General features: G+C 73.8%; 89 protein-coding genes (2 of these 89 cut by a window edge). 18 read left to right on the top strand and 71 right to left on the bottom strand.

Annotated features, from left to right (window positions below):
• The 20 genes from MT994_RS05945 to MT994_RS06040 all read right to left on the bottom strand — a co-directional run.
• Window positions 1-511: the 5' end (the start) of an Ig-like domain-containing protein gene (locus tag MT994_RS05945; RefSeq protein WP_354805518.1), read on the bottom strand. It extends 1,499 nt beyond the left edge of the window; the window shows 511 of its 2,010 coding nt (coding positions 1-511); the start codon lies at window positions 509-511; its stop codon lies off the left edge, out of view.
• On the bottom strand, window positions 508-2,757 hold the full coding sequence (locus MT994_RS05950; protein ID WP_354805519.1) for a beta-L-arabinofuranosidase domain-containing protein: 2,250 nt from the start codon (window positions 2,755-2,757) through the stop codon (window positions 508-510). The genes MT994_RS05945 and MT994_RS05950 overlap by 4 nt, the downstream gene beginning before the upstream one ends.
• A 212-nt stretch (window positions 2,758-2,969) precedes the next feature.
• Window positions 2,970-5,546, bottom strand: a complete 2,577-nt coding sequence (locus tag MT994_RS05955) for an immunoglobulin-like domain-containing protein (RefSeq protein WP_354805521.1) — start codon at window positions 5,544-5,546, stop codon at window positions 2,970-2,972.
• 123 nt (window positions 5,547-5,669) lie between these two features.
• Entirely contained in the window at window positions 5,670-10,607 is a 4,938-nt protein-coding gene (locus tag MT994_RS05960; protein ID WP_354805522.1) for a family 43 glycosylhydrolase, read from the bottom strand.
• Window positions 10,608-10,830: 223 nt separating this feature from the next.
• The gene (locus MT994_RS05965) at window positions 10,831-13,245 is read right to left on the bottom strand and encodes a family 43 glycosylhydrolase (RefSeq protein WP_354805524.1); all 2,415 of its coding nucleotides are present in this window, start codon (window positions 13,243-13,245) and stop codon (window positions 10,831-10,833) included.
• 152 nt (window positions 13,246-13,397) lie between these two features.
• Entirely contained in the window at window positions 13,398-16,295 is a 2,898-nt protein-coding gene (locus MT994_RS05970; RefSeq protein WP_354805526.1) for a family 43 glycosylhydrolase, read from the bottom strand.
• 156 nt (window positions 16,296-16,451) lie between these two features.
• Window positions 16,452-20,630, bottom strand: coding sequence for a beta-L-arabinofuranosidase domain-containing protein (locus tag MT994_RS05975; RefSeq protein WP_354805527.1), 4,179 nt, complete (start codon window positions 20,628-20,630; stop codon window positions 16,452-16,454).
• Window positions 20,631-20,853: 223 nt separating this feature from the next.
• Entirely contained in the window at window positions 20,854-24,735 is a 3,882-nt protein-coding gene (locus tag MT994_RS05980) for an alpha-L-arabinofuranosidase C-terminal domain-containing protein (RefSeq protein WP_354805528.1), read from the bottom strand.
• Window positions 24,736-24,998: 263 nt separating this feature from the next.
• On the bottom strand, window positions 24,999-25,976 hold the full coding sequence (yjfF, locus tag MT994_RS05985; protein ID WP_021482614.1) for a galactofuranose ABC transporter, permease protein YjfF: 978 nt from the start codon (window positions 25,974-25,976) through the stop codon (window positions 24,999-25,001).
• Window positions 25,977-26,059: 83 nt separating this feature from the next.
• A complete protein-coding gene (locus MT994_RS05990; RefSeq protein ID WP_086149020.1) occupies window positions 26,060-27,118 on the bottom strand; it encodes an ABC transporter permease in 1,059 nt (352 codons plus the stop codon).
• On the bottom strand, window positions 27,115-28,653 hold the full coding sequence (locus tag MT994_RS05995) for a sugar ABC transporter ATP-binding protein (RefSeq protein WP_086149021.1): 1,539 nt from the start codon (window positions 28,651-28,653) through the stop codon (window positions 27,115-27,117). The genes MT994_RS05990 and MT994_RS05995 overlap by 4 nt, the downstream gene beginning before the upstream one ends.
• 237 nt (window positions 28,654-28,890) lie before the next feature.
• Window positions 28,891-29,910 carry an ABC transporter substrate-binding protein gene (locus MT994_RS06000; RefSeq protein ID WP_031315144.1) on the bottom strand — a complete coding sequence of 340 codons (1,020 nt, stop codon included), beginning with the start codon at window positions 29,908-29,910 and terminating at the stop codon, window positions 28,891-28,893.
• 381 nt (window positions 29,911-30,291) lie between these two features.
• Window positions 30,292-31,800 (bottom strand): L-arabinose isomerase, encoded by a 1,509-nt coding sequence (gene araA, locus MT994_RS06005; protein ID WP_021479858.1) that lies wholly within the window; start codon window positions 31,798-31,800, stop codon window positions 30,292-30,294.
• A 124-nt stretch (window positions 31,801-31,924) separates the two neighbouring features.
• Window positions 31,925-32,683: an L-ribulose-5-phosphate 4-epimerase gene (locus tag MT994_RS06010; protein ID WP_168946117.1), complete on the bottom strand. Its 759-nt coding sequence runs from the start codon at window positions 32,681-32,683 to the stop codon at window positions 31,925-31,927.
• The gene (locus MT994_RS06015; RefSeq protein ID WP_354805531.1) at window positions 32,680-34,341 is read right to left on the bottom strand and encodes an FGGY-family carbohydrate kinase; all 1,662 of its coding nucleotides are present in this window, start codon (window positions 34,339-34,341) and stop codon (window positions 32,680-32,682) included. The genes MT994_RS06010 and MT994_RS06015 overlap by 4 nt, the downstream gene beginning before the upstream one ends.
• A gap of 113 nt (window positions 34,342-34,454) precedes the next feature.
• On the bottom strand, window positions 34,455-35,507 hold the full coding sequence (locus MT994_RS06020; protein WP_354805842.1) for a LacI family DNA-binding transcriptional regulator: 1,053 nt from the start codon (window positions 35,505-35,507) through the stop codon (window positions 34,455-34,457).
• Between the two features lie 35 nt (window positions 35,508-35,542).
• Window positions 35,543-36,418 carry a pyrroline-5-carboxylate reductase gene (gene proC / locus MT994_RS06025; protein ID WP_354805533.1) on the bottom strand — a complete coding sequence of 292 codons (876 nt, stop codon included), beginning with the start codon at window positions 36,416-36,418 and terminating at the stop codon, window positions 35,543-35,545.
• 79 nt (window positions 36,419-36,497) lie between these two features.
• Entirely contained in the window at window positions 36,498-37,238 is a 741-nt protein-coding gene (locus MT994_RS06030; RefSeq protein WP_354805534.1) for a hypothetical protein, read from the bottom strand.
• A gap of 149 nt (window positions 37,239-37,387) precedes the next feature.
• Window positions 37,388-40,564 (bottom strand): family 43 glycosylhydrolase, encoded by a 3,177-nt coding sequence (locus MT994_RS06035; RefSeq protein ID WP_354805535.1) that lies wholly within the window; start codon window positions 40,562-40,564, stop codon window positions 37,388-37,390.
• A 510-nt stretch (window positions 40,565-41,074) separates the two neighbouring features.
• Complete coding sequence (locus MT994_RS06040; protein WP_086149027.1) at window positions 41,075-41,611, bottom strand: potassium channel family protein; 537 nt, start codon at window positions 41,609-41,611, stop codon at window positions 41,075-41,077.
• 84 nt (window positions 41,612-41,695) lie between these two features.
• Between MT994_RS06040 and MT994_RS06045 the strand changes: the two genes are divergently transcribed.
• Window positions 41,696-43,159, top strand: a complete 1,464-nt coding sequence (locus MT994_RS06045; protein ID WP_061266717.1) for an AAA family ATPase — start codon at window positions 41,696-41,698, stop codon at window positions 43,157-43,159.
• 72 nt (window positions 43,160-43,231) lie between these two features.
• Here the strand turns inward: MT994_RS06045 and MT994_RS06050 are convergent, their stop codons facing one another.
• Complete coding sequence (locus MT994_RS06050) at window positions 43,232-45,691, bottom strand: hypothetical protein (RefSeq protein WP_354805537.1); 2,460 nt, start codon at window positions 45,689-45,691, stop codon at window positions 43,232-43,234.
• A gap of 194 nt (window positions 45,692-45,885) precedes the next feature.
• On the opposite strand from MT994_RS06050, the gene disA reads away from it, so the two are divergent.
• Complete coding sequence (disA, locus tag MT994_RS06055; RefSeq protein WP_034654928.1) at window positions 45,886-46,971, top strand: DNA integrity scanning diadenylate cyclase DisA; 1,086 nt, start codon at window positions 45,886-45,888, stop codon at window positions 46,969-46,971.
• A gap of 37 nt (window positions 46,972-47,008) precedes the next feature.
• Window positions 47,009-47,731: a methyltransferase domain-containing protein gene (locus MT994_RS06060; RefSeq protein ID WP_086149029.1), complete on the top strand. Its 723-nt coding sequence runs from the start codon at window positions 47,009-47,011 to the stop codon at window positions 47,729-47,731.
• A 532-nt stretch (window positions 47,732-48,263) separates the two neighbouring features.
• Here MT994_RS06060 and MT994_RS06065 read toward each other — a convergent pair.
• Both MT994_RS06065 and MT994_RS06070 read right to left on the bottom strand, forming a co-directional pair.
• Complete coding sequence (locus tag MT994_RS06065) at window positions 48,264-52,916, bottom strand: discoidin domain-containing protein (protein WP_354805539.1); 4,653 nt, start codon at window positions 52,914-52,916, stop codon at window positions 48,264-48,266.
• A gap of 640 nt (window positions 52,917-53,556) precedes the next feature.
• Window positions 53,557-54,414, bottom strand: coding sequence for a hypothetical protein (locus MT994_RS06070; protein WP_354805540.1), 858 nt, complete (start codon window positions 54,412-54,414; stop codon window positions 53,557-53,559).
• A gap of 252 nt (window positions 54,415-54,666) precedes the next feature.
• On the opposite strand from MT994_RS06070, the gene MT994_RS06075 reads away from it, so the two are divergent.
• Entirely contained in the window at window positions 54,667-55,539 is an 873-nt protein-coding gene (locus MT994_RS06075; RefSeq protein ID WP_255438007.1) for an A/G-specific adenine glycosylase, read from the top strand.
• A gap of 7 nt (window positions 55,540-55,546) precedes the next feature.
• Here MT994_RS06075 and MT994_RS06080 read toward each other — a convergent pair whose 3' ends face one another.
• From MT994_RS06080 to MT994_RS06095, 4 genes are all read right to left on the bottom strand, one after another.
• Window positions 55,547-57,520: a beta-L-arabinofuranosidase domain-containing protein gene (locus tag MT994_RS06080; protein ID WP_354805542.1), complete on the bottom strand. Its 1,974-nt coding sequence runs from the start codon at window positions 57,518-57,520 to the stop codon at window positions 55,547-55,549.
• Between the two features lie 110 nt (window positions 57,521-57,630).
• Complete coding sequence (locus MT994_RS06085; RefSeq protein ID WP_021482281.1) at window positions 57,631-58,521, bottom strand: carbohydrate ABC transporter permease; 891 nt, start codon at window positions 58,519-58,521, stop codon at window positions 57,631-57,633.
• A gap of 1 nt (window position 58,522) precedes the next feature.
• A complete protein-coding gene (locus tag MT994_RS06090) occupies window positions 58,523-59,533 on the bottom strand; it encodes a sugar ABC transporter permease (RefSeq protein ID WP_144721683.1) in 1,011 nt (336 codons plus the stop codon).
• A gap of 152 nt (window positions 59,534-59,685) precedes the next feature.
• Window positions 59,686-60,963 carry a sugar ABC transporter substrate-binding protein gene (locus tag MT994_RS06095; RefSeq protein WP_354805544.1) on the bottom strand — a complete coding sequence of 426 codons (1,278 nt, stop codon included), beginning with the start codon at window positions 60,961-60,963 and terminating at the stop codon, window positions 59,686-59,688.
• Between MT994_RS06095 and MT994_RS06100 the strand changes: the two genes are divergently transcribed.
• Together MT994_RS06100 and MT994_RS06105 are read left to right on the top strand one after the other, a co-directional pair.
• Window positions 60,956-61,213, top strand: coding sequence for a hypothetical protein (locus MT994_RS06100; protein WP_194228460.1), 258 nt, complete (start codon window positions 60,956-60,958; stop codon window positions 61,211-61,213). The genes MT994_RS06095 and MT994_RS06100 overlap by 8 nt on opposite strands.
• A gap of 110 nt (window positions 61,214-61,323) precedes the next feature.
• On the top strand, window positions 61,324-62,355 hold the full coding sequence (locus MT994_RS06105) for a LacI family DNA-binding transcriptional regulator (RefSeq protein WP_086149034.1): 1,032 nt from the start codon (window positions 61,324-61,326) through the stop codon (window positions 62,353-62,355).
• Here the strand turns inward: MT994_RS06105 and MT994_RS06110 are convergent.
• Together MT994_RS06110 and MT994_RS06115 are read right to left on the bottom strand one after the other, a co-directional pair.
• A complete protein-coding gene (locus MT994_RS06110; RefSeq protein WP_354805546.1) occupies window positions 62,348-62,992 on the bottom strand; it encodes an amino-acid N-acetyltransferase in 645 nt (214 codons plus the stop codon). The two genes, MT994_RS06105 and MT994_RS06110, sit on opposite strands and share 8 nt — an antisense overlap.
• Window positions 62,993-63,017: 25 nt before the next feature.
• Window positions 63,018-63,968 (bottom strand): sugar-binding domain-containing protein, encoded by a 951-nt coding sequence (locus MT994_RS06115; protein WP_034655252.1) that lies wholly within the window; start codon window positions 63,966-63,968, stop codon window positions 63,018-63,020.
• Window positions 63,969-64,198: 230 nt separating this feature from the next.
• On the opposite strand from MT994_RS06115, the gene MT994_RS06120 reads away from it, so the two are divergent.
• The 5 genes from MT994_RS06120 (at window position 64,199) to MT994_RS06140 (ending at window position 70,558) form a co-directional block, all read left to right on the top strand.
• A complete protein-coding gene (locus MT994_RS06120; RefSeq protein ID WP_114552824.1) occupies window positions 64,199-65,947 on the top strand; it encodes a glycerol-3-phosphate dehydrogenase/oxidase in 1,749 nt (582 codons plus the stop codon).
• Window positions 65,948-66,120: 173 nt separating this feature from the next.
• Window positions 66,121-66,882: an MIP/aquaporin family protein gene (locus MT994_RS06125; protein WP_021482286.1), complete on the top strand. Its 762-nt coding sequence runs from the start codon at window positions 66,121-66,123 to the stop codon at window positions 66,880-66,882.
• 136 nt (window positions 66,883-67,018) lie between these two features.
• Window positions 67,019-68,536, top strand: a complete 1,518-nt coding sequence (gene glpK, locus MT994_RS06130) for a glycerol kinase GlpK (protein ID WP_021482287.1) — start codon at window positions 67,019-67,021, stop codon at window positions 68,534-68,536.
• 151 nt (window positions 68,537-68,687) lie between these two features.
• A complete protein-coding gene (locus MT994_RS06135) occupies window positions 68,688-69,197 on the top strand; it encodes a pyridoxamine 5'-phosphate oxidase family protein (RefSeq protein WP_354805547.1) in 510 nt (169 codons plus the stop codon).
• Between the two features lie 53 nt (window positions 69,198-69,250).
• The gene (locus MT994_RS06140; protein WP_354805548.1) at window positions 69,251-70,558 is read left to right on the top strand and encodes an alpha/beta fold hydrolase; all 1,308 of its coding nucleotides are present in this window, start codon (window positions 69,251-69,253) and stop codon (window positions 70,556-70,558) included.
• A gap of 66 nt (window positions 70,559-70,624) precedes the next feature.
• On the opposite strand, the gene MT994_RS06145 is transcribed toward MT994_RS06140, so the two are convergent.
• A complete protein-coding gene (locus MT994_RS06145; RefSeq protein WP_354805549.1) occupies window positions 70,625-72,184 on the bottom strand; it encodes a hypothetical protein in 1,560 nt (519 codons plus the stop codon).
• A 298-nt stretch (window positions 72,185-72,482) separates the two neighbouring features.
• On the opposite strand from MT994_RS06145, the gene MT994_RS06150 reads away from it, so the two are divergent.
• Window positions 72,483-75,110, top strand: a complete 2,628-nt coding sequence (locus MT994_RS06150) for a LuxR C-terminal-related transcriptional regulator (RefSeq protein ID WP_354805551.1) — start codon at window positions 72,483-72,485, stop codon at window positions 75,108-75,110.
• A gap of 12 nt (window positions 75,111-75,122) precedes the next feature.
• Here the strand turns inward: MT994_RS06150 and MT994_RS06155 are convergent, their stop codons facing one another.
• Entirely contained in the window at window positions 75,123-75,737 is a 615-nt protein-coding gene (locus MT994_RS06155) for a hypothetical protein (protein ID WP_021483189.1), read from the bottom strand.
• A gap of 283 nt (window positions 75,738-76,020) precedes the next feature.
• Between MT994_RS06155 and MT994_RS06160 the strand changes: the two genes are divergently transcribed.
• Together MT994_RS06160 and MT994_RS06165 are read left to right on the top strand one after the other, a co-directional pair.
• The gene (locus MT994_RS06160; RefSeq protein ID WP_211932026.1) at window positions 76,021-76,971 is read left to right on the top strand and encodes a hypothetical protein; all 951 of its coding nucleotides are present in this window, start codon (window positions 76,021-76,023) and stop codon (window positions 76,969-76,971) included.
• Between the two features lie 138 nt (window positions 76,972-77,109).
• Window positions 77,110-78,489: a hypothetical protein gene (locus tag MT994_RS06165; protein WP_354805553.1), complete on the top strand. Its 1,380-nt coding sequence runs from the start codon at window positions 77,110-77,112 to the stop codon at window positions 78,487-78,489.
• 74 nt (window positions 78,490-78,563) lie between these two features.
• Here the strand turns inward: MT994_RS06165 and csrA are convergent, their stop codons facing one another.
• From csrA to MT994_RS06325, 32 genes are all read right to left on the bottom strand, one after another.
• Complete coding sequence (csrA, locus tag MT994_RS06170) at window positions 78,564-78,803, bottom strand: carbon storage regulator CsrA (RefSeq protein WP_194522100.1); 240 nt, start codon at window positions 78,801-78,803, stop codon at window positions 78,564-78,566.
• Between the two features lie 69 nt (window positions 78,804-78,872).
• Entirely contained in the window at window positions 78,873-79,724 is an 852-nt protein-coding gene (locus tag MT994_RS06175) for a hypothetical protein (RefSeq protein WP_354805555.1), read from the bottom strand.
• The gene (locus MT994_RS06180) at window positions 79,696-81,741 is read right to left on the bottom strand and encodes a flagellar biosynthesis protein FlhA (RefSeq protein ID WP_043657039.1); all 2,046 of its coding nucleotides are present in this window, start codon (window positions 81,739-81,741) and stop codon (window positions 79,696-79,698) included. Before MT994_RS06180 ends, MT994_RS06175 begins: the two co-directional genes overlap by 29 nt.
• Before the next feature lie 127 nt (window positions 81,742-81,868).
• Window positions 81,869-83,002 carry an EscU/YscU/HrcU family type III secretion system export apparatus switch protein gene (locus MT994_RS06185; RefSeq protein ID WP_076403286.1) on the bottom strand — a complete coding sequence of 378 codons (1,134 nt, stop codon included), beginning with the start codon at window positions 83,000-83,002 and terminating at the stop codon, window positions 81,869-81,871.
• Window positions 83,002-83,754 carry a flagellar biosynthetic protein FliR gene (locus MT994_RS06190; protein WP_034652780.1) on the bottom strand — a complete coding sequence of 251 codons (753 nt, stop codon included), beginning with the start codon at window positions 83,752-83,754 and terminating at the stop codon, window positions 83,002-83,004. The genes MT994_RS06185 and MT994_RS06190 overlap by 1 nt, the downstream gene beginning before the upstream one ends.
• 6 nt (window positions 83,755-83,760) lie before the next feature.
• Entirely contained in the window at window positions 83,761-84,036 is a 276-nt protein-coding gene (gene fliQ, locus MT994_RS06195; protein ID WP_021482560.1) for a flagellar biosynthesis protein FliQ, read from the bottom strand.
• 2 nt (window positions 84,037-84,038) lie between these two features.
• On the bottom strand, window positions 84,039-84,881 hold the full coding sequence (fliP, locus tag MT994_RS06200) for a flagellar type III secretion system pore protein FliP (protein ID WP_076403290.1): 843 nt from the start codon (window positions 84,879-84,881) through the stop codon (window positions 84,039-84,041).
• Window positions 84,878-85,489 (bottom strand): flagellar biosynthetic protein FliO, encoded by a 612-nt coding sequence (locus MT994_RS06205; RefSeq protein WP_354805557.1) that lies wholly within the window; start codon window positions 85,487-85,489, stop codon window positions 84,878-84,880. Before MT994_RS06205 ends, fliP begins: the two co-directional genes overlap by 4 nt.
• Before the next feature lie 5 nt (window positions 85,490-85,494).
• The gene (fliN, locus tag MT994_RS06210) at window positions 85,495-86,199 is read right to left on the bottom strand and encodes a flagellar motor switch protein FliN (protein WP_194522097.1); all 705 of its coding nucleotides are present in this window, start codon (window positions 86,197-86,199) and stop codon (window positions 85,495-85,497) included.
• Window positions 86,200-86,202: 3 nt separating this feature from the next.
• Window positions 86,203-87,102, bottom strand: a complete 900-nt coding sequence (locus MT994_RS06215) for a flagellar motor switch protein FliM (protein ID WP_061266698.1) — start codon at window positions 87,100-87,102, stop codon at window positions 86,203-86,205.
• Between the two features lie 66 nt (window positions 87,103-87,168).
• Entirely contained in the window at window positions 87,169-88,062 is an 894-nt protein-coding gene (locus MT994_RS06220; RefSeq protein WP_081895843.1) for a flagellar motor protein MotB, read from the bottom strand.
• The gene (locus tag MT994_RS06225) at window positions 88,062-88,835 is read right to left on the bottom strand and encodes a MotA/TolQ/ExbB proton channel family protein (RefSeq protein ID WP_021483317.1); all 774 of its coding nucleotides are present in this window, start codon (window positions 88,833-88,835) and stop codon (window positions 88,062-88,064) included. Before MT994_RS06225 ends, MT994_RS06220 begins: the two co-directional genes overlap by 1 nt.
• Before the next feature lie 3 nt (window positions 88,836-88,838).
• Window positions 88,839-89,150, bottom strand: a complete 312-nt coding sequence (locus tag MT994_RS06230) for a flagellar FlbD family protein (RefSeq protein ID WP_034652796.1) — start codon at window positions 89,148-89,150, stop codon at window positions 88,839-88,841.
• A 145-nt stretch (window positions 89,151-89,295) separates the two neighbouring features.
• Window positions 89,296-90,477 carry a flagellar hook protein FlgE gene (locus tag MT994_RS06235; RefSeq protein ID WP_354805559.1) on the bottom strand — a complete coding sequence of 394 codons (1,182 nt, stop codon included), beginning with the start codon at window positions 90,475-90,477 and terminating at the stop codon, window positions 89,296-89,298.
• A 15-nt stretch (window positions 90,478-90,492) separates the two neighbouring features.
• Window positions 90,493-90,981: a flagellar hook capping FlgD N-terminal domain-containing protein gene (locus MT994_RS06240; RefSeq protein ID WP_354805560.1), complete on the bottom strand. Its 489-nt coding sequence runs from the start codon at window positions 90,979-90,981 to the stop codon at window positions 90,493-90,495.
• Window positions 90,982-90,994: 13 nt separating this feature from the next.
• Window positions 90,995-92,524: a flagellar hook-length control protein FliK gene (locus MT994_RS06245; RefSeq protein WP_354805561.1), complete on the bottom strand. Its 1,530-nt coding sequence runs from the start codon at window positions 92,522-92,524 to the stop codon at window positions 90,995-90,997.
• An 11-nt stretch (window positions 92,525-92,535) separates the two neighbouring features.
• Window positions 92,536-93,252, bottom strand: coding sequence for a C40 family peptidase (locus MT994_RS06250; RefSeq protein WP_354805563.1), 717 nt, complete (start codon window positions 93,250-93,252; stop codon window positions 92,536-92,538).
• A gap of 2 nt (window positions 93,253-93,254) precedes the next feature.
• Window positions 93,255-93,689 (bottom strand): flagellar export protein FliJ, encoded by a 435-nt coding sequence (locus MT994_RS06255; protein WP_354805564.1) that lies wholly within the window; start codon window positions 93,687-93,689, stop codon window positions 93,255-93,257.
• On the bottom strand, window positions 93,689-94,972 hold the full coding sequence (locus tag MT994_RS06260; RefSeq protein ID WP_244985786.1) for a FliI/YscN family ATPase: 1,284 nt from the start codon (window positions 94,970-94,972) through the stop codon (window positions 93,689-93,691). The genes MT994_RS06255 and MT994_RS06260 overlap by 1 nt, the downstream gene beginning before the upstream one ends.
• 95 nt (window positions 94,973-95,067) lie before the next feature.
• Entirely contained in the window at window positions 95,068-95,718 is a 651-nt protein-coding gene (locus MT994_RS06265; RefSeq protein ID WP_354805566.1) for a FliH/SctL family protein, read from the bottom strand.
• Complete coding sequence (gene fliG, locus MT994_RS06270) at window positions 95,708-96,829, bottom strand: flagellar motor switch protein FliG (protein WP_354805567.1); 1,122 nt, start codon at window positions 96,827-96,829, stop codon at window positions 95,708-95,710. The genes MT994_RS06265 and fliG overlap by 11 nt, the downstream gene beginning before the upstream one ends.
• Window positions 96,826-98,454, bottom strand: a complete 1,629-nt coding sequence (gene fliF / locus MT994_RS06275) for a flagellar basal-body MS-ring/collar protein FliF (RefSeq protein ID WP_354805568.1) — start codon at window positions 98,452-98,454, stop codon at window positions 96,826-96,828. Before fliF ends, fliG begins: the two co-directional genes overlap by 4 nt.
• Window positions 98,455-98,456: 2 nt before the next feature.
• Window positions 98,457-98,786, bottom strand: a complete 330-nt coding sequence (fliE, locus tag MT994_RS06280; protein WP_354805570.1) for a flagellar hook-basal body complex protein FliE — start codon at window positions 98,784-98,786, stop codon at window positions 98,457-98,459.
• A gap of 5 nt (window positions 98,787-98,791) precedes the next feature.
• On the bottom strand, window positions 98,792-99,184 hold the full coding sequence (locus tag MT994_RS06285; RefSeq protein ID WP_021482578.1) for a flagellar basal body rod C-terminal domain-containing protein: 393 nt from the start codon (window positions 99,182-99,184) through the stop codon (window positions 98,792-98,794).
• 1 nt (window position 99,185) lies between these two features.
• Window positions 99,186-99,530 carry a flagellar basal body protein gene (locus tag MT994_RS06290; RefSeq protein ID WP_021482579.1) on the bottom strand — a complete coding sequence of 115 codons (345 nt, stop codon included), beginning with the start codon at window positions 99,528-99,530 and terminating at the stop codon, window positions 99,186-99,188.
• A 232-nt stretch (window positions 99,531-99,762) separates the two neighbouring features.
• The gene (locus MT994_RS06295) at window positions 99,763-100,080 is read right to left on the bottom strand and encodes a hypothetical protein (protein WP_194522094.1); all 318 of its coding nucleotides are present in this window, start codon (window positions 100,078-100,080) and stop codon (window positions 99,763-99,765) included.
• Window positions 100,070-100,492, bottom strand: coding sequence for a flagellar export chaperone FliS (gene fliS, locus MT994_RS06300; RefSeq protein WP_354805572.1), 423 nt, complete (start codon window positions 100,490-100,492; stop codon window positions 100,070-100,072). The genes MT994_RS06295 and fliS overlap by 11 nt, the downstream gene beginning before the upstream one ends.
• A gap of 26 nt (window positions 100,493-100,518) precedes the next feature.
• Window positions 100,519-101,895, bottom strand: a complete 1,377-nt coding sequence (gene fliD / locus MT994_RS06305; protein ID WP_354805573.1) for a flagellar filament capping protein FliD — start codon at window positions 101,893-101,895, stop codon at window positions 100,519-100,521.
• A gap of 111 nt (window positions 101,896-102,006) precedes the next feature.
• Entirely contained in the window at window positions 102,007-102,861 is an 855-nt protein-coding gene (locus tag MT994_RS06310; RefSeq protein WP_086149055.1) for a flagellin, read from the bottom strand.
• A gap of 231 nt (window positions 102,862-103,092) precedes the next feature.
• Window positions 103,093-103,950 carry a flagellin gene (locus MT994_RS06315; RefSeq protein WP_061266687.1) on the bottom strand — a complete coding sequence of 286 codons (858 nt, stop codon included), beginning with the start codon at window positions 103,948-103,950 and terminating at the stop codon, window positions 103,093-103,095.
• A gap of 131 nt (window positions 103,951-104,081) precedes the next feature.
• The gene (locus tag MT994_RS06320) at window positions 104,082-104,945 is read right to left on the bottom strand and encodes a flagellin (RefSeq protein ID WP_061266686.1); all 864 of its coding nucleotides are present in this window, start codon (window positions 104,943-104,945) and stop codon (window positions 104,082-104,084) included.
• Window positions 104,946-105,097: 152 nt separating this feature from the next.
• The gene (locus MT994_RS06325; RefSeq protein ID WP_061266685.1) at window positions 105,098-105,898 is read right to left on the bottom strand and encodes a sigma-70 family RNA polymerase sigma factor; all 801 of its coding nucleotides are present in this window, start codon (window positions 105,896-105,898) and stop codon (window positions 105,098-105,100) included.
• A gap of 205 nt (window positions 105,899-106,103) precedes the next feature.
• Between MT994_RS06325 and MT994_RS06330 the strand changes: the two genes are divergently transcribed.
• The 4 genes from MT994_RS06330 to MT994_RS06345 are packed head-to-tail and all read left to right on the top strand — an operon-like array spanning window position 106,104 to window position 109,293.
• Window positions 106,104-106,592: a flagellar protein FlgN gene (locus MT994_RS06330; RefSeq protein ID WP_021483253.1), complete on the top strand. Its 489-nt coding sequence runs from the start codon at window positions 106,104-106,106 to the stop codon at window positions 106,590-106,592.
• 12 nt (window positions 106,593-106,604) lie between these two features.
• A complete protein-coding gene (flgK, locus tag MT994_RS06335) occupies window positions 106,605-108,026 on the top strand; it encodes a flagellar hook-associated protein FlgK (RefSeq protein ID WP_086149058.1) in 1,422 nt (473 codons plus the stop codon).
• Between the two features lie 29 nt (window positions 108,027-108,055).
• Entirely contained in the window at window positions 108,056-108,928 is an 873-nt protein-coding gene (gene flgL / locus MT994_RS06340; protein WP_021483277.1) for a flagellar hook-associated protein FlgL, read from the top strand.
• Window positions 108,928-109,293: a flagellar assembly protein FliW gene (locus MT994_RS06345; protein ID WP_021483278.1), complete on the top strand. Its 366-nt coding sequence runs from the start codon at window positions 108,928-108,930 to the stop codon at window positions 109,291-109,293. Before flgL ends, MT994_RS06345 begins: the two co-directional genes overlap by 1 nt.
• A gap of 214 nt (window positions 109,294-109,507) precedes the next feature.
• Here MT994_RS06345 and MT994_RS06350 read toward each other — a convergent pair whose 3' ends face one another.
• The 8 genes from MT994_RS06350 to MT994_RS06385 form a co-directional block, all read right to left on the bottom strand.
• Window positions 109,508-109,996 carry a hypothetical protein gene (locus tag MT994_RS06350; protein WP_354805576.1) on the bottom strand — a complete coding sequence of 163 codons (489 nt, stop codon included), beginning with the start codon at window positions 109,994-109,996 and terminating at the stop codon, window positions 109,508-109,510.
• Between the two features lie 31 nt (window positions 109,997-110,027).
• Window positions 110,028-110,390 (bottom strand): response regulator, encoded by a 363-nt coding sequence (locus MT994_RS06355; protein WP_021482435.1) that lies wholly within the window; start codon window positions 110,388-110,390, stop codon window positions 110,028-110,030.
• The gene (locus MT994_RS06360; RefSeq protein ID WP_021482436.1) at window positions 110,387-110,857 is read right to left on the bottom strand and encodes a chemotaxis protein CheX; all 471 of its coding nucleotides are present in this window, start codon (window positions 110,855-110,857) and stop codon (window positions 110,387-110,389) included. Before MT994_RS06360 ends, MT994_RS06355 begins: the two co-directional genes overlap by 4 nt.
• The gene (locus MT994_RS06365) at window positions 110,854-111,237 is read right to left on the bottom strand and encodes a response regulator (protein ID WP_021482437.1); all 384 of its coding nucleotides are present in this window, start codon (window positions 111,235-111,237) and stop codon (window positions 110,854-110,856) included. The genes MT994_RS06360 and MT994_RS06365 overlap by 4 nt, the downstream gene beginning before the upstream one ends.
• Window positions 111,234-112,046 (bottom strand): protein-glutamate O-methyltransferase CheR, encoded by an 813-nt coding sequence (locus MT994_RS06370; protein ID WP_043658116.1) that lies wholly within the window; start codon window positions 112,044-112,046, stop codon window positions 111,234-111,236. Before MT994_RS06370 ends, MT994_RS06365 begins: the two co-directional genes overlap by 4 nt.
• The gene (locus MT994_RS06375) at window positions 112,043-113,095 is read right to left on the bottom strand and encodes a chemotaxis response regulator protein-glutamate methylesterase (protein WP_163188833.1); all 1,053 of its coding nucleotides are present in this window, start codon (window positions 113,093-113,095) and stop codon (window positions 112,043-112,045) included. Before MT994_RS06375 ends, MT994_RS06370 begins: the two co-directional genes overlap by 4 nt.
• A gap of 64 nt (window positions 113,096-113,159) precedes the next feature.
• Entirely contained in the window at window positions 113,160-114,767 is a 1,608-nt protein-coding gene (locus MT994_RS06380) for a methyl-accepting chemotaxis protein (protein ID WP_354805579.1), read from the bottom strand.
• 48 nt (window positions 114,768-114,815) lie between these two features.
• Window positions 114,816-115,343, bottom strand: partial view of a methyl-accepting chemotaxis protein gene (locus tag MT994_RS06385; protein ID WP_354805580.1) — the end only. It continues 1,089 nt past the right edge of the window; the window shows 528 of its 1,617 coding nt (coding positions 1,090-1,617); the start codon falls outside the window, past its right edge — the gene reads right to left on this strand; its stop codon occupies window positions 114,816-114,818.

Here is a 115,343-nt window from a genome sequence, read left to right on the forward strand (position 1 = left end):
CGACGAACGCGCCGGCGTCGGCATCCCAGTACTGGAGCGTCCACGACGCCGGGACGCGCACGTTGTCGCCGTTCGCGTCGGTGCCGTCCGACCAGAACCGGACGACGGAACGGTCCACCGTGACCGGCGCGGGCCAGGAGTACTCGAGCCACTGCGTCGCGGGGCGATCCCCGCTCCACGTCGCCCACGTCGCGTCGTGCGCTCCCCCGGTGCTCACGCCCGTGCCGTCGTTCACGGCCTCGACCCTGTTCCACGACGCGGTGTAGCTCGCCTCGGGCGTGCCGATCAGCGCGACGTTCGACGGCGCCTCGTCGGCCGCCGCGGTCAGCCCCTCGGTCCCCGGACCGCCGACCGCGGCCCACGCCCCGACCCCCGCGCCCGTGAGGGCCAGGGCGAGCGCGGTCGCGGTGGCGACCACGCGCCGTCGGGCACGCGGTGCCGCCGGCCGGTCCCCGAGCGGGATGAGCACGGTCGAGCCCGCGACCCGTGATGAGCTGGTGCGCGCGCTCATGCCAGCCTCGCCTTCCCTGCCGTGACCAGGACCTTCTGACCGTCGCGGCGGCTCAGGAGGCCGTCCGCGGTGAACTGCTCGACCGTGCGCTGGACCTTCTGGAGGAACGCGGCGCGGTCGGCGAAGCCGCCGTCGCCCCACACGACGTCGAGGAACGTCGTCCCGTTCGGCCGCGCGGCGTTGGTGACGCCGCTGTCGAGCCCGGCGAAGACCACGCGCGGCTCGGAGCGCTCGACGTACATGTGGTACTGCGTGTCGTCGCCCGACCATGCGGGCTCGAACGTGAGGTCCCCGAGGCGGAAGTACCCGTTCCCGAGGTCCGTGAAGGCGCCCTCGAGCGTGCCGTCCAGGCCCATGTGGGCGTAGAGCGACAGCTTGAGGTACTCGCGCGACGCGCTGCGCGCGAGCAGGACCGTCGGACCGTTCTCGATGCTCTGGATCGCGGGGTTGTCGATCGTCGGCACGGCGCGGATGCTCAGCGGCATCGTCACCTCGACGACGTCGCCGGGCAACCACGAGCGCGACACGCTCACGTACGTCCCGGGTACGGCGTCGAGCTCCTGCTCCACCCCGTTGACCGTCACCGTGAAGCCCTTGCGCACCCAGCCGGGTACGCGCAGGCGCAGGTCGAGCCGCCCGGAGCCGTTCACCGTGAGCCGGGTCGCGCCGACCTTCGGGTACTGCGTCTCCTGGACGACCTCGAAGCCCTTCTCCTCCCACGTCAGGGTGGAGGCGAGGTAGAGGTTGACGTACAGCACCTCGCCGTCGACGGACCGGAAGTAGACCGAGTCGCGGTACTTCACGTGGTTCTCGAGGCCCGTGCCGCCGCAGCACGTGCCGGTGTTGCCGTACTCGCGGCGCGTGCCCGGGTTGACCCCGTACATGTACGTGACGTCGGGGCTCGTCGTGGACTGCGTGTTCTTCTTCGAGCCGACGATGTGGTTGAGCAGGCCCCGCTCGTAGTACTCCATGTACTTCGGGTCGAGCGAGTGGAAGTACAGCAGCCGCGAGAGCTTGAGCATGTTGTACGTGCCGCACGTCTCGGCGTTGCGCGCGCCGATGTCGCCCGCGACCGTGCTCGGCGGGCCGAACAGCTCGCCCTCGCCGTGCCCGCCGTGCGCGTAGGTGCGCCCGGGCACGACCATGCCCCAGAAGCCCTCGACGGCCTGGCGGTACCGCTCCTCGCCCGTGAGGTCGTAGACCTTGAGGTAGCCGGGGAACTGCGGGATGTGCTGGTTCGCGTGCTTGCCGTTCAGCGTGTCCGTGCCCGCAGCGCTCGCGTCCACGAGCGTGTTGAGGTCGAACAGCTTGGCCGTGGCGACGTACGTGTCGTCGCCCGTGATCGACGCGATGTCGGCCAGCACCTCGTTCATGCCGCCGTACTCGCCCGCGATGTAGATGCCCCACATCCGGTCGAGCTGCGCCTGCGGCAGCACGGAGAGCCGGCTGTGCACCCACGCCGCCATGGACGACGCGAGCTCGAGCGCCTGGTCGCTGCCCGCCAGGCGGTACGCCTCGAGCAGGCCGGCCATGATCTTGTGGCACGTGTAGTAGGGCGCCCAGATCTCGCCGTACGGCGCGTACTTCTCGAGCTGGCTGAACTGCCACTCGCCGTAGGCGGCGAGGAACCCGGGGTGGCTGAACCGGCCCATGGCCGCGAGCGCCGTCTGGACCTCGCCGAGGCCCTCGACGATCTGGTCCACCTTGTCGCGGAACACCGTCTCGCCCGTGCTCGCGTACGCGAGCGCCACCATGGACAGGAAGTGCCCGCCGTAGTGCCCGCGCAGGAGGTTCGCGGTCTGGGTGTTCGCCCGGCCCGGGTAGTCGTCGGGGCCCCACGGCTGCTCGTTGGCGTGGCCGAAGCCCTCCCAGCCGCCGGGCGCCGACGCGCCCCGGGTGTCGAGCCCGGCGTTGCGCCGGAACACCGCGAGGACGCGGTCCACGGGGTACTCGCGCGCGAGGTGCAGGATCTGGTCCTGCGAGCGCGTCGCGACGCTCGGGGCGAGGGTCACGTCGGACATCGGGAACGGCTCGGCGGCCCAGCCGTCGAGGGTGACCGAGCGGTCGAGGGACCGCAGGAAGGCCCGGCTGACGGGCGGTCCGCTCGGGACCGTCAGCGCCGGGACCGGCGGCGCGGCGAGCGCGCTGCCGCCGCCCGCGAGCGCGACGGCGCCGGTCGCCCCCGCGGCCAGCGCCCCGAGCCGCAGGACGGCTCGTCGCGAATAGCTGGTGTCGTGCACGTGCATGAGCTGTCGCTCCTTCTCACTCGTCGTCGAGTGGTGGAAGCGTCGTCGGCGGCAAGGAGGGAAGCCCCGCGTCCGACGCTCGTGCTGGTTCCGCCCGGCCGCCACGTCGCCGAGGGAGAGCGCTGGTCCGTCGAGGGAGAGGCGTGGTCGTGACCACGCCTCTCCCTCGCGGTACCTCGCCTCTCCCTCGGCGGGGTGCGACCTCGCGGGTGTCAGGCGCAGTCGAGCGCGTCGACCTGCGCCTCGCGCGTGGTCGTCACCTCCTTCCCGTCGAGGGTCGCTACGCCGGTCACCGTGACCGTGCCCGCCGGGACCGCCGTCGTGCGGGCGGCGAACGACTGGTACGCGTTCTTGCCCGGCGCGACGTCGGCGACCGTCTTCTCGCCGTACGGCGTCGTGAGCGTCAGCGTGACGGGGACGTCCTCCCCGTTCGTCGCGCGGACCGCGACGTACGCCTTGCCCGCGAGGCAGCGCGGCGTGACCTCGACCGCGAGGTCGAGCTCGGGCGCCGGAGGCTGCTCGCCGTACGCCGCGAGGAGCGCGGCGTGCTCGGCGGCCGTGATCGGCAGCACGGTGCCGTGGCGCGGGCTGCTCGGCAGGTGGGCGTCGACCGACGTCCACACGCCCGAGTCGAGGTCGGTGGACTCGAGCGGCAGGTAGCCCTGGCCGCCGTGGTAGCTCGGCTGGTCGACGAAGAGGTACCACTTCTCCTCGGTGTTCGACTTGAAGACGGTCGGCCCCTCGCCCGCGGTGAGGGTGCCGCCCCACGGGTTGGGCTGGCCGTAGCCGATCTTCTCGGCGACGAGGTCCCAGTCGGTCGAGCGCAGGTCCGTCGACTTCTCGAGGCGCGGGATCATGTACGCCTCGTCCTTGGTGAACCGGTAGTAGGTGCCCTCGTGCTCGACGATCGACGAGTCGATCATCCCCAGCCCGTTGCCGCGCTTCTCGTCGATCCACACCTGCGGCTCGGAGAACGTCACGAAGTCGCGCGTCGTGGCGTACATCATGCGCTGGTAGGAGTCGGCGATGCGGCGGCCGTCGGTCGACGTCGTCGGGTAGAGCGCCGAGGCCCAGTAGACGATGTACTCGCCGCGCTGCGCGTCCCAGAACGCCTCGGGCGCCCACGTGTTGCCCGCGTACGCGCTCGACACCGTGACCATGCGCTGGTCGGACCAGTGCACGAGGTCGGTCGACTCCCAGATCATCAGCGCGCGCGACCCGCGCTCCTGCGCGTTGCCGAAGTTGTTGCCGCCGTAGATGCGCAGGTCGGTCGCGAGGAGGAAGAACCGGTCGCCCTCGGGGGAGCGGATGATGAACGGGTCGCGCAGGCCCTTCTCGCCGAGCGTCGACGTGAGCACGGGCTCGCCGTCGTTGAGCTCGACCCAGTCGAGCGGGTCGTTCCCGTTGCTCGCGCTGAAGTAGACCGACTCGCCGTCCGCGGTGCTCTCCCCCTCGAAGTACGGGAAGAAGTAGCCCTCGTAGTCGGCGGCGGCCGGCAGCGGGCGGACCGTCGCGTCGTAGGTGTGCGTCGCGGTCGCGCCGTCCTTGGTCGCCGTGACGGTGAGCCGCACGACGGCGGCCGGCTCGCCGTGGGCGGGCCGGGTCACCTCGCCCGTGGCCGAGACGGTCGCGGGGTCGGAGCTCTCCCACGTGAGGGCGGAGCCGTTGGCCCCCTCGGCCGGCAGCGTGAGGTTGCCGCGCACGTCGTCGAGGTGCGGCACGACGAGGTGGCTCGCGTCCCACGCCACGGCCTCGGCGGGCGCGAGGTGGGCGAGGACGGTGACGTCGAACTGCGCGGTGCGCGCGACCGCGCCGCGCGTGACGAGGGCCGTGAGCGTCACGGTCGCGTCGTCCTCGCCCGCGGCGGGCCGGGTGACCTTCCCCGTGGCGCCGACGACGCCCGCGTCCGACGACGTCCACGTGACGAGCGAGCCCTGCGCGCCCGTGGTGGGCAGCACGAGGTCCGCGGTGACGGCGCTCGTGTCGCCGAGGTCGAGCGCGGCGAGGTCGGCGTCCGCGGCGGCCGTGGAGGTCCGGGCCGCGAGCTCGGCCGCCTCGGCCGGGCTCAGCGCACGGTCGTAGAGGCGGAAGTCGCGCACCTGGCCCTTGAGGTAGCGGTCGCCGGAGTAGAGCGAGCGGCCGACGTAGTTCGCGGTCGTCTGACCGCCGCCGATCTGACCGGGGTCGGTCGTGACGTTCGTGGCCTGCTTGACCTGCACGCCGTCCTCGTAGAGCGTCGCCGTCGTGCCGGAGAGCGTGTACGTGAGCGTCTTCCAGACGCCGCGCTGGAGGTTCGCGCCCTTGGTGACGGTCTGCTCGGTGGTCCAGCTCCCGGTCGCGATCGACGTGCGGTACGCGTTGCCGGTCGTGAACAGGTAACCGTTGCCGTTCGACCCGCTCGTGTTGCCGAGCCCGTAGACGAAGTACGGCGTGCCCTGGTCCTGGCTCACGAGCACGTCGAGGCTCACGGTGGCGTCCGTGAGGCCCGCGAGCAGGTGGTCGGGCAGGTCGACGTAGTCGTCGGTCCCGTCGAGCGTCGTGCCGTCGGCCGTCGCCGTGCCGCCCACCACCGTGGCCGGGCCGAACGTCGAGCCCTCGGCGCGGTTCGCCGTCGTGCCGCCGGTCGTGCTCGCGGCGTCGAGCGGGTACCACGCGACGAGCCCGTCGTCGGTGGGCCCGCCGACGTCTGCGGCCGCAGGTGCGGCGACCGCGGCGGCGAGCGTGGAGACGGCGAGCGCCCCCACCAGCCCGGCGGCGAGCGCCGAGCGTGCTCGGTGTATGGAAATCATGTCGTCCTCTCCTCGTCGAGATGCAGGTCGTGTCGCGAGGTAGAGCCCCGGTCCCGCGAGGTAGAGGCGTGGTCGTGACCACGCCTCTACCTCGGCTCACCGGGGCTCTACCTCGGGGGATCGTCAGCCGCAGGGGTGGGCGTCGTAGGCGACGTCGTAGGGCGTGGTGACCGGGGTGCCGTCGAGCACGGCCGTGCCGGTGACCGTCGCGGTGCCGGCCGGGACCGACGTCGCCCTCGTCGCGAACGACTGGTAGGCGTTGGCGCCCGGGGCGACGCCCGCGAACGTCCTCGTGCCGTACGCGGTCGTGAGGGTGACGTCGGCGGGCACGTCGCCCGCGTTCGTCGCCCGTACCGCGACGTAGACCTTGCCCGCGAGGCACCGCGGGGTGGCCTCGACGGTCAGCTCGACCCGGGGCGCGGGGGCGACGTCGACCGGGTCCACGCTCTCGAGCGTCGGCACGACCTTCTGGATGAGGCCGTCCTCGCCGAACGTGAGGCGGTCGATCGTCGTCTCGCGGTTCGTCCCGTTGCCACCGGGGATCGCGAACCGGTGGTACGCGATGTACCAGTCGTCGGTGCCCTCGACGTTGAGGATCGAGCTGTGCCCGGTCCCGAGGATGCCCTGCGAGGCGTCCTTCTCGAGGATCACGCCGCGGTACGTCCACGGGCCGTCGATGCTGTCCGACGTCGCGTAGCCGACGCGGTAGCTCTCCGAGCCCGTGTCGTCGATCGAGTACGTGAGGTGGTAGACGCCGTCCCGGTAGTTGAGGAACAGGCCCTCGCGGAAGTCGGTCAGGCCGGGGATGCGCCGCAGCGTGTCCTGCTTGATCGACGTCATGTCGTCGCCCAGCTCCGCCATGACCGGGCCGTTCGACGGCCCGCCGTTGCCCCACAGGAGCCAGTACTTCCCGGTCTCCGGGTCGCGGAACGCGGCCGGGTCGATGGCCTGGCCGGACGTGACCGCCTCGCCGTTCGTGATCATCGCCGTCGGCTGCGCGGTGAACGGTCCCTCGGGGCTGTCGGCCACCGCGACGCCGATCGTCTTGCGGTCGTACGTCGGGTTGTGGCCGGAGAAGTAGAACCAGTACTTCCCGTCCCGCTCGATGATGGTGGGCGCCCACGCGTTGCCGGTCGCCCACGGGACGTTCCCGTTCGCACCGTCGAGCGTGAGGAGCGGCTGCTCCGAGCGCTCCCAGGTCACGAGGTCGGTGGACTTCCAGACGTAGAAGTCCTTGCCGCCCCAGCCCGGGGTGCCGTCGGTCGTGGCGTAGAGGTAGAACGTGTCGCCGAACTGCGCGATGTTCGGGTCGGCGTACGTCCCCGGGAGCACGGGGCTGCCCATCTGCTTCGCATGGACCGTCCACGTGCGCGACGACCCGTCCGGCCCGCTCACCGTGTACTCCACGGGCTGCGTGAGGTCCTGCACCGAGCCGTTCTCGGGCGTGACGGTCGCACGCGGCGAGACCGTGAGGACCGGCGCGAGCGCGGAGACGTCCGTGCCCGGCTCGACGGCGAGCGTCACGGTCGAGCTCGCCCCGTCGACGATCGCGGGGACCTTGAGCGCGTCGAGCTCGGCGCCCGTGACGGCCGTGTGGTCCGCCCCGACCTGGTAGACCTCGTCCGCCGTGAGCGCGCGGTCGTAGATCCGGAAGTCGCGCACCGAGCCCTTGAGGTACCGGTCGCCCGAGTACAGCGAGCGGCCGATGTAGTTGGCGAGCGTCGACCCGTTCCCGATGTCCTTCGGGTCGATGGTGACGCCGGTCTGGCGGCCCACCTCGACGCCGTCCTCGTAGAGCACGGCCGTCGTGCCGGACAGCGTGTACGTGAGGTGCTTCCACACCCCGCGCTGGAGGTTCGCGTTCTTGGTGACGGTCTGCTCGGTGGTCCAGTTCCCCGTCGCGATCGACGTGCGGTACGCGTTGCCCGTGGTGAACAGGTACCCGTTGCCCGCCGTGCCGCTCGTGTTGCCGAGGCCGTAGACGAAGTACGGCGTCGCCTGGTCCGTCGCGACCTTGACGTCGAGCGCGACCGTGACGTCGGTGAGCCCGGCGAGCAGGTGGTCGGGCAGGTCGACGTAGTCGTCCGTCCCGTCGAGCCGGACGCCCTCCCCGGTGCCGGAGAAAGCCGCGCCGTTGGTCAGCGTCGCCGGGCCGAACGACGACCCGGGCGCGGTGTTCGCCGCCGCCGTGCCGCTCGTCTCGTCGAACGCGTACCGCACGACGAGCCCCGGCACGTCGGCCGTCACCTCGACCGCCACGTACGCGGTGCGTGACCCGTCGGCCGTGGTCGCCGTGACGAGCGCGTGGCCCTCGCCGACACCGGTGACGACGCCGTCGGCCGAGACCGTGGCGACGTCCGCGTCGTCCGACGCCCACGTGATCGCGCGCGCCGTCGCGTTCGCGGGCGTGACGGTCGCGGTGAGCTGCCGCGTGCCGCCGACGCCCACCTCGAGCGACTCGGGGGTGACGCTGAGGCCCTCGACGGGGACGACGTCGTCGGTCACGGTGACGACCGCGCGGGCGCGGACGCTCACCCCGCCGCCGAGCGTGCCGGCGACCTCGAACGAGCCCGCCTGCGCGTACGACGCCGGGTCGACCGCGTCCCACGTGACGTCCGCCGAGCCCGTGGAGCCGTCGGCGAAGCGCGCCGTGACGCTCGCGGGCAGCACCGGCGCGGAGCCGGTCTGGACGGTCACGGCGACGTCCTCGACGGACTCGACGAACGCGTCGGGCTGGTACGTCCGCAGCAGGCGGTCGTACTCGGCCTGCGTCACGGGGAGCACCGTGCCGTGGCGCGGGCGCGACGGCATCTCGTAGTCGGAGGACATGGTCCACTCGGCCGCGTCGAGCGAGGTCGACTCGAACGGCACGTAGCCGCGGCCGCCGAACTCGTCGATGAAGAGGTACCACTTCTCCTCGGTGTTCGACTTGAAGATCGTCGGGCCCTCGCCCTGGTTGATCCCGCCGCCGAGCGAGTTCGCCTTGCCGATGCAGTCGGTGATGAAGTCGTAGTCCGTCGAGCGCAGCTCGGCCGCCTTCTCCGCGAGGATGAACTTGGAGCACGGCGTGGACGACGTGTTGTTCCGCTCGTCCTTGGTGAACCGGTAGTACTGGCCGTCGTGCTGCGTCACGGTCGAGTCGATGACCGAGTAGCCCGGGTCGACCCACACCTGCGCCTCGCTGAACGTCACGAAGTCGCGCGTCGTGGCGTACATCATCCGGTTGTAGGTGTTGCCGGTGTGGTCCGGGTCGTCCTCCGCGTAGAGCTTCGAGGCCCAGAACACGACGTACGCGCCGATCGTCTCGTCGTAGTACGCCTCCGGCGCCCACGTGTTGCCCGCGGTGTCGGGCGAGACCTGCACGAGGCGCTGGTCGGTCCAGTTCACGAGGTCCGTGGACTCCCACACCATGATCGACTTCGAGCCCGTGCGCTGGGACGCGTCCCAGTTCCCGTTGCCGTAGATCTTGAGGTCGGTGGCGATCTGGTAGAACTTGTCGCCCTCGGGCGAGCGGATGATGAACGGGTCCCGCAGGCCCTTCTCCCCCAGCTCCGACGTGAGGACGGGCTGGTTGTCGTTGAGGTTCTGGTACTTCAGCGGGTCGTTGCCCTGGCTGAGCCCGAAGTAGACCTGCTCGCCCGTGGCGGTGCCCTCGCCCACGAAGTAGGAGAACAGGTAGCCCGCGAGGTCCTCCTGCTCGGGCAGCGGCGGGACGTGCGCCGCGAGCTCGCGCGTCGCGGTGGCCGCGCCGACCGTCACCGTCGCGGTGAGGGCCACGGTCTCGGCGTCCTCGCCGTGCGCCGGGCGCGTCACCTCGCCCGTCGGGGTGATCGTGCCCGACGACGACTCCCACGTCACGCTCGCGCCGTGCAGCCCCGTGGTGGGCAGCGTGAGGTTGCCGCGCACGTCGTCGAGGTTCGTCACCTCGAGCGCGGCGGCCGCGGCGTCGGCCTTCGCCTGGTCGCCGTCGCCCGGCAGGACCGTGACGTCGAACGTGCGGGTCGCGGTCGCGCCGCGGAGCGTCACCGTGGCGGTGAGCGTCGCGGTCGCGGGCTCGTCGCCCGCGGGGCGCGTCACCGCGCCGCTCGCGGAGACGACGCCCGCGTCGGAGCTCGACCACGCGACGGCGGAGCCACCGACGCCCTTCGCCGGGAGCGCGAGATCCGTGGCGACGGCGCTCGTGTCGCCCAGGTCGAGCGCGGCGGCGTCGGCCGCGACGGCGTCCTGCGCGGCGTCCGACGCGAGGTCGGCGACCTCCTGCGCGGTGAGCGCGCGGTCGTAGAGCCGGAAGTCCTTCATGCGCCCCTTGAAGAGGTTGTCGGCCGCGTAGGCCGACTTCCCGAGCGCGTTCGCGGTCGTGGTGCCGCCGCCGATCGCGCCGGGCGTGATCGTCACCGCGGTGTTCTGCCCGACCTGGGTGCCGTCCTCGTACAGCCGCGCCGTGCCGCCCGCGAGCGTGTAAGTGACGGTCTTCCACACGCCGCGCTGGAGGGCGCCCGCGGGGGTCTTGGCCGTGTTCTGCTCGCGGCCCCACGCGAGGTCGGAGATCGTCGCGCGGTAGTTCGCGTTGCCCGTCGAGAACAGGTAGCCGTTCCCGGACTGCGGGGTCCCGACCGCCGGGTTGCCCAAGGTGTAGAAGAAGTAGTTGCCGCTCAGCGACGTGTCGACCCACACGTCCGCGCTCACCGTCACGGCGTCGTAGCCGGCCAGGAGGTCGTCGGGCAGGTCCACGTGGTTCGCGCCGCCGAACGTGAGCCCCTGTCCCGCGCGCCACCCGCCGCCCGAGCCGACGAGCGCGGCGTCGAGGCCGTGACCCGACGCGTCGTGCGCGACGGCGCCCTCGGTCTCGTCGAGCGGGAGCCAGAGCCGCAGACCGTCCGTGGTCGGCTCGGCCGCGGCGGGGGCCGGTGCGGGCGCCGCGGGCATCGGGCCGGCGGCCGCCGCGCCCACGGGCGCGAGCGGGGCGACGAGCGCGAGGCCGAGCAGCGCCGCGAGCGAGCGGCGTCGGCGTCGGGCGCGGGGCTCCGCGGGCGTCGGGGGTGGTTCGTGGCGTGAGGTCATCGGTGACTCCTCGTCGTCGTGCCCGGCGTCGGCGCCGGTCGCGGGTCCGCCGTCGGACGCGCGTGTGAACGCTAACATGTGAACGCAAACATGCCTAGGGACCCCGGGACCGACAACGATGTCGAAAAGCGCGTGAGGACTCCCGCGCGCACCCGGACGCCGACGGCGGCCCGCACCCCGGGTGGGGTGCGGGCCGCCGTCGGGCAGTGTTGGTCGTCCGGTGTCAGCCGCAGGACAGGTCGCCGTAGGCGGCCTCGTGCGCGGTCTCGACCGTGACGCCGTCGAGCACCGCGGTGCCCGTGGCGGTCGCGACCCCGGCCGCGAGCGACGCGGACCGTGCGGCGAACGACTGGTACGCGTTCGCCCCCGGTGCCACGTCACGCACGACCCGCGTGCCGAACGGGGTGACGAGCTCGACGTCGGCCGCGACGTCGGCGAGGTTGGTCGCGCGCACCGCCACGTAGGCCTTGCCCGCGAGGCAGCGTGCGGACGCGGTCACGTCGAGCTCGACGGCCGGGCCGGCGGCGTCGGCCGCGAACTCCCACGTGTCCACCTCGACGAGGTCGACGCCCGCGGGGCCGGCGAACGTGAAGTACACGTCGTGGACGCCGCTCACGCCCTCCAGGGCGGCGGTCACGTCCGCCCACTCGCCCACGGGGGTGTCGAGGTCGAGCGTGCCGACGACCGCACCCTCGCGGTCGTCGAGGCGCACCTCGACGGTGGCGCCCTCGACGAGCGGCTTCACGCGCGCCGTGACGCTCGCGGCACCGTCGCCGAAGTCGACCGACGACAGCGCCGACCAGTCGCCGGCGTCGACGTCGCGGACGACGAGGTTCGGCGCCTGGTCGCCGAACTGCGCCGAGCCGCCGTCGACCTTCGCGGTCGTGAGGCCCTGCTGCCACGCGAACGTCTCCGCCTCGAGCACCTGGAACGGGTCGAGGTCCTTGACCTGGTCCACGCCCGCGTAGTCGCCGACGACCTGCTGGACCGTGCCGTCCGCGTTGAACGTCAGCTCCTGGATGTGCGGGCTGCGGTAGCCCTGCGTGGTGCTGCCGTTGATGCGCTTGTTGAGCGTGGGCGCGTGGTACGTGAAGTAGTACTTGCCGTCCAGCTCGAACACCGACTGGTGGTTGTTGCCGCCGGTGCCCGCGCCGAAGAACTGCGACTGGTTCGGGAACATCACGCCGGCGTACGTCTCCTTGGGGAACGACATCGGGTCGTCGGAGATCATGTAGCCGATCTGCCCGCCGCCCGGGTACCCCGGGAGCGTGGCCTGGTTGCCGCCGAAGTCGTTGCCGCCGAAGTGCGACGAGTACGACAGGTAGTACTTCCCGTCGCGCTCGAAGACCTGCGCCGCCTCGAACGCCACGGGCGCGTCCACGACGGCCGCCGTGCCCTGCGTGGAGACCATGTCGTCGCCGAGCTCGATGACGCGGATGTTCTTCGGGTTGTTGAACCGCTCCGCCGCGGGCATCGACGTCGACGCGGGGCCGCCGCCGAAGTAGAGGTACGCGCCGTCGTCGGTGACGAGCGGCGCCGGGTCGAACTTCCAGGCCACGGCCTCGGCGCCCGGGGTGCGCCCGTCGATGAGCGTGCTGTCGCGCTCGCTCGTCCACGGCCCGAGCGGCGAGGCGCCCGTGATGACGTTCGACGACCCGCCGCCGTTGGCGTAGTAGAGGAAGTACTTGTCGACGCCGTCGACCGTCTTCTTCGCCATGCCCGGCGCCCACGAGTTGTTGGTGAAGGGCGCGACGCCCTGCGGCCCCGCGACCTGGATCTCGCCGTGGTCCGTCCAGTTCACCAGGTCCTCGGACGAGATGAGCGTGATCTGGTTGATGCTGCCGTAGTTGATCTGCGGCGAGACGCCCGTCACCGGGTCGGGCGCGTAGCCCTGGGTGTCGTTCGTCATGTACATGTACACGCGCCCGTCCTCGACGAACCCGAACCCGTCGGCCCCGAACTTGTGGGAGATGAGCGGGTTGTGCTCGCCGGGAAGCTTGCCGAGCACCTCGATCGTCTTCGACGGCGGTCCGGGCGGGGCCGCGCCGACGACGGAGACGTCGTCGAGCACGAAGTCCATGAGGTGCGTCGCCGGGTCGGCGGACGGGTTGCTCGTCCACGGCGTCTCGAAGAACAGCCGCGCGGTGCCGACGTTCTGGTCGGCCGGGATCGTGAACCGGCCGTCGAGCGTCGCCCACTGGCCCTTGGTCGCGGTGACGCTCACCAGGTTCGTGTACGACCCGCCGCCGTAGTGCATCGTCGCGAAGAACTGCTTGGTGGCCGGCGCCGCGGCGGCGTCGTAGCGGATCTTCGCGGTGAGCTCGTACGTCTCGCCCGCGCGGACCTTGCCGCTGAGGTCCTGCATCGGACCGGAGCCGGTCGTCGCGCGCTCGGTGGTCAGGGCCGCGGCCTCGCCCGCGAACGCCTGGTCGGTGGTCGACAGCACGGCCTTGTCGGTCGCGTTGCCGTTGTTGACGAACCAGCCGGTCGTGCCGTCCTCGAAGCCGCCGTTGACGACCAGCTCCTCGTCCGCGGCGTACGACGGCAGCGCGGCGAGCGACGCGGAGAGCAGCGTCACGAGCGCGGCCCCGGCGACGGCGCCGCGCAGGCGACGTCGTCTGCGGTGGTGCGTGTCCATGGATCCTCCTCGATCGATGTGGGTGTCCTGCGCGTCCGCGCGCCTCGCGCGGACGGTCGTGCCCGACGGCGGTCCCCCGCCGTCGTCCTGCGTCCTCCCTCCTCTCGCGCCGACCGGGCGCGGCCTGCGCGGCCCGCCGGGTCGGGCGCGGGTCAGCGACCGAACGGCACGGTGCGGGTCGTCGTCGCGGCGTCGGTCGAGCGCGTGACGGTGACGGTGACCTCGCCGGCCGGCGCCGGCGACCGTCGCGTCGGGAACGCCTGGTAGGCGCTCGCCCCCGGTCGGACGTCGGCGAGCGTGCGGCTGCCGTACGGCGTGGTGACCACCACGTCCACCGGGACGTCCTCCTCGTTCACGACGCGCACGGCGACGTAGTCGGTGCCGGCGAGCGCGCGCACGCTCGCCTCCGCCGCGAACGCGACGTCCGGGGACGTCGTCGGCTCCAGCGACGCGACGGCGAGCGCGAGCGCCCGGGCGGGAGCGTCGGCCTGGTTCTGCGTCGACGGCGCGGTCGTCGACCGCGCCCAGGCGAGGGCCTGCTCGACGGCGGCCCACGACTCGGCCGTGTGGTCCGCCGGGTCGAGCCCTTCCGCCTCGGCGACGACGGCGTCGAACGCCGTCCGGTCGGCGCCGCCGTCGGCGTCGAGCACGTCGCTGAGGAGGAAGTGGTCGAAGTCCACGTGCCCGCCGGTCCGCTCCTTGGCGTAGGAGAAGAGGCCGAACCGGTAGCCCATGAAGTGGGACAGGCTCCAGTCCATGACGAGCGGCCCCTGGCGCGGCCCGAGCGGCTGCCACGTGCGCCCGTCGAGGCTGTAGGAGTACTGCACCCAGAGCTGGCCGCCCGGCGAGGCGAAGTCCGCGTCCGCCTTGAGGTGCACGTCCGTGCGCTCCCCGAGCGAGACCTGCGACCCGGGGACGAACGACTCGACCGCCTCGCGGTCGATCGTGTCGGTGAACGGCTGGAGCCGCGTGACGAGGCCGAGCGTGCGCTCGCCGTCGACCTGCTGGACCCCTGCGTACGCGAAGCTGCGGCCGTAGACGGCCAGGCCGGCGACGTCGCCGTCGAGCATCCCCGACACGTCGACGCGGGTCTCCGCGGAGGCCGTCGGCCCGAAGGTGCGCTGACCGAGCGTGTTGCGCGCCTCCTCGAGGTAGGTGAGGTCGCGCCCGGGCGCCTTGGTGTACTCCGCCTCGCCGCTCACGACGTGCCCGTTGGTCAGGCGCAGCCAGCCCTCGCGCTCGGTGAGGGACCAGTACCGGTTGTCCGGCGCGTGGTTCCACTGCCAGGCGAGGTCGAGGTCCGAGCCGTTGTACGACACCTCCTCGAGCGTGGGCGTCTCGACGGCCGGCGCGCGGCCGACCACGGACACGTCGTCGAGCAGGTACTCGACGCTCGACGACGGCGGCTGCGGGTTGCCCCACGGCGTCTCGACCGCGAGCTTGAAGGTCCGGACGTCCGCGTCCTGCGGGACGGTGTAGGTGCCCCGCACGGTCGTCCACTCCCCCGGCGTGGCGTTCGCCCACGCGAGCGTGGTGACGCCCGCGCCCCAGTCCCCGACGAGGTTGAAGCGGACCTGCGCCGGCCCGGAGGCGTAGCGGACCCGGGCCGAGACCTCGTACGTCACGCCCGCCTGGATCTTCCCGCCGAGCTGCTGGTTCGGCCCGGAGCCGTTGAGCGTCCGGCCCGCGACGCGCAGCGCGCCCGTGCCCGACGCCGCGCCGCTCGTCTCGCGCGACAGCGTCGCCCCGAACTGCGCGGCCCACGGCGCGGTCCCGGCGTCCTCGAACCCGGGGTTGGCGACGAGCTCGACGCCGAGCAGGGACTCGTCGTACGTGGGCGCGTCGGGGACCACCCAGACGGTGTCGCTGAACGCGCGGTGCTCGGCGTCGTTCGCGAAGTCGTCGGAGGCGACGATGCTCTTCAGCCGCTCCCGGCGCTCCGTCGCCGGGTCCAGCTCGATCGGCTTGGCGAACGTGTCGCCGACGCGGACGACGCCGTCGTCGCCGAACGTGGGCCAGCCGTCCTCCCACGTCGCGGGGATGAGCGCGGGGATGCGGCCGAGAGGGTAGGTGTCGCGGAAGAACATGCCCCACCACTCGTAGCCGCCCGCGCCGTCGGGCACCTCGACCAGCCCGCCCTGCGCGAAGCCGTCCGAGTTCAGCGCGCTGCGCGCCTCGTACGGGTTCGACCCGTCGGTGGTCTCGTAGCGGCCCAGCAGGTGCGGGGAGCGGAACAGCACCTCCTGCCGGTTCTGGCCGCTGGGCCACGTGATGATCGCGACGTAGTACTCGCCGTCGATGTAGTGCACCTGCGCGCCCTCGAACAGCCCGCCGACGAACGGCTCGCCCGCGTAGTCCGCGGCACGGAAGATGTTCGGGAAGTCCGCCTCGATCGCGGTGAGGTCGTCGTTCAGCCGGACGGCGCTCGTCGCGCCCGAGCCGTAGAAGATGTAGGGCGTCCCCCCGTCGGCCTCGTCGAAGAACAGCGACGGGTCGTGGAACCCCCGGCCGAGCGCGGTGCGCTCCCACGCGCCGTGCTCGACGTCGTCCGTGCGGAAGAGGTACGACCCCCCGAGGTCGTTGGTGTTGAACACCACGTAGAACGTGCCGTCGCGGTAGCGCAGCGAGGACGCCCACTGCCCGTTGCCGTAGCCGTTCTTCCCGTTGCGCAGCGACGACACGTCGCCGACGCCGAGCCGGTCGTAGACGTAGCCCACGATCTCCCAGCTCACGAGGTCGTACGACTTCATGATCGGGGCGCCGGGCGCGAGGTGCATCGTCGTGCTGATCATGTAGTACAGGTCGCGGCCCTCGTCGTTCTCGGCCGCGGGGACGCGCGTGACGCTGATGTCGGGGACGTCGCTGCGCAGGAGCGGGACGTCGTACGTCCCGTCGCCGCGGTCCGTCGTGGTCAGCCCGGTGAGGGCGGTCGCCGCCGGGGGCTCGTCGTCGGCCGTCGCGGTGGCGTGCGCCGCGGGCAGGCCGGCCCCGAGCGCCAGCACCCCCGCCACGATCGTCGCTGCAGCTCGTCGTCTCCGGTGCCTGCTCATGTCGTTCCTCCTCGTCGAGGTCCTGCTGCTGTCGTGGGTTCATGCCGGGGATATCGATGTCGGTACCGATATCGACTGACGCCGCGTCGCCGTGGTGCGGCGTCCTCGCGGCCCGTCGGACCGACCGCGAGGACGCCGGTGCGGCGCGCGGGTCGCTCAGCCGCAGGTGCGCGGCTCGATGTCGACGTCGTGGGTCGTGGTGACCGGGGCGCCGTCGAGCACCGCCGTCGCGGTGACCGTCGCGGTGCCGGCGGGGACCGCCGTCGCGCGGGACGCGAACGACTGGTACGCGTTCGCGCCCGGGGCGACGCCCGTGGACGACCTCTCCCCGTACGGCGTCGCCAGGGTGACGTCCACCGGCGTGGCGCCCGTGTTCGTCGCCCGGACCGCCACGTAGGCCCTGCCGGCGAGGCAGCGCGACGAGACCTCGACGTCGAGCGGGACGACGGCCGTCGCCCCCGCCACGATCTCGACCCGGTAGGTCGTGGCGGTCTCGTGGTCCTGCGCGACGCCGACGACCTCCACGGTCCGGGCGCTCCCGTCCGCCGGGAGCGGCACGACGCGACCCTGCGTGTCGTCGATCAGCACGCCGTCGACGCGGACCAGGCCGCTCGGCACGTGCGGGTCGGCGTCGAGCACGACGCCCGTCGTGCCCGCGGGGACGGTGAGGGTGTAGTCCGTCACCGCCGGGTCGAACGCAGGGGCGAGCGACCCGGTGTCGAACGCGAGCGCCGCGAGCCCGGGCGTCGCGTCGTACGACGCCGCGCGGTCGACCCGGACGCCGAACACGCCTCCGGCCCAGCCGCCCGTCGCCTGGAAGCGGACGGTGACCACGGGGATGCGCTCGCCGTCCTCGTCGAGCACGTACTCCCCCGCGCTGTCGACCTTCCAGCGCGTGCCCTCGCCGATCTCGAGGTACTTCGCCGGGAGCTGCGTCGTGTCGACGTAGAACCCCTGCTCGTCCTTGGTCGGGGCGTTCGCGACCGTGGTGATCGTCTTCAGCTTCTCGTCGTTCACGTACAGGTCGAACACGCGGCCCTGGTCGCCCGAGTAGAGCGTGACGCCCAGGTGGTTCGACGCCGAGGCCGGGTCGACCATGAGGTCGTAGCTGAACCAGCCCGTGCCGTTCGCGTGGCGGAACTGACGGCCGGAGAACGTCCCGACCGACGACCCGCTCTGCTGGAGGTTCTTCGCGTTCTCGAAGTTGTTGTTGTCGAAGCTCGTCAGGCTGTCGACGGTGCGGTCGGCGTCGCGCAGCTCCTGCTTGGCGCGCAGGATGCGATCCTGCGACGCGGCCGAGTCCGGCTCGTCGAGGTGGAGGTAGAGCCCGTACGTCACGTCCCAGTTGGTGTGGTGGGGCGTGAAGACGAGGTCGCCGCCGTCGGCGGTGTTCCGCAGCTCGAGCTGGACCCGACCCTCGGCGTCGTCCTCGACGCGGACGAGGTTCTCCGCGATCCGCTCCTTCCACTCGTCGGCGCCCATGTTCGCGGCCGTGATCGCCGTCTGGGCGTCGGCGTCGCGCGTGGACGAGCGGACGAGGATGCCCGTGCCCTGCCACGCCGGCTCGGGGACCTCGCCGAGGTTCGCGGAGAGGACGACCGGCCCGTACCGGAAGGCCACGAAGTACGGGTTGTCCGGGGTGTCGACGACGGACGCCGCCATCGGCATCGTGTACCGGACCACGTCGCCCGCGGCGACGGGCAGCACGACGTACCCGCGCGACACGTGCGGCTCGACGGCGGCGCCGTTCACCTCGACCGCGGGCTCGCCCGCGATCCACGACGGCACGCGCAGGCGCAGCGTCGCGTCCTCGGCGACCGCACCGCCGTCGAGCGCGTCGACGCGGAAGGTCACGGTGTCCTCGTTCGGCAGGTTCGCGTCCTGCGTGAGCCGCAGGTTCTGCTCCGCGTGCTCGACCGTCGAGGAGAAGAACATGTTGACCCACACCGAGCCCTGGCCGGTGAAGTAGATCGAGTCGCCGAGCTTGGAGAAGCTCTCCATGCCCGTCCCGGTGCAGCACCAGAACTCGGTGAACGGCAGGTTGTAGACGCGGTGGTAGCCCGACGCCATGGGGTTGAAGTACGTCGTCGTCCCGGTCTCCGGGTTCTGCGACGCGAGGATCGTGTTGATGAACGCGTTCTCGTAGTAGTCCGCGTACCGCACGTCCTTGCTCAGCGTGAAGAGCTCGCGCGCGAGCTTGAGCATGTTGTACTCGTTGCACGTCTCGGCCGTCTCGGCGTTGCGCGCGGTGCCCTGCTCGTCCGCGCGCTCGTGCAGCGACCCGGGCGCGTGGAAGTGCTCCGCCTGGCTGTTCGCGCCGGTGACGTAGGTGTGGTCGCGCACCACGATGTCGAAGAAGTTCTCCGCCGCCGCGAGGTACATCGGCAGCTCGTCCCTCTCGGCGGGCGTGAGCAGGTCGTAGTAGGCGGGGTTCTGCGTGAACACCTGGTAGCGCTTGAGCGCGCCGAGCAGCTTGGGGATCTGCGTGTTGGCGTGCTTGCCCGGCAGCACGTCCTGGCCCGCGGCGAGCTGACGGAAGAACGTCACCTCGTCGAACGCCTCGGCCGCCTCCTTGATCCGGACGTCGCCCGTGAGGTCGAACAGCTCGTACAGCGCCTCGTTCATGCCGCCGTACTCGGTGCGGAGCATGACGTCGGTGCTCGGCAGCTTCGCCACGCGCCCCTGGACGTAGAGCCCGAAGTCGGTCGCGACGGCGAGCGCCTGGTCGCCGACCCGGCCGTCGACGTGCTCGGCGACGTCGAGCAGCCCGGCGAGCACCTTGTGCAGGTTGTACCAGGGCACGATGACGTTCTCGTCCGACGTCCCGGTGCCCTGCACCTGGTCGAGGATCGACTCGCGGAACGCGGAGACGTACCCGGCCGAGCCGGGGTGCGCGGCGGCGTACGCGTCCTGCACGCGCGCGAGCCCGCCCACACCCTCCTCGATCTCGGTGAACAGCGCGTCCTTCGTCGCCTCGTCCTGCGTCGAGGACCACGACATCGCGAGCGCCGAGAGGTAGTGGCCGAACGCGTGGCCGCGGAAGTTCACGGCGTTGCTGCGCTCCCAGCCGCCGTACCCGGCGGCCGTGGTCGGGGTCAGCCCGCCGACCTTGTAGAACTCGTAGAGGAACGTCTCGGAGTCCAGGCTCAGCAGGTACTCGTGCTCCTTCGCGGCAGCGTTCTGGAGGAAGTCGTCGGAGAGCAGCACCGACGGCAGCGCGGTCTCCTCGAGCGGCGTCTCGTCGACGAGCGCGGGCACGACGACCTCGAGGTCGCGCGTCACCGGCTCGCCGTCGAGGTAGCGCACCGTCGCGGTCAGCGTGACGTGCGCGTCGTCCTCCCCGATCGCGGGCCGGACCACGGTCCCGTCGGTCGCGACGACCTCGGGATGCGACGACCGCCACGTCACGGTCGACCCGCGCGAGCCGGTCGCCGGGAGCACGAGCGCGACCGTCGCGCGCTCCGGCAGGGACAGCGCGTCGGCGTCGTCCTGCGCGATCGCGTCGCGGTCCACCGTGCGCCCGCTCTCCTCGTACAGCCCGACGACGTCGCCCAGGTCCGCCACCGCGTCGTACAGGCGGTAGTCGTCCAGCGCGGCCTTGAGGTAGGCGCCGTTGTACTGGGGCCCGTTGAACCCGATCGTCTTCGGCAGCGCCGGGTCGGAGCCCAGGACCCCCGTCGCGTCGCCGGCGACCGCGCCGGCCACCGTCGACGGGACCTGCTCGCCGTTGCGGTAGAACGCGACGGCCGTCGTCGCGTGGTCGTACGTGACGACGACGTGCGTCCACTCGTCCGCGGGGAAGAACGCCGCGCGGTCGGAGCTCGCGACCCGCACCTTGTACGGCTGGCCCGACGCCGGCCCCACCGACAGCGCGAGCGGCACCGTGTCCGACTCGGACGACAGGTACCAGCCGTCGGAGTTGTAGGCCCGCTTGTTCCACGTGATGACGTGCTCCCCGGACAGCTTCCCGCTGGGCTCCACCCAGAACGAGAGGGTCAGGTCCTCGGGCTGGAGCGCCGTCGACGACCCGAGGTCGAGGTACGTGCTGCCGCTCAGGCGCAGGGCCTGCCCCGCCCCGTCGACGCCGTCGACGTAGGAGAAGCCGGTCGGCGCGGAGCCCGTGTGGCCGCGCAGGGCCACGGGGTGCGCGAGGGGGCTCGCGTCGGCGACGTCGCCGTCGAACGCGAGGTCGAGGACGGGCGCGGGCAGGGCGTCGGCCGCGACGGCGGACGGTGCCCACGCGGTCACGGCGAGCGCGGCGGCGGCCGCCACGGCCGCCAGCCGGGCCACGCCGCCGGGTCGACGGCGGACGCCGTCGGTCGGTCGGGGGTGCATCGGTGCTCCTCTGGTCGGCGCGGGCGTCGTCGCCCGCGCGTCGAGACGTGCGGTGTCGTGCGGTGTCGTGCGGTGGCGGCCCGCGCGGGGAGCGCGGGCCGCGCCCTCGTGGCCCGCCGGACCGGCCACGAGGGAAGCGTGCTCTCGCGAGGTAGAGCCAGCGGTCGCGAGGTAGAGCCCGGGGGCTTCTACCTCGCGACCTGCGGTTCTACCTCGGCATGGTTCAGCCGCAGTCGAGCGCGTCGTAGGCGACGTCGACGGTCGCGGTGACCTGCTCGCCGTCGAGCGTCGCCGTGCCCGTCACCGTCGCGGTGCCGGCCGGGGCCGACGTCGCGCGCGCCGCGAACGACTGGTACGCGCTCCTGCCGGGCGCCACGTCCGCGAACGCCTTCTGCCCGAACGGCGTCGCGAGCGTCACCGAGACCGGGACGTCCTCGCCGTTCGTCGCGCGCACGGCGACGTACGCCGTGCCCGCCAGGCAGCGCGGCGCGACGTCGACCGCGAGGTCGAGCTCGGGCTCCGCGTCGGACGCGTGCAGCCGGACGAACGTGATCGAGTGCGCAGGGAACTCGTAGGAGAACTCCTCCCCCACGCCCGTGAGCGTCCGCTCCACCGGGACGACCCGCTCCGGGTCGGCCTTGGTGTTGGTGTCCGACGGCGCGCCCACCATCTCGGTGACGGTCGCCCGGTCCGCGATGCCGTCGGAGCCCTCGACGTGCACCTGCGTGCGCGCCGCGGTCGCGGTGGGGTTGACGACCTTGACCACGACGTCGCCCGTCTCGTCGTCGCGCGTGACGACCTGGTAGAGCGACTTGGTCGACGGCTGCTCGTAGGACATCTGGAGCTCGCCGTCGAGGTAGAGCTCGATGGTCGAGCCCTCGACGACGACCTTGACGTGGTACGGCTGCCCGGCCTCGATGCTGTGGTTCTCCACCGCCTGCACCTCGTTCGCGCTCCCGCCCGACGCGCGCTGGAGGGCCTGGCGCGTGTTGTTCCACCCGCCGAGGTTCCACCAGTAGTAGTCGTTCGGGCCGCCCGCGGCGAAGCCGACGAGGAAGCCCTCCGCGCCCGACGTCTTGCGCGCGTCGAGCTCGAGCGTGTAGCTCGACCAGTCCTTCGCGTACGCGCCGGCGACGATCGACCGGGCGTCGGTGACGTTCGTCGCCGACTGGACGTAGGCGCCGTCCTGCGCCGCCCACGTGCCCGACTGCGGCTCCCACTGCGAGGCGCCGGACTCGAAGTCGTCCGCGAAGAGCACGTCGCCGCTCGCGTTGTCGGTGACGCGCACGTTGTCGTACTGCGCGGCCGTGTTCCACGTGGAGAGGAAGACGCCGCCGTCGAGCGTCGCGTCGGCGGGCGCCGGGCCGGAGTGCGTGCTGGGCACGACCTCGTCGCCCGCGTTCGCGGAGAACAGCTGCTGGACGTAGTAGTTCACCGAGCCCCAGGACTCGTCGTTGTCGAACCAGATCGCGTCGGGCGACCACTGGACGTACGACTCGTTCGCGAGCAGCGGCGCGTACGACGCGAGCCGCACGACGTCGGAGTTGCGCTCGAGGCCCGTCATGAAGGCGGCCTCGGACAGCGCGTTGGCGAACGTGTTGCCGCGCGACGCGTACTCGCCGAGGAAGACGTGCGGCCCCTCGCGGTCGTAGGAGTCGTAGCGCTCGTCGTTCTCGAGGAACCACTGCGGGTCGTTGTAGTAGTGCTCGTCGACGAGGTCGACGTCCTGCTCGCGGTTGAACTCCCACAGCTCGTCGAAGCGCTGGCCCGTGTCGTCCGGCCCGGAGTTCGAGATGATCTGGACGTCCGGGTAGGCGGCCGCGATCGCGTCGCGGAACGCCGGGAAGTTGGCCTCGAACGTCTTCGTGTTCTCCTCGTTGCCGAGCCCGACGTACTTCAGGCCGAACGGCTCGGGGTGGCCCAGCTCGGCCCGCACGGCGCCCCACTCGGTCGTCACGTCGCCGTTGGCGAACTCGATCAGGTCGACCGTGTCGTCCACCCACCGCTGGATCTGCGCGGGGTCGGTCATCTCGGGGATGGTGCTGCCGCAGCCGTTGGCGCCGACCGACACCACGGGCAGCGGCGTCGCGCCGAGGTCCTCGGCGAGGAGAAAGTACTCGAGGTACCCGATGCCGTAGGACTGGTTGTAGCCCCAGAAGTTCCAGTTGGTCGCGCGCTCCTCGACCGGGCCGATCGTCTCCTTCCACTGGTACGTGCGGCGACGGTCGGTGAAGCCCGACTCCTCGTACGTGCGGAACGTGCCGACGTTCGTCACGCAGCCGCCGGGGAAGCGCAGGAACTGCGGGTCGAGCGCGTCGATCTTCTCGGCGAGGTCCTTGCGGAGCACGGACTTCCCGTTGACCGGGCCGACCCACGTGTCCTGCGGGAAGAGCGACACCTGGTCGAGCGCGAGCGAGCCCGCCGCGCCGGAGAGCAGCGCGAGCCGCCCGGCGTTCGTCGTGCCCGTCGCGGTGAGCGTGACGTCGTACCTCTTCCACGCGTTCGAGCCGTCGACGGCGACCGGGCCGGTCGCGTACGCCGTGGTCCCGGCGGCGTCCTCGACGCGCACGGTGACGGTCTGCGCCGTCGCCGACCGCGCCCAGACGGAGAAGTCGTAGGACTCCCCCTCCTCGACGAACAGCCCCGTGTTGTACCCGGCGTTGCGCACCCCGGCGCCCGCCCCGGTCGTCGTGAGGTTGAGGTAGTTGCGGTTCGTCGCGTTGAGCCGCCCGGCGTCGTTCACGACCTGGGTCGTCGCCGTCGCGCCGCCGCGGTTCGCGGCGCTCCACGCGGTGAGGCCGGTGAACGACCCGTTGTCCTGGTTGCTGAACTCGAACGACCGGTTGCGCACGAGCTCGGCGTACAGGCCGCCGTCGGCCGCGTAGTTGATGTCCTCGTAGAAGATGCCGTACAGCTCGTCGCTCATCTGGGTGCGCTCGCCCGCGAGGTCCACGGTGATCTCGTGGTCCGCGCTCGTGGCGGGCGTGATCGTCAGCTTCGTGGCCGCGTCGCGCGGACCGAGGACGAGCGCGCCGTCGGAAGCGCGCACCCCGGCGTACCGCTCGGGGTCGGCCGCGCTGCGCAGCCAGACCGTGCCGCCGCCCGCGTCGGTGAGCCGCAGCGCCGTCGCGTCCGCGCCCGCGGCCCCGAGGGAGAGCCGGGACGCGCCAAAGACGACCACCGGCCGATCGCCGACGGCGAGCGTCACCGGGGACGTGCCCTCGGCGCCGTCGACCTCCGTCGCGGCGAGCGCGACGGTCGTCGCGGGGCGCTCGTCGTCGAGGGCGAGGCCGTCGTCGGTCGCCACGAGGTACCGGGCGTCGCCCGGGCCCGCGAGCGTGAACGTGCCGTCGGGCACCTGGTCCGCGCCCTCGGCGGCCTGGACCGCGACGTAGTCGAACGCCGCGGTGTGCGCCGCGCCGCTCTGCGCGGCGAGCGCGTAGAGGCCGACGTGCGTCGTCGGGAAGTCGACGGTCACGGAGCCCGCGGGCTGCCACGCGGTGCCGTCCCAGAAGCTCGTCGCGATCGTGTCGCCGGTGCGCTGCATGCGCAGCGTCTCCCCGGTGGAGCCCGGGCGGTCGGTGAAGGCCGCCGCGCTGAAGACGCCGCCGGTCTCGACGTCGTTCTCGATCGCGCGGCCCGACGGCGAGAGGTCACCCACGAAGGTCAGGCCCGACCGGACGTAGTTGTCCATGTCCTGCCACGCGACGAGGCCGGCGCCCTGGTAGACGGAGGTGACGGGCGCCTCGAGCCGGGTGACGACGGTGAAGTCGCCCGCCGGCACGTCGAGCAGCACGACGTTCTTCGCGCTGTTCGCGTCCTGGTACGTGTCGCCCGGCTGCGAGGTCAGCGTGAGCTTCCCCCCGCCGACGGACAGCGCCTCGGGCACGGGGTTGACGACGGTCCAGGCCGAGCCGAGCGCGGCGTCGTCGAACGTGTCGACCCATGCGCCGTCGGGCAGGTCGGGCTCCGCGGCGGCGGCCGGCAGCGACGTCGCGAGCGCGACCGTGCCGACCATGCCCGCCACGAGGGCGACCGCGACGGGCCGGCGGCGCGCCGGTCTGCGCCGGGACGTGGGGAGGGACGGGTGAACAGACGTTTCCATAGGGCTTCCTCTCATCGTCGAGAGACACGCACCATTGCGTGTGAGCGTTCACAAGTTCGGCCCGAGCCTAGTGTGAGCGCTCACATTCTACAAGGGCGGCGTCATGACACCGCCGGTCGGGCGTACGCCCGAACGACCCAGGGGTGCCGGCCCCCGTCCTGCTCCGGTGACCCCGGGCCGTCGGCCCGGGCAGACGGCCGCGGCACCGGCCCCGCGCCGCGGACGTCACGAGGACGCCCGCGGCGGAGGCCGGTGCCGCCGGCTCACCTCCGCCTGACGACGAGGACGCGCTGCAGGATCACGAAGACCAGCAGCAGCACGCCGATGACGATCTTCGTCCACCACGAGCTCAGGGTGCCCTCGAACGTGATGATCGTCTGGATGAGGCCCAGCACGAGCACGCCGAGCACGGACCCGAGCACGAAGCCCGTCCCGCCCGTGAGGAGCGTGCCGCCGATGACGACCGCCGCGATCGCGTCGAGCTCCATGCCGACGCCCGTGAGCGAGTAGCCGGACCGCGAGAACATCGCGAACAGCAGGCCGCCGATGCCGGCGCACGTGCCGCTCACCACGTAGACGAGCACCTTGGTGCGCGCGACGGGCAGGCCCATGAGCATCGCCGACTGCTCGCCGCCGCCGATCGCGTAGACCGTGCGGCCGAACTGCGTGTAGTGCAGCACGTAGAACGCGATCGCCACGACGACGAGCGCGATGATGACCGCGGTCGTCAGGCGCCAGCCGTCGCCGATCTCCTGGCTCCAGCCCGCGAGCGCGACGAACGACTCGTTCGTGATCGGGATGGACTGGAGGCTGATGACGTAGCACAGGCCGCGCGCGAGGAACATCGCGGCGAGCGTCGCGATGAACGGCTGGATGTCGAACACGTGGACCATGAGCCCGACGGCGAGCCCCAGCACGGTGCCGATGAGGACCGCGATGACGAGCACCACCGCGACCGGCCACCCGCTCTGCAGGAGCGACGCCGTCGTGATGCCGGACAGCGCCACCACGGCACCCACGGAGAGGTCGATGCCGCCGGTGAGGATGACGAAGGTCATCCCGACCGCGAGCACGATGAGGAACGAGTTGTTGATGAACAGGTTCGAGACGACGCGGGCCGAGAGGAAGTTCTCGTACCGGCTCCCGCCCACGACGAGCATGAGCGCGAGCACCGCGAACGTGCCGAGGACCGGGAGGTAGCGCCGGTCGAGGCGCACGCGGCTCGTGAGTCGCTCGGTCATGGTCGGTCGGCCTCCGGGGGCGGCGGTCTCGGCGCCCCGGGGGTCGGGCGGCGAGGTCGGGGCAGGGGTCTGCACGGCGGACATCAGGCGCTCACCTCCGCGGCCGCGGCGGCCGTCGGGGCCGCGCGACGTCGTCGGGCGGCGACCAGGTCGCGCACCTTCGGGGACTGCGCGAGGCAGACCGCGATGACGACGATCGCCTTGAACAGGGGCGTGACGGACGGCGAGATGCCGAGCATGGTCACCGTGAGGGTGAGCGTCTGGATGATGAGGACGCCGACCAGGGTGCCGGAGAGCGAGAACTTCCCGCCCGCGAGCGACGTGCCGCCGATCACGACGGCGAGGATCGCGTCGAGCTCGATGAAGAGCCCGGCGTTGTTGGCGTCGGCCGCCATGGTGCTCGACGAGATCATGAGGCCGGCGAGGCCCGCGAAGAGCGCGCAGACCGCGTAGACGGTCCAGATGATGCTGCGCGCCTTGACGCCCGCGAGGCGGCTCGCCTCGGGGTTGATGCCGACGGACTCGATGAGCATGCCGAGCGCGGTGCGCCGCGTGAGCAGCGCGACGGCCGCGAAGACGAGGCCGGCCAGCACGACCGCGACGGGGATCCCGAACCAGAACCCGGACCCGATCGACTTGAACGGTGCGCTGTTGACCGTCGTGATCTGGCCGCCCGTGATGAGCATCGCGACGCCGCGGCCCGCGGTCATGAGCACGAGCGTCGCGATGATGGGCTGGATCCCGAGGACGGAGACGAGGAAGCCGTTCCACACGCCGAGGACGAAGGACAGCGCGAGCGCGATCCCCACGGCGACGAGGACGGTCGTCAGGCTGTCCGGCGTGGGCGACGACGCGATGAAGCTCAGCGCGACGGCCCCGGAGATCGCGACCACCGCGCCGACCGACAGGTCGATGCCGCGCGTCGCGATGACGAGGGTCATGCCGAGCGCGACGAGCAGCAGCGGCGCGCCGTTCTTCAGCAGGTTGACGAGCGACCCGAAGAGGTGGCCGTCCTGCAGCCTGATGGACAGGAAGCTCGGCCGGTTGACCGTGTTGACCGCCAGCAGCACGACCAGCGCGACGATCGGCCAGAAGAGCCGGTGCTGGACGGCGCGCTGCCAGGCGGGTGCCGTGGTGCTCATGACTCCTGCCCTCCGCTCGCGATGAGCTCGACGACGTCCTCGACCGTGACGTCCTCGTCGTTGGTGATCTCCGCGACCTTGACCCGGTCGCGCATGACGGCGATGCGGTGGCTGAGCCGCAGCACCTCCTCGAGCTCGGCCGAGATGAACACGACCGACATGCCCTCGCCCGAGAGCTGGGCGACGAGCTTCTGGATCTCGGCCTTCGCCCCGACGTCGATGCCGCGCGTCGGCTCGTCCAGGATGAGCAGCCTGGGGGCCGTCGCGAGCCAGCGCGCGAGGAGCACCTTCTGCTGGTTGCCGCCCGAGAGGTTCTTGATGAGCGCGTCCGGGTTGGCGGGGCGGATCGCGAGCGCGCTGATGTACTTCTCGACGATCTCGTCGACCTGCTTGCGAGGCAGGCGCCGGGCCCACCCGCGCTCGGCCTGGAGACCGAGCACGATGTTCTCGCGGATCGTCAGGTCGCCCACGATGCCCTCGGCCTTGCGGTGCTCCGAGGAGAACGCGATCTTGCGCTGCATCGCGGAGCGCGGCGTGCGCAGCCGGGCGAGCGCGCCGCCGACGCGGACCTGGCCGCTGTCCGCGCGGTCCGCACCCGCGAGCAGCCGGGCGAGCTCGGTGCGGCCCGAGCCGAGGAGGCCCGCGAGCCCGACGACCTCGCCCGGGTAGACGTCGAGGTCGAACGGCTGCACCGAGCCCTTGCGGCCGACGCCGAGCGCCTGGACGAACGGCGTCGCCTCGCGGTCGGCGACCGAGCGCTTGGGCGCCTCCTCGAGCTCCTCGAGCACCTCGAGCGAGGTGCCGATCATCTTGGAGACGAGCTCGAGGCGCGGCAGCTCGGCGGTGACGTACTCGCCGACGAGCTTGCCGTTGCGCAGCACGGTCATGCGGTCGGAGATCTCGTACACCTGCTCGAGGAAGTGCGAGACGAAGAGGATCGCGACGCCCTCGTCGCGCAGGCGCCGCACGACGGCGAAGAGCTGCGCGACCTCGTCCGCGTCGAGACTGGACGTCGGCTCGTCGAGGATGAGCACCTTGCACTCGACGACGAGCGCGCGGCAGATGGCCACGAGCTGCTGCACGGCGAGGGAGTGGCTCGAGAGCGAGGACGCCGGGTCGATGTCGAGGTTGAGGCGCGCGAGCATCTCCCCCGCCCGACGGCGCGTGGCCCGCCAGTCGATCGCGCCGAGGCGGCGCGGCTCGTGGCCGAGCATGATGTTCTCGGCGACCGAGAGGTTCTCGCAGAGGTTGACCTCCTGGTACACCGGCGAGACGCCGGCGGCCTGGGCCTCGCCCGGGCCGGAGAACGTGTGCTCGGCGCCGTCGACGAGGATGCGACCGGAGTCGATCGAGTAGACGCCGGTGAGCGCCTTGATGAGCGTCGACTTGCCGGCGCCGTTCTCGCCCATGAGGGCGTGGACCTCTCCGGGCCGGAGCGTGAGGTCGACTCCGTCGAGCGCCTTGACGCCCGGGAACTCGATCGAGATCCCGGTCATCTCGACGACGGGCCGACCGTCGGGGACGGCGGTAGTCATGGGTGACCTTCCGTGCAGCGGTGGCGGCGGGGCTGCCGGGCCCCGGGGCGCCTCAGGACGCCGGCGGGGTCGGCATGCCGGCGGTGGTGCGTCGGCCGCGCGCCGGGGAGCCGTGCTCTCCCGGCGCGCGACCCGTCCGTGGTGGCGGGGCCGGTCGGCGTCGACCGGCCCCGCCGGGGCGGTGCGGAGCGGGAGCCCGGGTCGTCCCGGGCGGTCCGCTCGGCGCGCGCGGTGCGCTCAGTACTCGCGCGTCGGGAGCGCCTCGATCGCCTGCTCCTGCGTGAAGGACTCGTCCTTGACGACGATGCGCTTCTCGACCTCCTCGCCCGCGACGACCTTCTTGATGATGTCGGCCAGGTCCGGGCCGAGGAGCGGGTTGCACTCGACGATGAAGTTGATCTTGCCGTCGGCGAGAGCCTGCATGCCGTCCTTGACCGCGTCGACGGTGACGATCTTGATGTCCTCGCCCGGGACGAGACCGGCGGCCTCGATGGCCTCGATGGCGCCGAGACCCATGTCGTCGTTGTGCGCGTACACGAGGTCGATGTCGTCGTGCGCCTGGAGGAAGCCCTCCATGACCGTCTTGCCCTCGGCACGCGTGAAGTTGCCGGTCTGCGAGTCGATGATCGTCACGTTGGGGTTGTCCGCCGTGGCGTTCTCGAAACCGGTCTTGCGGTCGATCGCGGGCGCGGCGCCCGTGGTGCCCTGGAGCTCGACGACGTTGATGGGCTCGGTCGCGAGGTTCTCGGAGACCCAGTCGCCGGCCATCTCGCCCTCGAGGACGAAGTCGGAGCCGATGAACGACTCGTAGAGGGTGTCGTCCTCCGAGTCGACCGCGCGGTCGGTGAGGATCACGGGGATGCCGGCCTGCTTGGCTTCCTCGAGCACCGCGTCCCAGCCGGACTCGACGACCGGGGAGAACGCGATGACGTCGACGCCCTGCGCGATGTAGGAGCGGATCGCCTGGATCTGGTTCTCCTGCTTCTGCTGCGCGTCGGAGAACTTGAGGTCGAAGCCGTTCTCGGCCGTGAGCGTGTCCTGGATGGACTTGGTGTTCGCCGCGCGCCAGCCGGACTCGGCGCCGACCTGCGAGAAGCCGACGGAGATCGTGTCGCCGCCACCGCCGCCGTCGCCGCCCGCGTCGTTGCTGCTGCCGTCCGTGCTGCCGCCCCCGCTGCTGCACGCCGCGAGCGCGAGGACCGCCACGCCGGCGAGGACACCCGTCAGACGCGTGCGCGCCTTGGTCGTGCTGAACATGCTCTCCTCCTTGAGATGCGACCTCGGCGCCGTGCCGAGGACCGTCGGGTCGTTCCAGCCCCTCATCGGACTGTTGACTCTTGTTGATACATGTTTGCTTGTGTCAATGTCTAGCGGTGTCAGGGTCGCTCCCGCAAGCCCCCACTCGGCATTCCGCATCACCGTTCGGTAACCATTCCGGTCACCGCTCGGCACTGCGACGTGCTCGAGCTGCGGAGCCAGGCGAAGGGCAGGACCCCGGGCCCGCGGATGTGATCGCTCACACCCTCCCGAGAGACGATGTTAGCGCTCACACAGCTCCAGGGGAAGCCGCCGCCCCGTCACGGTTCGGTCACGGCCGGTGGCCGTGACGGGACCGTGCGCGGACGGCTCCCCCAGGCGTCAGAGGCCCTGCGCGAGGCGGTAGTAGACCTGGTTCCACCGCACCTGGTCGCGGAAGCCCCGCCGCGTCGTGCTCTCGTCGATGACCAGGAGCTCCGTGCGCGCGATGTCCGCGAAGACCTCGAACGCGTCGATGCCCGCGGCCGTGGAGAGCACCGTGTGGTGCGCGCCGCCCGCCGTCAGCCAGGCCTCGGCGGACGTCGCGAAGTCCGGCCGCGGCTCCCACACCGCGCGTGCCACCGGCAGGTGCGGCAGCGGCGCGCTCGGCGGGACGACGTCCACGACGTTCGCCGTGAGCCGGAAGCGGTCGCGCATGTCCGCGAGGGACACGACGACGCCGACGCCCGGGTCGGCGTCGAACACCATGCGGACCGGGTCCTCCTTGCCGCCGATGCCGAGCGGGTGGATCTCGACGCGGGGCGTCGAGGTCGTGAGCGACGGGCAGATCTCCAGCATGTGCGCGCCGAGGATCTTCTCGCTGCCCGGGGTCAGGTCGTAGGTGTAGTCCTCCATGAGCGACGCGCCGCCGGGCAGCCCCTCGCCCATGACCTTCGCGGCGCGCACGAGCACGGCCGTCTTCCAGTCGCCCTCGGCCCCGAACCCGTAGCCCTTCGCCATGAGGCGCTGGACGGCGATGCCGGGGAGCTGGCGCAGGTCGCCCAGGTCCTCGAAGTTGGTCGTGAACGCCTTGGCGCCGACGGACTCGAGGAACGTCTCGAGCGCGATCTCCTGCCGGGCCGCGTACCGCAGCGAGGCATGCCGGTCGCCGTCCTTGCGCAGCTCGGGGACCACGTCGTAGAGGTCCTCGTACTCCGCGACGAGCGCGTCGACGTCGGCCTCGGAGACCTCGTCGACCGCGCGCACGAGGTCGTTCACGCCCCACGTGTTCACGCTCACACCGAACCGGAGCTCGGCCTCGGTCTTGTCGCCCTCGGTCACCGCGACGTTGCGCATGTTGTCGCCGAAGCGGGCCAGGCGCAGCTCGTGCGTCGCCGCCCAGCCGGCGGCGCCGCGCACCCACGAGCCGACGCGCGCGGTGACCGCCGGGTTCGAGACGTGCCCGACGACCGTCGTGCGCGCCACCCCGAGCCGCGTCGCGACGTACGCGTACTCCCGGTCGCCGTGCGCGGCCTGGTTGAGGTTCATGAAGTCGAAGTCGATCGTGTCCCACGGCAGCTCGACGTTCGCCTGCGTGTGCAGGTGCAGGAGCGGCTTGCGGAGCTGGTCGAGGCCGCCGATCCACATCTTCGCGGGGCTGAACGTGTGCATCCACGTCACGACGCCGAGCACGCGGTCGTCGGCGTTCGCGTCGAGCATCGCGCGGCGGATCGCGCCGGCGTCCTTGAGGACGGGCTTCCAGACGACGGTCGCCGGGACGTCCGGCGACGCGTCGAGGGCGCGCGCGACCTCCTGCGACTGCTCGGCGACCTGCCGCAGCGTCTCCTCTCCGTACAGGTCCTGGCTGCCGGTGAGGAACCAGATCTCGCGGTCCGCGTAGGGCTTGCTCATGTCGGTCCATCTCTCGTGTCGTGGGCGAGGCCCGCACCGCTGCGGTCCCGTCCCGGTGGTCGTGCTGCGTGTCGTGCCGGTGCGCCGCCGGGCCCGGGGGAACCGGGTCGGAGCGGCCCGCCGGTCAGCGCGCGGGCTGCTGCCCGTAGACGTGCTGGTAGCGCGCGTAGAGTGCGTCGACGTCGTCCTGCGGGATGCGCGTGGGCTCGCCGAGCTGGCGGCTGACGTGCACGGTGCGGGCGACCTCCTCGCACATCACGGCCGCCTTGACCGCCGCGCGCGCGTCCTTGCCGATGGTGAACGGCCCGTGGTTGCGCATGAGGACCGCGGGGCTGCGCGACCCGCGCAGCGTCTCCACGATGCCGCGCCCGATCGAGTCGTCGCCGATGAGCGCGAACGGTCCGACGGGGATGTCGCCCCCGAACTCGTCGGCCATCATCGTCAGGACGCACGGCACCGGCTCGCCGCGCGCGGCCCACGCCGTCGCGTAGGTCGAGTGCGTGTGCACCACGCCGCCCACCTCGGGCAGGTGGCGGTACACGTACGCGTGCGCCGCCGTGTCCGACGACGGCGACCGGTCGCCCTCGACGAGGGCCCCGTCGAGGTCGCACACGACCATCGCGCCGGGGGTGATGTCGTCGTACGCGACGCCCGACGGCTTGATGACGAGCAGGTCGCCCGCGCCGTCGGGCCGCGTGGTGTCCCGGACGCGCTCGGACACGTTGCCCGCGGTCCACACCACGAGCTCCCAGCGGGGCAGCTCGGCGTGCAGCGCGGCGACGCGCTCCTTGGCGGCGTCGACGGCGTCGCGCAGGTGCGCGGGCACCGCCGGGACGGCGGGTCGCGCGGCCGTCGCGTCCGCGGACGGGGTGGGCGTGCTCATGCGGGGTCCTCTCCTCCGGTGCGGGTGGGCAGCGCTGTCACGGCGGCACGCTCGACGGCGAGCCCGGCCGCGTACCGCTCGAGGTACGCGGCGAAGCCGGCGACGTCCGCGGGTTCGGGCTCGACCGTCACGGTCTCGGCCGCCGCGAAGACGTGGTCGCGCAGGTAGTCGCCCAGGTCCGCACCCACGTCGGCGCCCGGTGCGCGCTCCCCGGCGCAGGCGCGCGCGAAGGCCGCGAGCACCGCGATGCCCCAGGCCCCGCCCTCGCCCGCCGTGCGCCCCACGCTGACGGGCGCGCCGATCGCCGCCGCGAGGAGCCGCTGCGCGACGCCCGCGGTGCGGAACATCCCGCCGTGGGCGAGCATCCCGTCGATCCGGACGCCCTCCCGCGCGAGCACGCGCATGCCGAGCGCGAGGGTCCCGAACGCGCCGTACACCTGCGTCCGCGCGAAGTTGGCGAGCGTCAGGCGGCTGCCGGGCGTGCGGACGACCAGGGGGCGCCCCTCGTCGAGCCCGGTGATCGGCTCCCCCGCGAGGTAGTTGTAGGCGAGCAGCCCGCCGCCGTCGGCGTCGCCGTCGAGCGCGGCGCGGAACAGCGCGCCGAACACGTCGTCCGGGCCCGCGTCGCTGCCGACGGCCGCGGCGAGCTCGCCGAGCAGGCCGGCCCACGCCTCGAGCTCGCTCGCGCCGTTGTTGCAGTGGACCATCGCGACGAGGTCGCCCGCCGGCGTCGTGACGAGGTCGAGCTCGTGGTGCACGGCGGCGAGCGGACCTTCGAGCACGACCATCGCGAAGATGCTCGTGCCCGCGCTGACGTTGCCCGTGCGCGGCGCGACGGCGTTCGTCGCGACCATGCCCGTGCCCGCGTCGCCCTCGGGCGGGCACAGCAGGACGCCGGGCTCCAGCGACCCGGTGGGGTCGAGCCAGGCCGCGCCCTCGGCGGTCAGGCGCCCGGCGTCCTCGCCCGCGACGAGCACGTCGGGCAGCAGCTCGGCGAGCTTCGCCCCGGCCCGGTGGGTGGCGGCGCGCTCGTCGACGAGCGCGAGGAGCGCGTGGTCGTAGTCGCGCGTCGCCGGGTCGACCGGGAACATGCCGGACGCGTCGCCGACGCCGAGCACGTGGCGTCCCGTGAGGCGCCGGTGGACGTACCCGGCGAGCGTCGTGAGCGACGCGACGCGCGCCGCGTGGGGCTCGGCGTCGAGGATCGCCTGGTACCAGTGCGCGACCGACCAGCGCAGCGGGACGTTGTACCCCAGCAGCTCGGTGAGCTCGGCGGCGGCCGGGCCGGTCGACGTGTTGCGCCACGTGCGGAACGGGACGAGGAGCTCGCCGTCGGCGTCGAACGCGAGGTAGCCGTGCATCATCGCGGAGACGCCGAGCGCCCCGTACGTCGTGGGTCGCACGCCGTACCGCTCCTCGACGTCGGCCACGAGGCGCGCGTAGCACTCGCGCAGCCCCGCCTCCACGGCGTCGAGCGGGTACGTCCAAACGCCGTCCTCGAACCGGTTCTCCCAGGCGTGGCTCCCGCTCGCGAGCGGCGTGCCGTCGCCGTCCACGAGGCACGCCTTGATCCGCGTCGACCCGAGCTCGATCCCGAGCGCGGTGTCCCCCGCCACGACGGCCGCCCGACGGCGCCCGACCTCGTCCTGCTGCACCATTGCTGCTTCTCCTCGTCGCGGCGTCGCGCCTCGGTCGTTGAGTGTCCTTCGAATGTTAGCGCTCACAACCGGCGAGGCCAACTCCCTCCGCGCTCGCCCGTGCGAGCGCGCGGTCAGTCGCGCGGCGTTCCCGTGCTCTCGCGCACCATGAGCTCGGGCGGGATGGAGACGGGACGGACCGTCGCGCCCGCCAGCGCGTCGATCATCATCCCCATGCACCGGCGGCCCAGGGACCCGAACGGCTGGCGCACCGTCGTCAGCGGCGGGATGAAGTGCCCGGCGCCCGCGACGTCGTCGAACCCCACCACCGAGACGTCCGCCGGGACCTGCACACCCTGCTCCCAGAACGCGCGCAGCAGGCCGAGCGCGAGCTGGTCGTTGCCCGCGAACACCGCCGTCGGGCCGTCGCCCGCGCGGACCGCGGCCGCGAGCTCGCGCCCGACGGCGTACCCGCGGTCCGACGACCAGTCGCCCCGCACCGGCTCGGGCACCGGGGCGCCGCGCTCCTCGAGCGCGGCGCGCCAGCCCGTCTCGCGCTCGCGCGCGTCGAACCAGTCGAGCGGCCCGGACAGGTGGAGCACCGTGCGGTGGCCCAGACCGAGCAGGTGCTCCGTCGCGACGCGCGCACCCAGACGCTGGTCCACAGCGATGGACAGGATCGCCCCCGGCGCACCGAGCGCACCGGGCGCGGGGCGCACGACGTCGGTCGCCTCGCCGTCGGCGGGGAGGTCGCGCGCGGCGATCATGATGACGGGGACCGGCGCGCGGAACGAGTCGACCGCCGCCGCGACGTCCGTCTGCGGCGCGATGACGACGATGCCCTCGACACCCTGGTCCATGAAGTGCTCGAGCACCCGGTGCATCGTGTCGGCGTCGTAGCGCCGGATCGTCGCGACGCTCACGAAGTAGCCCTGCTCGCGCGCGGCCTCCTCGACCGCGATGAGGGTCGACGTCGGCCCGTACAGCGCGGAGCCGGTGGTGACCACGCCGATCGTGCCCGAGCGCATCGTCACGAGGGCGCGCGCCGCGCTGTTGCGGCGGTAGCCGAGCGTCGCGATCGCGTCGAGGACGCGGTCGCGGGTCTCGGGCCGCACGCTCGGGTGGTCGTTGAGCACGCGGGACACGGTCTGGTGCGAGACGCCGGCGAGCCGCGCGACGTCCGACATCGCGGGCGGGCGCGTGCGGGGCGACGGCCCGTCGCTCACGACCCCGCCCCCTCGGTCCCCGCGCGCGGCGCCGGGGCGTCCGCGAGCGCCGCCGCGAGCTCGGCCGAGCGGTCGCGCGCGGCCTCGAGCGCGTCGAGGAACGCGGCGCGCACCCCGCCGGCGTCGAGACGGCGCAGCGCCGCGACCGTCGTGCCGCCCGGCGACGAGACGCGCTCGCGCGCGATCGCCGGGTGCTCGCCCGTCTCGCGCAGCATCGTGGCCGCGCCGTGCACGGTCGCGGTCGCGAGCTCGAGCGCCGTCGCGCGCGTCAGGCCGAGCAGCACGCCCGCCTCGGCGAGCGCGTCGATGACGTAGAAGACGTACGCGGGCCCGGAGCCGGAGAGCGCGCCGACGGCGTCCTGGTCCTTCTCCGCGACGCGCACGACGAGGCCCGTCGCGGCGAGCAGCCGCTCGACGAGCGCGACGTCGTCGTCGTCCGCGGCGCTCCCGCCGCTCACGGCGCTCACGCCCGCACCCACGACGGACGGCGTGTTCGGCATGACCCGCACGACGGCGGTGCCCGCGGGCAGCCGCTCCTCGTAGAAGGCGGTCGGGAGGCCGACGACGACGCTCACGACGACCGTGCCCTCGCCCACCGCGTCGTGGACCTCGGCGAGCAGCGCGGCCACGTCCTTCGGCTTCACCGCGACGACGACGACCCCGGCGCCGCGCACGGCCTCGACGTTGTCGCGCGTCGTCCGGACGCCGTGGCGCGCGGCGAGCTCGTCGGCGCGCTCGGGCCGGCGGACCGTCGCGACGACGTCGTCGGGTCGCCACCCGGACGCGAGCGCACCCGCGAGGACGGTCTCGCCCATGACGCCCGTGCCGAGGACGGCGAGCCGGGGCGCGGAGGGGGTGGGCAGGTCGGTCATGGGCGATCAGCTCCCGGGAGTCGGTGAAGGGCATTCTTGCGCACCCGGAGAGTCCGGGCCGCCGCGAGGGCCCCGGTGCTCAGAGCGGGAAGGCGGCGTAGACGTCGGCCACGACGTCGGCGGGCCCCGTCGCCTGGAGGACGGCCGTGTCGTTGCGCCACGTGACGGTGGCCCGGCCGTCGCCCGCGTCGGTCACGGCGTACCGGCCCGCGACCTCCCCGGCGACCTCGACGTCGCCCTCCTCCGTGGGCGTGCCCGCCGCGGCGACGAGGTCGTCCGCCGCGGCCTCCGCCTCCGCCGACGTCGGCCACTGGCCCGCGACGACGGTGACCCGGGTCGCGTCGTCCCCCTCGCCGTCGGCGTACTCGAGCTGGTACGCCTCCAGGGCGCGCGCGGCGGTCCACGCGTCCGTCGCCGAGTCGCTGCGGAGCACGAGGTCGAGCACGGTGTCCGGGAGCGCCTGCGCGAACGCGGTCGTGCCGGTGCGTGCCACGGGCTCGAGCGTCGGCGTGGGCGGGTCGGCGGTGACGGTGACCGTCGGCTCGGGCTCCGCAGCGGCGTCCGAGCGGGCGAACCCCGGCCACACCCAGGCGAGGAGCGCCAGCACGAGGCCGACGACGACCAGGAGGCCGACCAGAACGACGAGCCGCCGACGCCGGTACACCGCCGCCGACGGGGGGCGGGAGTGCCGCCGGTCGCGCGCGCCCGTCGCGTCGGCGGGACGGCGGGGACCCGACGGGCCCGACGCGCCCGCCCTCGCCCCGGGGCGCGCCGGGGTGGCGGCCCGTCCTGGCGTGCCCCCGTCGGGCGGCTGGCTCATCGCGCGCACCTCTCTGCTCTCGGTGGTCCTCGTGGGCCGCCGATCTCCGGGGCGTGGCCACGCGGCCCAGCGTAGGACGCGCGCGTGCCCGAACCCCCGCGGTGGCGCGGGGTGTCGGGCACGCGCCGGACGGGTTCACCCGCCCGTCGTCACTGTCGTCCGCAGCCCAGCCCGGCGTGCTCCGCCGTCGTCTCCGACGTGACCGCCGCGCCGTCGACCGTCGCGGATGCCCGGACGACGACGCCGCCCGCCGGGACGTCCGCCGCGCGCACCGCGAACGACTGGTACGCGCTCCGCCCCGGCGCGAGGGCGGGGAACTCGCGCGTGCCGTAGGGGGTCTCGACGACCAGGTCGACGGGGCCGTCGTGCTCGTGGCTCGCGACGACCGCGACGTACGCCTTCCCGGCGAGGCAGCGCGGCTGCGCCGTCACCGTGACGGGGAGGTCCGGCCCGGGGCCGCCCGTGCCCGGGTCGTCCGCGAACACGCGCCACTCCGTGACGGCGACGGCGGAGTACGTGCTGCCGTTGCCGTTCGCGGTGAACGTCGCCCGCAGCCGCGACGTGGTGACCGGGTCGAAGGTGACCGTGTTGAAGGCGGTCGTGCTCGTGCCGTACCCGGAGGGGTTCGCCACCGGGGCCAACGCCTGCGCCGCCTCGTCCCAGTACTCGAGCGCCCACGCGTCGGGGCGGACGACGCCGTCCCCGGTGCCCGGGTTCGAGTCCCGCCAGAACTTCAGCTCGGCGCCCGTGAGGCGGACGGGCCGGGGCCAGTCGTACCGGACCCACTGGGTGGCCGGGCGCGTCCCGGACCACGTGCCCCAGATCTGGGCCTGGCTCGGGTTCGCCGGGTCGGCCCCGTCGTTGAGGGCGCCCAGGCTGTTCCACCCGGCGGTGTACGACGCGCTCGCCGTCGCGATCGACGCGACGTTCCCCGTGAGCGGGCCGGAGACGTCCGCCGGGACCGTGACGACCTTCGGCGTCTCCGCGTTGCCCGCGGCGTCCACCGCTCGGAACGACACGCGGTGCTGGTTCGTGTCCGGCGCGGCCACCGGACCGTCGTACGTCCGCCACGCCCCGGTGCCGATCGCGTACTCGACGCGCGAGACGCCGGAGGTCGCGTCGGTCGCCGTGACCGTCACGGTGCGCGCCGCGGCGTCGAGCACGCCGCGGCTGACCGGCGCCACCCGGTCGATCCGCACGTCGAGCGACACCTCGTCGGAGAGGTTGCCCGCGCGGTCCGCGGCCGTCGCCACGACGAGGTGCTCGCCGTCCCCAGCGACCGCGACCTCGGCCGTCCGCACCGGGTCCGTGACGACGGGCGCACCGTCGTCGACACGCGTGGTGAGCACCACGCGCCCGCCCGAGTCGTCGGTGCCGTCGACGCGCACGCGCACGTCCGAGCGGAACCAGCCGCCGCTGCCTTGGCTGCCGAGCGGCGTGAGGGTGAGCGTCGGGGGCGTCTCGTCGCCCGGTGCCGGCTCCGCCGGGACCACCGTGACGTCCGTCGTCACCCGTCCGCCCGCGTACCCGAGCACCGACCCGTCGACCGTGAACGAGCCCGGGGCGGCGACGTCGTCGGGCCCGACGGGGTCCCAGAAGGCCGGGACGTGGAGCGTCTCGCCGCCGGGGTAGGTCACCGGGACGGTCCTGGGCAGGTCCGTCTCGCCCACCTCGACCGTCGCGCCGGGCGGCTCGACGGCGGCGGGCTGCTCCGCCAGGACCTTCCACTCCTCGACGGCCACCGCCGAGTAGGTGCTGCCGTTCGTCGAGGCGTCGAGGACCGCGCGCACCTGGGTCGTCGTGACCGGCTCGAACGTCGTCTCCTGGAAGCCGCTCGTCCCGGTGCCGTAGCCGCTCGGGTCGCGCACGTCGACCCACGCGCCGCCGTCGGCCGCGTCCCAGTACTGGATGCGCCACGACGCGGGCGCCGCGACGCCGACGCCCGTGCCCTGCGGCTGGTCGTTCCAGAACTCGATCTGCGAGCCGGCGACCCGCACCGGCTGGTCCCACGTGTACTGGACCCACTGCTGGGCCGGGTTGTTCCCCGTCCACGTGCCCCACATGTCCGGGGGCAGCGGGTTCGGCCGCACGATCTCGTCGTTGAGCGCCTTCTTCCAGTACTGCGTCGGCACGGGCTCGTTGGAGACCGTGACCGTCGCCTCCTGCGCGACGTTCGCGCGCGGGGTCGTGTCCCGGACCTTCTCCGGCGTCGTGACGACCTGCTTCATCCGCGGCGGCGACTGCGTGTCGTCCCACTCGACCCGGTCGATCGCGACGGAGCGGCGGAAGTGGTTGCCGCCCTCGGCGTCCGCGGTGTGGTACGCGATCCACCACTCGCCGTCGAACTCGAGGATGCCCGGGTGGCTCGTGGTGGAGGACACCGGGGCGAGGACCGTGCCGCGGTACGTCCACGGACCCTCCGGCGACGACGCCGTGCCGTACGCGATGCACGCGTGGTAGTTCGCCGGGGTGCAGGCCGACGCAGGCCCGGCGTTGTTCCCCGCGTACGCCAGGTAGTACGTGCCGTTGCGCTCGAACGCCCACGCGGCCTCGAAGAAGCCGGTGAGACCGGTGACCGTGCGGACCTGGCCGACCGGGGTCCTCATGTCCCGGCCCAGCTCGAGCATGCGCAGGTTCGAGAAGCTGCCCCACCAGACGTAGACGCGGGCGTCGTCGCCCTCGCCGTCCACGAGGACCGTCGGGTCGATGTTGTGGATCGTGTTCGGCGTCGGGACGCGCTGGGAGATGATCGGAGCGCCCACGTGGTCCGTCCAGGGGCCCGTCGGGGACTCCGAGACCGCGACGCCGATGCCGAACGCGTCGCTCGCCGGGCTGTCCGCCTCGTGCACGGGGACGTACCAGTAGTAGCGCCCGTCCACGCCCTGCACGACCTGGCCCGCGTAGGCGCGCCCCGGCGTCGCCCAGTCGAAGACCTCCTCCGGGCGCATGAGGGACGGGTGGTGCGTCCACTCCCCAGCGTCGACGTCGCTCGTCACGAACGCACCCCACTCGTTCATGATGAAGTCGTTCTGCCGCGGACCGGCCTCGTCGTGGCCGGTGTAGACGTAGAGCTGGTCGGCGCCCGTGTCGTTGCCGGGCGCGCCCGCGGGCACGACGAGCGGGGCCGGGTCGGCCGAGTAGTAGCTCCCGTCCCCGAGGATCGGGTTCTCCGTGCTCGTGAACGTGGAGGGCTCCGCCGCCGCGGCGGGCGGGGCCGTGCTCGCGGCGATCCCGGTGAGCGCGAGGGCGCCGCCCACGACGCTCGCGACGACGCCCCGCGCGGGGCTCCGCCCGCGGGACGGCCGGGTGCTGGTCCTGTCGGTCATGGGCTGGTCTCCTGACGGTCGGGCCGCGTCGGTGCGGCCTGCGGGTCCTGCGTGGAGGTCGTGCGCCCCGGGAGTTCCCTCGGCCCCCGGGGCGCACGGTCGTGGAGCCCGTGCCGGCGGGCAGGGCGGACGGTCCGACGATCAGTACCGGCGTGCGGGGACGGCGATGACGCCCCCGCGGGCGGGGGTCGGACGCGTCACCGCCGGGCGCCGCCGTGGCGGTCCGGTGGTCAGGTGCCGGGCGGGCCGAGAGCGGCCCGCACCGTGGCGGTGCGTCGTGCGGGCCGCCCTCGCGCTCGCGTCGTCACGGGCGTCCACCTCTCGTCGTCGAGCCGGTCGTCGTGCCGACCATGCCACAGGCAGAAACCGCTTCGCAATGGTTTTCGGTCCGTTGGTAGAGCGATGAGCACGCGCCTCCGCGCGGCAGTATCTGGTGAATCCCAAAAAAGGCCGGGATTCCGCGGCGCGGACGCCCAGCCGCCGGGACGAGGAGAGCCTGCGGAGGAAACGTCAGTCGGGGCGGTTTTCGGTGCGCTCCGCGCGCTCGCGGTGCTCCGCCCGGGCGCGGGCCCGCGACGTGGCGATGGACACCAGGACGCCGACGACGACGAGGTCCAGCACGATCTGGACCATCGCGACCATCTTGGCGGCCTCGCCCGTCGGGTGGACGTCGCCGTAGCCGACCGTCCCGAGCGTCACGACGGCGAAGTACAGGGCGTCGGTCCGGTTCTCGATCCCCACGAACTGGTCCGCGAGGAGGTAGTAGACGAGGGCGAAGAACGTCACGACCGGCAGCAGCAGGCCCATGACGGACTGGACCCGCACGCTCGGCGTCTCCCATGCGCGGAGCTGGCGCCGCACCTGGACCACGAGGAGCCCGCACAGCAGCGCCAGCCCGACGCCGAAGGAGACGAGCTGGACCACCTCGGGCGCGTCGTCGTCGGGCAGCGGCACGCCGTAGTAGACCGTGAGGCACGCGGCCGTCGAGGTCACCGTGAGGATCGGCGTCCACCACGGGCTGTCGTGCGGGAGGCCGCGCTTGCGCATGGGCCCAGCATCCCGCGCCGACGCCCGCTCGTCGCGGCGTGCGGCGGCGTGCCGGTGTCAGGGGCGCTGGCTAGGTTGGGGCGCGTGACGTCGTCGACCACCGCGGCCCGCTCCGCGGCCGCCAAGCGAGCCCGCCCCGCCTACCGCTGCAGCGAGTGCGGGTGGACCACCGCGAAGTGGGTGGGCCGGTGCGGCGAGTGCCAGGAGTGGGGCACGGTGACGGAGGACGCCCCGGCCGCCTCGGGCCCCCGCACCACGGCCGTGTCCCCCACGCGCTCCCCCGCGCGCCCCATCGGCGAGATCAGCGTCGAGGCCGCGCGCGCCACGCCCACCGGCGTGTCCGAGTTCGACCGCGTGCTCGGCGGCGGGATCGTGCCGGGCGCCGTCGTGCTCCTCGCCGGGGAGCCGGGCGTCGGCAAGTCGACGCTCCTGCTCGCCGTGGCGAGCAACGTCGCCGCGGGCGGCTCCGACCTGCCGACGGTCCGGCCCGCCGGAGAGCGCGCGCCCGCGGAGCCCGCGCGCCCCGCGCCCGTCCCGCGGCGCGTCCTCTACGTCACGGGCGAGGAGTCGGCCGGGCAGGTGCGCCTGCGCGCCGAGCGCGTCGGCGCCCTCGCGCCCGGCCTGCTGCTCGCGGCCGAGACGGACCTCGCGACCGTCCTCGGGCACATCGAGGCCACGGAGCCCGACCTGCTGGTCGTCGACTCCGTGCAGACCGTCGCGTCCGCGCAGGTCGAGGGCGCGCCCGGCGGCGTGAGCCAGGTGCGCGAGGTCGCGGCGTCGCTCATCGCCGCGGCGAAGGCCCGCGACCTGCCCGTGATCCTCGTCGGGCACGTCACGAAGGACGGCTCGGTCGCCGGTCCGCGCACGCTCGAGCACCTGGTCGACGTCGTGTGCCAGTTCGAGGGCGACCGGCACTCGCGCCTGCGCCTCGTCCGCGCCGTGAAGAACCGTTACGGGCCCACGGACGAGGTCGGCTGCTTCGACCTCACCGAGAACGGGATCGTGGGGCTCGCCGACCCGAGCGGCCTCTTCCTCTCGCACACCGGCGCGGGCGTGCCGGGCACGTGCGTCACCGTGACGCTCGAGGGCCGCCGGCCCCTCGCGCTCGAGATCCAGTCGCTCGTCGTGCCGAGCTCGCTGACGAACCCGCGCCGCACCACGAGCGGCGTCGACTCGAGCCGCCTCGCGATGATCCTCGCCGTCATGCACCGGCACGCGGGCGTGCGGCTCGTCGACCAGGACGTCTACGCGTCGACCGTGGGCGGCGCCAAGGTGACCGAGCCGGCCGCCGACCTCTCGATCGCGCTCGCCGTCCTGTCCGCGCGGGAGGACGAGGCCCTCCCGCAGGGCACCGTCGCGTTCGGCGAGGTCGGCCTCGCCGGGGACATCCGCCCCGTCGCGGGCCTCGACCGCAGGCTGGCCGAGGCCGCGCGGCTTGGCTTCACGCGCGCCGTCGTGCCGCGGGGGTCGTTCCCGCGCCCCGTCGAGGGCATGACGATCCACCCGGCGCGGCACCTCGGCGAGGCGGTCGAGCTCGCGCGGAGCTGAGCGCGCGGGCCGCGGCCGGGCAGCCGCCGAGCAGAGCCCGCTCGGGGCTCGACGGCCGCCCCGCCGCGGTGGTCAGCCCCCGAGACCGGCCGAGCGACGACGGCGCACCAGCAGGACCGTCCCCGTGCCGGCGGCCACGGCCAGCCCGGCCAGCACCGTGAGCAGCGCGACGCTCGCGCCCGTGGTGGCGAGCGGGCCGCCACCGGGGGCGGGCGCGGCCGTGGCTCCCGGCTCGGAGGGCTCGGGCGCCGGCGTCGTGGGCGCGGGGTCGTCGTCGTTGGTCACCGTGCAGATCACGGCGTCGTCAGGCCCGATGTCGACGACGTCGTCCTCGACCGCGAGCGCCGCACCCTCCTCGTCGGCGCACTCCCACCCGAGCGTGGTGTAGCCGGCGGGCCCGTCCTCGGCCAGCGCGTACGACCCCTCCTCGACGGGCACCGCGGTGACGTCGTCGCTCCCCGAGGCCCCCGTGACGACGAGGTCGCCGGTCCCGGGAGACCCGGACGCCGTGAGCGTCCAGTCGGCGGGCGCGGCGGTGCCGCCGTCGTCGTTGACGACCTCCTTGACCAGCGTGAGCATCGGCGGGCACACGACCTCGTTCGTCACCTCCACCTCGCGCGTCGGCGACCCCGCCGTCGTCGTGAAGGGCAGCGCCTCGTCGACCGCCTCGCCGTCGACGGACGTCACGCGCGCACCGGTGAGGACGCAGCCCGCGGGGAGGGTCGTCGTCTCGTCCACGACGACCTCCTGCGCGCCCGCGTACCCGCCCCGCTCGGCGCCCCAGGGCTGGGCGCTCGGCCCGGCGCCGTCGGGCCCCGTGAGCGTGAGCGCGGCCTCCAGGCCCTCCGGCTGCTCACCCTCGGCGAAGGTCTCGCCGCGGACGACCCACGTCTTGTCGACGACGACCGCGGACTGCGGCCGGTTGCGGATCGTGCAGCTCACGAACCCCGACGGCGGGAGGTCGACCGTGAAGCCGGTGGCCCCGGAGCTCTCGACCGCGACCGGGGCGTCCTGCGCGAGCTTGTCGACGCACACGGCGTTCGCCCCGGCGGCCGTGACGAGGTCGTAGCCGTCCTGCTGGGTCTCCGCGACGGTCAGGGTCGCGGTCTGGGGCTGGCCGCCGTAGTCGACGTCGAACACCACGCTGCCGGTGCCGTCGTCGGGCGTCGTCTGCGTCGGCGGCGTGACCGTGACCCCGGCCGTCGTCGTGCCGGCCGAGATCTCCCACCCCGGTCCCGCGGGCACCGCGCCCGTCACGTCCTCGCCGACGTTCTCCGCGGGGACGAGCTCCTTCGTCACGGTCAGCCGCGACGCGCAGCCCGAGAGGAGCACGTCGCGGAGCGCGGACCCGGCCGACTCGAAGTCGGCCAGGTCGAAGTAGTCGGCCGACCCCGGGTCACCACCCTCGTAGAAGGTCTCGCCGGAGAGCGCCCGCAGGTTGAGGCGCGTCACGTCGTCGATCCCGCTGCCGACGCCGAGCGCGAGGAGCCGGGATCCCCGCGCCTTGACGGCGTCGGCGGAGTAGATCCCGTTCTCGACGTCGCGGAAGTGCGTGGTGCCGCCGCTACCGAGCAGCGGGTCGGCGCTGAACCGCGTCGGGTTGCCGTCGGTGAGCAGGACGACCACCTGGTAGTCCGGCGCGGCCTGCGCGACGGCCCACAGGGCCTGGTCCCAGTTGGTCCCGGACCCCGTCGCCCAGTCCGCGTACTGGGCCTTGAACGCGTCCGCGCCGCCCTGCGTCGAGACGGGGACGAGTGTCGGGGCGTTCCCGCCGTTCGTCGCGGGCGACGTGCCGTCGAACGAGAAGACCGCCATGCGCGACGGCGTCCCGACGAGCGCGTCCGCGATCGAGTCGGTCGCGGCCTTGAGGTTCGTCACCTGGCTGCCCAGGGACGCCGACAGGTCGAGCACGAGCGCGACGTCGACCCCGCACTGTGCGGAGAACGCCGGGTTCGTGCGCGACTGCTGCCACACGCCTTCCGAGTCCGTCTCGGGGCGGCCGCTGCCGGCGCTGCCGAACATGAAGGGCGGCTCGGCCGCCAGGGAGCTGTACGTCTGGCCCGCCTCGAGCGGCGGCGTGAGGAACTCGTACGGCCGGGCGACGGAGCCCGACCCGCTCCCCGCTCCCGTCCGCAGGGTCGGGTTGGTGTACCACCCGGCGGGCGCCGACAGCTGGCGGACGAGGAACCGCGCCCCGGCGTTCGCACCCCCCGGGCCCGTGGCCGGGACCACGAACGAGCAGTCCCCGTCGGCGTCGGAGGTGCACAGCGCCCAGGGCTGGTCGACCGGCTCGGGCGTCGCGCCCTCGGTGTACAGCCCGAGCACGACGCCGGGCAGCGGGGCGACCTCCCGGGTCCCGACCCGGTCCCCGCCGACGCGGACGGTCACGACGGCCTCGTCCTCCCCGGGCTCGGGTACCTCGGCCACGGCCGAGGTGCCCGTGGCGAGGGCGGCGAGGCCTACGAGGACGAGCGCCGCGGCGCCCGCCGCGACGGACCTCCCGACCTGTGCGAACGACCGACGACGGTGCACGTGCCCTCCCGAGCCGCTCCGGTGACCTGTCTCGACCACCCACTCTGACGGAGCCGTCCGGAGGCGGCCACCGGTGCGCGCGGCGCCCGGACCCGGCACGCCCCCACGACGCCGAGACCGGATCGTGACCGCTTTGTGGCGTGGCGCCGGGGTTTTCCGGAGCTGCGGAGGGGCTCGCAGCGTAGGATTCCCCCGTGGCCAACTCCCCCGCGCACCCCGACGAGCTGCTCCGGGAGACCCTCGCCGCCGTGGCACCGGGCACCGAGCTCCGTGACGGTCTCGAGCGCATCCTGCGCGGCCGGACCGGCGCGCTCATCGTGCTGGGCCTGGACAAGGTCGTCGAGGAGATGTGCTCGGGAGGCTTCCAGCTCGACGTCGGGTTCTCCGCGACGCGGCTGCGCGAGCTGTCGAAGATGGACGGCGCCGTCGTGCTCGACCGCGACGCCAACCGCATCCTGCGCGCCGCCGTCCAGCTCCTGCCGGACCCGACGATCGAGACCACCGAGTCCGGGACGCGGCACCGCACGGCCGAGCGCGTGGCCAAGCAGAGCGGCTTCCCCGTCATCTCGGTGAGCCAGTCGATGCGGATCGTCGCGCTGTACGTCGGCGGGCAGCGCCACGTCCTGGAGGACTCCGACACGATCCTGTCGCGCGCTAACCAGGCGCTCGCGACGCTCGAGCGCTACCGCGCGCGCCTCGACGAGGTGTCCGGCACGCTGTCCGCGCTCGAGATCGAGGACCTGGTCACGGTGCGCGACGTCTGCGCCGTCGTGCAGCGCCTCGAGATGGTCGCGCGCATCTCCGAGGAGATCGCCGGCTACGTCATCGAGCTCGGCACCGACGGCCGCCTCCTCGCGCTCCAGCTCGACGAGCTCATCGGCGGCATCGGCTCGGACCGCGAGTTCGTCATCCGGGACTACGTCGACCTGGGCCGCAAGGACCGCTCGCTCGCGGAGGTGCAGAAGGCCCTCGGGGGCCTCGACTCCACGCAGCTCCTCGACCTCGGCCAGATCGGCCGCGTGCTCGACCTGCCGGGCGGCGGCGACGCGCTCGACGCGGCCGTCGCGCCGCACGGGTACCGCCTCCTGTCGAAGGTGCCGCGCCTGCCCGCGACGATCATCGACCGGCTCGTGGCGCACTTCGGCGGCCTGCAGAAGCTCCTCGCCGCGAGCATCGACGACCTCATGACCGTCGACGGCGTCGGCGAGCAGCGGGCCCGCGCGGTGCGCGAGGGCCTGTCCCGGCTCGCGGAGTCGAGCATCCTCGAGCGCTACGTCTGACGCTCCGACCGTCCGCACGACGCACACGGAGGGGACCGTGGACCACGTCGACGAGTGGTCGGCACTGGCCGACGCCTGGGCGCGCTGGTGGGCGCCCGCCGCCGAGCCCGCGCAGCGGGCGATCCTCGACGCCGCGGGCGTCGGGCCGGGGTCCCGTGTGCTCGACGTCGGGTGCGGCACGGGCGAGCTCGTCGCCCTGGCCGTGGCCCGCGGGGCCGAGGCGGCCGGGTGCGACGCCGCCGCCGGGATGGTCGACGTCGCCCGGCGCCGCAGCCCGGGCGCGGACCTGCGCGTCGCGCAGGCGGAGCGACTCCCCTGGCCGGACGACTCCTTCGACCTCGTGACGCTCGTCAACGCGCTCGCCTTCACCGACGTCGCGAGGACGCTCGTCGAGTGCCGCCGCGTCGGTGGGCTGGTCGCCGTCGCGACGTGGGCCGAGGACGAGCTCAACGACCTCACCGTGCTCGAGCGCGCGGTCGCGGGCGAGGACCACGAGCCGAGCGACGAGAGCCGCGAGGAGGGGCACCTCGGCGCGCTCCTCGCGGAGCACGGCTTCACGCCGGTGACGGAGGGCGTCGCGGACGCGCCGATGGTGCTCGCCGACGCGGACGACGTCGTTGCCGCGATCATGTTCGGCGAGTCGGACGAGCTGCGCGCCGAGCTCCGCCCCGACGTGCTCCGCGCCGCGCGACCGTTCCGGCGTCCCGACGGCTCCTACCTGCTGCGCAACACCTTCCGCTGGGCCCTGGCCCGCCGCTGACACGTCCCCGCCCCGCCGAGGGAGCCCTGGTAGCGCGAGGTAGAGCCGTGGTTGGCCGAGGTAGAACCCTGGCCCGCCGAGGTAGAACCCTGGTCCGCTGAAGGAGAACGTCCATCGACGACGGATGGCCGCGATCCCCCAGTCGAAGACCGTGGTGCTCTCGTTCTCGCTGAACGTCCAGGGCGTTGCACATGCGGATCCGCGATCCCGGGCGGTCGCCCGGGTGAGCCAAGACCAGGGCGAGACGACGCCGGGCGGGGTGGGTGGTGGTGCCGCGTCGTGGCGGGCCTGGCGGGAGCCGCGAGGAACGAGCGGCGGATGGTAGACGCGGCACCACCACCCACCCCGCCCACCCAGGCCGACCACGCGCCGTCGAGCACAAGAACCACGGCTCTACCTCGCGCGACCAGGGCTCTACCTCGGCGGACCAGGGCTCTGCCCCGGCGGACCACGGTTCTCCCTCGCAGACGGGTCTCGCCCCGGTCCGTGGGGACGGACCGGGGCGAGACGGTGGTGCGACGCGCGCTGCGGGTCAGCCGCAGGAGCGGGCGTCGTACTGCTCGGTGACGGTCGTCGACCTCCCCTCGGCGTCGGTGGCCACGACCGTGACCTCACCGGCCTCGACGGAGGACGCACGGGTGGCGAACGACTGGTAGACGTTCTTCCCGGGCTCGACACCGTTGACGGTCTTGGTGCCGAACGGCGTGTCGAGGCGCACCGTGAGGGGCGCGTCGTCGTCGTTCTGCGCGCGGACCGCGACGTAGACCTTGCCGGCGAGGCAGCGGGTCTCGGTCGTCACCGTGACGGCCGGGCCCGCGGGAGCGCCGTCGCCCACGGTGAGCGTGAGCGTCGTCGTCGTGGTGCCGGCCGTGCTGACGTAGTCCGGGAGGACGAGGTCGCCCCGGACGACGTACACGCCCGGCGTCTCGACGACGCTCTCGTCGAAGTCCCACTCGACCCCGACGGCCTGGTTGTCGCGCGAGCCGTCGTTGTAGGAGACGAGGACCTTGGTGGGCAGCCACGGCTGCTCGCCGACGTCGACGCTCTGCTCGAACTGCTCGGCGCCCTGGATGGAGATGCCGCCCTGCGAGCTCTCCGGCCGCACGTACACCTGGGCCTCGGCGATGAGGCCGTAGGTCGTGTTGGTGCCGTAGACGGTGAACGGCTCGACGTTGGTCTCGGCGACCATGGCGGGCGTGATCGGCTGCCACGTGAACTCGACGGCACCGCGGCGCCCGCTCGAGTACACGACGTCGAGCGTCGAGGGGAGCTCCGGCACCTCGCCCGTGACGGTCCGCAGGATCACGGGGCTCGCCACGGAGTCGACGGTGTCGCCGTTGACGCGCCACCGCAGGATGCCGGTGCCGGCGCCGCCGGTCTGCACGCCCGTGATCCGGACTCGCAGGTAGCTGGCCTCGACGGGCTCGAACTCCAGGTGGTTGTACGCGTTGCGCTGGAGCGCGCCCGCGTACGTGGAGCCCTCGGTCAGGGTGACGGGCGTCCAGTCGGTGCCGTTCTGCGAGTGCTCGACCGTGTAGGTGTCCGCACGCGGCATGCGCGTCCCGCCGTTGTCGTCGTACCAGTAGATGTCGGTCGACGCGACGAGCACTGGCGACTCCCACGCGTACCGGATCCACGCGGCGTTCTGCGCGCTCGTGCCGTTCGCGGGCTGTCCCCACGTGCCCCAGCCGTTGCCCGCACCGGGGTTCGAGCTCGCGGGCGTGGAGGGCTCGTTGACCCGGAGCGGGTTCTCCCAGGAGGCGGACCCGCTCGTCGTGACGGTCGCGAGCGTCCCGAACTCGGCGGACGTCGCCTTCTCGGTGAGCTCGACCTCGACGTCGCGCTCGGTCGTGAGCTCGCCGTCGGACGCCGTGAGCCGGAAGGTGTACACCCCCGGGGCCGTGCCCGTCACCGTCGTGGTGAGGGCGTCGGCGGCACCGAAGATGACGCTGGCCCCGTCGGGCGCGGAGACCGTCGACCACCCGTAGGTGAGCGTCCCGTCCTCCGGGATGCCGTCGTCGGTCACCGTGCCGACGAGCGTGGTGGAGAGGTTCCCGTCCTTCGACCGGTCGGCGTTCACCCCGACCGTCGGGGCGTCGTTGACGACCTCGGGCACCTCGCGGCCCGAGTCGAAGACCTGGATCTCCGAGATCGCCGTCCAGGACGACGGCGTGTTCGTGAACGCGACCCGGACCTTGTCCGCCGTCACGGCCTCGAACAGCGCCTCGTTGAACTTGGGCCCGGGGACCTTGGGCGCCTTGAACGCGTCCGGCACGGTCGTCCAGCCGCCGGACCCGTCGGGCACCTGGACCGAGTACCGCAGCGGCTCGCGGTACCCGCCCGCCTGCCGGTCGCTGACGAACCAGACCTTGACGTTGTCGAACGTCGTCGGCTCGCCCAGGTCGAGCTCCACGTAGCCCGTGTCGCCCTCCGTGCCGTAGTTGCCCCAGAAGGGCTCGTTGGCGGTGTTGCCGTCCGTGACCGCGTCGAGCGACACGGGCCGCTCGGTCTCCTTGATCGCGCCCGGCGTGTAGTTCATCGAGCCCGTGCTCCAGCCCGGCGTGTGGAACTGGCGCCACGGCGTCGGGCGCGCACCCTGCTGGGTGGCCGACGACGACAGCTCCGCGCCGCGCGCGAGGTTGTCGGCGTCCTCGGTGAGGTCGATGCCGGCCGTCCTCAGGTACGACACGACGCGCTCGTCCTCGATCGGGGTGTCCACGGCCGTGGGCACGTCGGCGCCCTCGTCGGCGACGACCTGGACCGCGAGACCCTCGTCCGACTCCACGACCTCGTTGGCCGCCGGGTCGTAGACGAACCGGCCGAGGCCGTCGGCCGCGGCCTTGCGCTCACCGTCGACGAAGAGGCTGTAGCCCTCGCCGAGGCCGTAGTGCGAGCCGTCCTCGTCCCAGACGATCGTCACGTCCTTGCCGTGGTACCGCAGGTTGTTGACCATGAAGTGGTCGTACCCGAGGTCGATCGGCCAGAGCTCGATCTTGTCGTCGGACCGCGGCTGGATGCCGCCCATGTCCTCGACGTAGATGTAGTTCATGTTGCCGAGCATCACGTGGTTCGGGTTGTTGCGGTTGAACGTCTGCGTGCTCGCGTTCCAGTTCGAGTAGTACTCGGCCTGGTTGGGGACGAGGGTGTCGCCGTTCGGGTAGATGCTCCACGCCATCCAGTCGAGGAGCTTCGCCGCGTACTCGGGCGTGACGTAGGTGTGGTCGGGGTCGTAGTGCCGCAGCGCGGACCGCACGCCCCGGTACTGGACCGTGAAGTTGATGTTCGAGAAGTTGTTCGACCCCCCGATGCCGTACTTGGCCCGGTCGTACTGGTTGGCCGTGTAGAACGGGAAGATCGGGAAGTTGTCCCCGTAGCGCAGGAAGCGGAACCCGTCGACGTACGTGCCGGCGTCCTCGACCGGGATGAGGTTCTCGGCGTAGATGTCGTAGAGGTTCGACTCCTTCGCCGGGATGAGGTCGCGCTCGGCCTGGCTCAGCGGGTTCTGGTTCCCGCCCGACGTCGCGCCGTGCGACGTCCCCGCGAGGAACATGCGCGTCTCCTCGCTCCACAGCCGCCCGAGGATCGCGTCCCGGATCTCGTCGGCGGTCTGCCCCATCTCTGCGACCTTCTCCGGGTCCGCCCCCGCCATCGCGTAGAGCTGGCGGGCGGCGTCGAACGCGCCCCACACGTACGCGGACTCCGGGCGCTCGATCGTCCGCGCGCCCGGCGCCCCCGCGTCGACCTTGGGGTACCCGAAGCTGATCGCGTCGGAGTCGTTGCCCGGCATGTAGTTGGTGTCGTACGCGATGAGCTTGTCGTCGTTGCCGTCGTAGTGCTCGAGCTGCCCGGTGCCGTCGCCCTCGAAGTACGTCGCGAAGCGCTCGGCGACCGCCGGACCGCCGCCGTGCACGTTGTACGCCTCGAGGCCCGCGGTGCCGAGGTACTGCGAGTAGTGGTTGTTCCAGCTCGTGTGGCCCGGGCTGTCGAGGAACGCCGACGCCCCGGAGAGCTCACCGATGTTGAGGATCTGCCCGTACCCGAGGTACGGGTTGCGGATCCACTTGGTGTCCTGCAGGTGCATGGGCTGCGTGAGCGCCACCGAGTTCTGGTAGAGGTTCACGCCCTCGATCGTCGTCGGGTACTGGTACACGTAGCCGGGCTCGTTCGCGTCCAGGCTGTTGTACCGCTCGCCCCACCAGCGGTAGACGATCGCCTTCTCGATCGCCTCGTCCGGGACGTCGATGTACGGGACGTCCTGCGCCCACTGCCGGTTGAACTCCGTGACGCCCGTGCGGAACGCCTCCGCGGGGGTCAGCGCGGCGTACTCGTGGAAGCTCTCCACCGACTCGGGGAGCGTCTCGCTGGACAGCACGCCGAGCACGGACAGGTCGACCGAGCCGCCCGCCGGCACCGTGACCTCGCGGTCGAGGTTGGTCCCCGTGCGCTCGAACCCCGGGGCCTTGAGCCCCACGGTCACGGTGGACCACGGCGTGTCCACGAGCCCGTTGTTCGACCCGCTCGTCAGCGTGCGGGTCCCCGTGAGCTCGTCGGCCGCGTCGGCTGCGGCCGTCGCGAGCGGCGAGGACGCGCGCACCGTGAAGGTCACGTCGCTCGCGCCGGGGTTGGTGAAGGTCAGCGCGGACAGCGCCACGTTGTCGTACGTGATGAGCTTCTTGAGGTCCGCGACGACGCCCGTCGTCCCGACGGTGTAGCGCGCCTTCGCGTGGCTCGGCGCGTTGAAGCGCTGCGCCCCGACCTCGGTGATCGTCTGCCCGGGCACGGTCACGGTGTAGAGGTTGCCGAGGTTGTTCGGCCCGCCCGCGAACGCGGAGCCCGCGAACCCCATGACCGCCCAGTTGCTGTTGCCCCGCAGGTACAGCGACCGGCCGCGCGTCTGGAGCACGCTGTTGCTCGCCGTCCCGCTCACCCCGAGCACGCGGTCGAGGTAGTAGTCCGTGCCGCCCGCGGCCAGGTCCTTCTCGAAGATCGACCCGTGCATCGAGCCCGCGGTCCACGGGACGCCCGGCTCGAGGGCGGCGGCGACCTGGTCCAGGTTCCTGTAGACCGGGTCGCCGATGTCCATCGAGTCCGTCGTGCCGTCGGTGTAGACACCGATGTCGCTCTCGTTCCCCGGCACCACGTCGGCCTGTGCCGCCGGTGCCAGTGCGACGCCGGTGGCGGCCATCGCACCTGTCATCGCCGAGGCGACGACCCTTCTCCACGCTCTCCCCGACATCACCAAGTCCTCTCCATCGGGAACCGGAACAGGTCCGGGACGACGACGGCACCACGCGTCGCGCGGGTGGACTGCTTCGTCCGCCCGCCCCGCTGCGGGACGCGTGAACCCGATCGTCGTGCCGGCTCGCGCCGCGCCGCGGAAGTCCCGTACCCGGGGCTCGTGGCCCCCGCTCCCTCCGCGATGAGGTCGCCAGTCGCGAGCCAGTCAACCAGCCGGAAGCGAGTACCGCAATGGTTTTCGGTCTCGACTTCGCGGTGCCGCCGGGTCAGCGCGCCGCGACCCTGCTGACGGATACTCGCTCTGCGCGCTGCGATATCGGACGCTGCGACGCGATCTCATCGACCGGCAGAGCCATCGACACGACCAGTCTCCGAAAACACCCTTCCATCCGTTTCGCCGAGGTGGTCCGCACAGGGGCGACCGCCCCGCCCCCTCGTGGGCGGAGCGCCGCGGGTGCCGCGAGGACGGGGCGGCGAGGAAGAGGGGCACGGGCGAGCACAGGGCACAGGGAGGAGCGGGGAAGGTCCGGCCGGCAGCGGGTCGCAGGGTGCGAGGAGCGCGACGTCGCCGCGGAGCGGGCTCGGCCCTACGCCCCGTCGGTCGTCGCGTCCGGCGGCGCGGCGCCCTCCGCGGGCGCCGTCCCGTCCGCGGGAGCCGTCCCGTCCGCGGGCCCCGTCCCGTCCGCGGGCGGGGTCCCCTCGGCGGGAGGAGCGGTCCCGTCCGCCGGGGTGGTGCCCTCAGCGGGTGCGGTGCCGTCGGCCGGTGCGGTGGTCTCGGCCGGGTCCGGCGTGGGGGCGGGCGGTGCGAGCAGGGTGAAGGTCACGGGCTCGCTCGTCGCGCCGTCGACGCCGGCGATGCTCACCACCGCCGTGTACGTGCCGGGGTCGACCTCGGGCTGGTCGGGCGCGCAGCCCTCGACCGAGCGGTGGCGGTCCCACCGCACGAGCCGCGACGGGTCCTCGTCGCCCGTGCTCATGAGGAGCAGGCGCTCGGTGGACCCGCAGTGGGCCGACGACCACACGAGCTCGTCGCCCGAGTAGACGAGCACCTGACGGCCCGCGTCCGACCCGTCGACGAGACACGGCCGCCCGCCGGACTGCCGGACGGTCACGTCGAGCTGCACGGCGCGACCGGGCTCGTACTCGGCGGCGTTCGTCGTCACGGCGAGCTCGAGCGACGCCGCCGTGCAGTCGCGGGGCGGGCCCGCGGCCTCGGGCGTGGGGGGCGGCGACTTGCCCTCCTGCGCGCTCGCGTCGCCGCTCAGCAGCGGCCCGACGGCGCGGACGGCCACCTGGCCGAGCAGCACGAGGCCGACGACGAGCGCCACGAGGAGGAGGAGCGCGACGAGCCGACGCCGCACCAGGGCGGCGCGCGTGGGCGCGCCCGGCCCGGTGCTCGGGCGGGTGCTCGGCCTCGGGGTGCGGTCGGTCCGCGGCGTGCTCACGGGTCCTCCGTCGTGCTCGTGCTGGTCGGGACCACGCTAGCCGTGAGGGCGCCCCGCGGGACCGGTGCCGCGCCGACGGCGGCCCAGGTCGGGGCACAATGTGTGCGGCCCGACCCCGACCCTCCCGAGGACCCACCACCCGTGCCAGCCCCCGCCCCCCGCCCGGCGTGCGCCGACGGCCCCGCCCGCACGGCACCCTCGACTGCGCCCTCGACCGCGCTCTCGACCGCGGCCGGAGACCCGCACGCGGGGCTGCGCGACGCCGTCGGGCGCTGGTTCGGCGCGACGGCCCGCGACCTGCCGTGGCGGGCCGCGGACCGCACCGCGTGGGGCGTGCTGGTGAGCGAGGTGATGCTGCAGCAGACGCCGGTCGTGCGGGTCGAGCCGGCCTGGCGGGCCTGGATGGAGCGCTGGCCCGAGCCGGCCGACCTCGCGGCCGCACCGACCGCCGACGTGCTGCGCGCGTGGGGCCGGCTGGGCTACCCGCGGCGCGCGCTGCGCCTGCAGGAGTGCGCCCGGGCGATCGTCGAGCGGCACGACGGCGAGGTGCCCCGCGGCGAGGAGGCGCTGCGCGCGCTGCCGGGGGTCGGCGAGTACACCGCCGCGGCGGTCACCGCGTTCGCGCACGGGCGCCGCGCGGTCGTCGTCGACACGAACGTGCGCCGCGTCCTGGCGCGGGCGGTCGGGGGCGTCGCGCTGCCCGCGCCGTCGTACACGGCCGCGGAGCGCGCGACTGCCGCCGCGGTCGCCCCACCCGACGACGACGACGCGGTGCTGTGGGCGGCCGCGTCGATGGAGCTCGGCGCGCTCGTCTGCACGGCGCGCGCGCCCCGGTGCGGCGTCTGTCCCGTCCGCGACGCGTGCGCGTGGCGCCTGGCCGGGCGCCCCGGCGACGAGCACGCGGCCCGACGCCGCACGCAGGCCTGGGCCGGCACCGACCGGCAGGCGCGGGGCCGGGTCATGGCGGCGCTGCGCGACGCGCCGGGCCCGGTGCCGCGCGGCGTCGTGGCCGAGGTGTGGCACGACGCCGCGCAGCTCGACCGGTGCGTGGCGAGCCTCGTCGAGGACGGGCTCGTCGAGCAGGTCGACGGGCCGGGCGGGGTGCTCTACCGGCTCCCCGCCTGACCCGCCGTCAGACGGTCGGGAGCCACACGCGCATCGTCGACGGACCCCGGCCCGCCCAGTCGTGGTACGGCACGAGCCGCACGTCGACGGGCTCCGCCGGGGCGACCCCGGCGCGCGCGGACCCGGTCCGGCCCGGGGCACCGCCGTGCAGGGGCGCGTACGGCCAGGGGCCGGGCGCCGGGTCGACGAGCAGCCCGCGGACGACGACGTGCCCGTCCTCCTCGCGCGGCGCGACGGCGACGTCGACGCGCAGGTCGGCGACGTCGCGGCCGCCGGGCAGGTCCACCGACTCCACGCACAGCACCTCGGGGCCCCGCTGCACGGCCACGCACCCGCGCACGGCGTCGATCCGGTCGTCGGGCACGAGGAACCGGGGCGCCACGTCGAGGTCGAGCGTGACGACGCTCCCCGGTCGCAGGTCCGGCACCGCGACGGTGCCCGCGGGCACGTGGCGGGCGGGTCCGTCGTCGACCACGAGCAGCCCCGAGCCCGACCACGCGGGGACGCGGAGCGTGAGCGCCCACCGCTCCGGCGCCTCGACGACGCGCACGCGGACGCGGCCCGTGGCCGGGTAGTCGGTCTCGACGTCGAGCGCGACCGCCTCTCCCGACGGGAGCGTCGCGCGGACCTCGCTCGGTGCGTACTGGTGGAGCTGCACCCCGCCGTCGTCGACGGTGGCGAGGTACCCGGCGAGGCTCGCGAACGTGCGCGCGACGTTGGGTGGGCAGCACGACACCTCGAACCACGGCGCGCGCAGCGACGACTCGGCGCGCTTGCTCACCTGGTCCGGCGCGGCCGGCTCGCCCGGGACGCGCTGGTGGAGCGTGTTCGCGTAGTAGAAGGCGCGGCCGTCGTGCGCGGGCGACGTCGCGACCACGTTGAAGAGGGCGCGCTCCACGACGTCGGCGTAGCGCGCGTCGCCCTGCGCGAGCAGGAGGCGCCACGCGACCATGACCGACCCGATCGACGCGCACGTCTCCGAGTAGGCGCGGTCCGGCGGCAGCACGAAGTCGTCGCCGAACGCCTCGTCCTGGTGGTGCGACCCCTGCCCGCCGGTGACGTAGGTGCGCGCGGCCTGCGTGCGCTCCCACTGCCGCGCGACCGCGGCGACGAGCTCGTCGTCCCCGGTCTCCACGGCCACGTCGACGGCCCCCGCGGCGAGGTAGTTCGCGCGCACCGCGTGGCCCCGGAACACCGTGGCCTCGCGCACCGGGACGTCGTCCTGGTAGTACGAGCGGCCCCACTCGATGTCCGCGAGCGTGCCGTGCCCACGGCGCTCGACGAAGAGCGCCGCCTGGCGCACGTAGCGCGGCTCGTCGAGCGCGCGCCCGAGCTCCGCGAGCGCCACCTCGACCTCCGCGTGCCCGCACACGCCCTGGATGCCGTCGGGCCCGAACGTCTCGCACACGTGGTCGGCGGAGCGCCGCGCGACCTCGACGAGGAGGTCGTCGGGGTGGCCGGTGCGCACGCGCGCGACGGCCGCCTGCAGGAGGTGGCCCTGCACGTAGAGCTCGTGGCCCCACTCGAGGTCCGTGTACCGGGCGGGCTGCCCCGGGTGGCCGAACCGCGTGCACAGGTACCCGTCGGGTGCCTGCGCCGCAGCGACGCGCTCGACGATCGCGGCGAAGCGGCGCTCGAGGGCGTCGTCGGGCCGGCGCCCGAGCTCCCAGGCCATCGCCTCGAGCAGCTTGTACACCTCGGAGTCGCTGAACTCGCGGCCGCGACGCGTCGTCGCGACGTCGCCCCGCACGACGGCGTCGAAGTTGCCGAGCCAGCCCTCGGCCTCGAGCCAGTGCTCGATGTGCGCGAGCGTCGCGGTCCGGTTGACCTCCTGGCGCTCGCCCCAGAACCCGCCCGTGATGCGCACCTGCGCCAGCCCGAGCGGCTGCAGCCGCCCGGTCGCGGGGACGACCGGGCGTCCGCCGTCGGTCGGGCGGGCACCGGTCCCCGTCGTCCGGGGCACCGTCGGGGTCGTGGTCATGGCAGCACCTCCCGAGGCGACGGGGTCGCCTCGTCGTTCGTCGGGGACGACGCCGGACGGCGTCGGATCGGTAGGCCGCAGGGCGGGGTCGAGGTCGGGGACGTGCGTCGTCATCCCTTCAGCGCCCCGGACATGAAGCCGCGCACGTAGTGGCGCTGGAGCAGCAGGAACAGGACGATGCACGGCGCCGCGAGCACGACGACGCCCGCCTGGGTCGCGCCGTAGTCGACGATCCCCATGACCTGCTGGCGCATGTTGGCGACCGCGAGCGGCAGCGGCGCCTTCGTCGAGTCGGTGATGAGGATGAGCGGCGCCACGAAGTCGTTCCACGCGGCGAGGAACGCGAACAGGCCCACGGTGATGAGCCCGGGCTTGACCGCGGGGACGAGCACGCGGCGCAGCGCCCCGAAGGACGAGCACCCGTCGACCATCGCCGCCTCGTCGAGCTCGCGCGGGACGGACTCGAACGAGATCCGCATCATGAACGTCGCGAACGGGAGCTGGAACATCGTGAGGACCAGCGCCAGGCCGAGCAGCGAGTTCTGCAGGTGCAGCGTGTTGAGCAGCACGTAGAGCGGGATGAGGAGCGTCGCGTACGGCACCATGAGGATCGCGAGCGTCACGAGGAACAGCACGTCGCGCCCGGGGAACCGGAACCGTGCGAACGCGAACCCGCCGAGCAGCGAGACGGTCAGCGTGAAGAGCACCGTGAGCCCGGAGACGACGACGGAGTTCCACAGGTACTGGCCGATGCCGGCCTGGTAGCCCGCGAGCGTCACGTAGTTGCCGAAGCCCCAGCCGTCGACCTGGTTGCTGCCGGGCTGCGGCGAGAACGACGCCACGCCGGCCCACACCAGCGGGAAGAGGAAGACGATCGCCAGCCCCCCGGTGAGCACCCAGTACGGGGTGCGCGTGAGGATGCCCGCGATGCGGGCACGAGGAGCCGGCCCGGGACGTGCCCCGGGTGCGGGGCGGGCGGGGGCGGTTGCCGTGACGGCCATGTCACTTCTCCTCGGGTGCGCGCATGCCACGGACCTGCGCGACGTTGATGAGCACGAGGGCCGCGAGCACGATGATCGACAGCGCGGCGGCCACGCCCAGGTCGTTCTGCCCCTGGAAGGCGATGTTGTAGATGAGCTGGACGACGGTGATGGTGCTGTTGTCCGGCCCGCCCTTGGTGAGGATGTAGAACTGGTCGAACGCGAGCAGCGACCCGGTGACGCAGAGGATCGTGCAGAGCGCGAGCGACGGGCGCAGCAGCGGGACGGTCACGCGCGCGAACGTCTGCCACCGGTTGGCGCCGTCCATGCGGGCCGCCTCGTACACCTCGTGCGGGATGCCCTGGAGCCCCACCATGAGCAGCAGCATGTAGAAGCCGGCGAAGCGCCAGACGATGAGGAACACCGTCGACCAGAGCGCGCCGTCGGGCGACCCGAGGAACGAGACGGGCTCGTCGACGAGCCCCAGGCGCTCCAGCAGCGGCGAGATCGGCCCCACCTGCGGCGAGTACAGCGCGTAGAAGAGCAGCGACGCGGACGCGAGGCCCAGCGCGCTCGGCACGAGGATGGACGTGCGCAGGAAGCTCTTCCACCGGCTCGACTCCTGCACCAGGAGCGCGAACCCCAGCCCCAGCGCGATGAGGAGCACGGTGGCGATGGCCGTGTACTTCAGGGTGAAGACGACGGAGTCCCAGAAGAACCGGTTCTCGACGGCGTCGCGGAAGTTGTCGGGGAAGTTCACGCCGCGGTTGCCCGCCAGGAGCGGCCAGTCGGACGCCGACATCTGGCCGACGAGCAGCACCGGCAGGACGAAGAGGACGAGGACGAACACGGCCGTCGGCGCGGCGTAGGCCCACCCGCGGGCGGACTGCGACCGACCGGGTCGACGGCGGCGCGCGGCGCCCGCGGTCCCGGCGGCGCGGGGCGGTCGGTCGTCGCTCGGGACGGGCCCGCGGGCCGCCGGGCCGTGCGGCACGGGTGGTGGCGGCGTCGAGGGCGCGGACTGCACGGACATGGCTGGTCTCCTGGGACGGGGGGCGAGGGAAGCCGGACCGGGCTCGCCGCCGCACGGCCTGCGGGCGGCGGCGAGCGCTGTGGTCGACCGGGTCGGTGGTCGGGCGGTGGACCCGCGGGAGGTCGCCGGCGGCGCGGGGACCTCCCGGGGCCTCACTGCGACAGGACCGCCGTGATCTCCTCGTTGTCCGGCTCGATGCTCGCGCCGTCGCCGAACACGGCGTTGCGCACGAGCGTGAGCCACGGGCTGTTCGGCGCGTTGAACGCCTGCTGGAAGTTGCGCGCGACGGGCGTGCGGCCCTGGCTCGCGATCTCGTTGATCGTCATGACGCGCGGGTCGGCGGACGAGAACTCGTTGTCGACCAGGTCGGCACGGGACACGACGTCGCCGTTCTTGGCGAGGACCTGCACCTGGGCGTCCTCGGACATCATCCAGGACAGGAAGTTCCACGCCTGGTCCGACTTCTCGCTGTCCTTGGAGATGCCGATGCCGTCGCCGCCGACGAAGGTCGACCCGCCGCCGTCGGGTCCGGGGATCGGCGCGACGCCGACGTCCACCGTCTCGTCGGCCGTCGACAGGAGCGTCGCCGGGTACGGCATGACGCCGATCTTGCCCTCCTGGAAGGGGGCGACCCACGTGGCACCCGTCTCGTCGCGCGTGCCCGCGCCGACGGCGTCGGAGTCGACGAGGTCCTTGTAGACGGCGTACACGTCCTGCGCGGTGTCGCTCGCCAGGAGCGACTCGGCACCGCCGTCGCCGAGGACCTCCTCGTCCGCGGCCCAGATCGACGGGAACCACGTGAAGACGAGGCACCCGCCGCAGTTGCCGCCGAAGAACGTGCCGTCCACCCCGCCACCGAGCGCGTCGACGGCCTTGGCCTGCTCCGCGAACTCGGCGAGCGACGTCGGCGGCGCCTCGGGGTCGAGGCCCGCCTGCTCGTAGAGATCCTTGTTGTAGAAGAGGACGGAGACGTCGAGGACGAACGGGAGGATGTACTCCTGGTCCTCGTACGTGCCGGCCTCGAGGTGGCCCGGGTTGATCTCGTCCGCGAAGTCCAGCTGGTCGATGCGCCCGGTGACGTCCTGGTAGAGGCCCTGCTCGACCCAGTTCGGCACGTACACGATGTCGGCCGCGAACAGGTCCGGCAGGCCGCCGCTGCCTGCGGCGGCACCGACCTTCGCCACGTAGTCGTCGTTGGGGACGATGGTGAGCTCGACCTCGTTCTCGTGGCTCGCGTTGTACGCGTCCACCAGGAGCTTCGCCTGCTTCTCGAGCGGCGCGCGCGTCCACAGGGTGAGCGTGCTGCCGTCGTCGACGCCCTCGACGCCTCCCTCGCCCGTGCCGCCCGTCGCGGCGTCGTCGCCGCCGGAGGCGGACCCGCACGCGGCGAGCCCCAGCGCGACGAGGCCGGCGAGCGTCGTCGTGGCCACGGACCTCTTCCACGAGGTCCCGCGGTGGTGTGTCATCTCGTGTCTCCTCGTACTCGTCTTCGAGCCGTTGCACCTGCGCCCCGTGCTCGCGCTTCGGGCGAACACGTTTTCGGTCACGGTGTCGCGCTGCGGCGCGCTCCACCTGGCCGACCCTCCCCTCAGGCGGCTAGTGTTCGATGTCCTGGCGTCGACCGTGAGCGGGGTGCTCGCGTCGTCGCTGGCGCCGAAACTAACCGAAAAGGTTTTCTGAATGTATGGCAGCGCGATAGCCTCGTCAAGCAGGGCAGCGGGTTACAGTTCGATCACGGCTCGATCGTCGAGGGCGCAGCGCAGCGCACCGGCAGGAGGGGGAACGGCCTCATGACGACCCAGAGCGGGAGCGCCTCGCCGCGCGCGGCGACCCTCACCGACGTCGCACGCCTCGCCGGCGTGTCCATCGCGACCGCGTCCAAGGCGATCAACGGCCGCGACCAGGTCAAGGCCGAGACCCGCCTGCGCGTCCTCGAGGCCGCCGAGCGCCTGTCGTTCGCGCCCAACGCGCTCGCCCGCGGACTGCTCAAGGGCCGCACGGGCACGGTGGGCCTCCTCACGAGCGACCTCGAGGGCCGGTTCTCGATCCCGGTCCTCATGGGGGCCGAGGACGCGTTCGGGGCGGGCCGCGTGTCCGTCTTCCTGTGCGACGCGCGGGGCGACGCCATCCGCGAGCAGCACCACGTGCGCGCCCTGCTCTCCCGGCGCGTGGACGGCCTCATCGTCGTGGGGTCGCGGACCGACCCGCGCCCCCCGCTCAGCGCCGACGTCCCCGTCCCGGTCGTCTACGCCTACGCGCCGTCGGAGGACCTCTCCGACGTCTCGATCACCGCGGACAACGTGGGCGCGGGCCGCCTCGCCGTCGAGCACCTGCTCTCGTGCGGGCGCCGCCGGGTCGCGCACGTCTCGGGCGACCCCGGGTACAAGGCCGCGCAGGACCGTGCGGCGGGCGCCGAGGCGGCGGTGGCCGCCGCCGGGCTCGAGCTCGTCGGCGGACAGACGTACTTCGGCTCGTGGAGCGAGGGCTGGGGACGGGGCGCGGCGCGCATGATCGTCGAGCAGCACGGCGACGTCGACGCGTTCTTCTGCGGCTCCGACCAGATCGCTCGCGGCGTGCTCGACGCGCTGCGCGAGCTCGGCCGCGACGTGCCGGGCGAGGTGTCGGTCATCGGGTTCGACAACTGGGAGGTGCTCACGACGAACGCCCGCCCCCAGCTCACGAGCGTCGACATGAACCTCGAGCGGCTCGGGCGCGTCGCGGCGCAGCGCCTCTTCGCCGCGATCGACGGCACGGTGCGCCCGGGCGTCGAGGAGCTCCCCTGCCGCGTGGTGACCCGCGCGTCGACGGTCCCGATCAGCTGAGCACGGAGTCCGCGGCGGCGCCGCTGCCGCGGTCGTCGAGGTCGTCGAGGTCGTCGAGGTCGAGGAGCATCCGCGTGTTGCCGAGCGTGTTGGGCTTCACGCGCGCGAGGTCGAGGAACTCCGCGACGCCGTCGTCGTGCGAGCGCAGGAGCTCGGCGTACACCTCGGGGGACACGGGCGTCCCCTCGATGGTGCGGAAGCCGTGCGCACGGAAGAAGTCGACCTCGAACGTCAGGCAGAACACGCGCCGCAGGCCGAGCGCGCGGGCGCGGGCGACGAGCTCGACGACGAGCGCGTGCCCGACGCGGTGCCCGCGCCACGCCGGGTCCACCGCGAGCGTGCGGATCTCCGCGAGGTCGTCCCACATGACGTGCAGCGCCCCGCACCCGACGACGCGCCGCGCGTCCGCGCCGTCCGCCGCGTCCGGGTCCGGCACCTCGGCGACGACGAACTCCTGGACCGCCTCGTAGTACCCGACCATCTCCTTGGCGAGGAGGATGCGGTCCTCGGCGTAGGGCTGCACGAGCGCACGCACCGTCCGCACGTCCGCGGGCAGCGCGGGACGGACACGGACGGCAGAGGTCGTGGGCACCGCGACACTGTACGCGCGCGAAGCACCCGCTGCATAGTCATGCATCGGGACGCATATGTGCGCTCTGCGCTCAGGAGCCCCCGACGAGGTGGGCCGCCGTGATCTCGTCGACGACGAGGTCGGTCACCACGCCCGCGCGCAGGGCCGCGCGCAGCGGCGCCACCTTGTTGTCGCCCGCGACGGCGCACACCCGCCGCGGCACGCGCCGCAGCTCCTCGGGGGCCGGCCCCGTCGCGCGCTCGTTGAGCGCGATGTCGCGGTAGGTCCCGTCGGCGCGGAGGAACACCGTGCAGACGTCGCCGACGACGCCCTCGGCGTCGAGGACCGCGATGTCGTCGGGGTCGAGGTACCCCGCGGAGTACACGTGCGACGGCACGCCGCCTGCGACGGCCCCGACGGAGAACAGCGCGATGTCCGCCCGGTGCTGCACGTCGAGCACGCGGCGCACGGACCGCTCGCGCCACATCGCGCGCTTCGTCTCCGCGTAGTCGAAGAACGCGGGCACTGGGAAATGGTGCACGTGGGCGTCGAACGCGCTGCCGAAGCCCGCGATGAGGTCGCCCGCGTAGTGCACGCCCGACGTCCGCGTGTTCGCCGCCCCGTTGAGCTGCACGACGGCGCTCCCCCGGGTCGGCTTGCGCGGCAGGTGCCGGGACACGGCCGAGAGCGTCGTGCCCCACGCGATCCCGAGGATCATGTCGGAGTCGAACCACGTCGACAGCAGGCGCGCGGTCGTCAGCGCGACCTGCTCGAGCCGCTCGACCTGCGGCGCCTGGTCGGGCACGGGGACCACGTAGGCGTCGATCCCCCACGTGCTCGCGAGGTGCTGCCCGAGCCCCGGCCCGCGGCTGCGCGCGGGCCGCAGCGAGATCTCGACAAGACCCGTGTCGCGCGCCCGCTTCACCAGCCGCGACACCGTGGACCGCGACGTGTGCAGGTGCTTGGCGATCGCCTCCATCTTCATGTCCTGGAGGTAGTACATCGACGCCGCGCGCAGGACGTCCTGCTCCCGATCGACCATCGCGGTCTCCTTCCCGTCACCCCCATTCTGCACGTTCGTGCACCACGGTTGCGCGGGCGTTCGCCGCGTGGTGGTCTGGAGCGTGTGCCTCCGCGCCGGAGACCCCGGTGCACGCACGGCGGTTCCCGCTCGCGCACCCTGGTCGGGCGTGGGACCGTCGCTGTGAGCGCACCGTGGGCGCGATCGTCCCGCGGCGTGCCGCAGCACCGAGGGACGAGAGAGGAAGACGGATGGCATCCACGAGACTCACCGCGGACTCCCGGCGGCAGGCGCTCGCCGCGCTCGAGGCCAGCACCAGCGCGGACGCCGAGCTCGACGTCCTCGTGATCGGCGGCGGGGTCACCGGTGCCGGGATCGCGCTCGACGCGGTCACGCGCGGGCTCTCCACCGCGATCGTCGAGGCGCAGGACTGGTCGGCGGGGACGTCGAGCCGGTCGAGCAAGCTCGTGCACGGCGGCCTGCGCTACCTGCAGATGCTCGACTTCCACCTGGTCAAGGAGGCGCTCACCGAGCGCGACCTCCTGCTCAAGGAGATCGCGCCGCACCTCGTGCGCCCCGTCCCCTTCCTGTACCCGCTCGAGCACCGCGTGTGGGAGCGTGCCTACGTCGGCGCGGGCATCGCGCTCTACGACACGCTCGCGAGCGTCGCGCCCGGTCGCCGCGCGATGCCGCTGCACCGGCACCTGTCGCGCAGCCGCATGGAGAAGAAGTTCCCCGACCTCGCGCACGACGCGGCCGTCGGCGCCGTCCAGTACTGGGACGCGTCGGTCGACGACGCCCGCCTCGTCTCGACGCTCGTGCGCACCGCGGCGTCGTACGGCGCGCACGCGGCCTCCCGCACGCAGGTCGTCTCGCTCACCAAGGGCTCGACGGGCGCCGTGAACGGCGCCGTGCTCCAGGACCTCGAGACGGGCCGCGAGATCACCGTCCGGGCACGCGCCGTGATCAACGCGACCGGCGTCTGGACGGAGGACACCGAGGCGCTCGCCGGCAGCGAGGGCGGCCTGCGGGTCCTCGCGTCCAAGGGCATCCACATCGTCGTGCCGCGCGAGCGCATCAAGGGCCAGGTCGGGCTGATCCTGCAGACCGAGAAGTCGGTCCTGTTCGTCATCCCGTGGTCCCGGTACTGGGTGATCGGCACGACCGACACCCCGTGGGAGCAGGAGCTCCAGCACCCCGTCGCGACCGCGGCCGACATCGACTACGTGCTCGAGCACGCGAACGCCGTGCTCGCCCACCCCCTCACGCGCGACGACATCATCGGCACGTGGGCGGGCCTGCGGCCGCTGCTCCAGCCGGGCACCAAGGAGGGCACCAGCTCCGCGAAGGTCTCGCGCGAGCACACGGTGGCCTCCCCGACCCCGGGCCTCACGGTCATCGCCGGCGGCAAGCTCACCACCTACCGCGTCATGGCGAAGGACGCGGTGGACTTCGCGATCGGCCAGCGCGCGAGCGCCCTGCCGTCGATCACGCACAAGATCCCGCTGCTCGGCGCCGTCGGCCTCGACGCCGTGCGCCGCCAGGCGCGGCCCTGGGCGTCCCGGTACGGCTGGACCCCGGCCATGGTCGACCACCTCCTGCACCGGTACGGGTCCAACCTGCGCGAGCTCGTCGAGCTGTGCGAGGCGCAGCCGGACCTCGCCCGTCCGCTCGAGCACGCGCCGGCCTACCTGCGCGCGGAGATCGCGTACGGCGTCTCGCACGAGGGGGCGCTGCACCTCGAGGACCTGCTCCTGCACCGGACCCGCCTCAACTACGAGGTGCCCGACCGGGGCCTCGCCGCGCTGCCCGAGATCGCGGCCGTCGCCGCCGAGATCCTCGGGTGGGACGACGCGACGCGCGACGCCGAGATCGCGAGCTACACCGCCCGCGCGGAGGCCGAGGCCGCCGCCGAGCAGGAGCCCGACGACGCGTCCGCCGAGCGCACCCGGCTGGAGGCGCCCGACGTGTCGCCGCTCCAGCCGCTCCGCACGACCTGACAGCTGCACATCGCCGCGAGCGAGCCCCGGGTGCCGACCGACGGGTCGGTCCCCGGGGCCCCGCACACCGACCCCACGGGGCGCACGCCGACGGCGGACCGACCCGAGGACCCGGCGCTCAGGTGCGTCGGGACGGTTGAGACAGAGAAGTCCACCACGAAAGAGAGAGCACGATGGATCAACTCCTCATGAACGCCTTCTGGTCCGAGATACTCGGCACGGCGACACTGATCCTCCTCGGCGCGGGCGTCGTCGCGAACGTCGTCCTCCCGAGGACCAAGGGCTTCAACGGCGGCTGGCTCCTCATCAACTTCGGATGGGGCCTCGCGGTCTTCGCCGGCGTCTACGTGGCCTACAAGTCGGGTGCGCACCTCAACCCGGCCGTGACCATCGGCCTCTTCACGGCCCAGGAGCCGTTCTTCTCCGTGACCGGCCCCGAGGGGCTCGTGACGGCGACCATCGAGCCGACGGTCGGCAACATGTTCCTGTACTTCGGGGCCCAGATGATCGGTGCCTTCATCGGCGCCGTGCTGGCGTTCCTGGCGTACAAGAAGCACTTCGACGAGGACGCGCCCGGCGCGACCAAGCTCGCGGTGTTCTCCACCGGCCCGGAGATCCGCTCCTACGCGTGGAACTTCGTCACGGAGGTCATCGCGACGTTCGTGCTCGTGTTCTTCGTCGTGGCGTCCGGCAAGACCCCGTCCGGCCTGGGGCCGCTCGCGGTCGCGCTCATCGTGGTCGGTATCGGCGCGAGCCTCGGTGGTCCCACCGGCTACGCCATCAACCCTGCCCGTGACCTCGGTCCCCGCATCGCGCACGCGGTGCTGCCGATCCGGGGCAAGGGCTCGAGCGACTGGGCCTACGCCTGGGTCCCGGTCGCCGGTCCGCTGGTCGGCGGCGTCCTCGCCGGCCTGCTCGGGGCCGCCTGGGTCTGACCGACCCGGACGACCGGACCTCTCCCCCGCGTGACCGGGGAGCCGGGGGCCTCCCCGGTCACGCGACCCGCGCCGTCGGGCGCCGGGCACCTACGCCGCAACCACACCCACACCGACGTGAAGGACTGAACGCACCATGGCCGACTACGTTCTCGCCATCGACCAGGGGACCACGAGCTCCCGGGCCATCGTCTTCAACCACTCCGGGGAGATCTACTCCACCGGGCAGCTCGAGCACGACCAGATCTTCCCGCGCGCGGGGTGGGTCGAGCACAACCCCGAGCAGATCTGGAACAACGTGCGCGAGGTCGTCGGTCTCGCCCTCACCCGAGGCAACCTCACGCACGAGGACATCGCGGCCGTCGGCATCACGAACCAGCGCGAGACGGCCGTCGTCTGGGACAAGACCACGGGCAAGCCCGTCTACAACGCCATCGTCTGGCAGGACACGCGCACCCAGAAGATCGTCGACGAGCTCGGCGGCGACGAGGGCCCCGAGAAGTACAAGTCGATCGTCGGCCTGCCGCTCGCCACCTACTTCTCCGGCCCGAAGATCAAGTGGATCCTCGACAACGTCGAGGGCGCGCGCGAGAAGGCCGAGAAGGGCGACCTGCTGTTCGGCAACACCGACACGTGGGTGCTGTGGAACATGACGGGCGGCACCGAGGGCGGCGTGCACGTCACCGACGTGACGAACGCGTCGCGCACGATGCTCATGGACCTCGACACGCTCTCCTGGCGCGAGGACATCGCCGCGGACATGGGCATCCCGCTGTCGATGCTCCCCGAGATCCGGTCGTCGTCCGAGGTGTACGGCCACGGCCGTCCCCGCGGTCTCGTCCCCGGCGTCCCGATCGCCGGCATCCTCGGCGACCAGCAGGCGGCCACGTTCGGCCAGGCGTGCTTCGAGGTCGGCCAGGCCAAGAACACGTACGGCACCGGCAACTTCCTGCTGCTCAACACGGGCACGGAGAAGGTCATGAGCAAGAACGGCCTGCTCACGACCGTCTGCTACAAGATCGGCGACGCGCCCGCCGTGTACGCGCTCGAGGGCTCGATCGCCGTGACCGGCTCGCTCGTGCAGTGGCTGCGCGACAACCTGGGCATGTTCGAGGACGCGCCCGACGTCGAGTGGCTCGCGGGCAAGGTCCAGGACAACGGTGGCGCCTACTTCGTGCCGGCGTTCTCCGGCCTGTTCGCGCCCTACTGGCGGCCCGACGCACGCGGCGCGCTCGTGGGCCTCACGCGGTACGTCAACCGCAACCACATCGCGCGCGCCGCGCTCGAGGCGACGGCGTTCCAGAGCCGCGAGGTCGTCGACGCGATGAACGCCGACTCGGGCGTCGACCTCACCGAGCTGCGCGTCGACGGCGGCATGGTCGCCAACGAGCTCCTCATGCAGTTCCAGGCCGACCAGCTCGGCGTCGACGTCGTGCGCCCCAAGGTCGCCGAGACGACCGCGCTCGGCGCCGCGTACGCCGCGGGCATCGCCGTCGGCTTCTGGAAGGGCGAGCAGGACGTCATCGACAACTGGGCCGAGGACAAGCGCTGGAGCCCGTCGATGGAGTCCGGCGAGCGCGAGCGCCTGTACCGGAACTGGAAGAAGGCCGTGACGAAGACCATGGAGTGGGTCGACGAGGACGTGGAGCAGTAGCCCGTCCAAGGACCACCCGCCGAGGGGGTGGGGTGCACGGCGCCGCGGCGTCGCGCACCTCACCCGCTCGTCGTCCTCCCACGGGGCGAGTGGCGCGCGTCGTGCCTAGCGTCGAGGTGCCGCGACCCGCGGCCCGACGACGGGAGACGACATGACCGGCACGCACCACGAGCAGCCCCACGCGAGCTCCGACGAGGTCGCGAAGGTCCGCGACCTGATCAAGGACGAGAAGATCGCCATGCTGACCACCGTCGCGACCGACGGGAGCCTGGTGAGCCGGCCGATGGGCGTCCAGGCCGTCGACTTCGACGGCGACCTGTGGTTCTTCGCCGCCGCCGACTCGCACAAGGTCGCCGAGATCGCGCGGGACTCGGCGGCGAACGCGGCCTTCTCGGGCTCGACGTCCTGGGTCTCGGTGTCCGGGCGCGCCGCGGTCGTCCGCGACCGCGACAAGATCCGCGAGCTGTGGAACACGGTCGCCGACGCCTGGTTCCCCGACGGCCCGGACACGCCCGGCGTGGTGCTCGTCCGGCTGCACGCCGACTCCGCGGAGTACTGGGACTCCCCCGGCGGGCGCGTCGCCACGCTGTTCAGCCTGGTCAAGGCGAAGGTCACCGGCTCGCGCTACGACGGCGGGGAGAACGAGACCGTCGAGCTGTGACACGTGCCGCCGGCCGCCCGGAGCGCCGCGCGCGGCGCGGCTAGGGTGGCCGGGTGAGCGTCGCCCGCGAGACCGCGTACACCCTGCCCGGCATCCACGTCACCGACCGCGAGCTCGAGGTGCCGCTCGTGTGGGACGACGACACCGACCCGCGCCGCCTCACGCTGTTCGTGCGCGAGCTCGTCGACCCGGTCCGGCGTCACGACGACCTGCCGCTGCTCGTGTTCCTCCAGGGCGGCCCGGGCGGCAAGGGACCCCGGCCCACCGGGCCGGACGGCTGGGTCGGCACCGCGCTCGCGACGCACCGGGTGGTGCTGCTCGACCAGCGCGGCACCGGCCGGTCCTCGGCCGTGCGCGGGGCGGCGCTCGCCGCGCACGGCCCGGGGGCCGCCCAGGCCGAGTACCTCTCGCACTTCCGGGCGGACGCGATCGTCGCCGACGCCGAGCACGTGCGCCGGACGGTGTACGGCGGGCGGCGGTGGACGTCGCTCGGCCAGTCCTACGGCGGCTTCCTCACGATGACGTACCTGTCCCGGGCGCCCGAGGCGCTCGCCGCGTGCTACGTGACGGGCGGGCTGCCCGGCCTGACGGCGGACGCGCGCGAGGTGTACCGCCGCACCCAGCCGCGCGTCGTCGCGAAGAACGCCGCCTACCGGGCGCGGTACCCGGACGACGCGGCCCGCCTCGCGCGCGTCGCGGACCTCCTCGCGGCCGACGACGTGCGCCTGCCCGACGGCGACCGGCTCACCGTGCGCCGGCTCCAGTCGCTCGGCACGGACCTCGGGATGAAGCCCGGCCCGGAGCGCATCCACTGGCTCGTGGACGAGGCGTTCGACGCGGACGCGCCCGACACCCTGACGGACACGTTCCTCGCGGAGGTCGCGGCGGCGACGTCGTTCCGCACCAACCCGCTCTACGCCGTGCTCCACGAGTCGATCTACGCGCAGTCGGGCACGGGCCCGACGGCGTGGGCCGCCGAGGCGGTCCGCGCCGAGGAGCCGGCCCTCGACCCGGCGGGGCGACCGCTGCTCCTCACCGGCGAGATGATCTACCCCTGGATGCTCGAGGAGATCGCCGCGCTCCGCCCGTTCCGCGCGGCGGCGGAGGCGCTCGCCGCGCGCGAGGAGTGGCCCGACCTGTACGACCTCGACGTCCTCGCGCGCAACGAGGTGCCCGTCGAGGCGGCGGTGTACGTCGACGACATGTTCGTCGACGCCGGGCTCTCGCTCGAGACGGCGGCGCGCGTGGGCAACGTCCGCACGTGGGTGACGAACGAGCTCGAGCACGACGGCCTGCGCACGGGCGACGTCCTCGCGCGCCTGGTCGAGCGGCTCGGCGCCCGCGGCGGCCCGCGCACCTGAGGCGTGCCGCGCCCGGCCCGCTGGACGGGCTGCGGCGCCAGGCTCCCAGACCCCGGCTGGGCGGAGTCAGGCCGTCTGGTCGCGGCGCGCGCGCAGCACCCACGCCCCGGACACGAGCGCCCCGCCCAGCACCAGTGTGAGCAGGTCGAACCCGGCGTCGCCGCGCGGCGGGGCCGGTGGCACCGCGGCGGGCGCCCCGCCCGCGGCCACGACGACGGCGCCCGACGGGTCCGCCGTGCCGACCACCGGCGCCAGGTCGAGCGCGGGCCCGTCCGCCGTCGTCGGCGCGGACGCGTCCGGTGTCGCAGCGGGCGCCGGGGCGGCCGGAGCAGGCGACGCGGGCGGGGCGGCGGGCGCCTCGGGGACGGCCGGCCCGTCGAGCACGAGCTCCCACGACGTCTCGCCGACGAGGACGTAGCCGTCGAGCGCGCGCGCCGTCACGGTCACCGTGCCCCGGGCGGGATGGCGGCCCGGGGCGAGGACCCGCTCGTCGAGGACGAACTCCACGCCGTCGGCCCGCGGCACCTCGACCGCGGCCACCGCGCCCGGGCGCGCGGCGACGACCACGGGCGTCGGCGCCCGGACCTCGGTGAGACCGGAGAACACGAGCTCGACGGCGCGCGACCCGTCCGACCCCGGCAGCACCGGCTCCGCCGCGCCCTCCGCCGCGAGCCGCAGGCCCGCGGCCGGGGAGAGCGTCAGGACGACGCGCGCCACGTGGTCGAGGTACCCCTCGACGGCGTGCGTGCTGCCGGGCGGGAGCACCGCGCCGGTCGCGTCGCGGACGACGAGGCCCTCGGCGTCGGGCACGGTGTACGTGTCCGCCCTACCCGGGCCGTCCTGCGCGGCGGGGAGCGCCGCCGTGACGACGGGGAGCAGCTCCGTGACCGCCTCGGCGGCGGACCGCCCGTCCGGGAGCTGCAGCACGTGGCCGTCCTCCGCCACGGCCGTCGCCCGCAGGACGCCGCCGTCCCGCGGCGCCTCGACGGTCCGGTACCCGTCGACCACGACCACGGTGCACGTCATCGGCTCGCCGCCCAGGGACCAGCGCACGCCCTCGACCACCGGCACGAGGTAGACCGCGTCCCCGGCCGCCGCGCGGACGAGGACCGGCGGCAGCACGACCACGCGGGGCGCGGGCCCGCCGTCGGGCACGGTGGGGTCGGGGCCGGGGGGCGTCTCGCCCTCCTCCGGGGCCGCCGGGTCGGGAGCGGGGACGGAGGGAGACGCGCCCTCCTCCGGAGCGGCCGACCCGGGCGCGGGAGGCTCCGGTCCGTCCGGCACGGGAGCGCCGGGCACGGCAGGCACGACCGGCCCGACGCCCACGGTGCCGGCGCCCGCGCCGGAGCCGGAGTCCGTGCCCGCGCCGGGGTGCGTGCCGGATGCCGCGTCGGGGCCCGTGCCGTCGGCTCCGGCCGCAGCCGTGGACGTCGCCGCATCCGCGGCACCGGGCCGGCCGTCCTCGGCGACCCGCGCGAGGGTCTCCGTCGCCACGGGCGCGACGCCCGGGTCTGCCGTGGCACTGGCGACCGGGGCGGCGTGGGCCGTCGTGGACGCGCCGACCAGGACGGCGCCCACCAGCACCGCAGCGAGCGCGGTCCGTGGGCGGGCCCGGTGCACAGACATGGGCGTGCGGCTCCTCTCCGGTCGCGTCCGCGGGTGGACGCGCCCGAGGCCCCTATGCACGCGAGGGGCCGCGCTGTCCGCATCGTCCGCGGGCGTCCCGTTTCGTCCGGGGTGGCGGGAGCCGCGGGCGACCTGGTTCGAGCGCTTCACCCGCCTTCCCCGAGAACCGGCGCACCTCCTCGCCTAGGGTGAGAGCGGATCACGGCGCGGTGCCGGCTCTCGGGGCGGAGCCGTGGCCGGACGCGGTTCGCCGCCGTCCGCCCGCCCGCCCGTGGAGCGGGGGAAGCACGGAGGCAGCATGTCGGTGACGGACACGACGACGTTCCGTCTGTACGGGGCGCCACGCCCCCCGCACACCGAGCTCGTCCGCGAGCGCCTGCTCGACCGGCTCGAGGTGGACGCCGCTCTCCGCGTGGTCCGCGGCCCCGCAGGTGCGGGCAAGACCTCCCTCCTCGCCGAGTGGTCCCGACGCCGGGCCACGCCGGGTCTCTGGCTGTCCGTCATCCCGGAGATGTCCCGGACGGACCTCTGGCGCGCGGTCGCGCGACGCGCCGCGCGCGCCGGGCTCGTGGCGTTCGAGGCCGCGCTGGGTCCCGCGGAGCTCGCCCCCGACGACGTGCCCGGCCGGCTGGCCGACGCGTTCCTCGCGGTGCCCGGGGAGGTCGTGGTCGTCATCGACGACTACCAGGACGTCACGGACGCCGCGGTCCACGACGACGTCCTCGCCCTGCTGCGCCTGTGCCCGAACCTCTCCGTGGCCGTGGCCACGAGCACGGTCTCCCCCCTGGAGGCCGCATCGGTCGGGCTCGAGCTCGACCGGACCGTCATCACGGCGGACCAGCTGCCGCTGACCCGGGACGAGACGGCCCGCATGCTGCGCCAGGCGGGCGTGGACCTCGACCCCGCGGAGGCGCACGTCCTCACCGGCGGCCAGCCGCTGTACCTGCGGGTCGCGATGCTCGCCGCGGAGATGGCCGGCTCCCACGGGACCCCGGCGCACGTCCAGGTCGCCGACGAGCTGCTGCGCGCCGCGCTCGAGAAGCAGCTCGAGGGCGCCGAGCGCCCTCGGCTCGAGCAGGTCCTGCGGCGGTGCGCGGTCGCGGACGTCCTCACCGCCGACCTCGCCGTGGCGCTGACGCGGGAGCCCGCGGCACCGCAGCTGCTGTGGATGCTCGAGGAGCGCGGGCTGGGTGCGTGGGAGCGACGTCCCGCGGGCCGGGTCTTCGTCCTGTTCCCGGTGGTGCGGACGTTCGTGGCGGAGCGCGTCCGCGAGGAGCACCCGGACGAGTGGGGGCTCGCCCAGCTCGCCGCCGCACGCTGGTACCTGACGAACGGCTATCCCGTCGAGGCGCTGCGGCACGCGGTCGGCGCGGGCGACCTCGGGCTCGCGTCCTCGGCCGTCTCGCGGTACTGGGGCGAGCTGCTCGAGCCGCAGGCGCTGGCCCGCCTCGACGTCCTCAAGGGCCTCCCGCAGACGGACCTGCGGCGCTGGCCGCTGCTCGCCGGGGCCCTCGCGATCCACCACGACAGCGTCCCCGGGGAGCGCACCGAGGCGATCGAGACGTACCAGCTGACGCTGGCCGCCCTGCGCCCCCGGGCGAGGGCGACCTCGACGACGGAACGCGTCGTCCTGGACGTGCTCGAGAGCGTCGCGCTGCGTTCCACGAACGCGACGCAGCGCGCGCTCGAGCCGGCGCGCCGGGCTCGGCAGACGCTCGACGAGCTGGGCGTGGACGAGCGCCGGGAGCTCGTGCGCGAGCTGCCCCGGCTCCGCGCCGAGGTCGCGATGTCGTTCGCGCGGGCGGGCGCGGACGACGAGGCGCTCGCCACGCTCGAGGACCTCGGCGGCTCCCCCGCCGTCGACCCGCGCACGCTCTACGGCCTGTCGCTGCGTGCGCTCGTGCTCGCGCTCCGCGGGGACCTGCCGGAGGCCGTGCGCGACCTCGAGGTCATCGAGGCGTCGCCCCACGCCGAGGTCCGCGCGGGGCGCGACGACCACCTGTACCGCATCGCCCGCGCGATCGTGTGCCTCGAGCGCTTCGACGCCCGCGGCGCCCAGGCCCACCTCGACGTGCTGCGACCGCACCTCGCGACGCTCGAGACCCGCCCGGTCGTCGCCACGGTCCAGGCCTACGTCGACCTGGTGTCCTTCGAGCCGGCCCTGGGCATCGAGCGGCTGCGCCGCTACATCGAGTCCGAGCGCGGCCGCCGCCGCATCTCCGCGCGCGACATCGACCACCTCGACTACGTGAGCGGCCTGCTCGGGCTCGCGCGCGGCCAGGTCGGCGCGGTGCACTCCTGGCTCAAGGTCGCCCCGGCGACGTCGTCGCTCACCTGGCTGCTGCGGGCCCACGTCGCCCTGCTCACCGGCCGGTGGAGCACCGCGCGGGACGTGCTCGTCGCGCACACGCCGCCGCGGACCGCCGCGCCACGCCTGCGGGCCGCGCACGCCGTCCTGCTCGCCGCCGCCCTCACGCACGCCGAGGAGGAGACGCAGGCGCGCGACGCCCTGGACAAGCTCGCCGGCGTCGCCGAGGACCGACGGCTGCGGTTCGCCCTCGCGCTCCCCGCCCGGCACGACCTCCTCACGCTCGTCGAGCTCGCGGCACGGAGCAAGGACCAGACGGCGCAGCGCCTCATCGGGGACGCGGAACCCGTGCCGGAGCTCTTCGCCGCGACGGTCGACCTCCCCCAGCCCCTGTCCGACCGCGAGGTCGTCGTCCTCGACACCCTCATGCGGCACGCGACCGCGGTCGACGTCTCCCGGAGCCTCACCGTGTCCGTGAACACGGTGAAGAGCCAGCTCCGCTCGATCTACCGGAAGCTCGGGGTGCGTCGGCGCGAGGACGCCCTCGCCCGCGGGATCGAGCTGGGGCTGCTCCCGGCCCAGCGTCCCCTGCCCGCGAGCGGCACGGACGGGCGCTGAGGCCCGGGCCGGTCAGACGAGGTCGTCGACGATCTTCGCGGACGCGCGCATCTCGGCGCGCGCGAGGTCGTCGTCGATCTCGCGCCCCGCGGCGATGAGCGCCGCGCGCGGCAGCCACGAGAAGACCACGAGGACGGGGTAGCTGTCCTCGCCCACGTACACGCGGCGGCGCCAGGCGGCCCACGCCACGGCGCGCGTGAGCGTGCGCACCGGGTCCTCGAGCTCGTTCGCCGCGTGCGCGGCGTTCTCCCACCCGTGCTGCGCCTCGCTCATGACCCGCGCCCCGCCGTGCCCGAGCGGCCGGGCGAGCGCCGCGAGGCCGATGTCCTCGGCGATCACGACGGCCTCCGACGGGACCAGGTCCAGGCCGTCCCGGTACGTACCGAACGTCGCGGGGTCCAGGTGGCGCCACGGGTCGTCGTCGGGCAACGAGTCCAGGAGGTCGGTGAGGGCGCCGGCGAGGAGCGTCACGGCGCGCAGCGGGTGCGCCTTCGCCTGCGCGCGCATCGCGGCCATGGTCGCGAGCCGGTCGTCGGGGTCGATGAGCGGCTCCACGAGGCCCACGGCCCAGATGGCCCAGGTCGTGTCGTCCCACGGCGCGCCGGCGCCGTCCTCCTCCGGGGTCACCGCGACACCACCCCGCCCGGGGCGTCGGCGGCCCGGCACGGCGACGCCGTCGAAGCGCAGGACGCTGCGTGCACCCGGTCCACCTCCTGATCTCGTCCTGCCCTGTCCAGCCGGCGAGCCCGTCGCCGAGGACAGCATCCCACCGTGGCGACGTCCGCGAAACACCCGCGGCGGGCGAAGCGTGCGGAGATCACCCGCTGCCCGGGGCCCCCGAGGGTGAAGTCCGGTGTGAAAGACGGTGTCCCGCGCGCCAGGAGCCCCTCCGGGTCCGCATGCTTGGACCGTGACCGACCGGACCCTGCTCGACCCGCGCCCGCAGCGGGCGCGCGACGCGCGTCCCGTGCGTGCCGTCGACGAGGGCCCGCAGGAGGACGACGACCCCGGGGCGCTCCGGCACGAGGTCGCCCGCGTCGTCGCGATCGAGGACGACGACCGCTACCGCGCCGAGGTCTCGGCGCTCCTCGCCGCCCACGCGACGCAGTGGCGCCGGATCGCGGCGCGCCTGTGCCGCACCAACTCGGTGCCCGCGGCTCAGCACCTCGACGACGTCGCGGCGATCGTCGTGGAGACCGCCTGGGAGATGCTCGAGCGGTCCCGGCGCGACCCGGCGTACCTGCGCAGCATGCGCTCGTTCCTCGCCATCGTCGTCTACACGGCCCGGCCCCGGGTCCGCTCGTTCCTCGACCACGCGACCGCGCCGGCGTCGGGCATGGTGGCCGCGCAGCGTCGCCGCCGCGAGCTCGCGCGCACGCGGTCGGAGCTCGCCGCGCTGCGCGGCGCGGCACCCTCGGTCGAGGAGGCGGTCCGCGCCACGAACGAGCGCCTCGGCGCCCACCGGGCCGACGTCGTCCGGCAGGGCATGGTCGTGACGGAGGCCGACGAGCTCGTGCTGCGCGGCGCGCTGTCGTTCGACGAGGCCCTCGACTCCGCGCGCACGACGGACGCGCACGCGGACTGCGTGCTGCACGCGGTCGAGGTCCCGGCGCTCGTCCGCTCGGTCGTCGACGCGGCGCACGCGGAGGACCCGGTCCGCGGACGGGTCGCGGCGCTCTGGATGTCCGAGGCGTACGGGGGCGGCGGGCCGCTACCGGGCCACGACACGGTCGTGTGGATCGCCCGGACGCTGGGTCTCCCCCGGCACCGGACCGTCGCCCACATCGACCGGGTCCGGGTGCTGGCGGCGCAGCACCTCCGGGACGTCGGCATCGTCCTCGACGCCGTGGACAGCGTGTGAGCGCGAGCGTCGCTCCACGACCCGCACCTGCCGGGAGGCCCGCGGCGTACCGCGGCGAGCAGGAGAACCGCACCGTGGCGAGCACGGGGACCAGGGGGCGGCCGCAGGCGGGCGCAGGAGCACAGGGGGCAGCAGGACATGTCTGACGAGGGACCCGGGTCTCGACGCTCGGTCGTCGAGGACGCACGCGTCGTCGCCGCGACGGTGCCGGAGGGCGAGCGCGAGCGCGCGGTGGACGGCCTGGTCGCCGCGCACGCCGTCGGGCTCGCGCGCGACGCCCGGCGGCACGTGCGCGCCGCGGGGGTCTCGGGGACGGACCAGGTCGCCGCGCTGCGGGCGGTGACCGACGCGCAGCGCGCCGTGCTCGACGACCTCGTCGCCGGTCGCCGTCCGCCCGAGGGCCGCGCCTGGTCGCCCACGGTGCGCTTCGAGGCCCTGCGCGCGGTGCGCGCGCTGGCCGCGGAGGGCGCGGTCGCCGTCCCGCCGTACCGCCACCGCCTCGCGGCCGACCGCGCGGCCCTGCTGCTGCTCCGCGAGACCGCCGCCGTCGTGGACCGTCCCGCGCCGCGAGAGGTCGTCCGCGCGGGTGCCGTGGCGGTGGGGCTCCCGCCCACGCCGCACCCGCTGGACGAGGCCACCGCCACGCGCCCGCTCCCGACGTCCCGGTCGGCAGGGACGGTCTCGCCGGCGCGCACCCCCGCACGCCGGGAGCGTCGCCGCGTGCCCGGGGTACGGGGACGCGCGCGCTCCAGCGGCCCGGGTCGTCCCGTGCGCTGGGGCGCCGCCGCGGTGCTCTCGGCCGCGACGCTCGCCTTCGGGGTCGTCGTCGCGCCCGCGCAGGACGAGGTCGGTGGTGGCCCGGGCGTCTCGGTACGGCCCGAGCAGGTGCTCCTGGGCACGACCCCGGGGACCGGCTCGACCGCGTGGGCGCCGCTCGACGGCGCCGGCGCCGCGTCCGTCCGCCTCGACCTGTCCTCCCCGGTGCTGACGGGCCTGGCGCCGTCGCCGGCACCCGCCGTCGAGCCGGTGGACGAGCCGGTCGGTGCGCGGGTGGACGACGCCGTCGACGTGCCCGCCGACGAGCCCGGCGGCGAGCCCGTGGTCGAGCCGCTGCCCGTGGTCGTGCCGGCCGCACCGGGCCCGGCCGTCCCGGAGACGCCCGCACCGGCTCCCGCCCCCGGCTCGGGAGCGGCGCCGGCACCCGCACCGGCTGCTACACCTCAGCCCGCACCCCCGGCTGCGGCGAAGCCGTCGCCGAAGCCCACGCCGAAGCCCGCGCCGGCCGTTCGGCCCGCACCGACGCCCGTGCCCGCGCGACCGGGGCCGCCCGTCACGCGCCCGGCTCAGCCGAAGCCCGACCGTCCTGCACCGCGGTCCGACGAGGCGCGCGGCTCGTCCCGGCCGGGCACGGCGAAGCCGCAGCCGCAGACCCGCGACGACCGGCGCACCGACAAGGACGCGGGCCGGCAGGACCGGGGCCACGGCGGCGACCGCGACGGGCGCGGGGGCCGCGGGTAGCGCTCGGCGGGCCTCCCGACGGGACGGGCACCCCCGACGGCGGCTCTCCGCCGCCGCGGGCCCCGTGCGGCGCGTCAGGAGCGCGCGTCGAGCCCCAGCAGCGCGCGGGCGCGCGCCTCGCCCCCGGGCGCCCCGAGCGCGGCGGCCCGGTTGTCCGCGGCGACCTGGTCGACGATCTCGGCCCGGTGGACCCGCACCTCGCGGGGCGCGTCGATCCCGACGCGCACCCCGTCCCGGCCCACCGACACGACCGTGACCACGACGTCGTCGCCGACGAGGATCCGTTCTCCCACCTTGCGTCCCAGCACCAGCATCGCCACGTCCTCCTGACGTCCCGCGTGTCATCCTGACCGTTCGGAGGACCTATGCGGGCGCGGCCCGGGTCAGCCTGCGGGCCGCAGCTCGGGGAGCCCGAGCGCGAGCACGGAGTCGGGCGTCGTCGTCAGCTCGCGCCCGACCACGACCATGGCGCGGACCAGCACGAGCCGCTGCACCTCGGCGACCCAGCGCTCGGTGTCCGCGGGCTTGCGCGAGGCGTCGACCACGACCGCGACCTGCTCGGCGCCCAGCTCGTCGAGGACCCGCGCCACGCCGACCGCGTCCACGCGCACCCCGACGGCCACGACCGTGGCGCGGGCCGCACGAACCCCGCGGGCGCGCGCCTCGGTCGCCGCGCGGCGGTCGTCGACGCGCACCGTGTCGTCGTCGGTCGCGCTGCCCGCGCAGGCCGTGAGCAGGCCCTCCCGCTGCGCCAGCGCGCGGGCCGCCGGGACGACGTCCGCGGCCAGCCCGACGAGCGCCACGAGGTCGCCCGGCGCCGCGCGCGGCAGCGGCGACACGGGCGCGGGCGGGGCGGTGACGGCCGCGGGCGGCGGCTCCGCCGTCTCGGCCACGAGCTCGTCGAGCAGCGCCGCGAAGTCGTCGCCGCGGGTCGAGACCTCGACCGCGGCCGACGGCGCCGGGCGCAGCGCGTCGCCCTCGTCGGCGTCGTCGAGCAGCGCCGCGATGCCCGCCCGGCGGGCGGCGGGGAACCGGACCGGCCCGACGGCGGTCCGGGGCGGCGCGTCGCCCACCTCGACGACCGCCTCGTAGTGCTGCCGCCCGAAGAGCCCCTTGAAGCCGCCCGTGATGACCCGCTCGGCGGAGACGATCCGCGCGTCCGGGCCGTGCAGGCGCCGCGCCTGGGCGAGCACGGCGTCGAGGGACTCACCCTCGAGCCGCAATCGCCGGGGCATCGTTCACCACCCCGACCGTCTCGATGAGCGCGTTGCCCGCCGTCACCTCGGTGTACGACAGCACGGCGAGGTCGGGCACCTGTGTCGCGACGAGGCGCCGGACCGCCGCGCGCAGCGACGGCGCGCACACGAGGACGACGTCCTCGCCGGTGGCCCGGGCCGCCTGCACGCGCTCGCCCACGGACGAGCGGAACGCGTCGAGGCGCGCCGGGTCGACGACGATCGCGGTGCCCTGGTCGCCGCCGGGCTGGCGGCCCGCGAGCATCGCCTGCTCCAGGGCCGGGGCGATCGTCACGACCCGGATCGTGCCCGCGACCGTGTGCCGGGCCGGGATCGCCGGTCCGAGCGCCGCGCGCGCCGCCTCGACGAGGTGCTCGGGGTCGGTCGAGCGCTTCGCGGCGAGCGCGAGCGCCTCGTAGATCCGGGGCAGGTCGTTGACGGCGACCTGCTCCTCGAGCAGCCCCTGCAGGACGCGCTGGACCTCCGCGAGCGACAGCAGGGCCGGCGTGAGCTCGTCGACGGCCGACGGGTTGGTCCGCTTGACCTCGTCGGTGAGCACGCGCACGTCCTCGCGGGACAGCAGCCGCGCCGCGTTCGCGGCGATGAGGGCGGACAGGTGCGTGACGAGCACGGAGACCCGGTCGATCACCGTGGCGCCCGCCATCTCGGCGCTGTGCCGCATCTCCACCGGGACCCACTTGCCGTCCATGCCGAACACCGGGTCGACGGTCGCCAGCCCGGGCAGCGCGGCGAGGTCGTCGCCGAGCGCGAGGACCTTGCCGGCCGGCGCCTGGCCGCGACCGGCCTCGACGCCGGCGATCCGCACCGCGTAGGTCGACGCCGGGAGCTCCAGGGAGTCGCGCGTGCGGACGGGGGGCACGACGACCCCGAGGTCGGTCGCGATCTTGCGCCGCAGGGCGCGGACCCGTCCGAGCAGGTCGTCGTGCGCGCCGGTGACCAGGTCGACGAGGTCGGGCGCGAGCAGGATCTCGAGCGCGTGCACGCGCATCTGCTCGAGGAGGTCCTCGGTGCCGTCGCTGCGCGTGCCCTCCTTCTCGATCTGCTCGGCCGCGGCGCGCGCCACCTCGGCCCGCCGCTGGCTCGCCTTGATCTGCTGGGCCGCGATGATCAGGCCCACCCCGAGCACGAGGAACGGCAGCTTGGGCATGCCCTCGATGAGGGCCATGGCGAACGCCGCGACGCCCGCGATGGCGAGCGCCTGCCGGGACTGGACGAGCTGGCTCGACGCCTGCGAGCCGACGTCGCCCTCGCCCGAGTTCGAGCGCGTGACGATCATGCCGGTGGCGACCGCCATGAGCAGCGCGGGGACCTGGGTGACCAGCCCGTCGCCCACCGTGAGGATGGAGTACGTGTCGACGGCCTCCATGGCCGGCATGCCGTGCATGACGACGCCGATCACGATGCCGCCGAGCAGGTTGATGAGGGTGATGACGATGCCCGCGATGGCGTCGCCCTTGACGAACTTCGACGCGCCGTCCATCGCCCCGTAGAAGTCGGACTCCGCGGAGATCTCGGCGCGGCGGGCCCGCGCGTCCTGCTCGCTGATGAGCCCCGCGTTGAGGTCCGCGTCGATCGCCATCTGCTTGCCGGGCATCGCGTCGAGCGTGAAGCGCGCCCCGACCTCGGCCACGCGCTCCGCGCCCTTGGTGATCACGAGGAACTGGATGACGACGAGGATGAGGAACACGACCATGCCGATGACGAGGTTCCCGTCGACCACGATGTGGCCGAACGCGCCGATGACCTCGCCCGCGTAGCCGTCCCCGAGCACGAGCCGCGTCGAGGCGACGTTGAGGCCCAGCCGGAACAGCGTCGCGACGAGCAGCAGCGACGGGAACACCGAGAAGTCGAGCGGCTTCTTGACGAACATCGACGTCAGCAGGATCACGAGCGACAGCAGGATGTTGACGATGATGAGCACGTCGAGCAGGGCTGCGGGGATCGGCACGACGAGCAGCAGGACGATGCCGACGACGCCGAGCGGCACGGCGATCATGGCGAGGGATCGGTTCTTCACGCGGAACGCTGGTCCTTCCGGGTCCGGGGCGTCGGCGGCTGCTGACGCGACGTCCTATGCAGGTCGTGGCCGCCGCAGCGCGCGCCGACGGCTGCGCCGGGCGGCGTCATGCGGCCCGGGCGTCGTCGGCGGCGGGCCACTCGCCCGGCGCGATCGCCGGGCGGGCCATGCGGTGCGGGACGGACGAGGCCGCCGCGCCGCGGCGCGTGAGCGCCATGACGAACGCGAGGACGCGCGCGACGGCCATGTAGAGCTCGACGGGCACCTCCTGCCCGACGTCGCACGCCCGGTGCAGGGCGCGCGCGAGCGGGACGTCGCGGACCATCGGCACCCGCGACTCCTCGGCCTTCTCACGGATGCGGGCGGCGACGTGGTCGGCGCCCTTCGCGACGACGCGCGGCGCGGAACGCCCGGGCTCGTACCGCAGCGCGACGGCGACGTGGGTCGGGTTGACGACGACGACGTCCGCGTCGGCCACGGCGGCGATCATGCGGTTGCGCGTCATCGAGCGCGCCATCGACCGGCGCTGCGACTTCACGAGCGGGTCGCCGTCGGTGCTCTTGTTCTCGTCCTTGAGCTCCTTCTTGGTCATGCGCGTCTTCTTGCGGTTGCGTCGTGCCACGACGAGCACGTCGAACAGCGCGAGGGTGAGGCCCGCCGCCGTCGCCCAGACCAGGAGCGAGCGCACGCCGGAGCCCGCCGCCTCGAGCAGCGACGCGATCGGCAGGCCGCCCGCGGCCAGGAGGACCGGCATGAGGGACTGGACGACCGCGTAGAGCACGACGCCGACGACCGTCGTCTTGAGCAGGGCCTTGGCGCCGTTCCACAGCGCCTGCGCCCCGAACATCCGCTTGAGCCCGCTCATCGGGTTGAACTGGTCGGCCTCGGGCCTCAGCCGCTTCAGGTGCAGGCCGCCCTGCGCGACCGACGCGAGCAGCACGGCGACGGCGATCGCCCCGAGGAGCGGCAGCATGGTCGGCACCACGGAACCGAGCGCGTCCTGCGCGAGCTGGAGCGCGACCGCGGGCTCGGGGTTCTCGATCACGGTGCGCAGCGACAGCACCTGGTCGGTCGCGGCCCGCGCCGCGGCGCTCACGGTCAGCGGGATCACCGCGCCGGCGATCCCGACCCCGACCCAGGCCGTGAGGTCCTGCGACTTGCCGAGCTGGCCCTTGGACCGGACCTCCTTCATCTTCCGGTCGGAGGCCTGCTCGGTCTTCTCCTCGGTGGAGTCGGCCATCAGCCCACCCCGCCCATGCGCTCGACGGCCTCGGCCGTGAGCACCGAGACGACGTGCGGCAGCGCGACGAGCACCGTCCCGACGAGCGCGAGCGTGAGGAAGATCTTCAGCGGGAAGCCCATCGCGAACGCGTTGAGCGCGGGGGCGACCCGGTTGACGAGGCCGAGCCCGGCGTCGGCCAGGAAGAGCACGACGACGATCGGGCCGGCGATCTGCAGCCCCGCCACGAAAGAGCCGGTGAGGGCCTCGACGAACGACGCCGCCGGGACGCCGGCCAGGCCTCCCACCGGGACGGCCTCGTACGAGCGGGCGAGGCCGAGCACCATCAGCTGGTACGCGTCGGAGACGAACATGAGCACGACCGCGAGGAGCGCGAAGAGGCGGGTGAACTGCGACCCGTTGACGTTCGTCTGGGGGTCGTACGCCATGCCGAGCGAGAACCCGCCGAACAGGTCGAGGTGGGCGCCGGCGGCGGTGACCGCCGAGAAGACGACCATGACGAGCGTCCCGAGCATCGCGCCCGTGACCGCCTCGGCGACGAGGTGCGCGAGGAACGTCGCGGTGCCGGTCGCCTCGTACCCGGGGGCGGCACGACCGGAGACCACGAGCCCGAGCGACACCGCCAGGATCGCGCGCACCTGCCGCGGGATGGCGTGGTGCGAGAACGGCGGCGCGATCGTCATGAACGCGGCCATGCGCACGCCCGCGAGCATCGTCGCCTGGAGCCACGCGAGGTCGATCTCGAGCTGCACGGGACGTCAGCCCCCGTTCAGCAGCGACGGGATGAGGTCGAACATCTCGTGCGTGAACGTCACCATCTCGCCGATCATCCAGTTGCCGCACACGACGAGCGCGACGGCGACCGCGAGCGCCTTGGGGACGAACGAGAGCGTGATCTCCTGGATCTGCGTGACGGACTGCACGATCGAGATGGCGAGCCCCACGACGAGCGACGTGACGAGCACGGGGGCCGCGAGCTTGGCGGCGAGGACGAGCGCCTGCGTGGCGACATCGAGGACGGCGGCGGTCTCCACGGTCAACCCATCCCGTACGAGCCGATGAGCGACGTCGTGATGAGACCCCACCCGTCGACGAGGACGAAGAGCAGCAGCTTGAACGGCAGCGAGATCATCGTGGGCGGCAGCATCATCATGCCCATGCTCATGAGGGCCGCGGCGACGACGAGGTCGATGACGAGGAACGGCACGAAGACGACGAACCCGATGATGAACGCGGCGCGGAGCTCCGAGATGACGAACGCGGGGACGAGCGTCGTGAGCGGGACGTCGACGGGGGTCGCCGGGTTCTCGAGGTCGGCGGCGCGCGTCATGAGCGCGAGGTCCTCCTCGCGCGTGTGGGCGAGCATGAACTCCCGCAGCGGCACGGCGCCCGCGTCGAGCGCCTGGCTGAAGGTCGTGGTGCCGTCGAGGTAGGGCTGGACCGCGGCGTCGTTGATCTCGCCGAACACCGGCCACATGACGAACAGCGAGAGGAACAGCGCGAGCCCGGCGAGGACCATGTTGGGCGGCACCGTGGCGGTGCCCAGCGCGTTCCTGGTCAGGGCGAGGACGACGAAGATCTTGGTGAACGACGTCATCATGAGCAGCAGCGTCGGCGCGAGCGACAGCAGCGTGATGCCGACCAGCGTCACGAGGGACGACGACGGCTCGCCGTTCGGCCCGTTGATCTCCACCGAGAGCGTCGACCCGCCGTCCTGCGGGTCGACCGGCTGGGTGGGCGGGGCCGGGTCGGTCGGGTCGACGACCGCGGCGCCCGCGTGGGGCGCGAGCAGGACGGTCGCGACGGCGACGAGGAGCAGGACCGCCCCGACGAGCACCGCGACGCGCAGCGCGCGGCGCGACGGGAGGGCGCGTGTCACCGGGCACCTCCTCGCACGACCCGCGCGGCCTTGCGCCACGTGTCGGGCGCGAGGAAGGTGCGCAGGGCGCTCGTCGGCGCGGGCCGCGCGACGACGACGGCGGTCCCGGGGGTCCCGACCCGAGGCCCCGAGACGGCCGGGGGCGCGGCGGCGGGCGCGCCGGTGGGCACGTCGGCGGGAACCGAGCCGGGCTCGCCGTTCCACGCCGGGGCGTCCCCGTTCGCGGGCGGCTGCGCGAGCCACAGCCGTGCCGCGGTGACGGCGTCGTCGAACGACGGCTCGTCCGAGGTCGGGGCACCGGGCGTCGCGTCCGCGGCGGTGACCGCGGTGACCGCGGTGGGCGGGACGTCGGACGGCACGGGTGTCGGGCCGTCGATGACGGTCACGGACGACTCCGTCACGCCGAGGAGGTACCGCCGGCCCCCGGCCTCGAGCAGGACCGCGGCGCTCTTCTGCGACAGCCCCTGGCGCGCGACCACGGTCAGCTGCTCCTGGCGCCCGCGCGGCGCGGAGCGCGAGGTCTTGCTCGCGACGCGGTACGAGACCCACAGGAGCCCGAGCACGACCGCCAGCGAGAAGGCGACGCGCAGCACGGTGGTGACGTCCATGCCGGTCAGTCGTCCGCGTCGAGGATCTTGGTGATGCGCACCCCGTAGTCGCCGCCGTCGACGACCACGACCTCGCCCTTGGCGATCGTGCGGCCGTTGAGCTGCACGTCCGCCGGCGCCCCGGCGGACCGGTCGAGCTCGACGACGGCGCCCGGCTCGAGGCTGAGCACGTCCCGCACCGGCATCCGGGTGCGGCCCACGATGACGGAGAGACGCATCTCGACGTTGGAGATGCGCGCGAGCCGGGCACCGGTCACGGCCTCGTCGGGCAGGCTCCGCAGCGCGCGGCGCGTACGCACGACGAACCAGCCCGCCGTCGGGCCGTCGTCCGTGGAGAGCTCGAACACGACGGACTCCGGGTCCTCGAAGAGCGCGGTCGCGTCGGCGACGCGCACCTCCCCGAGCACGCCGACGCCGGTGGTCGCCCCCGCGGCCTCCAGGGCGGGGCGCAGGACGTCGGTGACGTCGAGCGCCGCCTCCTGGGAGGCGTCGGCGAGCGCGTCCTGGTCGATGAGGGCGAGCGCGAGGTCGGTGCCGGAGTCCCCCACGTACGAGGCGACGACCGCCCGTGCGGCCTGCGGGCCGACGGGGGCGCCGCCGCGCAGGGCCGCGCGCAGCGGGGTGCTGGTCGGGACGAGCTCGACGAGCGCGTGGGCGGCGGCGGACGCGGCCTCGACGACGGACTGCTCGACCGGGGTGGCGGTGCTCATGGGTCAGTTCTCCTCGGTGGTGACGATGCGGCAGGCGAGGCGGGAGCCGGACGAGCCGACGGCGCCGCGGGCCAGGACGTGGCCGTCGACGATGACGTCGAGCGGGCGGGACTGGGCGTGAGGGACGTGCACGACGTCGCCGACGGCGAGGTCCAGCACCTCGGTCGGCGTCATGGACGCGCCGGTGAGCTCGACGGTGACGTCGACGAGCGAGCGCGCGACGTGCTGGCGCGTGCGCCGGGTCGCGTCGGCGGGGTCGTCCGCCGGGTTGGCCTCGCCGAGGTGCGGGAGCAGCGCGACCGACGGCACGGCGAGGGTCGCCCGGCACGCGCGCTCGCCGACGCGGAGGTCGAGCTCGGCGACGATCATGAGCTCGGCGGTGGGGGCGGCCTGGGCGAACTGCGAGTTGTGCTGGATCGACGAGATCCGCAGGGGGTTCTCGAGCAGCCGGCCCATCGAGTGGCGCAGGTCGCGCAGCGTCTCGGTGAGCAGCGACGTCACGAGCGTGCGCTCGACGTCGGTGAACTTGCGGTCGACGACCGGGATGGACGGTCCGGCGCCGAGCATGTGGGCGATCCACGTGAGGGCGTCCGTGTGCGGGAACTGCAGGACGGCGCGCGGGCCGATCCCCTCGAGCTCGCACACGACGAACGTCGTCGTCACGGGCAGCTCGGCGACGTAGTCGTCGTAGGTGCGCATCGCGACCGCGGCGAGGTTGACCTGGCTCACGACCCGCACGCGGGCCGTGAGCTGCGTGCCCCACTGGCGCGCGAAGCTCTCGAACGCCATCTCGAGGATGCGGTGGTGCTCGCGGACGAGCGTCGTCGGGCGGCGGAAGTCGTAGACCTCGACCTTGCGGCTCGGTGCGGGCTGCTGGACCCGCTCGGGTGTCGTCGTGCTCACGACCGCTCCTATGCAGGCGCGCACGACGCGAGCCTGCGCGACGTCGCGCAGGCTCGACGGGCCGCGTCACTCCCCCGGAGCGCCCGCCTCCCCCGCCGTCTCGGCGGCCCGCGCGAGAGCCCGCGCGTCCGCCTCCGCGGCCGGGACGTCCGCCGCGCTGAGCTGCCCCGACAGCACCTGCGGGATGAGCGCGCGCACAGCCTCCGGCGCGGACGAGAGCACCATGATGTCGACGCGGCGGTTCGTCGCGAGCGCCTCGGGGCTCGTGCCCTCGGCGAGCGGACGCGCCGACCCGAAGCCCACCGCGGCGATCCGGTGCTCGGCGAGGCCGTCCTGCTCGACGAGGTGGCGCAGCACGGCGGTGGCGCGCGACGACGACAGCTCCCAGTTCGACGGGAAGACCGACGTCACGGTCGAGGTGTAGTCCGCGTTGCCCTCGATGCGGATCTCGTGCGCGGTCGGCGCGAGCGCCGGGCCCACGACGTCGAGCACCGCCCGCGCCTCCTGCGTGAGGTCCGCGCTCCCGGGCGAGAAGAACGTGTCCGCGGACACGAGCCGCACGGTGAGCCCGCGCTCGTCGATGTCGAACCGGACCGTGTCGGACCGCCCGTGCGCGGCGAGGTCGCGGGCCATCGCGTCGCGCAGCGCCGAGAGGTCGGACACCTCGTCGAGCGCGCGCTCGAGGTCCGTCTCGACGTCGACCGGCTCCTCCGCCGGGTTCTCGACGACCTCCTCGACGACCGCGGCGTCCTCGACGTTGCCGAAGCCCTCCGCGAGGGAGGACTTCAGCTCCTGGTACTTGCCCTGGTCGACCGAGCTGATGGCGAACAGGACGATGAACAGGCACATGAGGACGGTCACCATGTCCATGTACGACACCATCCAGCGGCCGGAGCCGCCCGTGTCGTGCCCGCCACCGCCGCCCCCGCCGCCGTGGCCGCCCCTGCGACGCCGCGCCATCAGGCGGCCTTGTCCTCGGGCAACGACCACTCGGGGACCATCGTCTTGAGCCGCTCGTCGATGACCCGGGCGCGCGAGCCCGCCTGGATCGACATGTAGCCCTCCAGGAGGACGTGGAGCCGCTCGATCTCGAGGTCGGACAGGCGCTTGAGCTTCGCGCCGATGGGCAGCCAGATGAAGTTGGCGGAGAGGATGCCCCACAGCGTCGCGATGAACGCCGCGGCGATCATGTGCCCGAGCTTCTCGGGCTCGGACAGGTTCTCCAGCACGTGGGTCAGCGAGACGACGGTGCCGACGATGCCGATCGTGGGGGCGTAGCCGCCGATCGCGTTGAAGAAGTCGTACGCGACGGCGTCCTCGCGGGCCTTGGTCTCGATCCGCTCCTCGAGCAGGGTGCGCAGCTGCTCGGCGTCCGAGCCGTCGGCGAGCGACTGCAGCGCGCTGCGCTGGAACGGGTCGTCCGTCTTCTGGGACTCGGCCTCGAGGGCGAGCAGGCCGCCGTCGTTCTGGACGATCTCCGCGGCCCGGACGACCTCCTCGATGGCCTCCGCGGGACGCGGCGCCTTGCCCGTGAACGCGCGCGGCAGCGTCTTGAAGGCCCGGACCGAGTCCTTGAGCGTCCCCGACGCGACGGCGGCGAAGATGCTCGCCCCGAAGACGAGGATGATCGGTGCCGGGAGCAGGATCGAGGTGATCTGCGACCCCTCGAGGTACACCATCGCGATGAGCGAGCCGAACGCGACGAGGATGCCGATGATGGTTGCGGGGTCCATGGCCTACTTCGTCCTCGTGTCGGGCAGGGGTGCGAGGGCGACCGGGCGGTCGCCGGGGGCGGGGGCGTCGTCGGGCGCGGACCGGACGACCTCGAGCGGTGCGCGCTCGGCGGGGGCGGGCAGGGAGCGCGCGAGCGCGAGCACGCGCGCCTTGTGCTCCTCGACGAGGCGGATCACGACCTCCATGGGCTCGGTCACGATGTAGCGCGAGCCGTCGATGAGCGTCACGCGCGTGTCCGGGTTGGTCTCGACGCGGGCCACCAGGTCCGCGTTGATCGCGATGCGCTCGGAGCTGAAGCGCGTGAGGACGATCACGGCTCTCCCTTCGGGTGGGACGGGTCCGGGTCAGGTGCGGACGGGTTCGGGACGGAGGTGCGGGTCGGGGGTCGGTGCGGGGTCCGGTCCGGGGTTCGGTGGGGTGCCTCCCGGTCGGGCCGGGAGGCACCCCACCCCGCCCGGGTCAGCGCTTGAGGTTGACGAGCTCGGTGAGCACCTCGTCGGACGTCGTGATCACGCGCGAGTTCGCCTGGAACCCGCGCTGCGACACGATGAGGTTGGTGAACTCCTGCGAGAGGTCGACGTTCGACATCTCGAGAGCGCCCGCGGTGATCGAGCCGAGGCCCGGGTCGCCCGCGGCGCCGACCAGCAGGTCGCCCGAGTACTGCGTCGCCGCGAAGAGCGAGTCGCCCGCCTTCTCGAGCCCGCCGGCGTTGGTGAACGTCGCGAGCGCGACCTGACCGAGGACCTCGGTCCGGCCGTTCGAGTAGCGGCCGACGATCGAGCCGTCGCCGGAGACGGAGTACGACGTGAGCGACCCGGCGGCCCCGCCGTCCTTGCTCGCGACGGCGACGTTCGACAGCCCCGCGTACGAGGTGAGCCCGTCGAGGCCGACCGTCACGCCGCCGACGGCGAGGGACCCGCCGCCGGTCAGGGCACCACCCGTGAACGTGAGGGCCTGCGGGCCCGCGAGCGTGGCGCCGGTCGCGGCGTCGCGGGCGCTCACGGACCAGCCGCCGGCGGCGGCCGTGAAGACGAGCGAGAGCTTGCTCGCCCGGCCCGCCGCGTCGAAGACCTCGACGTCGCGCACGAGCTCGGTGCCGTCCGCGGCGTCCGAGGGCAGGTTGCCCCCGAACGTCACGCCCGTGGTCGCGCGGGGCGGGATCACGTCCCCGACGGGGATCGTGAGGTTGCCGAGCGGGCTGCTCGTGTTCACCACGCCGTCGGTGGCGGTCCAGCCCTGGACGAGGTCGCCGCTCGCGTTGACGAGCCGGCCCGCGCCGTCGAACGTGAACCCGCCGTTGCGCGTGTAGTAGGCCTGGCCGCCCCGCTCGACGACGAAGAACCCGTCGCCGTCGATCATGAGGTCGGTCGGGACGCCCGTCGTCTGCGCGGCGCCCTGCGTGAACTGCGTCGTGATGGCGGCCGTCGTGACGCCGAGGCCGATCTGCGCGGGGTTCGCGCCGCCGACCTGCTGGTCCGGCGCGACACCCGCCGCGACGAGCTGGGACAGCGTGTCCTGGAACTGGGTGCGCGAGGACTTGAAGCCCGTCGTGTTGACGTTCGCGATGTTGTTGCCCGTGACGTCCAGCATGTTCTGGTGGGCGCGCAGGCCGGAGATTCCGGTGTTGAGGGAGCGGAGCACGAGAGTCCTTTCGGGTCAGGCGGCGGAGCTGCCGTGGTCGTCGGTGGCGCCGTCCGTGGCTGCCGGGGTCCCGGTGGCTTCCGTGCTGACCGAGGAGGTGACGGCGGAGACGTGGTCGAGGTCGACCGACACCCCGCCGATCGTCACGGTGGGTACCGCGTCGCGGTACGACACCGCGGTGGCGGTGCCCGTGTGCTCGACGCCGTCGGCGTCGAGGTAGGAGACCTTGTTGCCCAGGAGGTCGGCGGCCGACTGGCGCATCTGGAGCGCGAACGACTCCTCGACGAGCCCGGTCATCCGCGTGAGCGCCTCCATCATGGCGAGCGACGTCGTCTGCGAGACGATCTCGCCGGTGTCCATGGAGCTGGACGGGTCCTGGTTGCGCAGCTGGGTCACGAGGAGCCCGAGGAAGAGCTCGCTGTCGTACTCCTGCTTGGGCGCGCGCACGCTCTTCGTGGCATACATCGATGCCGGCGCCGGCGCGCTCACGGGTTCGACGGGCACGTGGTTCCTCTCCTCAGACGAGGACGTCGAGGCGCCGGGCGGCGCCGTACGTCCTGCCGACCACTGTCGGCTCGGTCTCGGGCTCGGTGGCCCCTCGGTGCGGGCGGGCCGGGCCGCGGTCGTGCGCGCCGGGCTCCTGCGGGTCGCGACGCGCGCCGGACCCGTCGGCGGTGGCACCGCGGCCGTCCCGACCGTCCCCGGCCGTGCCCGGTGCTCCCGCGTCCGCGACGGTGACCGACGACGCCCCGCCCGCGATGCCCGCGAGGTCGCGCCGCAGGTCGGCGACGATGGCGCGCAGCGCCTCGCGGCCCGTGTCGTGCGGCGCGTAGAGCTCGATGCGCAGGTCACCGCCCGCGACGTGCGCGCGGACCGTCACGGGCCCGAGGTTCTCGGGCGTCACGGAGAGCGTGAGCACGTGGTCGCCGTCGCCCGCCTCGGCGAGCCGGACGACGGGCCCGGCGACCTGGGCGTGCAGCGGCTGTGCCGGGTGCGACGCCGCCGCCGGGGCGGTCACCGCGGGCGCGCCGGCGGCGGCCGGTGCAGCAGGGGCCGCGACGGGGGCGGCGGCGAGGAGCTCCGCGGAGGCCCGCGGCGCGGCGTCCGGCGCGGGGGCCGTGCCCTCCGGGCCGGTCGGGGCCGGGGCCGTCACGCCGTCCGCCACCCCCGGCGCGACGGCGACGCCCCCGGGGCCGGTCGGCGCACCCGGTGCGGCGGGGGCCGGACCCGGCGGCGGGGTCGTGCTCGTCCCGGCTCCGGGCCCGGCGCTCTCCAGGGGTCCGACCGTCGCGACGGCCTCTCCGGCAGCACCGCTCGCCCCCGTCGCGGCGGGCACGGTCGCCGGGCCGTCCACCGTCGCCGTCGCGTCGGACGACCACGGCGCACCGGTCGGCGTCCGGGCCTCGCCCGGCCCGGCCGCCGACGCGGTGCCGGCCGCCGAGGCTGTGCCGGCCGCCGAGGCTGTGCCGGGTGCGTCCGGGCGGTCAGTCGTGGCCGGGGCGGGCGCGTCCGGGGCCGTCGTGGCGTGGTCCGACGGCGCCGCGCCCGCCGGACCGTGCTCGTCGCCGGCCGCCGCGTCGTCCACGACGGCGGCAGCTGCCGCGCCGTCCGGCGTGGCGGTGCCGGCGAGCGCGCCGTCGAGACCGCCGGCCGCCGCGTCGGGGAGCACCGGCAGGCCCGGCAGGCCGACGGACACGGGCGGCACGGCGGGCTGACCGTCCGCGGCGGTGGCGCCGTCCGCCGAGGAGTCGGCGCCGGGGGTCCCGATGGTCGCCGGCCCGTCGGTCGAGGACCCGTCGGTCGAGAGCCCGTCGGTCGAAGTGCTGTCGTTCGAGGACCCGGCGACGCGCGTGCCGTCGTCGACGGCCCGGTCGGCAGGGATGCCGCCGCGAGGCCGGGCAGGCTCCGGGCGGCCGCGGGCCGCCTCGCCGAGCGCGGCGTCGAAGCTGCGGCCGAACGCGTCGGCCGACGCTCCGGACGCCGCCCGGGGCCGCGCCGTCATGGCCGGTGCCGGAGCCACGACCAGGGCGTTCGTGGTCAGGGTCATCGTGGTCCTCCTCAGCCGATCACGCGGCGGATGGTCGTCACGGAGGCGTCGGTGACGTCCGTGATCTCGACGGTGCGGCCGGGCTTGGGCGCGTGGATCATCTGCCCGTCGCCCACGTAGATGCCGATGTGCTTGCCCCCGCGCTGCACCACGAGGTCGCCGGGTCGCGCCTCGGCGAGCGAGCCGACCTCGGTCCCCTGGCGCATCTGGTCGCGCGCGACGCGCGGCAGGTCGACGCCGTGCGCGGAGTACACGAGCTGGACGAGGCCCGAGCAGTCGAGGCCGCCCTCGCCGAGGCTCTCGCCGCCCCACACGTACGGCACGCCGAGGTACTGGCGCGCCGTCTCGACGACCGACCGTCCCGCCACGCCGTCGGTCGCGCCGTCGGGCGCGGTCGCCGGGCCGACCGGCGCCGCGGGCGCTGCGGGCACGACGGCCGCCCCCGCCGCAGCGCCCGGCGACGCCCCCGCCCCGAACAGCGCGCTGCGCGCGAGCTCGTCGGCGCCGGTCGCCCCGGACAGCGTGCCGAGCAGGCGCCCGACCACGTCCGAGCCGGTGCCCGTCGCACCCGTCGTCGGCAGCGCCGAGAGCGCCGAGAGCGCCGACGCGAAGTCGGTCGCGCTCGTGGACGACGACGCCGTCGTCGACCGGCCGGGGGCGGCCACGACGTCGTGCAGCGCCACGATCTCCGTGCGGATCTCGCCCACGCGGGCGAGCGCCTGGGTCATGCTCACGTCGTCGACCCCCCGGCCGTCGTGCGCCGCGCGGCCGAGGCGATCTCGTCGAGCGCGGCCTGGTCGGCGCGCCCTTCCGCGCGGGCCGTCTCGGCGTCGTGCCGCTCCTCGAGCTTCTCGAGGCCCAGCGCGGCGGCGCGGGCGCGCGCGAGCTCGGCGCGCGCCTCGTCCACGGCGTGCGCGCGCACGCGCTCCTCGGACTCGAGCACGGAGAACAGCGCGCTCGCCGCGGCGCGGGAGGCCGCGAGCCCGGACAGCGCCGCGCTCGTCGTCGGGCGCTCGGTCGAGGCGTCGAGGTAGGCGGCGAGACCGCCCGCCTCCTCCACGGTGCGCGCGAGGTCCGCGTGCGCTCCCGCGAGCGCCGCCTTGGCGCCGTCCTCCTCGAGGCGGCGCAGGCGCAGCACGCCCGCGAGCCGGAACTTCCCCGCCATCAGTCCTCCCCTCCGGCCAGCACCTGGGTGAGCCGCGTGAGGCGCGCCCACGACTCCTCGGCCGGCGTCCTGTCGGTCATGACCTGCTGCAGGAAGGCGTCGATCGCCCCCTGGTGCTCGAGGCTCGCGTCGACGAGGGGGTCGGTGCCCTTCTTGTACGCCCCGATGTCGAGGATGTCCTGCGCCTTGCGGCGCGCCGCGAGGACCCGGCGCAGCGTGAGCGCGACCGACCGCTGCTCGGGCGTGGTCACGCGCGACGCGACGCGCGAGACCGACGCGAGCGCGTCGACCGCCGGGTAGTGGCCCGAGACGGCGATGGACCGGTCGAGCACGACGTGCCCGTCGAGGATCGAGCGCGCCTGGTCGGCGATCGGCTCGTTGTGGTCGTCGCCGTCGACGAGGACGGTGTAGATCCCGGTGACGGAGCCCGTCGCCGCGGTGCCCGCGCGCTCGAGCAGGTTCCCCATGAGGGAGAACGTCGACGGGGGGTAGCCGCGGGTCGCGGGGGGCTCCCCCACGGACAGCCCGATCTCGCGCTGCGCCATGGACACGCGCGTGAGGGAGTCCATCATGAGGACGACGTGCGACCCGGCCTCCCGGAACGACTCGGCGATCCGGGTCGCCGTGAAGGCTGCGCGCCGGCGCATCATCGCGGGCTCGTCGGACGTCGCGACGACGACGACCGACCGGGCCAGGCCCTCGGGGCCGAGATCGTCCTCGAGGAACTCGCGCACCTCGCGCCCGCGCTCGCCGACGAGCGCGATGACCGACACCTCGGCGTCGGTCCCGCGCGCGACCATCGACAGCAGCGAGGACTTGCCGACGCCGGAGCCGGCGAACAGCCCGATGCGCTGCCCCCGGCCGAGGGTGGTGAGCGTGTCGAGGACCCGCACGCCGGTCTGGAGCGGCGTGTCGATGCGCGCCCGCTCCATCGCGGCGGGCGCGTCCGCGTCCACGGGCACGCGGGGCGCGCGCCCGAGCGGGCCGCGCCCGTCCACGGGGCGGCCGAGCGCGTCGACCACGCGGCCGAACAGCCCGCGCCCGGTCGGGACGAGGACCCCGGTGCCGCGCGTGCGCACCGGGTCGCCCGCGCGGATGCCGGAGAGCCGGCCGAGCGGCATGCAGCGCGCCCTGCCCTCGGCGGTCGCGACGACCTCCGCGTCGAGGGGGTGCGGGCCGTCGCCGACGTGGACGAGGTCGCCGATGCCGCAGCTCAGTCCCGCGACCTCGAGGCTCAGCCCGACGGCCGACGTCACGACGCCGACCCGCTCGGGCCGTGCCACCGCGACGAGGGAGTCGAGCGCGGGCGGGCGGGAGTGCGGGCGGGTCGCGCCCGCCGCGGTGCGGGTGCCCGGCACGGCCGAGCCGACCGGGGCCGTCACGACGACCCTCCGGCCGCGCCGGGCCCGGCGTCGGGCGTGAGGTCGGGCCCGACGTCGAGCAGCGCCAGCTCGGCCCGCGCCCGGTCGACGGCGGCGCGCACGCGCGCGTCGAGGAAGCCATGCTCGAGCTCCGCGACGGCGTCGCCGCGGTCCAGCGACGCGTCCGCGACGAGGCGGACGTCGTCGACCCCGGCCTCGGTCAGCAGGCTCACGTCGTCGGGGTGCAGACGCACGGCGACGACCGCGCCGTCGGCGACGGCCGTCGCGCGCGCGAGGGCCGCGCGGGCGGCCCCCGGCCGGTCGGTGAGCTCGTACCCGAGGACGGACCCCGCGAGGTCGAGCGCGCCCCGGACCGTGGCGTCCTGCGCCGCGGCGACGACGGGGACCGTCCGCTCGCCGAGCGCCCGGGCGGCCTCGCGCAGGACGGCGACCGCGCGTGCGGTCCGCTCGTCCCGCTCGGCGGTGCGCCGCGCGTGGTCCGCCTCGAGCGCGGCGCGCAGGCGCTCCGCCTCGTCGCGGGCCGCGCGGGCCCCGGCCGCGTAGCCGGCGGCGTACCCGCGGGCCGACGCCGCCGCCTCGACCTCCGCGACGCGGTCGCTGCGCAGGACCGGCACGGCCCGCGGCACGAAGGAGGCGTCAGTAGACAAGCTCGTCCCCGTCCGAGCGGTGGATCGTGATCTTCTCGTCGGCCTCGAGGTTGCGGACGACGCGGACGATCTCCGCGCGCGCCTCCTCGACCTGGCTGATGCGCACCCCGCCCAGCCCGGCGACCTCCTCCTCCAGCAGCGCCCGGTTGCGCTCGGAGATGTTCTTCGTGATCGTCTCGACGACCTTGGCGGTCGTGCCCTTCATGGCGAGCGCGAGCACCGACATCTCGACGCCGCGCAGGATGATCTGCACGTCGCGCGCCTCGAACGAGGCGATGTCCTCGAAGGTCAGCATGCGCGAGCGGACCTCCTCGGCGAGCTGCGGGTCGCGGGCCTCGAGCCCTTCGAGCACCGCCTTCTCGGTGGCCCCGTCGGAGCGGTTGATGATGTCGACGAGCGGCTGGACGCCGCCGAGGATCTCGACCGGCTGGCGCGGGGTGATGCTCGCGCCCATGCGGGTGCGGAACTGCTCCGACACGATCTTCACCGCGTCGGGCGACGCGGTGCCCATGGTCGCGAGCGCCTGCGCGACGTCGGTGCGGTAGTCGTCGGCCAGCTTGGCGAGCACAGCGGACGCGACGCCCGAGCTGAGGTGCGCGAGGACGAGCGCGACGGTCTGCGGGTGCTCGCCGTCGAGCAGGGACACGATCTGTCCCGGCTCGGTGCCGTCGAGGTACTCGAACGCCTTGCCCTGCATGCTCGCGACGAGGCGCTCGACGACGTCGGCCGCCCGGTCGGCGCCCATCGACGCCTCGAGCAGCCCGACGGCGAAGTCCTTGCCCCCGCGCGGGCGCGGCGTGCCGGACAGCGCCATGTCGTAGAACTCGTCGAGGGCCGCGACCGCCAGCTCCTCGTCCACCACCTGGGTGCGCATGATCTCGGCGGCGACCTCCGAGGCCTCCTCCTCGGAGAGCAGCGACAGGACCGTCGCCGCCCGCTCCTGGCTGAGCTGCATGAGCACCAGGGCGACCTTCTGCACCCCGCTCATCGCGGCGACCTTGCGCGCCGCCTCGGTCGCGGCCGCCGCGGCGGCGGGGTCGAGGGCGGCCGCGAGACCGGCGGCGCCGGTGCCCGCGGGCGCCGTCTCGGGCGGTGCGGTCGTGACGCTCATCGCTGCGCCCCCGCCCGGTCCTCGGCGAGCAGCACCCGCAGGTACTCGGCCGTCTTGTCGGGGTCGGTCGCCGCGAGCGCGTCGATCTCGGCCCGACGCTGGTCGAGGCTCGTGAACCGCGGGGTCGGGGGCTGGATCTCCGGCCGCTCGGGCGCGGGCTCGAGCTCGCCCTGACCGCCGCCGGACAGGAGCGCCGGGTGCTCGTCGTCGCGGTCGAGCTCGTGCAGGGTCGTCATGCGGAGGTCCTCGAGGTCGACCGTCTCGCGCCGCTCGCGGCGACGACGGGCGCGCCGCACGGCCACGAGCACGATCACCAGGGCGATGAGCACCCCGGCGACGACCGCCGCGGTGCGCAGCATCTGCGCCCGGCTCTCGGCGGCGGCCGCCTCCTCCGCCGCGGCGAGCGCGGCCTGGGCCGACTCCGCGGCGCCCGTGTCGAACGGCAGCACCGCGACCTCGACGGTGTCCCCGCGCTCGGCGTCGATGCCGGCGGCGGCGGAGACCATCGCGGTGATCGCGGCCGTGTCCATCCCCCGGGCCACCTCGGCGTCGAGCGCGACGGACACGGCCTGCCGGGTCAGCGCGCCGGCGGGCGTCGTCGTGGTCTCGGTGACCTTGTCGATCGCGTTGTTGCGCGTGGCGTCCTCGGACGTGTAGCTGCTGTCCGCGCCGGCGCCGCCCGGGACGGCGATGTTGTCCGGCCCAAGCACCCCCGCCGTACCCCCGGCCCCGCCGGTGTACTCCTCGGTCGTCGTGGACTCGTTGAGGACGGGTCCGCCCTCCGGGGTGCGGAACGTCTCCTCGAGACGCTCGGAGCTCGCCACGTCCATCTGGGCGGTGACGGCGACGGTCGAGTTCCCGGCGCCGACGACGCGGTCGAGCATCGCCTGCACCTGCCCGGACACCTTCTCCTCGTACTGCCCGGCCTGCTCGCCCGACGAGCGCGCCCCGACGCCGACCTCGGAGAGCACCTCGCCCTGCGCGTCGACGACCGCGACGTCGGTGGGCGCCATGCCGTCGATCGACGCCGAGACGAGGTGGACCATCGCCTCGACCTGCTCGGTCGTCAGCTTCTGGCCCCGGGCGGGAGCGACGAACACCGACGCGGTCGGGGTGCCCTGCTCGGCCGCGAAGACCGTCTCCTCGGGGATCGCGAGCTGGACGGTCGCCGTCTCGACGCCGTCCATCGCGGAGAGGGTGCGGGCGAGCTCGCCCTCGAGCGCGCGCTTGTACGTCACGTCCTGCTGGAACTCGCTCGACGTGACGCCCATCTCGTCGAGCAGCGAGTAGCCGCCCGTCGACTCGTCGGCGGGCAGGCCGGCCGTCGCGGCCGCGAGCCGCTGCTCGTAGACCCGCTCCTCGGGCACGAGCACCGTGCCGCCGCCGTCGGTCAGCTCGTAGGGCACGCCCTGCGACCGGAGCTGGTCGACGATCGCGGCGGCGTCCGCGCTCGACATGCCGGAGAACAGGGGCGTGTAGCTGGGGCGCGACGCCCACGACACGAGCGCGACGATCCCGACCACGAGGATCGCGAGGGCGAGCAGCGCGAGCGTGCGCTGGGCGATGGTGAAGTCGCGGACGGCGCCGAACGCGCGGCCGAACGTCGACCTGATCTTCTCGGGCATCGTCAGGCCTGCATCCTCATGATCTCGTTGAACGCGTCGACCGCCTTGTTGCGCACGGCGGCGACGAGCTCGAGGGTCGTCTGGGCACGGGTGGAGGCGATGGTCGCCTGGTGGACGCTCGCGAGGTCGCCCGTGACGGCGGCGATCGCCAGCTCGTTCGCGGCGCCCTGGAGCTGCTGCGTGCTGTCGACCGCGCCGCCCAGCACGTCGGCGAAGGCGCTCGCGCCCGCGGCACCGGTCGACCCGGTCGCGGCGGCAGCGGTCGCGGAGAGGCTCTCGACGCCGGTGAGGTACCCGGTGCCGGTCGTGGCCTCGACGGAGGGGATGGACATGAGGATCACTTCCCGATCTGGAGTGCTGCTTCGTAGGCCGTCTTCGCGCGGTCGATCACGGCGGCGTTCGCCTGGTAGCCGCGCTGGGCGAGGATGAGGCTCCCCATCTGCTCGGACATGTCGATGTCCGGGTAGCGCACGTAGCCGTCCTCGTCCGCGAGCGGGTGGTCCGGCTCGTACGTGAGCCGGCCCTCCGCGCTCCCCCACGCCGCCCCGGCGACGTACGCGCCCGGGTTCTTCTCGCCACCCTCGGTCGCGAGGACGTAGCGGGCGCGGAACGCCGCGTCGTCGGTCGACGTGACGGTGTTGACGTTGGCGAGGTTGTCCGCGACGGCGTCGAGCCACTTGCGGTGCAGGGTGAGGCCGGTGCCGGCGATGCCGAGAGCGTCGTAGGTCATGTCAGGCCGTCCGCATCGCCGCGCGCAGGGCGGCGGCCTCGCCGCCGACGGCCTGGGTCGCGAACTGGTAGCGCAGGACGGTGTCGACGTTCGAGACGGTCTCGGTGTCGAGGTTGACGTTCGAGCCGTCGAGCCGGGTCGGCTCGAGCGAGCGGTCGACGGTGAAGGCGGTGCGCCGGGCGTCGCCGTCGGCGACGGAGGCCGCCAGCGCCTCCTCGAACTGCACCCGCTTCGCGGTGTAGCCCGGGGTGTTGATGTTGGCGACGTTCTCGGCGATGGCGCTCTGCCGGGCGGACAGCCCGTCCAGCGCGCTCTGGATCGCTACGGAGGTGACGGAGTCGAACACGGTCGCGGATTCCCCACGTCGTCGGTGTCGGCCGTCCGATGGCCTGCGGGGGGAGCGGTCCGTGCTCACCCTGAGCCGACGACGACCGAGGGGCCGCCGCCGTGCGTCGTGCACGCGCAGCGGGGACGCGTGCTGCGCGGTCGGTCGTGTGCTCACCCGACCCCTATGCAGGGTCGCGACGCGTGAGCCGTGCTCGCCCGGGAGCGCCGCCGGGCCGGAGGTGTCGCGAGGGTCAGGCGCTCACGTCGAGGTACGCCGCCGCGGTCGAGTCGTGCGCGCGGGGCACGCAGGTCAGGGCACGGGAGTGCCGCCGGTTCTCCACGATGGCCGCGTGCAGGCGGTCCACCACGTCGGCCTGGCGGACCAGGACCTCGAGCGCGCGGTCCACGAGCTCGGCCGGGAGCCGCCCCAGGCCGGTCGGAGGGGTCCACGCGGCCAGGTGGGCGACGGCCGTCTCGCCGGCGTGCTCGCCCGCGACCGACGCCATCGCGTCGAGCTCGTCGAGGGCACGGGCCCAGGCCGTGAGCGCGCCCGCGCGGTCAGGCGACACCGGTCGCTCCGCCGCCGTGCGCCGCAGCGCTCCCGTGCCCGGCGGGCAGCACCTCCGCGGCCTGGCGCCACGTCTCCTGGAGCGGCACGACGATCTCGAGGACCTCGCGCGTGCGCCCGATGTCACGGTGGACGTTCGCGGCGACCAAGGCTTCGTGGACGTAGACGTAGAGGGCCATGAGGTCCTCGGCACCGTCCCAGACCGTGGTGTCGAGCGAGCCCATGAGCTCGGCCACGATCGCCTGGGCGTGCAGGAGCTGCTCGGACGCGGCGGCCCACCGCTCCTCGCCCTGCGCGGCCTCGGCCCGGCGCAGGTCGAGCACGAGACGGTCGTAGAGCAGCGTCAGCAGGCGCGCGGGGGACGCGGTGAGGATGGCGTCGCGCCCGTAGGCGCTCCGGGCGAGGTGGGTCACGGCGGTTCCTTCGCGGGAGGTGCGGCTCAGCGCTTCGAGGACGAGGAGGGCATGAGGGTCGCGAGCTGGCCCGTCAGCCACTGCTGCTGCGAGTCGAGCTTGGCGAGCTGGACCTCCATGACGGTGTACTGCGCGGTGAGGCGCTTGAAGCGCTGCTCGAGCCGCTGGTCCCACCGGGCGATCTGGTCGTCCAGGCGGGTGGCCTGGGTCTCGCGGTTCTTGACGGACGTCGTGAGGAGGCCGTCGTACTTGTCGGAGAGCATCTCGGAGGCCTTCTGGACACGCGTCGCGACCTGCGTGAACGTGCTCATCGTCGTGTCGGGGTCGGCGGCGAGGGCCGCCGAGAGCTTCTCGGCGTCGAACGTGACCTCGCCGTAGCGCGTGATCTCGATGCCGATCGACGACAGCGACGCCCCGTCCACCGGGTCCGTGACGGCGCCGAGCAGCGACTGGCGCGCGTTGCGCACGATGGACTCGCCGGCGAGCGTCGCGCCGGAGGTCGAGCCGTCCGACCCGATGGTCACCTTGGTCTGCGTCCCGATGCGCGCGAGGATCGCGCTCACGGCGTCGACGAGGCTGCGGACCTTGTTCGCGCGCGCCTCGGGGTCCTCGCCGACGGTGACGGTCACGGGGTCGGCGGACGCCTTCGACACGGTGACGTCGATGCCGGGGAGGAGGTCGGTGAACGTGCTCGACGCCGAGGTGACGGTCTGCTCGGCGGCGGTGCCGGCCCAGAGGCGCACCACGGAGTCGGCGGCGGCCGTGACGGTGGCCGCGCCGGGAGCGGCGAGCAGGTTCGTCGCGGTGCCGGCGTCCACCTCGGCGGCGGTCCCGGCGTGGAACGAGAACGCGCCCGCGGCGCCCGTCGCGGTGCCCGTGAGCTGGAGGCGGTAGAGCTTCTCCCCCGTCGCGGCGTCGGTGCCCGCACCGACCTTGACCGCGGTGACGCCCGCGTCGGCGCGGTTGATCGCCGCGACGACGTCGTCGAGCGACGTGGAGGCCGCGGTCAGCTCGGTGTGCTCGCCCGCGGCGTCCGTGAGGGTGAAGCGCGTGGTGGGAGCCGTCGTGAGGGTCGCGGTGACCGACTTCTGCGCGGTGGCGACGGCGTCGACGACGACGTCGATGCTCCCCGGAGAGGCGCCGGCGCGGGCGGCGACCGAGACCGCGTCGGACGAGCCCTTCGCGGTGAAGAGCGCGAGCGCGTCGCCGGCGGTGAGCTCCTTGGCGAGCTTCGCGAGCGCGGCCACGCGCGTGTTGAGGTCCTGGAGCGCGGTGATCTCGGAGCGCTCGGCCTTGACCTTGGCCTGGAGCTGCTGCTGCGGGATCGACTCGACGGCGATGAGCTGCTTGACGAGGTCTGCCGTGTTGAGACCGCTCGACAGCCCGGTGAAGGAGATGCCCACGCGGATCACCTCCAGGTGTGGGACGGGGGACGTGCTGGGGACGTGGTGCGGAGAAGACCCGGCGGACGGCGCGGAGGGCGGTCCGTGCCGCCCGCCGGGTGGCCGTCAGGGTCAGCCGAGGAGCTGGAGGACTCCCGAGCTGGCCTGGTTCGCCTGGGCCAGCATCGCGGTGCCGGCCTGGGACAGGATGTTGGTGCGCGAGTAGTTCATCATCTCCTTGGCCATGTCGACGTCGCGGATGCGCGACTCGGCGGAGGTGAGGTTCTCCGTCGCGACGTTGATGTTGGAGATCGCGTACTCCAGGCGGTTCTGCGTCGCACCCAGGCCCGAGCGAGCCGTCGACACGGCCTTGAGCGCCGTGTCGATCGTCTCGATCGCCGCCTGCGCGTTCGCCGCCGTGTTCACCGTGAGGGAGCTGCCGCCCGCGGCGGCGTACACGCCCGCCTCGATGACCGTCTGGAGGTCGTTGGTGGTGAGGTCGATGGTGATGGTGTTGCCGTCACCGGTGCCCTCGGCGCCGACCTGGACCGTGAGGTCGGTCGCGCTGGACTTGAGCAGGTCGATGCCGTTGAAGTTCGTCGAGTCGACGATCCGGTCGAGCTCGTCCGCGAGCTCGTCGAGCTCCGACTTGATGGCGGTGCGCGCGTCGGCGTTGTTCGTGTCGTTCGCGGCCTGCACCGACAGGTCGCGCATGCGCTGCAGGATCGACTGCGCCTCACCCAGCGCACCTTCCGCCGTCTGCACGACGCTGATGCCGTCCTGCGCGTTGCGCGCCGCGACGCTGTAACCGTTCACCTGGGCCTTGAGACCCTCGGCGATCGACAGACCCGCGGCGTCGTCCGCCGCACGGTTGATCCGCAGACCCGACGACAGCTTCTCCAGCGACTTGCTCTGGCTGTTCTGGGTGCTCGTGAGGTTCCGGTACGTGTTGAGTGCCGAGACGTTCGTGTTGACGCTGAAGCCCATGATGAGTCCTCCGTGAGACGGGCGAGTGGATGATCCCCCAGCCCATCCATGGGCCGGTCACCGAGCACTCTCGGCACCCACCACCACGTCGTGGGGGACGACTTTCGACGAGTTCCCCGTCCCGTCGGGGGCGCCCGCGGTGCGCACAGCACGACGGCGCCGCACCGGGTGCTCCGGTGCGACGCCGTCGGTGGGGACGGCCGCGCGGGACCGGCCGCGCGGCCGTCAGGATCAGCCGAGGAGCTGGAGCACTCCCGAGCTGGCCTGGTTCGCCTGGGCCAGCATCGCGGTGCCGGCCTGGGACAGGATGTTGGTGCGCGAGTAGTTCATCATCTCCTTGGCCATGTCGACGTCGCGGATGCGCGACTCGGCGGAGGTCAGGTTCTCCGTCGCGACGTTGATGTTGGAGATCGCGTACTCCAGGCGGTTCTGCGTCGCACCCAGGCCGGAGCGAGCCGTCGACACGGCCTTGAGCGCCGTGTCGATCGTCTCGATCGCCGCCTGCGCGCCGGCGGCGGTCGCGACGTTGAGCGACGTCCCACCGTTGGTGGCGTCGTAGACGCCGGCCTCGATGATGCCCTGCAGGTCGTTGGTGGTGAGGTCGATCGAGATGGTGTTCCCGCCGCCCGCGCCCTCGGCGCCGACCTGGACCGTGAGGTCCGTCGACGTCGACTTGAGCAGGTCGATCCCGTTGAAGTTCGTCGAGTCGACGATCCGGTCGAGCTCGTCCGCGAGCTCGCCCAGCTCCGAGCTGATGGCGGTGCGCGCGTCGGCGTTGTTCGTGTCGTTCGCCGCCTGCACCGACAGGTCACGCATGCGCTGCAGGATCGACTGCGCCTCACCCAGCGCACCTTCCGCCGTCTGCACGACGCTGATGCCGTCCTGCGCGTTGCGCGCCGCGACGCTGTAACCGTTCACCTGGGCCTTGAGACCCTCGGCGATCGACAGACCCGCGGCGTCGTCCGCCGCACGGTTGATCCGCAGACCCGAGGACAGCTTCTCCAGCGACTTGCTCTGGCTGTTCTGGGTGCTCGTGAGGTTCCGGTACGTGTTGAGTGCCGAGACGTTCGTGTTGACGCTGAAGCCCATGATGAGTCCTCCGTGAGACGGGCGAGTGGATGATCCCCCAGCCCATCCATGGGCCGGTCACCCAGCACTCTCGGCAGCCACCGCCCCCTCGTGGTCAGTGACCTGTGTCACTTTTCGGGAGCCTCGGGGGCTCAGCCCAGGAGCTGCAGCACCGACGACGGCGCCTGGTTGGCCTGCGCGAGCATCGCCGTCCCCGCCTGCGCCAGCACGTTCAGGCGGGCGCCGTCGCGCAGCTCCTGGGCGAGGTCGGCGTCCCGGATCCGCGACTCCGCCGCGCGCAGGTTCTCCCCCGTGCTGCCCGCGACGCGCGCCGCGTGGTCGAGCCGGTTGATCGTCGCGCCCATGCGCGAGCGCTCCTCCGAGACGCGCGAGATCGCGCGGTCGATCGCCTCGACCGCCGCACGCGAGGTCATGTGCGCGAGCTCGGGGTACCCCGCGCCGGTCAGGCTCACGCGCAGGTCGCCGTCGCCCGCGACGAGCACCGACGACACCGCCCACGTCACGCGCGGGAGCTGGACGGCGATCGTCGAGGCGGCGTCCCCCTCGGCACCGACCTGGAAGGTCACGGTCGGCTCGCTCGCGAGGAGGAGCTGGTCGGCGAAGGCCGACTCGTTGTGGGTCCGGCTCACCTCGCGCGCGAGCGCCGACAGCTCGTCCTCCATCGCGGCGCGCGCGTCCGGCCCGTTCGTGTCGTTCGCGGCCTGGAGCGCGAGCTCGCGCATGCGCTGGAGCATGCTCTGGATGCCGCCGAGCGCGCCGTCCGCCGTCTCGAGCATGGCGACCGCGTCCGCCGCGTTGCGCTGCGCGACGGCGCTGCCGTTCGCCTGGGCCCGCAGGCCCTCCGCCGTCGTCAGGCCCGCGGAGTCGTCGGCGGCGGTGGTGATCCGCAGGCCGGACGCGAGCCGCTCCGCCGACGCGCCCTGCTCGCGCTGCGTCGTCGCGAGGCGGCGGTACGTCGTCGTCGCCGCCACGTTCGTCACGATCGAGAGACCCATGCGTGCGCTCCTGTCCCGCGCGGCCCCGGGCGGGCCGGCTCGTCCGGTACCGGCCCGTCACCTCGACCGGCCTGCTCCTGGGGACTGTCGGACGCCGCGGCCCGACGGTGGCCGACGTCGACCGACGCCGGTCGACGCCGTCGCGGCCCGGGTCACGACGCCGCGGGCACCGCCCAGGCGGAGCGCTGCGTGGCACCGCCCGCGACTCGCTCGCCCATCGCGGCGAGGTACTCCCGCCGGCGGGCCGTGAGCGGCGCGGCCGGGCCCTTCGCCTCGCGGCCCGAGTAGTGGGCCTCGAGCCCCTCGCGGAGCAGGCGGACCGCCTCGATGCGCGCGTGCGAGACGGTCGAGTGGCTGATCCCCAGCTCGGCGGCGAGCTCGCCGACGCTGCGCCCCGCGAAGTACACCTGCTCGACGACGTGCCGCAGCTGGTCCGGGAGCGCCGCCACCGCCTCGCGCACCACGTGCCGTTCCTCGACGGACAGGACCTGCTCCTCCGGGGTCGGCGCCTCGAGCGCGACGTGGTCGTAGGTGGTGTCCTCCATCGCCACGATCGAGCGGCCGGCGTCGTCCCGGGCCGCGCGCACGTCCGCGACCGCGACGCCCATCGCCTCGGCGACCTGCGCGTCGGTCGGCTCGCGGCCGAGGGACGCGGTGAGCGACGCCGTCACGGCCGTCAGCGCCTTGATGCGGCGGCGCGCCGAGCGCGGGGCCCAGTCCTGCGAGCGCAGCTCGTCGGCGAGCGCCCCCACGATGCGGCGCCGCGCGTACGCGCCGAACGGCACGCCGCGCGTCGGGTCGAAGCTCGTGGCCGCCGTGGTGAGGGCGACCGCGCCGACCGACGCGAGGTCCTCGCGCGAGAGGTGGTCGGCCCGCGCGCACAGGTCGGAGACGAGGAAGCCGACGAGGGCAAGGTTGTCGACGACGAGAGCGTTGCGCTCGGAGAGGTTCACGCCGAAGCACCTTTCTGCTGGGGCGGGCCCGGTACGGCACCGGGAGACGCGGGTGAGGCACGCGGTGGCACCGCGTCCTGACCTCTCCCATGCAGCGGGCGCGGGGATCAGCCGCCACATGCGCGCCGCGCGTGCCGACAGTGGGTCTCGAGCGGGTGCTGCCCGCCGCCCCGACCGACCACCGCGCACACAAGGGAGAGCCACGTTGGGCCCTCAGGAGCTGTCGACCCTGCTGTGGCGAGAGCGCGAACTGCTCGAGATGCTGCTGTTCAAGCTCGAGGAGGAGCAGCTGCTCCTCACCGCCGGCCGCACCCGCTGGCTCGCCCACGCGAACCGCGAGGTCGAGACCGTGATGGAGAAGGTGCGCGAGGCGACCCTCGTGCGCACCGTCGCGTCCGAGACCGTCGCGGCCGAGTGGGGCCTGGCGCCCGACGCCACGCTGCGGGAGATCGCCGCGGCTGCCCCGGCCGCGGGGCCCTGGCGCGAGATCTTCGAGGGCCACCTCACGGGCCTCACGGAGCTGACGGTGCGGATCAAGACCGTCCGCGACACCAACACGCAGTTCGTCAACCACGCGTCGCGCTCGACGCAGGAGACGCTCGCGACGCTCGGCGGCGAGCCCCGCACCTACGACGCGACCGGCGCCACCACGGACCGGTCCGACGTCGCCCGCCTCTTCGACACGGTGCTGTAAGGAGTCCCGCCCATGAGCTCGTTCTCCATCCTCAACACCGCCTTCCGGGGCATGAGCGCCGCCCAGGCGGGCATCGACGTCACCGGTCAGAACGTGGCCAACGTCAACACGCCGGGCTACACGCGCCAGCGCGTGCAGCAGTCGGCCACGGCCCCGCTCACCGAGATGGGCCTGGGGCGGCTCTCGCAGTCCGCGCGGTCCGGCCAGGGCGTGACGATCGACGGCGTCGCCCGGCTCGGGAACCTCTTCCTCGAGTCGCGCGTGCGCCAGACGGCGTCCGCCGACGGGTACGCGAGCGTGCGCGCCGCGGCGTTCACGGCCGTCGAGGACATCCACGGCGAGCCCTCGGACACCGGGCTGTCCGCCGCGCTGCAGTCGTTCTGGGGCGCGTGGCAGGACGCCGCGAACTCCCCGGGCAAGGACGCCCAGGCCTGGGTCGTGGTCGAGGAGGCCGGCGCCGTCGTCGACCGGATCGTCGACGGCCGCGCCCGCGTGGAGACCGCGTGGGGCCAGGCGCGCACGAGCGCGGGCTCGCTCGTGGCCGAGATCAACACGGTCGCCGACAAGATCGCCGCGCTCAACACCCGCATCCTCGACGCCTCCGGCCAGAACGGCTCCGCCAACGAGCTCGTCGACCAGCGCAACCAGCTCGCCGCCGACCTGGCGCGCCTCGCGGGCGCCCAGACGAGCACGAACCCCGACGGCACCGTCAACGTGCTCCTGGGCGGGAACCTCCTCGTCGACGGCCACCACGTGAACGAGGTCCGGCTCGTCGGGTCCTCGACGCTCGACGGCGCGGCCGACGACGCGGTGCGGCTCGAGTGGTCGCACCGCCCGGGGGCGGCCGTCGGGCTCGAGGGCGGCGAGCTCGCCGGGCACCTGTCGGCCCTCGCGCCGGTGTCGTCCGGCGGGATCTACGCCCAGGCCGCGGCGGGCTACGACGCGCTCGCGTCGGCGCTCGTCACGCAGGTCAACGCGCTGCACACGACGGGCCTGACGCCGTCGGGCACGCCGGGCGGCGCGTTCTTCGCGATCGAGCCCGGCAGGTCGGCGGGCGCCGGCCTGCGGGTCGCGGTGACCGCGCCCGGCCAGGTCGCGACCGCCGCCGTCGGGGCGGGATCCCTCGACGGGTCCGTGGCCGACCGCATCGCCGCGCTCGGGAGCGCCGGCGGCGGTCCCGACGCCGTGTGGTCGACGCACGTCACGCAGCTCGCCGTGAAGTCGAGCTCCGCCGGGTACGACGCGAAGCTCGCGACCACGGCCTCCACGGCGGCGTTCAGTGACCTGCTCTCGCACTCCGCCGTCTCGCTCGACGAGGAGACCGTGAACCTCATGCAGTACCAGCACGCCTACCAGGGCGCGGCCCGCGTGCTCACCGCCGTCGACGAGATGCTCGACCACCTCATCAACCGCACCGGCCGCGTCGGGCTGTAGCCCACGACCAGGTCCGCAAGGGGAGAACCGTGCGCATCACCAACCAGATGCAGGCCTCGTACGTCACGAGGAGCCTGCAGTCCAACCTCGCGAGGATCGCCGAGCTCCAGGAGCAGGGCACCTCGGGGCGCAAGCTCACGCGCGCCTCGAGCGACCCGTCGTCCGCGGCGGACGCCCTCGCGATCCGCGGCCGCCTCGCGGCCGAGCAGCAGTACGACCGCAACATCGCGAACGGCGAGGGCTGGCTCGCGACGCTCGACTCGACGCTCGGCACCGTGACCGACATCGTCCAGCGGGTGCGCGACCTCGTCCTCCAGGGCGCGTCGGACACGACGTCGACGGAGGGCCGGGAGGCCGTCGCCGCGGAGCTCGTGGAGCTGCGCGACGAGCTGCTGCGCCAGTCGAACTCCACGTACCTCGGGCGCACCGTCTTCGCCGGGACCTCGGACGAGGGGGTCGCGTTCCGCGACGACTACTCGTTCACGGGCGGCGGGGCGTCCGTCGAGCGCCGCATCGGCGTCGACTCGACGGTGCGCGTCGACATCGACGGCGCCGCCGTCTTCGGCACCGGGTCCGGCTCGGTGTTCGCGCTGCTGGACACCGTGGCGGCCGACCTGCGGGCCGGCAACGGGAGCGGCGGCCATCTCGCCGCCGTCGACGCGCGGCTCGACGCGGTCCTCACCCAGCACACGACCGTCGGCGCGCGCCAGAACCAGCTCGAGCGCGCCGCCGACACCAACCTCGGCAACCGCACCTCGCTCGAGACGCGCCGCGGCGCCATCGAGGACGTCGACCTCGCCGAGCTCGCGATCGACCTCCAGCTCAAGCAGGTCGCCTACCAGGCGACCCTGAGCATCGGCGCCACCCTTCTGCAGCCCTCCCTCCTGGACTACCTCCGCTGATGACCACGCTCACCTTCGTCACCCCGCCTCCCGGCCTCGCGGCCCGCCGGTTCGAGCTGCTCACCGAGCAGGGCGACGGCGTCTACACGCTGTCCGCGCTCGACACCCCGGGCGTCGAGATGCTCGTCCTCGACCCCGGCCGCTGGGTGCCCGGCTACTCCCCCGCCATCCCGTCGTCCGACCTCGCGCGCATCGGGGCCGAGGACACCGACCCGCTCGTGCTCGTCGTCGCGAGCGTGCGCGCCGGCGGCGTGCACGCGAACCTCATGGCGCCGGTGCTCGTGCACCCCGACACGGGTGCCGCGGTCCAGTCCGTCCTCGACGGCCAGGGGCTCGACCTGCGACGGACCCTCGTCACCGCCTGACGTCGCGGACGACCGCGTCCCCACCCCGACCACAGCCACCCCGGCGCCGCTCACGGCACCGGGGTGGCTGTCCGTCGTCGTGCCGTGCGGTGCGGTGCCGGGACGCGCACCGGGACGGGCACCGGGGACGAGCACCGGGCCGGGGACGACGAGAGGCCGGGCCCGGGGCGTGCGCCCCCGGCCCGCCTCCGCACAGGTCTCGGTCCCGTCACCGTCAGGCGAGGACCACCGTCAGCGCCCCGCCGCCGTAGCCGGCGATCTCGATCTCCGCGTCCAGCCGGCGACCGGTGCTGCGCAGGAACGACACGGGCGCACCGGGCAGCGGCCCGCGCGTCGAGTCGAACACCTCCGCGAGCTTGAGGTGCGGCGCGTCCTCCGCGTTGAAGAGCGCGGCGGTGACGTTGAGGACCTCGGACAGGTTCTCGAGCAGGACGTCGCTCAGCGTGCCCTCGGCCGCCGCGTCCTGGGCGGGGCCGGGCGGCACGAGGCCGATCGAGGCGCCGAGGTGGGCGCCGAGCGGGACGTCGACGGCGACGATCGCCTCGACCTGCGCCCGGTGGCTGACGTAGGTCGCGGCGATGACGCCCGGCCGCGTCTCGGGCGTCAGGAGCGCGCTCGCGCGCACGGCCGTGCACCCGCGGCCGACCAGTCCCGCGTACAGGTCGCGGATCTCCTTGAGCTCGGGCAGGGGGGTCGTGGTCACAGGGGGCTCCTCCGGGGGGACGTGCGTCGGGTCAACGGACGTGGGGACGCAGGACGTCCTCGAACGTGTCCGCGTCGAACGGCTTGGCGATGAGGAACAGGGCGCCCTCGGCGTCCGCGAGCTCGCGCATCTGCGGCGAGCCCTCGGACGTGACGAAGCCGAAGGGCACGGTCGACCCCGCGGCGCGCAGCGCGCGCAGGACGTCGATGCCGTTCATCTCCGGCATGTTCCAGTCGGACAGCACGAGGTCCGGCTGCTCCGCCTGGGTGAGGGCTAGCGCCTCGGCGCCGTCCCCGGCCTGCAGGATCTCCCAGTCCTTGAACCCGGCCTGGCGCAGGGTCCGGACGACGATCTGCCGCATCACGCGGCTGTCGTCCGCGACGACGACTCTCACAGCTGTTCTCCGTCCTTCGAGGTCCACAACGAGATGACGAGGGGTTCGCCGCGCCACAGCAGCGCCTGCGCGTGGTCGGCCGCCCGCGCGACCGCCGGGCCCGTGGTGTCGACCACGGGCAGGGTGAGCGACGAGCCGCCGTCGAGCATGCCCTTGAGGTTCCCGCCGACGACGTTGGCGACCTCGCCGAGCGCGTCGCGCACGTCGTCGAGGCCCACGGTCTCGTCGTCGTCGAGCTGGAGGAGCGCGCGCGCGATGCGGTCCGCGGTCGGGCGGGCGGTCACGACGAGCGTGCGCCACGAGGTCGGGCCGACGATGTCGACCCACGCGTGCACGGGGTCGGGGATCGGCGCCCCGAGGGCGTCGACGGGCTCGAGCAGGCCCGGCTCGCCGTCGACCATGGCGGCGAAGAGGTCCTGGGCGATGGGCAGGACGCTCTGGGTGAGCGTGTCCCGGGTGTCGATCATGCGAGCTCCTTGGTCGGCAGGAGCCCGAGCATGTCGAGCTTGCCCATGAGTGCGTCCGGCGTGAACGGCTTGATGAGGTACTCGTGGGCACCGGCGGCGAGCGCGCGCACGATGCGCGACTGCTCGGACTCCGTGGTGATCATCATGAGCGTGAGGTCGCGCCACTCGCGGCGCGCGCGGACGGCCTGCACGAACTGCAGCCCGTCCATCACCGGCATGTTCCAGTCGACGCACGCGAGGTCGAAGCGCTCGCCCGCCTCGAGCAGGTCGAGCGCCTGGCGTCCGTCACCCGCCTCGGCGGTCTCGAAGCCGAGATCCCTCAGCGTCGTGGCGACGATGCGGCGCATCACGCGGGCGTCGTCGATGATCAGCGCTCTCATGCGCTGCCTCCTCGGAGTCGGTAGATGGAGCCCTGCGTGACGTCGACCCGTTCCCACGCGGGATCGACGCCGACGGTGGTCTCGGCGGCCCCCAGCAGGAGGAAGCCGCCCGGCCGCACCCGGCTGCGGAGCCGGGCGAGGATCGACTGCTTGGTCGGCATGTCGAAGTAGATGAGCACGTTGCGCAGGAAGACGATGTCGAACATCCGCGGCCCGGGCGGTGCCGTGAGCAAGTTGTGCTGCTGAAACGTGAGGTTCTCCCGCAGCGCCGGGTCGACCTCCCACTCGGCGCCCACGCGCCGGAAGTTGCGCACGAGCATGGGCGCGGGCAGGCCGCGGTTGATCTCGAGCTGGCTGTAGCGGCCCGTCCGGGCCCGCTCGACGACCTGCGCGTTGATGTCCGTCGCGAGGATCCGGTAGCTCCGCACCCGCTCCTCGCGCAGGACCATCGCGATGCTGTACGGCTCCTGGCCGGTCGAGCACGCCGCGGACCAGATGCTGAGGTCCGCGCCCGCGAGCTCCGGCAGGATCGCCCGGCGCAGGGCGGTGAACGGCGAGGTGTCGCGGAACCAGGACGTCTCGTTGGTCGTCATGGCCTCGACGACGCGCACGGTCTCCGTCGGGGAGCCGCCCCGCAGGTAGCGGCGGACGTAGCTGTCGACGGCGTCGGGACCCTGCAGGCCCTTCTCGCGCGCGAGCGGCCCGAGCCGGGCCTCGACGAGGTACTCCTTGCCCGGCGCGAGCTGGATCGCGCTGTGCTTGCGGACCAGGTCGCTCACGTAGGCGAACGACTGGGTCGAGACGGTCATGCGTGCGCTCCTTCGGCCGCACCGACGATGGCGCGGGCGACCTGGTCGAGGGGAAGGACCGCGTGGGCGTGCCCCGCGGTCGTGACGGCGCCCGGCATGCCCCAGACGACCGAGCTCTGCTCGTCCTGGGCGAGCACGTGGCCGCCGGCGCGGGCGATCTCCCCCGCACCGTCGCGGCCGTCGGAGCCCATCCCCGTGAGGACGACGGCGAGCAGGTCGCCGCCGAGCGTGCGGACCGCGGAGCGGAACAGGACGTCGACGGCGGGGCGCGTGAAGTTGACGGGCGGCCCGTCCGTGACGAGGGTCGTCAGGCCCGTGCCCTGGCGGCCGAGCTCGAGGTGCCGGCCGCCGGGCGCCAGGTAGGCGTGACCGGGACGGAGCACCTCGCCGCCGGCGGCCTCGACCACCGTCGTTGGACCCGCGCGGTCCAGGCGCTCGGCGAGCTGCCGCGTGAACACCGGCGGCATGTGCTGGACCACGAGCATCGGGACGGGCAGCGGCGTGGTCAGGGACGACAGCACGGTCCGCAGCGCCTCCGGCCCGCCCGTGGAGGAGCCGACGACGACCGCGCGCACCGGTCGGGCCGGGGCGGGACGCCGGACCGCGGTCGTCGTCCCGCCGGACCGCGCCGTCGGGGCGGCGGGGGCGCGCGGCACGAGCGCCTTGATCTTGGGCGTGAGCTCCAGGCCGACGCGCTCGAGCGCGGTCTGGACCGACCCGCTCCCGCTCGGCTTGGTGACGTAGTCCGTGGCGCCGGCCGTGAGGGCGTCGAGCGTCGCGGCCGCCCCGCGCTCGGTGAGCGTCGAGAACATCACGACGGGCATGCGCCGGCCGGCCGCGCGGAGCGCCCGGACCGTCTCGATGCCGTCCATGACGGGCATCTCGATGTCGAGCGTGACGACGTCGGGATCGAGCTGCTCGACCTTCGCGAGGGCGAGGCGGCCGTCGGCCGCCGTGCCGACGACGGTGATCTCGGGGTCCCGGTCGAGCGTCTGCGCGACGAGGCGACGGATCACGACGGAGTCGTCCACGACGAGCACGCGGATCATCGTCGACCTCCTCGGGCGCGGCGCGCGCCGGCTGAGCGGGGTGCGAGCGTCATGGCCGGCGGTCTCAGAGCCGGAACCGGGAGACCTGGGCGTCGAGCAGCTCGGAGACGTGGGCGAGCTCGCCGACGGCGACGTTGAGCTGCTCCATCGACCGCGCGCTCTCCTGCGCGCCGGCGGCGATGCCGGTGATGTTGCCCGCGATCTCGCTCGACCCCGTCGCCGCCTCCTGCACCCCCCGCGACATCTCGTTCGTCGTCGCCGTCTGCTCCTCCACCGCCGACGCGATCGTCAGCTGGTAGTCGTTGATCCGCCCGATGATGTCCGCGATCTCCCCGATCGCCTCCACCGCACCCACCGTGTCCCCCTGGATCGCCTCCACCCGACGCGCGATGTCCTCCGTCGCCTTCGCCGTCTCCTGCGCCAGCTCCTTCACCTCGCTGGCCACCACCGCGAACCCCTTGCCCGCCTCACCCGCACGAGCCGCCTCGATCGTCGCGTTCAACGCCAACAAGTTCGTCTGCTCCGCGATCGACGTGATCACCTTGATCACGTCACCGATCTCCTGCGACGACGTCCCCAGCTTCTGCACCGTCTCGTTCGTCGCCGCAGCACGCTCCGTGGCCTTGTTCGCCACCTTCGCCGCCTCGTTCGAGTTCTGCGCGATCTCCCGGATCGAAGCCCCCATCTCCTCCGCACCCGCAGCCACCGTCTGCACGTTCTGCGACACCTGCTCCGCCGCCGACGCCACCACACCCGACTGCGCCGCCGTCTCGTCCGACGACGCCGAGAACTGCGCACCCGCCGCAGACAGCTGCTCCGTCGCCGCAGCCACCGCCTCCGACGTCCCCGCCACCTCCGCGATGATCCCCCGCAAGTTCTCCTGCGCACTCGTCAACGCCGCAGCCATCTGCCCCAGCTCGTCACGACCCACCACCTGCGCCCGCACCGTGAGGTCGCCGTCGCCCAGCGCGGTCAGGCTCCGCGATACCGCACCGATCCGGACGGCGATGCCGCGCGCCACGACGTAGGACAGCGCGGTCGCCGCGAGGGCGCCGAGCACCGCGACGAGGATCGTGGCGAGCAGCGCCCGTGCCGCGAGCGTGTCCGTCTCCTCGGCGAGCTCCGCCGCCTGCTCGCCCTGGGACACCGTCTCGACCTGCATCGCGTCCAGGACCCCCGTCGTCAGGGGACGGACGGTGTCGTCGAAGTACGCGGCGAAGCCCGCGGTGTCACCCGCGTCCGCCAGCGGGAACAGCTCGCCCTCGGCCGCCGCGTAGTACGCGTCCAGGGCGGCGACGAGCGCGTCGACGTCGGTCTGGCTCACCGCGTTCGGACGGTACGCCTCGATCTGGGCCTCCAGGTCGACCTTGCGCTCCACCAGCTCGTCGAGGAGGCTCGCCCGGGTCTCCGCGTCCGCGATCCCGTACTGGACCACGCGGGCGCGGTCACCCTGGAAGGCGCGCTGGATCTCCGTGAGCTGCTGCAGCGGCGTGACGTTGCCGCGGTACATCTCGTCGGCGTCCGAGCGCAGCTGGCGCATCGAGACGAGCGCGACGGCCGTGATGACGGCCGTCACCACCACCATCACGAGGACCGACGTGAGGATCTTGACGAGGACAGGGCGGTCCCCCCACAGGCGTCGGGGCGCGTCCTGCTGCTGGTTCGTGGTCATCGTGGTCGTCTCTCTGCGTGGGTGCGTGGGTGTCAGGGGGTCAGCAGGTCAGTAGGTGAACCGGGAGGCGCGGCCGCGCAGCTCGGCGGCCATGCGCGCGAGCTCGGCGATCGACCCGTTCATCTGCTCGACGGCCTGGGCCGTCGACGAGGCGCCGGCGGCGATGCCGGTGATGTTGCCCGCGATCTCGCTCGACCCCGTCGCCGCCTCCTGCACCCCCCGCGACATCTCGTTCGTCGTCGCCGTCTGCTCCTCCACCGCCGACGCGATCGTCAGCTGGTAGTCGTTGATCCGCCCGATGATGTCCGCGATCTCCCCGATCGCCTCCACCGCACCCACCGTGTCCCCCTGGATCGCCTCCACCCGACGCGCGATGTCCTCCGTCGCCTTCGCCGTCTCCTGCGCCAGCTCCTTCACCTCGCTGGCCACCACCGCGAACCCCTTGCCCGCCTCACCCGCACGAGCCGCCTCGATCGTCGCGTTCAACGCCAACAAGTTCGTCTGCTCCGCGATCGACGTGATCACCTTGATCACGTCACCGATCTCCTGCGACGACGTCCCCAGCTTCTGCACCGT

The organism is Cellulosimicrobium sp. MI9406, assembly GCF_040595865.1.
GTDB classification, from domain to species: Bacteria; Actinomycetota; Actinomycetes; order Actinomycetales; family Cellulomonadaceae; genus Cellulosimicrobium; species Cellulosimicrobium funkei.

Coding starts and splice junctions, on each gene's coding strand:
- MT994_RS05950 (WP_354805519.1), bottom strand. CDS start 2,757: ATGCACGTGCACGACACCAGCTATTCGCGACGAGCCGTCCTGCGGCTC.
- MT994_RS05955 (WP_354805521.1), bottom strand. CDS start 5,546: ATGATTTCCATACACCGAGCACGCTCGGCGCTCGCCGCCGGGCTGGTG.
- MT994_RS05960 (WP_354805522.1), bottom strand. CDS start 10,607: ATGACCTCACGCCACGAACCACCCCCGACGCCCGCGGAGCCCCGCGCC.
- MT994_RS05965 (WP_354805524.1), bottom strand. CDS start 13,245: ATGGACACGCACCACCGCAGACGACGTCGCCTGCGCGGCGCCGTCGCC.
- MT994_RS05970 (WP_354805526.1), bottom strand. CDS start 16,295: ATGAGCAGGCACCGGAGACGACGAGCTGCAGCGACGATCGTGGCGGGG.
- MT994_RS05975 (WP_354805527.1), bottom strand. CDS start 20,630: ATGCACCCCCGACCGACCGACGGCGTCCGCCGTCGACCCGGCGGCGTG.
- MT994_RS05980 (WP_354805528.1), bottom strand. CDS start 24,735: ATGGAAACGTCTGTTCACCCGTCCCTCCCCACGTCCCGGCGCAGACCG.
- yjfF (WP_021482614.1), bottom strand. CDS start 25,976: ATGACCGAGCGACTCACGAGCCGCGTGCGCCTCGACCGGCGCTACCTC.
- MT994_RS05990 (WP_086149020.1), bottom strand. CDS start 27,118: ATGAGCACCACGGCACCCGCCTGGCAGCGCGCCGTCCAGCACCGGCTC.
- MT994_RS05995 (WP_086149021.1), bottom strand. CDS start 28,653: ATGACTACCGCCGTCCCCGACGGTCGGCCCGTCGTCGAGATGACCGGG.
- MT994_RS06000 (WP_031315144.1), bottom strand. CDS start 29,910: ATGTTCAGCACGACCAAGGCGCGCACGCGTCTGACGGGTGTCCTCGCC.
- araA (WP_021479858.1), bottom strand. CDS start 31,800: ATGAGCAAGCCCTACGCGGACCGCGAGATCTGGTTCCTCACCGGCAGC.
- MT994_RS06010 (WP_168946117.1), bottom strand. CDS start 32,683: ATGAGCACGCCCACCCCGTCCGCGGACGCGACGGCCGCGCGACCCGCC.
- MT994_RS06015 (WP_354805531.1), bottom strand. CDS start 34,341: ATGGTGCAGCAGGACGAGGTCGGGCGCCGTCGGGCGGCCGTCGTGGCG.
- MT994_RS06020 (WP_354805842.1), bottom strand. CDS start 35,507: ATGTCGGACGTCGCGCGGCTCGCCGGCGTCTCGCACCAGACCGTGTCC.
- proC (WP_354805533.1), bottom strand. CDS start 36,418: ATGACCGACCTGCCCACCCCCTCCGCGCCCCGGCTCGCCGTCCTCGGC.
- MT994_RS06030 (WP_354805534.1), bottom strand. CDS start 37,238: ATGAGCCAGCCGCCCGACGGGGGCACGCCAGGACGGGCCGCCACCCCG.
- MT994_RS06035 (WP_354805535.1), bottom strand. CDS start 40,564: ATGACCGACAGGACCAGCACCCGGCCGTCCCGCGGGCGGAGCCCCGCG.
- MT994_RS06040 (WP_086149027.1), bottom strand. CDS start 41,611: ATGCGCAAGCGCGGCCTCCCGCACGACAGCCCGTGGTGGACGCCGATC.
- MT994_RS06065 (WP_354805539.1), bottom strand. CDS start 52,916: ATGGCCGCCACCGGCGTCGCACTGGCACCGGCGGCACAGGCCGACGTG.
- MT994_RS06080 (WP_354805542.1), bottom strand. CDS start 57,520: ATGACCACGACCCCGACGGTGCCCCGGACGACGGGGACCGGTGCCCGC.
- MT994_RS06085 (WP_021482281.1), bottom strand. CDS start 58,521: ATGGCCGTCACGGCAACCGCCCCCGCCCGCCCCGCACCCGGGGCACGT.
- MT994_RS06090 (WP_144721683.1), bottom strand. CDS start 59,533: ATGTCCGTGCAGTCCGCGCCCTCGACGCCGCCACCACCCGTGCCGCAC.
- MT994_RS06105 (WP_086149034.1), top strand. CDS start 61,324: ATGACGACCCAGAGCGGGAGCGCCTCGCCGCGCGCGGCGACCCTCACC.
- MT994_RS06110 (WP_354805546.1), bottom strand. CDS start 62,992: ATGCATGACTATGCAGCGGGTGCTTCGCGCGCGTACAGTGTCGCGGTG.
- MT994_RS06115 (WP_034655252.1), bottom strand. CDS start 63,968: ATGGTCGATCGGGAGCAGGACGTCCTGCGCGCGGCGTCGATGTACTAC.
- MT994_RS06120 (WP_114552824.1), top strand. CDS start 64,199: ATGGCATCCACGAGACTCACCGCGGACTCCCGGCGGCAGGCGCTCGCC.
- MT994_RS06125 (WP_021482286.1), top strand. CDS start 66,121: ATGGATCAACTCCTCATGAACGCCTTCTGGTCCGAGATACTCGGCACG.
- glpK (WP_021482287.1), top strand. CDS start 67,019: ATGGCCGACTACGTTCTCGCCATCGACCAGGGGACCACGAGCTCCCGG.
- MT994_RS06135 (WP_354805547.1), top strand. CDS start 68,688: ATGACCGGCACGCACCACGAGCAGCCCCACGCGAGCTCCGACGAGGTC.
- MT994_RS06145 (WP_354805549.1), bottom strand. CDS start 72,184: ATGTCTGTGCACCGGGCCCGCCCACGGACCGCGCTCGCTGCGGTGCTG.
- MT994_RS06150 (WP_354805551.1), top strand. CDS start 72,483: ATGTCGGTGACGGACACGACGACGTTCCGTCTGTACGGGGCGCCACGC.
- MT994_RS06165 (WP_354805553.1), top strand. CDS start 77,110: ATGTCTGACGAGGGACCCGGGTCTCGACGCTCGGTCGTCGAGGACGCA.
- csrA (WP_194522100.1), bottom strand. CDS start 78,803: ATGCTGGTGCTGGGACGCAAGGTGGGAGAACGGATCCTCGTCGGCGAC.
- MT994_RS06175 (WP_354805555.1), bottom strand. CDS start 79,724: ATGCCCCGGCGATTGCGGCTCGAGGGTGAGTCCCTCGACGCCGTGCTC.
- MT994_RS06180 (WP_043657039.1), bottom strand. CDS start 81,741: ATGATCGCCGTGCCGCTCGGCGTCGTCGGCATCGTCCTGCTGCTCGTC.
- MT994_RS06185 (WP_076403286.1), bottom strand. CDS start 83,002: ATGGCCGACTCCACCGAGGAGAAGACCGAGCAGGCCTCCGACCGGAAG.
- MT994_RS06205 (WP_354805557.1), bottom strand. CDS start 85,489: ATGGACGTCACCACCGTGCTGCGCGTCGCCTTCTCGCTGGCGGTCGTG.
- fliN (WP_194522097.1), bottom strand. CDS start 86,199: ATGAGCACCGCCACCCCGGTCGAGCAGTCCGTCGTCGAGGCCGCGTCC.
- MT994_RS06220 (WP_081895843.1), bottom strand. CDS start 88,062: ATGGCGCGGCGTCGCAGGGGCGGCCACGGCGGCGGGGGCGGCGGTGGC.
- MT994_RS06225 (WP_021483317.1), bottom strand. CDS start 88,835: ATGGACCCCGCAACCATCATCGGCATCCTCGTCGCGTTCGGCTCGCTC.
- MT994_RS06245 (WP_354805561.1), bottom strand. CDS start 92,524: ATGACCCTGACCACGAACGCCCTGGTCGTGGCTCCGGCACCGGCCATG.
- MT994_RS06250 (WP_354805563.1), bottom strand. CDS start 93,252: ATGACCCAGGCGCTCGCCCGCGTGGGCGAGATCCGCACGGAGATCGTG.
- MT994_RS06255 (WP_354805564.1), bottom strand. CDS start 93,689: ATGGCGGGGAAGTTCCGGCTCGCGGGCGTGCTGCGCCTGCGCCGCCTC.
- fliG (WP_354805567.1), bottom strand. CDS start 96,829: ATGAGCGTCACGACCGCACCGCCCGAGACGGCGCCCGCGGGCACCGGC.
- fliF (WP_354805568.1), bottom strand. CDS start 98,454: ATGCCCGAGAAGATCAGGTCGACGTTCGGCCGCGCGTTCGGCGCCGTC.
- fliE (WP_354805570.1), bottom strand. CDS start 98,786: ATGTCCATCCCCTCCGTCGAGGCCACGACCGGCACCGGGTACCTCACC.
- MT994_RS06285 (WP_021482578.1), bottom strand. CDS start 99,184: ATGACCTACGACGCTCTCGGCATCGCCGGCACCGGCCTCACCCTGCAC.
- MT994_RS06310 (WP_086149055.1), bottom strand. CDS start 102,861: ATGGGCTTCAGCGTCAACACGAACGTCTCGGCACTCAACACGTACCGG.
- MT994_RS06315 (WP_061266687.1), bottom strand. CDS start 103,950: ATGGGCTTCAGCGTCAACACGAACGTCTCGGCACTCAACACGTACCGG.
- MT994_RS06320 (WP_061266686.1), bottom strand. CDS start 104,945: ATGGGTCTCTCGATCGTGACGAACGTGGCGGCGACGACGACGTACCGC.
- flgK (WP_086149058.1), top strand. CDS start 106,605: ATGAGCTCGTTCTCCATCCTCAACACCGCCTTCCGGGGCATGAGCGCC.
- MT994_RS06345 (WP_021483278.1), top strand. CDS start 108,928: ATGACCACGCTCACCTTCGTCACCCCGCCTCCCGGCCTCGCGGCCCGC.
- MT994_RS06360 (WP_021482436.1), bottom strand. CDS start 110,857: ATGATCGACACCCGGGACACGCTCACCCAGAGCGTCCTGCCCATCGCC.
- MT994_RS06365 (WP_021482437.1), bottom strand. CDS start 111,237: ATGAGAGCGCTGATCATCGACGACGCCCGCGTGATGCGCCGCATCGTC.
- MT994_RS06370 (WP_043658116.1), bottom strand. CDS start 112,046: ATGACCGTCTCGACCCAGTCGTTCGCCTACGTGAGCGACCTGGTCCGC.
- MT994_RS06375 (WP_163188833.1), bottom strand. CDS start 113,095: ATGATCCGCGTGCTCGTCGTGGACGACTCCGTCGTGATCCGTCGCCTC.
- MT994_RS06380 (WP_354805579.1), bottom strand. CDS start 114,767: ATGACCACGAACCAGCAGCAGGACGCGCCCCGACGCCTGTGGGGGGAC.